This window comes from Pseudomonas sp. W17 (assembly GCF_040268305.1).
GTDB classification, from domain to species: Bacteria; Pseudomonadota; Gammaproteobacteria; order Pseudomonadales; family Pseudomonadaceae; genus Aquipseudomonas; species Aquipseudomonas protegens.
Map to the genome: position 1 here is coordinate 1,485,102 of NZ_CP158490.1, position 112,602 is coordinate 1,597,703.

General features: G+C 64.2%; 105 protein-coding genes (2 of these 105 running past the window's edge). 62 read left to right on the forward strand and 43 right to left on the reverse strand.

Annotation, left to right across the window (positions count from 1 at the left end):
* From ABCR88_RS06740 to ABCR88_RS06750, 3 genes are all read right to left on the reverse strand, one after another.
* Positions 1–68, reverse strand: partial view of an NAD(P)/FAD-dependent oxidoreductase gene (locus ABCR88_RS06740; RefSeq protein ID WP_350404265.1) — the start only. 1,546 nt of this gene lie to the left of the window's left edge; 68 of the gene's 1,614 nt are visible here — the first part of the coding sequence; it begins with the start codon at positions 66–68; its stop codon lies off the left edge, out of view.
* A 113-nt stretch (positions 69–181) separates the two neighbouring features.
* Positions 182–859 carry a membrane protein gene (locus tag ABCR88_RS06745; protein WP_041120567.1) on the reverse strand — a complete coding sequence of 226 codons (678 nt, stop codon included), beginning with the start codon at positions 857–859 and terminating at the stop codon, positions 182–184.
* Positions 860–1,033: 174 nt separating this feature from the next.
* Positions 1,034–1,633: a short chain dehydrogenase gene (locus ABCR88_RS06750; RefSeq protein ID WP_011059632.1), complete on the reverse strand. Its 600-nt coding sequence runs from the start codon at positions 1,631–1,633 to the stop codon at positions 1,034–1,036.
* Positions 1,634–1,736: 103 nt separating this feature from the next.
* On the opposite strand from ABCR88_RS06750, the gene ABCR88_RS06755 reads away from it, so the two are divergent.
* Complete coding sequence (locus ABCR88_RS06755) at positions 1,737–2,645, forward strand: LysR family transcriptional regulator (protein ID WP_350404266.1); 909 nt, start codon at positions 1,737–1,739, stop codon at positions 2,643–2,645.
* A 70-nt stretch (positions 2,646–2,715) separates the two neighbouring features.
* Here ABCR88_RS06755 and ABCR88_RS06760 read toward each other — a convergent pair whose 3' ends face one another.
* From ABCR88_RS06760 to ABCR88_RS06800, 9 genes are all read right to left on the reverse strand, one after another.
* Entirely contained in the window at positions 2,716–3,225 is a 510-nt protein-coding gene (locus tag ABCR88_RS06760) for a DoxX family protein (protein ID WP_041116314.1), read from the reverse strand.
* A gap of 2 nt (positions 3,226–3,227) precedes the next feature.
* Positions 3,228–3,998 (reverse strand): DNA-binding domain-containing protein, encoded by a 771-nt coding sequence (locus tag ABCR88_RS06765; protein ID WP_350404268.1) that lies wholly within the window; start codon positions 3,996–3,998, stop codon positions 3,228–3,230.
* A complete protein-coding gene (locus tag ABCR88_RS06770) occupies positions 3,995–4,885 on the reverse strand; it encodes a DUF692 domain-containing protein (protein ID WP_041116318.1) in 891 nt (296 codons plus the stop codon). Before ABCR88_RS06770 ends, ABCR88_RS06765 begins: the two co-directional genes overlap by 4 nt.
* A gap of 25 nt (positions 4,886–4,910) precedes the next feature.
* The gene (locus ABCR88_RS06775) at positions 4,911–5,216 is read right to left on the reverse strand and encodes a DUF2282 domain-containing protein (protein WP_026020136.1); all 306 of its coding nucleotides are present in this window, start codon (positions 5,214–5,216) and stop codon (positions 4,911–4,913) included.
* Between the two features lie 149 nt (positions 5,217–5,365).
* On the reverse strand, positions 5,366–6,067 hold the full coding sequence (locus tag ABCR88_RS06780; RefSeq protein ID WP_350404269.1) for an ABC transporter ATP-binding protein: 702 nt from the start codon (positions 6,065–6,067) through the stop codon (positions 5,366–5,368).
* On the reverse strand, positions 6,068–6,835 hold the full coding sequence (livG, locus tag ABCR88_RS06785; protein ID WP_011059639.1) for a high-affinity branched-chain amino acid ABC transporter ATP-binding protein LivG: 768 nt from the start codon (positions 6,833–6,835) through the stop codon (positions 6,068–6,070).
* A complete protein-coding gene (locus ABCR88_RS06790) occupies positions 6,832–8,088 on the reverse strand; it encodes a high-affinity branched-chain amino acid ABC transporter permease LivM (RefSeq protein ID WP_011059640.1) in 1,257 nt (418 codons plus the stop codon). The genes livG and ABCR88_RS06790 overlap by 4 nt, the downstream gene beginning before the upstream one ends.
* On the reverse strand, positions 8,085–9,008 hold the full coding sequence (livH, locus tag ABCR88_RS06795) for a high-affinity branched-chain amino acid ABC transporter permease LivH (protein ID WP_011059641.1): 924 nt from the start codon (positions 9,006–9,008) through the stop codon (positions 8,085–8,087). Before livH ends, ABCR88_RS06790 begins: the two co-directional genes overlap by 4 nt.
* Positions 9,009–9,238: 230 nt before the next feature.
* On the reverse strand, positions 9,239–10,366 hold the full coding sequence (locus ABCR88_RS06800; RefSeq protein ID WP_011059642.1) for a branched-chain amino acid ABC transporter substrate-binding protein: 1,128 nt from the start codon (positions 10,364–10,366) through the stop codon (positions 9,239–9,241).
* Positions 10,367–10,706: 340 nt separating this feature from the next.
* On the opposite strand from ABCR88_RS06800, the gene ABCR88_RS06805 reads away from it, so the two are divergent.
* On the forward strand, positions 10,707–11,012 hold the full coding sequence (locus tag ABCR88_RS06805) for a DUF2288 domain-containing protein (protein WP_041116319.1): 306 nt from the start codon (positions 10,707–10,709) through the stop codon (positions 11,010–11,012).
* A gap of 274 nt (positions 11,013–11,286) precedes the next feature.
* Here ABCR88_RS06805 and ABCR88_RS06810 read toward each other — a convergent pair whose 3' ends face one another.
* On the reverse strand, positions 11,287–13,467 hold the full coding sequence (locus ABCR88_RS06810) for a hypothetical protein (RefSeq protein ID WP_011059644.1): 2,181 nt from the start codon (positions 13,465–13,467) through the stop codon (positions 11,287–11,289).
* 198 nt (positions 13,468–13,665) lie between these two features.
* Between ABCR88_RS06810 and ABCR88_RS06815 the strand changes: the two genes are divergently transcribed.
* Positions 13,666–14,562, forward strand: coding sequence for an NAD(P)-dependent oxidoreductase (locus ABCR88_RS06815; RefSeq protein ID WP_011059645.1), 897 nt, complete (start codon positions 13,666–13,668; stop codon positions 14,560–14,562).
* On the opposite strand, the gene ABCR88_RS06820 is transcribed toward ABCR88_RS06815, so the two are convergent.
* Both ABCR88_RS06820 and ABCR88_RS06825 read right to left on the reverse strand, forming a co-directional pair.
* Positions 14,453–16,732, reverse strand: a complete 2,280-nt coding sequence (locus tag ABCR88_RS06820; protein ID WP_053156675.1) for an EAL domain-containing protein — start codon at positions 16,730–16,732, stop codon at positions 14,453–14,455. The two genes, ABCR88_RS06815 and ABCR88_RS06820, sit on opposite strands and share 110 nt — an antisense overlap.
* Before the next feature lie 142 nt (positions 16,733–16,874).
* A complete protein-coding gene (locus tag ABCR88_RS06825) occupies positions 16,875–17,243 on the reverse strand; it encodes a YkgJ family cysteine cluster protein (protein WP_015634416.1) in 369 nt (122 codons plus the stop codon).
* A 328-nt stretch (positions 17,244–17,571) separates the two neighbouring features.
* Here ABCR88_RS06825 and ABCR88_RS06830 point away from each other — a divergent pair, with 328 nt between their 5' ends.
* Positions 17,572–18,954, forward strand: coding sequence for an MFS transporter (locus ABCR88_RS06830; RefSeq protein WP_015634417.1), 1,383 nt, complete (start codon positions 17,572–17,574; stop codon positions 18,952–18,954).
* Positions 18,955–19,038: 84 nt separating this feature from the next.
* On the opposite strand, the gene rapA is transcribed toward ABCR88_RS06830, so the two are convergent.
* On the reverse strand, positions 19,039–21,888 hold the full coding sequence (gene rapA / locus ABCR88_RS06835; protein ID WP_015634418.1) for an RNA polymerase-associated protein RapA: 2,850 nt from the start codon (positions 21,886–21,888) through the stop codon (positions 19,039–19,041).
* A 218-nt stretch (positions 21,889–22,106) separates the two neighbouring features.
* Here rapA and ABCR88_RS06840 point away from each other — a divergent pair, with 218 nt between their 5' ends.
* Positions 22,107–22,448, forward strand: coding sequence for a hypothetical protein (locus tag ABCR88_RS06840; RefSeq protein WP_011059650.1), 342 nt, complete (start codon positions 22,107–22,109; stop codon positions 22,446–22,448).
* Here the strand turns inward: ABCR88_RS06840 and ABCR88_RS06845 are convergent.
* The 3 genes from ABCR88_RS06845 to gcvA form a co-directional block, all read right to left on the reverse strand.
* Positions 22,445–23,647, reverse strand: coding sequence for an aminotransferase class V-fold PLP-dependent enzyme (locus tag ABCR88_RS06845; RefSeq protein WP_350404890.1), 1,203 nt, complete (start codon positions 23,645–23,647; stop codon positions 22,445–22,447). The genes ABCR88_RS06840 and ABCR88_RS06845 overlap by 4 nt on opposite strands.
* Positions 23,647–24,117, reverse strand: coding sequence for a RidA family protein (locus ABCR88_RS06850; RefSeq protein WP_011059652.1), 471 nt, complete (start codon positions 24,115–24,117; stop codon positions 23,647–23,649). The genes ABCR88_RS06845 and ABCR88_RS06850 overlap by 1 nt, the downstream gene beginning before the upstream one ends.
* An 88-nt stretch (positions 24,118–24,205) precedes the next feature.
* The gene (gene gcvA / locus ABCR88_RS06855; protein WP_350404270.1) at positions 24,206–25,081 is read right to left on the reverse strand and encodes a transcriptional regulator GcvA; all 876 of its coding nucleotides are present in this window, start codon (positions 25,079–25,081) and stop codon (positions 24,206–24,208) included.
* A 193-nt stretch (positions 25,082–25,274) separates the two neighbouring features.
* Between gcvA and ABCR88_RS06860 the strand changes: the two genes are divergently transcribed.
* Complete coding sequence (locus ABCR88_RS06860) at positions 25,275–25,436, forward strand: hypothetical protein (protein WP_015634422.1); 162 nt, start codon at positions 25,275–25,277, stop codon at positions 25,434–25,436.
* A 144-nt stretch (positions 25,437–25,580) separates the two neighbouring features.
* Positions 25,581–25,697 (forward strand): cytochrome c oxidase subunit CcoM, encoded by a 117-nt coding sequence (ccoM, locus tag ABCR88_RS06865; RefSeq protein WP_015634423.1) that lies wholly within the window; start codon positions 25,581–25,583, stop codon positions 25,695–25,697.
* Positions 25,698–25,832: 135 nt separating this feature from the next.
* Here ccoM and ABCR88_RS06870 read toward each other — a convergent pair whose 3' ends face one another.
* Positions 25,833–27,308 (reverse strand): inorganic phosphate transporter, encoded by a 1,476-nt coding sequence (locus ABCR88_RS06870; RefSeq protein WP_041116324.1) that lies wholly within the window; start codon positions 27,306–27,308, stop codon positions 25,833–25,835.
* A 377-nt stretch (positions 27,309–27,685) separates the two neighbouring features.
* Entirely contained in the window at positions 27,686–27,886 is a 201-nt protein-coding gene (locus tag ABCR88_RS06875; RefSeq protein WP_011059656.1) for a hypothetical protein, read from the reverse strand.
* Positions 27,887–28,570: 684 nt separating this feature from the next.
* Here ABCR88_RS06875 and pcaR point away from each other — a divergent pair.
* From pcaR to pcaC, 11 genes are all read left to right on the forward strand, one after another.
* Positions 28,571–29,413 carry a pca regulon transcriptional regulator PcaR gene (pcaR, locus tag ABCR88_RS06880; RefSeq protein WP_011059657.1) on the forward strand — a complete coding sequence of 281 codons (843 nt, stop codon included), beginning with the start codon at positions 28,571–28,573 and terminating at the stop codon, positions 29,411–29,413.
* A 287-nt stretch (positions 29,414–29,700) separates the two neighbouring features.
* Positions 29,701–31,047, forward strand: a complete 1,347-nt coding sequence (locus ABCR88_RS06885; RefSeq protein ID WP_011059658.1) for an MFS transporter — start codon at positions 29,701–29,703, stop codon at positions 31,045–31,047.
* A gap of 307 nt (positions 31,048–31,354) precedes the next feature.
* Positions 31,355–32,212, forward strand: coding sequence for a CoA transferase subunit A (locus tag ABCR88_RS06890; protein WP_011059659.1), 858 nt, complete (start codon positions 31,355–31,357; stop codon positions 32,210–32,212).
* Positions 32,212–32,991, forward strand: a complete 780-nt coding sequence (locus ABCR88_RS06895; RefSeq protein ID WP_011059660.1) for a CoA-transferase subunit beta — start codon at positions 32,212–32,214, stop codon at positions 32,989–32,991. The genes ABCR88_RS06890 and ABCR88_RS06895 overlap by 1 nt, the downstream gene beginning before the upstream one ends.
* Complete coding sequence (gene pcaF, locus ABCR88_RS06900; RefSeq protein ID WP_350024120.1) at positions 32,988–34,193, forward strand: 3-oxoadipyl-CoA thiolase; 1,206 nt, start codon at positions 32,988–32,990, stop codon at positions 34,191–34,193. The genes ABCR88_RS06895 and pcaF overlap by 4 nt, the downstream gene beginning before the upstream one ends.
* A gap of 37 nt (positions 34,194–34,230) precedes the next feature.
* Entirely contained in the window at positions 34,231–34,935 is a 705-nt protein-coding gene (gene pcaH, locus ABCR88_RS06905) for a protocatechuate 3,4-dioxygenase subunit beta (RefSeq protein WP_047284232.1), read from the forward strand.
* Position 34,936: 1 nt separating this feature from the next.
* Entirely contained in the window at positions 34,937–35,503 is a 567-nt protein-coding gene (gene pcaG, locus ABCR88_RS06910; RefSeq protein WP_232642736.1) for a protocatechuate 3,4-dioxygenase subunit alpha, read from the forward strand.
* A gap of 246 nt (positions 35,504–35,749) precedes the next feature.
* On the forward strand, positions 35,750–37,060 hold the full coding sequence (locus ABCR88_RS06915) for an MFS family transporter (protein ID WP_350404273.1): 1,311 nt from the start codon (positions 35,750–35,752) through the stop codon (positions 37,058–37,060).
* A gap of 48 nt (positions 37,061–37,108) precedes the next feature.
* Positions 37,109–38,473, forward strand: coding sequence for a 3-carboxy-cis,cis-muconate cycloisomerase (locus tag ABCR88_RS06920; RefSeq protein WP_350023682.1), 1,365 nt, complete (start codon positions 37,109–37,111; stop codon positions 38,471–38,473).
* 11 nt (positions 38,474–38,484) lie between these two features.
* The gene (pcaD, locus tag ABCR88_RS06925; protein ID WP_350023683.1) at positions 38,485–39,273 is read left to right on the forward strand and encodes a 3-oxoadipate enol-lactonase; all 789 of its coding nucleotides are present in this window, start codon (positions 38,485–38,487) and stop codon (positions 39,271–39,273) included.
* Between the two features lie 22 nt (positions 39,274–39,295).
* Entirely contained in the window at positions 39,296–39,688 is a 393-nt protein-coding gene (pcaC, locus tag ABCR88_RS06930) for a 4-carboxymuconolactone decarboxylase (RefSeq protein ID WP_011059667.1), read from the forward strand.
* 25 nt (positions 39,689–39,713) lie between these two features.
* On the opposite strand, the gene ABCR88_RS06935 is transcribed toward pcaC, so the two are convergent.
* The 7 genes from ABCR88_RS06935 to emhA form a co-directional block, all read right to left on the reverse strand.
* Positions 39,714–40,538, reverse strand: coding sequence for a methyltransferase domain-containing protein (locus ABCR88_RS06935; RefSeq protein WP_015634429.1), 825 nt, complete (start codon positions 40,536–40,538; stop codon positions 39,714–39,716).
* Between the two features lie 13 nt (positions 40,539–40,551).
* Positions 40,552–40,941 carry a DUF1641 domain-containing protein gene (locus ABCR88_RS06940; protein ID WP_350023684.1) on the reverse strand — a complete coding sequence of 130 codons (390 nt, stop codon included), beginning with the start codon at positions 40,939–40,941 and terminating at the stop codon, positions 40,552–40,554.
* 25 nt (positions 40,942–40,966) lie between these two features.
* Positions 40,967–42,157, reverse strand: coding sequence for an FAD/NAD(P)-binding oxidoreductase (locus tag ABCR88_RS06945; protein WP_350023685.1), 1,191 nt, complete (start codon positions 42,155–42,157; stop codon positions 40,967–40,969).
* A gap of 243 nt (positions 42,158–42,400) precedes the next feature.
* Entirely contained in the window at positions 42,401–43,663 is a 1,263-nt protein-coding gene (locus tag ABCR88_RS06950) for an OprD family porin (protein WP_350023686.1), read from the reverse strand.
* 299 nt (positions 43,664–43,962) lie between these two features.
* Entirely contained in the window at positions 43,963–45,423 is a 1,461-nt protein-coding gene (gene adeC / locus ABCR88_RS06955) for an AdeC/AdeK/OprM family multidrug efflux complex outer membrane factor (protein ID WP_041116339.1), read from the reverse strand.
* The gene (locus tag ABCR88_RS06960; protein WP_041751993.1) at positions 45,420–48,566 is read right to left on the reverse strand and encodes an efflux RND transporter permease subunit; all 3,147 of its coding nucleotides are present in this window, start codon (positions 48,564–48,566) and stop codon (positions 45,420–45,422) included. Before ABCR88_RS06960 ends, adeC begins: the two co-directional genes overlap by 4 nt.
* Positions 48,567–48,569: 3 nt before the next feature.
* On the reverse strand, positions 48,570–49,727 hold the full coding sequence (emhA, locus tag ABCR88_RS06965; RefSeq protein WP_015634435.1) for an efflux RND transporter periplasmic adaptor subunit EmhA: 1,158 nt from the start codon (positions 49,725–49,727) through the stop codon (positions 48,570–48,572).
* Between the two features lie 265 nt (positions 49,728–49,992).
* On the opposite strand from emhA, the gene emhR reads away from it, so the two are divergent.
* Positions 49,993–50,625 carry an efflux system transcriptional repressor EmhR gene (emhR, locus tag ABCR88_RS06970; protein WP_011059675.1) on the forward strand — a complete coding sequence of 211 codons (633 nt, stop codon included), beginning with the start codon at positions 49,993–49,995 and terminating at the stop codon, positions 50,623–50,625.
* 161 nt (positions 50,626–50,786) lie between these two features.
* Complete coding sequence (locus ABCR88_RS06975) at positions 50,787–51,671, forward strand: DMT family transporter (RefSeq protein ID WP_011059676.1); 885 nt, start codon at positions 50,787–50,789, stop codon at positions 51,669–51,671.
* Positions 51,672–51,864: 193 nt separating this feature from the next.
* Here the strand turns inward: ABCR88_RS06975 and ABCR88_RS06980 are convergent, their stop codons facing one another.
* From ABCR88_RS06980 to ABCR88_RS06990, 3 genes are read right to left on the reverse strand one after another with little or no spacing between them, the layout of a single operon-like run.
* The gene (locus ABCR88_RS06980) at positions 51,865–52,914 is read right to left on the reverse strand and encodes an alkene reductase (protein ID WP_041116343.1); all 1,050 of its coding nucleotides are present in this window, start codon (positions 52,912–52,914) and stop codon (positions 51,865–51,867) included.
* Positions 52,915–52,948: 34 nt separating this feature from the next.
* Positions 52,949–54,115 carry an MFS transporter gene (locus ABCR88_RS06985; protein WP_041116345.1) on the reverse strand — a complete coding sequence of 389 codons (1,167 nt, stop codon included), beginning with the start codon at positions 54,113–54,115 and terminating at the stop codon, positions 52,949–52,951.
* 18 nt (positions 54,116–54,133) lie between these two features.
* Positions 54,134–54,436, reverse strand: a complete 303-nt coding sequence (locus tag ABCR88_RS06990) for a metalloregulator ArsR/SmtB family transcription factor (RefSeq protein ID WP_011059679.1) — start codon at positions 54,434–54,436, stop codon at positions 54,134–54,136.
* 153 nt (positions 54,437–54,589) lie between these two features.
* Here ABCR88_RS06990 and ABCR88_RS06995 point away from each other — a divergent pair, with 153 nt between their 5' ends.
* Positions 54,590–55,171 (forward strand): ACP phosphodiesterase, encoded by a 582-nt coding sequence (locus tag ABCR88_RS06995; protein ID WP_283987002.1) that lies wholly within the window; start codon positions 54,590–54,592, stop codon positions 55,169–55,171.
* Between the two features lie 105 nt (positions 55,172–55,276).
* On the opposite strand, the gene ABCR88_RS07000 is transcribed toward ABCR88_RS06995, so the two are convergent.
* Complete coding sequence (locus tag ABCR88_RS07000; RefSeq protein ID WP_011059681.1) at positions 55,277–56,071, reverse strand: lysophospholipid acyltransferase family protein; 795 nt, start codon at positions 56,069–56,071, stop codon at positions 55,277–55,279.
* Positions 56,071–56,826: an L-ornithine N(alpha)-acyltransferase gene (gene olsB, locus ABCR88_RS07005; protein WP_015634439.1), complete on the reverse strand. Its 756-nt coding sequence runs from the start codon at positions 56,824–56,826 to the stop codon at positions 56,071–56,073. Before olsB ends, ABCR88_RS07000 begins: the two co-directional genes overlap by 1 nt.
* A gap of 140 nt (positions 56,827–56,966) precedes the next feature.
* Here olsB and ABCR88_RS07010 point away from each other — a divergent pair, with 140 nt between their 5' ends.
* The 10 genes from ABCR88_RS07010 to ABCR88_RS07055 all read left to right on the forward strand — a co-directional run bounded on the left by ABCR88_RS07010 (position 56,967) and on the right by ABCR88_RS07055 (position 67,738).
* The gene (locus ABCR88_RS07010) at positions 56,967–57,845 is read left to right on the forward strand and encodes an acyl-CoA dehydrogenase (RefSeq protein WP_011059683.1); all 879 of its coding nucleotides are present in this window, start codon (positions 56,967–56,969) and stop codon (positions 57,843–57,845) included.
* A gap of 84 nt (positions 57,846–57,929) precedes the next feature.
* Positions 57,930–59,027, forward strand: a complete 1,098-nt coding sequence (locus ABCR88_RS07015; protein WP_350404274.1) for a serine hydrolase — start codon at positions 57,930–57,932, stop codon at positions 59,025–59,027.
* Positions 59,024–59,359, forward strand: coding sequence for a hypothetical protein (locus ABCR88_RS07020; RefSeq protein ID WP_041116352.1), 336 nt, complete (start codon positions 59,024–59,026; stop codon positions 59,357–59,359). Before ABCR88_RS07015 ends, ABCR88_RS07020 begins: the two co-directional genes overlap by 4 nt.
* Positions 59,360–59,530: 171 nt before the next feature.
* Positions 59,531–60,706: a M20 aminoacylase family protein gene (locus ABCR88_RS07025; RefSeq protein ID WP_011059686.1), complete on the forward strand. Its 1,176-nt coding sequence runs from the start codon at positions 59,531–59,533 to the stop codon at positions 60,704–60,706.
* 101 nt (positions 60,707–60,807) lie between these two features.
* Positions 60,808–62,118: an MFS transporter gene (locus ABCR88_RS07030; RefSeq protein ID WP_350404275.1), complete on the forward strand. Its 1,311-nt coding sequence runs from the start codon at positions 60,808–60,810 to the stop codon at positions 62,116–62,118.
* Entirely contained in the window at positions 62,115–63,578 is a 1,464-nt protein-coding gene (locus tag ABCR88_RS07035; protein ID WP_350404277.1) for an amidase, read from the forward strand. The genes ABCR88_RS07030 and ABCR88_RS07035 overlap by 4 nt, the downstream gene beginning before the upstream one ends.
* Positions 63,579–63,657: 79 nt before the next feature.
* Complete coding sequence (locus ABCR88_RS07040; protein ID WP_015634445.1) at positions 63,658–64,425, forward strand: IclR family transcriptional regulator; 768 nt, start codon at positions 63,658–63,660, stop codon at positions 64,423–64,425.
* A gap of 183 nt (positions 64,426–64,608) precedes the next feature.
* A complete protein-coding gene (locus tag ABCR88_RS07045) occupies positions 64,609–65,916 on the forward strand; it encodes an OprD family outer membrane porin (protein WP_041116356.1) in 1,308 nt (435 codons plus the stop codon).
* 81 nt (positions 65,917–65,997) lie between these two features.
* A complete protein-coding gene (locus tag ABCR88_RS07050; protein WP_011059691.1) occupies positions 65,998–66,579 on the forward strand; it encodes a YceI family protein in 582 nt (193 codons plus the stop codon).
* Between the two features lies 1 nt (position 66,580).
* A complete protein-coding gene (locus ABCR88_RS07055) occupies positions 66,581–67,738 on the forward strand; it encodes a phosphatidylserine/phosphatidylglycerophosphate/cardiolipin synthase family protein (protein ID WP_015634449.1) in 1,158 nt (385 codons plus the stop codon).
* Positions 67,739–67,824: 86 nt separating this feature from the next.
* On the opposite strand, the gene bglX is transcribed toward ABCR88_RS07055, so the two are convergent.
* Positions 67,825–70,116 (reverse strand): beta-glucosidase BglX, encoded by a 2,292-nt coding sequence (gene bglX / locus ABCR88_RS07060; RefSeq protein ID WP_041116360.1) that lies wholly within the window; start codon positions 70,114–70,116, stop codon positions 67,825–67,827.
* A gap of 382 nt (positions 70,117–70,498) precedes the next feature.
* Between bglX and ABCR88_RS07065 the strand changes: the two genes are divergently transcribed.
* From ABCR88_RS07065 to ABCR88_RS07085, 5 genes are all read left to right on the forward strand, one after another.
* Complete coding sequence (locus tag ABCR88_RS07065) at positions 70,499–71,107, forward strand: LemA family protein (RefSeq protein ID WP_011059694.1); 609 nt, start codon at positions 70,499–70,501, stop codon at positions 71,105–71,107.
* The gene (locus ABCR88_RS07070) at positions 71,107–72,027 is read left to right on the forward strand and encodes a TPM domain-containing protein (RefSeq protein ID WP_041116362.1); all 921 of its coding nucleotides are present in this window, start codon (positions 71,107–71,109) and stop codon (positions 72,025–72,027) included. The genes ABCR88_RS07065 and ABCR88_RS07070 overlap by 1 nt, the downstream gene beginning before the upstream one ends.
* Before the next feature lie 33 nt (positions 72,028–72,060).
* Positions 72,061–72,816 carry a TPM domain-containing protein gene (locus ABCR88_RS07075; RefSeq protein ID WP_015634452.1) on the forward strand — a complete coding sequence of 252 codons (756 nt, stop codon included), beginning with the start codon at positions 72,061–72,063 and terminating at the stop codon, positions 72,814–72,816.
* 29 nt (positions 72,817–72,845) lie between these two features.
* Positions 72,846–73,463 (forward strand): TPM domain-containing protein, encoded by a 618-nt coding sequence (locus ABCR88_RS07080; protein WP_041116364.1) that lies wholly within the window; start codon positions 72,846–72,848, stop codon positions 73,461–73,463.
* Between the two features lie 259 nt (positions 73,464–73,722).
* The gene (locus ABCR88_RS07085) at positions 73,723–74,940 is read left to right on the forward strand and encodes an SAM-dependent methyltransferase (RefSeq protein ID WP_041116366.1); all 1,218 of its coding nucleotides are present in this window, start codon (positions 73,723–73,725) and stop codon (positions 74,938–74,940) included.
* On the opposite strand, the gene ABCR88_RS07090 is transcribed toward ABCR88_RS07085, so the two are convergent.
* A complete protein-coding gene (locus ABCR88_RS07090; protein ID WP_072443213.1) occupies positions 74,928–75,842 on the reverse strand; it encodes a DMT family transporter in 915 nt (304 codons plus the stop codon). The genes ABCR88_RS07085 and ABCR88_RS07090 overlap by 13 nt on opposite strands.
* A 195-nt stretch (positions 75,843–76,037) precedes the next feature.
* On the opposite strand from ABCR88_RS07090, the gene ABCR88_RS07095 reads away from it, so the two are divergent.
* Together ABCR88_RS07095 and ABCR88_RS07100 are read left to right on the forward strand one after the other, a co-directional pair.
* The gene (locus tag ABCR88_RS07095) at positions 76,038–76,619 is read left to right on the forward strand and encodes a DJ-1/PfpI family protein (protein ID WP_212806011.1); all 582 of its coding nucleotides are present in this window, start codon (positions 76,038–76,040) and stop codon (positions 76,617–76,619) included.
* Between the two features lie 14 nt (positions 76,620–76,633).
* Positions 76,634–76,939, forward strand: coding sequence for a ribbon-helix-helix domain-containing protein (locus tag ABCR88_RS07100; protein WP_041116370.1), 306 nt, complete (start codon positions 76,634–76,636; stop codon positions 76,937–76,939).
* 133 nt (positions 76,940–77,072) lie between these two features.
* On the opposite strand, the gene ABCR88_RS07105 is transcribed toward ABCR88_RS07100, so the two are convergent.
* Positions 77,073–78,074, reverse strand: coding sequence for a GntR family transcriptional regulator (locus ABCR88_RS07105; RefSeq protein ID WP_011059702.1), 1,002 nt, complete (start codon positions 78,072–78,074; stop codon positions 77,073–77,075).
* Between the two features lie 395 nt (positions 78,075–78,469).
* Between ABCR88_RS07105 and ABCR88_RS07110 the strand changes: the two genes are divergently transcribed.
* The 8 genes from ABCR88_RS07110 (at position 78,470) to ABCR88_RS07145 (ending at position 86,268) form a co-directional block, all read left to right on the forward strand.
* Positions 78,470–79,828, forward strand: coding sequence for an amidase (locus tag ABCR88_RS07110; RefSeq protein WP_350023696.1), 1,359 nt, complete (start codon positions 78,470–78,472; stop codon positions 79,826–79,828).
* 44 nt (positions 79,829–79,872) lie between these two features.
* Entirely contained in the window at positions 79,873–80,754 is an 882-nt protein-coding gene (locus tag ABCR88_RS07115; RefSeq protein ID WP_011059704.1) for a polysaccharide deacetylase, read from the forward strand.
* A gap of 28 nt (positions 80,755–80,782) precedes the next feature.
* Positions 80,783–82,123 (forward strand): MFS transporter, encoded by a 1,341-nt coding sequence (locus ABCR88_RS07120; protein WP_011059705.1) that lies wholly within the window; start codon positions 80,783–80,785, stop codon positions 82,121–82,123.
* Between the two features lie 12 nt (positions 82,124–82,135).
* Positions 82,136–82,897 (forward strand): SDR family NAD(P)-dependent oxidoreductase, encoded by a 762-nt coding sequence (locus ABCR88_RS07125; RefSeq protein ID WP_011059706.1) that lies wholly within the window; start codon positions 82,136–82,138, stop codon positions 82,895–82,897.
* A 96-nt stretch (positions 82,898–82,993) separates the two neighbouring features.
* On the forward strand, positions 82,994–83,743 hold the full coding sequence (locus ABCR88_RS07130) for an SDR family NAD(P)-dependent oxidoreductase (protein WP_077933469.1): 750 nt from the start codon (positions 82,994–82,996) through the stop codon (positions 83,741–83,743).
* Positions 83,744–83,756: 13 nt separating this feature from the next.
* Positions 83,757–84,056: a hypothetical protein gene (locus tag ABCR88_RS07135; protein ID WP_236183675.1), complete on the forward strand. Its 300-nt coding sequence runs from the start codon at positions 83,757–83,759 to the stop codon at positions 84,054–84,056.
* On the forward strand, positions 84,053–85,060 hold the full coding sequence (locus ABCR88_RS07140) for a GTP-binding protein (RefSeq protein ID WP_350404280.1): 1,008 nt from the start codon (positions 84,053–84,055) through the stop codon (positions 85,058–85,060). Before ABCR88_RS07135 ends, ABCR88_RS07140 begins: the two co-directional genes overlap by 4 nt.
* Positions 85,060–86,268, forward strand: a complete 1,209-nt coding sequence (locus ABCR88_RS07145; protein WP_350404281.1) for an extracellular solute-binding protein — start codon at positions 85,060–85,062, stop codon at positions 86,266–86,268. The genes ABCR88_RS07140 and ABCR88_RS07145 overlap by 1 nt, the downstream gene beginning before the upstream one ends.
* Before the next feature lie 3 nt (positions 86,269–86,271).
* Here ABCR88_RS07145 and ABCR88_RS07150 read toward each other — a convergent pair whose 3' ends face one another.
* The 7 genes from ABCR88_RS07150 to ABCR88_RS07180 all read right to left on the reverse strand — a co-directional run bounded on the left by ABCR88_RS07150 (position 86,272) and on the right by ABCR88_RS07180 (position 94,055).
* Positions 86,272–86,892: a hypothetical protein gene (locus ABCR88_RS07150; protein WP_325985636.1), complete on the reverse strand. Its 621-nt coding sequence runs from the start codon at positions 86,890–86,892 to the stop codon at positions 86,272–86,274.
* A gap of 9 nt (positions 86,893–86,901) precedes the next feature.
* Positions 86,902–87,192 (reverse strand): hypothetical protein, encoded by a 291-nt coding sequence (locus ABCR88_RS07155; protein WP_232512087.1) that lies wholly within the window; start codon positions 87,190–87,192, stop codon positions 86,902–86,904.
* A 210-nt stretch (positions 87,193–87,402) separates the two neighbouring features.
* Positions 87,403–89,964, reverse strand: a complete 2,562-nt coding sequence (locus tag ABCR88_RS07160) for a TonB-dependent receptor (protein WP_236183672.1) — start codon at positions 89,962–89,964, stop codon at positions 87,403–87,405.
* 121 nt (positions 89,965–90,085) lie between these two features.
* Complete coding sequence (locus ABCR88_RS07165) at positions 90,086–91,048, reverse strand: FecR domain-containing protein (protein WP_011059714.1); 963 nt, start codon at positions 91,046–91,048, stop codon at positions 90,086–90,088.
* A complete protein-coding gene (locus tag ABCR88_RS07170) occupies positions 91,045–91,593 on the reverse strand; it encodes an RNA polymerase sigma factor (RefSeq protein ID WP_041116389.1) in 549 nt (182 codons plus the stop codon). Before ABCR88_RS07170 ends, ABCR88_RS07165 begins: the two co-directional genes overlap by 4 nt.
* Before the next feature lie 252 nt (positions 91,594–91,845).
* A complete protein-coding gene (locus ABCR88_RS07175) occupies positions 91,846–93,429 on the reverse strand; it encodes a rhodanese-related sulfurtransferase (protein ID WP_350404282.1) in 1,584 nt (527 codons plus the stop codon).
* Positions 93,426–94,055, reverse strand: a complete 630-nt coding sequence (locus tag ABCR88_RS07180) for a cysteine dioxygenase (RefSeq protein ID WP_041116393.1) — start codon at positions 94,053–94,055, stop codon at positions 93,426–93,428. The genes ABCR88_RS07175 and ABCR88_RS07180 overlap by 4 nt, the downstream gene beginning before the upstream one ends.
* Positions 94,056–94,161: 106 nt before the next feature.
* Between ABCR88_RS07180 and ABCR88_RS07185 the strand changes: the two genes are divergently transcribed.
* From ABCR88_RS07185 to ABCR88_RS07260, 16 genes are all read left to right on the forward strand, one after another.
* A complete protein-coding gene (locus ABCR88_RS07185) occupies positions 94,162–95,061 on the forward strand; it encodes a LysR family transcriptional regulator (protein WP_011059718.1) in 900 nt (299 codons plus the stop codon).
* A gap of 220 nt (positions 95,062–95,281) precedes the next feature.
* On the forward strand, positions 95,282–96,103 hold the full coding sequence (locus tag ABCR88_RS07190) for an ABC transporter permease (protein ID WP_041116394.1): 822 nt from the start codon (positions 95,282–95,284) through the stop codon (positions 96,101–96,103).
* Between the two features lie 3 nt (positions 96,104–96,106).
* Positions 96,107–96,886: an ABC transporter ATP-binding protein gene (locus tag ABCR88_RS07195; RefSeq protein WP_011059720.1), complete on the forward strand. Its 780-nt coding sequence runs from the start codon at positions 96,107–96,109 to the stop codon at positions 96,884–96,886.
* A complete protein-coding gene (locus ABCR88_RS07200; protein ID WP_350023702.1) occupies positions 96,883–98,088 on the forward strand; it encodes an acyl-CoA dehydrogenase family protein in 1,206 nt (401 codons plus the stop codon). Before ABCR88_RS07195 ends, ABCR88_RS07200 begins: the two co-directional genes overlap by 4 nt.
* Positions 98,085–99,023: a D-isomer specific 2-hydroxyacid dehydrogenase family protein gene (locus tag ABCR88_RS07205; protein ID WP_041116398.1), complete on the forward strand. Its 939-nt coding sequence runs from the start codon at positions 98,085–98,087 to the stop codon at positions 99,021–99,023. The genes ABCR88_RS07200 and ABCR88_RS07205 overlap by 4 nt, the downstream gene beginning before the upstream one ends.
* Positions 99,024–99,199: 176 nt before the next feature.
* Positions 99,200–100,009, forward strand: coding sequence for a class II aldolase/adducin family protein (locus ABCR88_RS07210; RefSeq protein WP_041116400.1), 810 nt, complete (start codon positions 99,200–99,202; stop codon positions 100,007–100,009).
* A gap of 12 nt (positions 100,010–100,021) precedes the next feature.
* Positions 100,022–100,984 carry an ABC transporter substrate-binding protein gene (locus ABCR88_RS07215; protein WP_041116402.1) on the forward strand — a complete coding sequence of 321 codons (963 nt, stop codon included), beginning with the start codon at positions 100,022–100,024 and terminating at the stop codon, positions 100,982–100,984.
* Positions 100,985–101,113: 129 nt separating this feature from the next.
* The gene (locus ABCR88_RS07220) at positions 101,114–102,325 is read left to right on the forward strand and encodes a dipeptidase (protein WP_350404284.1); all 1,212 of its coding nucleotides are present in this window, start codon (positions 101,114–101,116) and stop codon (positions 102,323–102,325) included.
* A 266-nt stretch (positions 102,326–102,591) separates the two neighbouring features.
* Positions 102,592–104,169, forward strand: coding sequence for an FAD-dependent oxidoreductase (locus ABCR88_RS07225; RefSeq protein ID WP_350404285.1), 1,578 nt, complete (start codon positions 102,592–102,594; stop codon positions 104,167–104,169).
* 88 nt (positions 104,170–104,257) lie between these two features.
* Positions 104,258–104,755 (forward strand): RidA family protein, encoded by a 498-nt coding sequence (locus ABCR88_RS07230; protein ID WP_015634471.1) that lies wholly within the window; start codon positions 104,258–104,260, stop codon positions 104,753–104,755.
* A gap of 25 nt (positions 104,756–104,780) precedes the next feature.
* On the forward strand, positions 104,781–107,249 hold the full coding sequence (locus ABCR88_RS07235) for a TonB-dependent receptor (RefSeq protein ID WP_041116407.1): 2,469 nt from the start codon (positions 104,781–104,783) through the stop codon (positions 107,247–107,249).
* A 52-nt stretch (positions 107,250–107,301) separates the two neighbouring features.
* A complete protein-coding gene (locus ABCR88_RS07240) occupies positions 107,302–108,261 on the forward strand; it encodes an aliphatic sulfonate ABC transporter substrate-binding protein (protein WP_236183663.1) in 960 nt (319 codons plus the stop codon).
* A 292-nt stretch (positions 108,262–108,553) separates the two neighbouring features.
* Positions 108,554–109,330: a 2OG-Fe(II) oxygenase gene (locus ABCR88_RS07245; RefSeq protein ID WP_011059730.1), complete on the forward strand. Its 777-nt coding sequence runs from the start codon at positions 108,554–108,556 to the stop codon at positions 109,328–109,330.
* Positions 109,331–109,334: 4 nt separating this feature from the next.
* Entirely contained in the window at positions 109,335–110,084 is a 750-nt protein-coding gene (locus ABCR88_RS07250) for a tRNA-dependent cyclodipeptide synthase (RefSeq protein WP_011059731.1), read from the forward strand.
* 130 nt (positions 110,085–110,214) lie between these two features.
* The gene (locus tag ABCR88_RS07255; protein ID WP_041116409.1) at positions 110,215–111,642 is read left to right on the forward strand and encodes an MFS transporter; all 1,428 of its coding nucleotides are present in this window, start codon (positions 110,215–110,217) and stop codon (positions 111,640–111,642) included.
* Between the two features lie 13 nt (positions 111,643–111,655).
* A protein-coding gene (locus tag ABCR88_RS07260) for an LLM class flavin-dependent oxidoreductase (RefSeq protein WP_350024122.1) crosses the window boundary here: on the forward strand, positions 111,656–112,602 show its 5' portion. 385 nt of this gene lie beyond the right edge of the window; only the first 947 of its 1,332 coding nucleotides appear in the window; its start codon is at positions 111,656–111,658; the stop codon falls past the right edge of the window.

A 112,602-nucleotide genomic window follows, 5' to 3' on the forward strand; every position in this document is an offset into this window, starting at 1 on the left:
ACGATGGCGGCGCGCAGGTCTTCATCGGGATGGTCGATCGGCAACTTGAGTTCGGTGATTCGTAACATGACAGGATCCGGGGTAGGCGGTGCGCAACAGTGCGCCGGCTTGCTTTGCACAAACCGGCGATTATAAGCCGCAAACCACCTTGGCCGTGAGGCTAAAACCGCTGCTCGTCGAATCAGTCGTTGCGCGAGCCGCCGAAATAGCCGCAGCCGCGCTGCACCTGGCCGTCCACCCGAAGCTCTGCGCTCAGGTGCTGAACGCTGCCGGTGACGGGGTCGACGCAGCGTTGCGGGGCCACCCACAGCTCCACGCGCTGGTGATTGGCTTCACTGGTGAGGTTGAAACGGCCATCCCCCAGCTGTTCTTCCAGATAGGGCAGGGCCAGGGTCGGCTGGCCGGCGCGTTCGATCATCATGCCCTTGGCGCTGACATCGACGTTCCACGCCGGGTTCTTGCTACCGGCCCGCAGGATCAGGCGCTGGAAGTTCGGATCGCTGCAGGCGCTGGCGGAGCGCTCGACGCGGTAGAGCTGGCGCAGGTCCAGCTGGCCGTCGCTGCTGGCACTGGCGGAGAACTTGCCCCGCAGGTCGGCAAACAGCTTGCCCTGCTTCTCGGCCAGGGTTGCCGCTTCCTGCAGCACACTGGTGTTGCCGCCATCGTTGACCACATAACGGCGGTCTTCGGTGCAGGGTTTGAACAGCAGCTTGCCATCGGCGGCACTGAGTTCACCCTGCATCCGGGTCAACCCGGCCATGGACGGCGCCTGGGGCTGTTGGTTGAACATCGGCAGCATCTGGCAGCCGGCAAACAGCGGCAACAGGGCGAAACAAAGCAGGGAACGGGCGGTGCGCATCATTGGGCCTCCAGGCGGAAGTCCGACACGTTACGCAGCCCGCCCGGCCACCACAACCCCGGATTGAACGCAGCAGCGCCATCCACCGTAGGAGCCGGCTTGCCGGCGAAGAGGCCCTGAAGCCTTGTGTGGTTCGGGAGGACGCCTTCGCTGGCGAGCCCTACACAAGCCGGATCAACCGACGCGATAGGTCTGGCCGGTCTGCAGGCCTTCCACGCTCTTGGCGTAGGCCAGGGCCACGTCGGCCGCCGGCACCGGCTTGAAGCCGCGGAAGTAGGGCGCGTAGCTGCCCATGGCTTCGAGCAGCACGTTGGGGCTGATGGAGTTGACCCGCAGGCCCCGGGGCAGCTCGATGGCAGCGGCCCGCACGAAGCTGTCGATGGCGCCGTTGACCAGGGCGGCCGAGGCGCCGCTGCGGATCGGGTCATGGCTCAGGACGCCGGTGGTGAAGGTGAAGGAGGCGCCGTCGTTGGCGTACTCGCGGCCGATCAGCAGCAGGTTGACCTGGCCCATCAGCTTGTCCTCCAGGCCCAGGCTGAAGTGCTCGGCAGTCATTTCCCCCAGCGGCGCGAAGGTCACGTTACCGGCGGCGCACACCAGCGCATCGAAGCGCCCGGTCTTTTCGAACAGCGCGCGGATCGACTGGCTGTCGCTGATATCCACCTGGAAATCACCGCTGGTACGGCCGATGCGCACCACTTCGTGACGTTGTTCCAGCTCCCGCGCGACCGCCGAACCAATGGTGCCATTGGCACCGATCAAGAGAATCTTCATGGGCTGTTCCTCGAAAAGGGGGGTGAGGTTGCAGTCTAGAGTGGTTTTTTTCATCGATTAACGCGCTAATAGGCAACCTTTGGTTTTCAAATGGAAACAATCCATGAGCGAGATGGATGACCTGGCGGCATTTGCGGTGCTGGTGGAAGCCGGCAGCTTTACCCTCGCGGCCCAGCAGTTGGGGTGCAGCAAGGGCCAGCTCTCCAAACGCATCAGCGCCCTGGAAGCCTGCTACGCCGTGGTACTGCTGCAACGCACCACCCGGCGCCTGGACCTCACGGCCGCCGGCGCGGCGTTGCTACCCCAGGCCCAGGCCCTGGTGGCTCAGGTCGAGCGGGCACACCAGGCCCTGGCGCGGCTCAAGGACGATATGGCCGGGCCGGTGCGCCTCACCGTCCCGGTCTCCCTGGGGGAAACCTTTTTCGACGGCCTGCTGCTGGAGTTCTCCCGGCACTATCCCCAGGTGCAGATCGAGCTGGACCTGAGCAACAGCTACCGCGACCTGACCCGGGAGGGTTTCGATCTGGCCGTGCGCTCGGAGGTGGCCAACGACCAGCGCCTGGTGGCCCGGCCGCTGCTGGCCTGGCATGAAATGACCTGCGCCAGCCCAGCCTACCTGGAGCAATACGGCGAGCCGCGCACGCCTCAGGAGCTGGCCGGGCATCGCTGCCTGCTCAATAGCCATTACAGCGGTCGGGAAGAGTGGTTGTACCACCAGCGCCATGAACTGTTGCGGGTACGGGTCAGCGGCCCCTTCGCCAGCAACCACTACAACCTGCTGAAGAAGGCTGCCCTGGTGGGCGCGGGGATCGCCCGGCTGCCGTCCTATGTGCTGCACAGCGAACTGGCGGACGGCCGCCTGCGCTGGCTGCTGCGGGACTACCAGACCCGCAGCATGCCGATGTACCTGGTGCACTCCTATCAGGGCGGCCTGCCCAAGCGTACCCAGGTGCTGGCCGATTACCTGATGGACTGGTTTCGTCGCAGCGGTGAGGCGCTGGATCGTTTGTAGCTTCCTCCGGCTTTACCGTCGTTTGTGAACTTGAAGGGCCTGCGGCCCTTTTCGCAGCCTGCGGCAGCGGCTACAGAGAACGGTGGCGAAAATGCCTGGCCAGCAGGTGGTCGAGGGAAAACACGCCCGGGCCGCGGGCCATCAACAGCAGGAAGATCGCCGCCCAGGTGCCGTGGGTGGGGTAGGCGTCCGGGTAGACGAAGAGCTGGATGGTCAGGGTCATCCCCAGCAGCGCCAGGGCGGAAAAGCGCGTGGCCAGGCCCAACAGGATCAGCATCGGGAAAAAATGCTCGGCAAAGGCCGCCAGGTGCGCCGCCACTTCCGGCGTCAACAGAGGCACGTGGTACTCGCTCTTGAACAGGGGAATGGTCGAGTCCGCCAGGCGCGGCCAGCCCAGCTGGAAGGTGCCATCGACCAGGTCGACGGCCAGCCCCTCGACCTTGGTCTGTCCGGATTTCCAGAACACCGCGGCAATGGAAAAACGCGCGATAAAGGCGATCAGGCTGTAGGGAATGCGCTCAAACCCTTGAATGATCCGATTCACCAGTCCGGCAATGGGCGTTTCTGTCTGGGTGTTCATGGTCAGGCCTTCTTCTGGGGTTGCAGGTCGATAAGAGCGCCGTGGCCGAGCAGCAGGCCCAGGCACTGGCCCAGGTCGAAGTCGGCCTGGGCGTCCAGGGCATGGGCCGCGGCGATTTCCAGCGGCCAGTGGTTGCGTAGGGCTTCAATGAAGGTCATGGCGCCGGTATCCACGGTGATCACCTCGACCTCCAGGGCGTTGCGCAGCACCAGGGCGTTCTGCCCCTGCTGCAGGTCGAAAGCCGGCCAGGGCTGGTCGCTCTGGTGCGCCGCCCACAGGCTCACTACGGCGTAGCTGGAGTGCAGGGTGCGCAGTGACGGATGCAGGAGCAGTTGCGCCTGGCCGAGGCGGTCGGGCTGGTTCATCGCCGCCAGTAGCCGTGACGGCTCCAGGGGGCGGGCGTCGGCGGCGTGGTAGGCCTCGACCCGCAGCCGTTCAAGGCGGGCCATGTCGGCCAGGTAGGGCAGGCCGGCGGCCGGCCCGAAGCCCTGGATAAAGTCGCCCAGGTTCCGGCCATAGTCGTTGAGCAGAGGGCTGGCGGGGGCGAAGTCCCGGATGTAGAGCGCGGCCATGGCGTTGAAAAACTCGCGACCAACCAATTGCATGACGACTGGGTATGACTCGGCCAGGGCGTTGCTCAACGAGGCCTGCACATTGTTGCGATAGACCGCGAAGCGGCTGGCCGGATCGGCGCCGTTGCTGCTGGACAGCCCCTGTGGGCAGCCCGGTTCGGCGCTCAGCAGGGCCCTGGCGAATTCCCCCTGGCCGCTCACGGCTGCACCTGGGCGCCGAGCAACAGCGCTTCTGCCTGGCAGGCCTCGGCCATCAGGGTGGCAAAGGCCGGCAGGTGGTTGTCGCGCTCGATCAGGGTGGCCATCGGGCCGATGAGCCCCAGCACCTCCTGGTACAGGGCCCAGACCGCAGCGTCGACCGGGGCACCGTGATCGTCGATCAACAGACGGTCACCGAGGCTATCCCGGTCTTCGGCGAACCCGGCCAGATGAATCTCGCCCACCGCCTGCAGCGGCAGTGCTTGCAGGTAGGCCAGGGGATCGCGCTGGTGATTGATGCACGACACATAGAGGTTGTTGACGTCCAGCAGCAGGCCGCAGCCGCTGCGCTGGACCACTTCGCGGATGAAGTCGGTCTCGTCCAGGGTCGAGCGTTGGAATTGCAGGTAGGTGGCCGGATTCTCCAGCAGCATGGTTCGTCCCAGATGGTTCTGCACCTGGTCGATGTGCTCGCAGACCCGGCGCAAGGTGGGCCCGTCGTAGGCCAGGGGCAGCAGGTCGTTGAGGAATACCGGGCCGTGGCTGGACCAGGCCAGGTGTTCGGAAAAGGACTGGGGCTGATAGCGTTCGATCAAGCCGGCCAGCCGCTCCAGGTGAGCCAGGTCCAGGGGGCCTTCGCCACCGATGGACAGGCCGACACCGTGCAGCGACAGCGGGTAGCGTTCGCGGATCAGGCCCAGGTAATGGTGGAAAGGGCCGCCCGCCACCATGTAGTTCTCCGCATGCACCTCGAAGAAACCGATGTCGGGCTGCTCTTCCAGCACGTGTTTGAAATGCTCGGTCTTGAGTCCCAGCCCGGCGCGGGGCGGCAGGCTGGAGGCGCTCGCCTGAATGTCGTGGCCAGGGTGGTGCAGCGGGGCAGTGTTCATCGTCGACACTCAGGCAGGCGCAGGATCAGGACTTGGCTTTGAAGGCTTCGAGCTGGCCGAAACCGGTAGGCGAGGTACTGCTGGCGGTTTTCTCGCAGCTGCCCTTGGGTACCAGCTTCCAGGCGTTGGCCTGGTCGTTGACCTTGGAGGTCCCGGCGCAGGTGGTGCCGGCGCCCGCGGCGCAATCGTTCTTGCCCTTCATGGCCACGCCGAAGCACTTTTCCATGTCGTCCGCGGCATGGGCAGTGGTGGGCAGGGCGGCGACGCTGAGGGCAGAGCCCAGGGCCAGGACCAGGGCAGTGGCGGACAGGGTACGAGTGTTGCTCATGATGTTTCTCCAGTGCGGTTGGGGTAAGGAAGCATCTGTGCTTGCTTACCCCTCTAGAGAAGGCTCATGGGGATTCGTTACAGCCCGGGGCATTTTTTTATCCGGGAATAAAAAAAACGGCCCCGAAGGGCCGTTTTCAGTGACGCATGTGCTTAGCCGCCCAGGTAGGCTTCACGCACCTTCGGATCGGTCAGCAGCGATTCACCGGTGCCTTGCATCACCACCCGGCCGTTTTCCAGCACATAGGCACGGTCGGCGATCTTCAGCGCCTGGTTGGCGTTCTGCTCCACCAGGAACACCGTCACGCCGTCGCGGCGCAGCTGTTCGATGATGTCGAAGATCTGCTGGATGATGATCGGCGCCAGGCCCAGGGACGGTTCGTCCAGGAGCAGCAGCTTGGGTTTGCTCATCAGCGCACGGCCGATGGCGAGCATCTGCTGTTCGCCGCCGGACATGGTGCCGCCGCGCTGGGTGAAGCGCTCCTTGAGCCGCGGGAACAGCTCCAGGACCTTGTCCATCTGCTCCTGGTAGTCGCCCTTGTCGGTGAAGAAGCCGCCCATGGCGAGGTTCTCTTCCACGGTCAGGCGGGCGAATACCCGGCGGCCTTCCGGCACCACGGCAATGCTCTTGCGCATGATCTGCGCCGAGTTTTGCCCCACCAGTTCTTCACCCAGGTAACGGATGCTGCCGCTGTGGGCCTGGGGCGAGCCGCAGAGGGTCATCAGCAGGGTGGACTTGCCGGCACCGTTGGCGCCGATCAGGGTGACGATCTCGCCCTGGCGGATCTCGACGTTGACGCTGTGCAACGCCTGGATCTTGCCGTAGAAGGTGGAAACGTTTTCGAACTGCAGCATTTACGCTTCCCCCAGGTAGGCTTTGATCACTTCGGGATTGTCGCGGATCTGTTCCGGCGTGCCGTCGGCCAGGGGCGTGCCCTGGTTGATCACCACGATATGGTCGGAAATGCTCATGACCAGTTTCATGTCGTGTTCGATCAGCAGCACGGTGACGTTGTGCTCTTCGCGCAGCACGCTGATCAGCGCTTTGAGGTCCTCGGTTTCCTTGGGGTTGAGGCCGGCGGCTGGCTCGTCGAGCATGAGGATCCGCGGGCGGGTCATCATGCAGCGGGCGATTTCCAGGCGCCGTTGCTGACCATAGGCCAGAGTGCCGGCGGGGCGGTTGGCAAACTCCCGCAGGTTGACCTTGTCCAGCCAGTAGCCGGCGTACTCCATGGCCTCGCGCTCGCTCTTGCGAAACGCCGGGGTCTTGAACAGCCCGGAGAGGAAGTTGGTGTTCAGGTGCCGGTGCTGGGCGATCAACAGGTTCTCGACCGCGGTCATGTCCTTGAACAGCCGCACGTTCTGGAAGGTACGCACCACGCCCTTGCGGGCGATCTTGTGGCCCGGCAGGCCTTCGATCGGCTCGCCGTCCAGGAGGATGCTGCCGGCGCTGGGCTGGTAGAAACCGGTCAGGCAGTTGAACACCGTGGTCTTGCCGGCACCGTTCGGGCCGATCAATGCCACCACTTGTTTTTCCTTGACGGTCAGGGCCACGCCGTTGACCGCCAGCAGGCCGCCGAAGCGCATCGACAGGCCGGTTACTTTGAGGATCTCACGGCTCATTTGCGCAGCTCCATGTGAGGACGTTGCATGGGCAGCAGACCTTGAGGACGCCAGATCATCATCAGCACCATCATGGCGCCGAACATCAACATCCGGTATTCGCTGAATTCACGCATCATTTCAGGCAAGAGGATCATCACGATCGCCGCCAGGATCACTCCCAGCTGCGAGCCCATGCCACCCAGCACGACGATGGCGAGGATGATCGCCGACTCGATGAAGGTGAAGGACTCCGGGGTTACCAGGCCTTGGCGCGCGGCGAAGAAGCTGCCGGCGAAACCGGCGAACGCGGCGCCCAGGGTAAAGGCCGAGAGCTTGATCACCGTGGGGTTCAGGCCCAGGGCACGGCAGGCGATCTCGTCTTCACGCAAGGCTTCCCAGGCACGGCCGATAGGCATGCGCAGCAGGCGGTTGATGACGAACAGCGCCGCCAGTGCCAGCAGCAGGGCCACCAGGTAGAGGAAGATCACCTTGTTGATCGAGTTGTACTGCAGGCCGAAGAACTCGTGGAAGGTCTGCATGCCTTCTGCTGCCTTGCGCTCGAAGGTCAGGCCGAAGAAGGTCGGCTTCTCGATGTTGCTGATGCCGTTGGGGCCGCCGGTGAGATCGGTCATGTTGCGCAGCAGCAGACGGATGATCTCGCCAAAGCCCAGGGTCACGATTGCCAGGTAGTCACCCCGCAGGCGCAGCACCGGGAAGCCCAGCAGGAAGCCGAAAGTGGCCGCCATCAGGCCGGCGATCGGCAGGCAGATCCAGAAGCTCAGGCCGAAGTAGTGCGACAGCAGCGCGTAGCTGTAGGCGCCGACGGCGTAGAAACCCACGTAACCCAGGTCCAGCAGGCCGGCCAGGCCGACCACGATGTTCAGGCCCAGGCCCAGCATCACGTAGATCAGGATCAGCGTGGCAATGTCCACCGCCCCGCGGGAGCCGAAGAACGGCCAGACCAGGGCGCCAAGGATCAACGCCAGGATGATCCAGCGCTGGGTGCTGGGCAGGGTCAGGAAGTTGCTGGCCTTGGCCGGGATCAACGGCATGCTGGGAGATGACTTCCAGGCGGCGCTGATCTGGCTATGGAACAGCACCCGCAGGAACATCAGCACCGAGCACACCGCGATGGTGGCAAGAATGGTCGGGCTGGTGTTGTGGACTTCCAGGTTGATGCCGACGATGGTCAGTTTCAGGCCTAGCACCGGGTAGGCGACAGCCCAGACCAACAAGGCGCTGAACAGCGCCGATTTAAGATTCCTAGTCATACTTTCTCAACCTCCGGACGGCCCAGAATGCCGGTCGGACGGAACAACAGCACCAGAACCAACAGGCCGAACGCCACGACGTCCTTGTACTGGTCGCCGAACACGTCGGCACCAAAGGCTTCGGCCACCCCCAGCACCAGCCCGCCGAGCATCGCGCCCGGGATACTGCCGATGCCGCCCAAGACCGCTGCGGTGAAGGCCTTCAGGCCCACCAGGAAACCGGCGTTGGGGTTGATCACACCGTATTGCATGCTCAGCAGCACGGCGGCGATGGCCGCCAGCGCGGCGCCGATCACGAAGGTCAGGGCGATGATGTTGTTGGTATTGATCCCCAGGAGGTTGGCCATCTTGATGTCCTCGGCACAGGCGCGGCAGGCGCGACCCAGGCGAGAACGGGAGATGAACAGCGTCAGGCCGAGCATGGCGATGAGGGTCACCACGAATACCACGATCTGCATGTAGGAAATCAGCACTTCATGTGCGCCGCCTGGCCCGATGGAGAAGTTGCCCGGGATCAGGTTGGGAATGGATTTGTCCTTGGAGTCCTGCGCCAGCAGAACGGTGTTCTGCAGGAAGATCGACATGCCGATGGCGGAGATCAGCGGGATCAGGCGGTTACTACCCCGCAAGGGGCGGTAGGCGATCCGTTCGATGCTGTAGCCGTAGGCACTGGTGACGACGATGCTCGCGATGAAGGCTGCGGTCATCAAGAGCGGGACGCTGTCGAGTCCCATCATGGCCAGCCCGGCGATGGCGATGAACGCCACGTAGGAACCGATCATGTACACCTCGCCGTGGGCGAAGTTGATCATTCCAATGATGCCGTAAACCATCGTATAGCCGATGGCGATCAGGGCATACGTGCTGCCAACGGTGAGACCGTTAACCAGCTGTTGGAAAAAGTGATAGATGTCAGGCATTACAACGCTCCTAAAAACCTGATACGCATTTCACTGGTGGAGTCATTTTCCCGCCCAGGCCCCGTGGATCTGCACCCACTTCGGGCTGGGTTTTGCCAGCGAACCGCTGATGACGGTTTTGAGATTTTCAGGTGGGCGGGATTCCGGATCACGGAACACAGGCCCATACATTCGTAAAACAAAGCCCACGGCACGCCGTGGGCTTTATTGGCAGTCAGTCAGGCCGCGCCTTACTGAGGGGAAACTTCGGTTTTAGGTTTGCCGAAGTGCCACTCGTAGACCACGAACTTGAAGTCTTTCAAGTCGCCCTTGGCGTCGAAGCTCAGGTCGCCGGTAGGGGTCTTGAAGGTGCCGGCGTGGATGGCTTCAGCCACCTTGGCCGCGTCTTCGCTCTTGGCGTTGGTGATGGCGCCGGCGATGACTTCAACTGCGGAGTAGGAAGGGAATACGAAAGGACCGCTCGGGTCTTCTTTCTTGGCCTTGAACGCGTCAGCCAGGGCCACGTTGGCCGGGTCCTGGTCGAAGGATTTAGGCAGGGTGACCAGCAGGCCTTCGGAAGCATCCTTGGCGATCTGCGAAATGGAGTCGTTACCCACGCCTTCCGGGCCCATGAACTTGGCCTTCAGGCCTTTTTCCTGGGATTGGCGCAGGATCAGGCCCAGCTCAGGGTGGTAGCCGCCGTAGTAGACGAAATCGACGTTGGCCTGCTTGAGCTTGGCGATCAGCGAAGAGAAGTCCTTGTCGCCGGCGTTGATGCCTTCGAATACGGCGACCTTGGTGCCTTTCTTCTCCAGGGTCTGCTTCACGGCGGTGGCGATGCCTTCACCGTACTGCTGCTTGTCGTGGAGCACGGCAACCACTTTGGGTTTCACGTGGTCGGCGATGTAGTTACCGGCGGCAGGGCCCTGGGCGCTGTCCAGGCCAATGGTGCGGAACACCATCTTGTAACCACGGGCGGTGATGTCCGGGCTGGTGGCAGCCGGGGTGATCATGATCACGCCTTCGTCTTCGTAGATGTCGGAAGCAGGTTGAGTGGAGCTGGAGCACAGGTGGCCGACCACGTACTTGACGCCATCGTTGACCACTTTGTTGGCGACTGCCACGGCTTGCTTGGGATCACAGGCATCGTCGTATTCAACGGCTTCGAGCTTCTTGCCGTTGACGCCGCCTTTGGCGTTGATCTGTTCGATGGCCATTTTCGCGCCACTGAACTGCATGTCGCCGTATTGGGCTACAGGGCCGGTCTTGGGGCCGGCGATACCGATCTTGATGGTGTCAGCTGCGAACGAATGGCTGGCAACCCCGGCCAGGACCATAGCGGCAAACAGTTTGGAAATCTGCTTAGTAGCCTTATTCATAGTGCTCCACTCTTACTGTTGTAATTTTTATAGTTCCGGCGGCCTTGGTCGCAGAACCGAATCAGATATTTCGTGAATACCCGTCGGAAAATGCCCCTGGCAACTGTACCGGTACAGTGTAGAGCGCCGGTTGTTCGCTTGAAAAGCTGGCTGCTGGGGGCAAAAACGCGGGGTGTCGCTTAATTGAAAGAAAAAGACAGATTTGCGGCGTGGCTTGCGCCCGGTTCGGCGTCAGTCCCTGGCGCTTCTGAGCTTCTCGATCGGTGTCGCGCTTGCTTCTGGGTTTTTCTGCCAGAGCCCCGACGTTATGATTGCGCCGATTTCATTTCTGGACAGTCCCATGACTCAAGAACCTAGCACCCTCTATGCCAAGCTGCTTGGTGAGACCGCATCTATCAGCTGGAAGGAACTGGAGCCGTTCTTCGCCAAGGGTGCCCTATTGTGGGTCGAGGCTGACCTGGATCTGATCGAGGCGGCCCAGGCCGTGGCCGAGAACCAGGCAGAAAAAGTGGCGGCCTGGCTGGCCGAAGGAAAGGTCGAGAAACTGTCTGCGACGCGGGCATCCGATCTGCTGGAACGTGATCCGACGCTGTGGGCGGTGGTGGTTTCACCCTGGATCCTGATCCAGGAAAGGGCATCGCGCTAAGAGCGTGCACCGATAAGGGGCAGGTTTTTGTCGGACAAAAGTGTGTAGCCGAGTAACCGTGAATCCAGTGATGGCACCTTGCCGTAGAGAAAGGCCCCACGGGCTTTTCTCTCAGGGTGACGTTCACGGAAGGGGAACAGTTTCAAGCGCAGCCGACGAGCTGCTTAATTGTTTCGCGATGTGAGTAAATTGACCATTCGCCGGCCAGCCGGTCCCCACAGGACAGCAGGTTTTTCCCTGCCGTGCAGGAGCCGGCTGGCCGGCGAAGCCCTTCTTAATACGCGGTCTTGCCCGTGTGACTGTTGAGCGAGATGACCCGGGTCTTGCCGATACGGTGGCGGTAGATTTCCCGCAGGTACTTGATGGCCTTCTTCACGCAATCCCGGGACAGGCGGATGTCGTTGATCGAGACGAACTTGTCCTTGTCGTTGATCAGCTCGCGGTACTTCTTCTCGTACATCGGCTTGATCGCATACCAGTTGGTGTCGAGGATCTTCGCCGGGTTCTCGAATTCGTTGAGCAGATCGTCGATGCGGTCTTCATCGAACTGGTCACTGACGATGAAATCCAGCACCGAGTTGTCCAGGGTGTCGTCGAAACGGTATGGATTGCGTGCAAAGCAACGCTTGATAAAGGCCACGATCAGGGTCAGGAAGTCGTCCGACAGGCACGGGCTCTTGGCGATCAGGGTGGTCAGCGACAGGTTGGCCGAAGCGCCGATCACCAGCGCGTAGCGCTTGAGGGTGGTGTTGGGGAACAGGCTGTTGAGGTGGGTCTTGAGCCGGTTTAGGTCCATGTAGGACAGCTTGTAGTCCTTGGGCAGGGAGACGATCGATACCACCGACGAGCAGTTCTTGAAGAAGTGCAGGTCATGCAGCGCCGCGGCGTCATAACCCGAAGCCTTGTATTGCTCCAGGGCCGCGCGGTAGCGCTTGGACTCGATCGGCAGCAGGCTGATGCCCTCGATGGCCTGGGTCACCTTGTTGAAGTGCGGCAGATCGATGGAGCGGAAGAACAGGTCGTCGATGTTCAGGCGCTGGGGTTCTTTTTCGAACACCTTGAACTTGTCGCCGGTGGGCACCGGCTGCTCCGGCACCACGGACTCGGCGTAGGCGATCGCAACCGGGCCAGCCAGGCTCATGAACAGGTCGTTGGCGTCCAGGCGGATGGTCTCGCCGATGTCGATGCCGGCCCGACGGAAGTAGTTCTGGTCGTAGTCGGTGGTCACCGCCTGGGCGGTGAGGATGTTGAAGATCTGTTGGGAGATGTACTGGTTGGCGTGCTTCTCCATGGCGTTGACGTCAATGTTCTGGATGTTGCCGTCATCGCTTTCTTCGGCGTAGCGCATGATGTCGTTGGAGATCAGCATCATCGCGTTCCAGGGGCGGATACGCCCCATGACGCTGGCTTCACTGCTGTCTTCATTGTCGAAGTTGTAGGAGAAGTCCCACTCTTCCGAAAGGTATTTGCACAGCAGGCGGCCGGCGTTGATGTGCAGCGCCTCGGACATTTCGCTGCGATGGTCCGAAATGTTCGGCAGCACGCAGATGCCGCTGGTGAAGATCGGCTCGAAGACGAAGGAGTGCCCGCTCTTGCTGTCGTGCTCGTCCATCGGCTTGGTGTCGAAGGTCTTGTTCATGTACGAGTACTGCTGGGCCAGGCCGAACTCCGAGGCCATGCCCGAACCGGTACCGCCGCCGGCACTGAAGATCGAGAAGTACAGGCGCGACTGGTTGGCCTTGATCCCGCAGGAGTCGATCAGGTACGAGTGGATCATCTTCCAGTCGGGGCTGGAGAAGCGCTGGGTGTCCTTGTTGAGGATGATCTTGGCCAGGTACTGGCCGAGGATCGGCGCGTTACCGGCGCCACCGGCGTGGACTTCCGAGAGGTCCATGATCTTCATCTTGCTGTAGTCGCGGATGAAGCCGCTTTTCTCGCCCTTGCGCGAGAAACGGATGCGCCCGGCAATGTCCTTGTCCAGGTCGCCGAGCATCACCAGCGGTTCCACCAGGAACACCGGCTTGCTGGCCTTGTTCTGGCCCAGGCGCAGGTTCTGGCGGATCCACTGGCCGGGGCTGTAGCCGCCTTCGTAGGCCTTGTCTTCGTTATTGAATTCGTTGAGGTAGAACTTGCGGGCGTTGTACACCAGCTCGGCCACATCCAGGGCGATGTTGGAGCCGCAGCGGCCCAGCCCGATCAGGCAGACCGACGGAAATTCCTGGTCGCGGCGGTTGTCCGGCTCGCCTTCCAGGTGCGGTGGCCGCGGGAACACCGTGTCGCGCAGACCGTCGAGGTTGTCGAGGATGCGGTCGGTATTGGTTTCGGTGAAATACAGGTACTGCTGAGTCGACAGGGGGCGTGAACTGGACAATGGCTTCGGGTCTGAGGGGCTAGTTGTGGGGGAGGTCAGCGTCATCTCGGAGACTGCGTTGGCAGGTTTGTTTTTAGAAGTCATTGTGCGCCATATGCCTGGTCAGGTTGGCTCGTGGACGAGGTGTCGTCGAACCATCACGGAATGGGACCTCGTCGCTGCGTGGAGCGCGAATTTTGCCCAAGGCGTCAGGGTTTTTTCTGAGCGACGCTCGGGGGAATCCTTTCCTGAATCATGATGAATCGGCCAGTATTCGGTGATCTTTAATCAAATGAGGGCAATATGATGTCAGCGTTACCTTCACTCGGCTTTGCCGGAATCGGCCTGATGGGCTTGCCGATGTGCCGCCGGCTGCTGGCGGCGGGCTATCCGCTGACGGTGTGGAACCGCAACCCGGAAAAATGCGCGCCCCTGGTGGCTGCCGGGGCGCGACAAGTTGCCACGCCGGCGCAGCTGTGCGCCGATGCCGACCTGATGCTGATGTGCCTGGCCAATACCGAGGTGGTGCGCGAGGTGGTGTTTGGCCCCCAGGGTATCGCCCAGGGCGCCCGGGCCGGTCAGCTGCTGCTGGACCTGTCCAGCCTGGAACCCACGGCTACCCGGGAAATGGCCGCCGAACTGGCCGCAAGCCGCGGCGTGGCCTGGGTCGATGCGCCGGTGTCCGGCGGTACCCCGGGCGCCGAGGCCGGCAGCCTGGCCATCATGGTTGGCGGTGAGGCGACGGACGTCGAGCGGGTGCGGCCAGTGCTGCTGACCCTGGGGCAGCGGGTCACGCACATGGGGGCGGTGGGCGCCGGGCAGGTGACCAAGGCCTGCAACCAGATGATCGTCGCCTGCAACGCCCTGGTGATCGCCGAGGTGGTGGCCCTGGCCGAGCGCTCGGGGGTGGATGCGCGGCTGATCGCCGAGGCCCTGGCCGGTGGCTTTGCCGACTCGAAACCTTTGCAGATCCTGGCCCCGCAAATGGCTGAAAGCCGGTTCGAGCCGGTGAAGTGGCATGTGCGCACCCTGCTCAAGGACCTGGATGGAGCGGTGAAGTTTTCCCGCGAACAAGGCTCGGCGACGCCGATCAGCGGATTAGCTGCGCAGTTGATGCGTCTGCATGGTGGGCAGGGCTATCTGGAAAAAGATCCAGCGACCCTGGTTCGCCTTTATCGGGACCCGGCGCCCGCGGATTGATCGGCGCGGCGTGGCGCTGGTCGAGCTCCTCCAGCACCCCGCGCAACTCCCGCAGCGGCACCGGATGGCTGAGCAGGTAGCCCTGCAGGTAGTCGCAGCCATGGTGCTGGAGAAACGCTTGCTGTTCCGGGGTTTCGACCCCTTCGGTGACCACCTGCAGGTGCAGGGTGTGGGCCATGATGATGATCGCCTGGACGATCTCCATGTCCTGGGTCGACTTGGGGATGTCCTGGATGAACGAGCGATCGATCTTCAGGGTGTTCAGGGGCAAGCGCTTGAGATAGGCCAGGGATGAGTAGCCGGTGCCGAAGTCGTCGATCGACAGCGACACCCCCAGCCCGCGGATCTGCTTGAGCAGCGCCAGGGTGCTGGCAATATTGCCCATCAGGGCGTTTTCCGTGACTTCCAGCTCCAGCCGCTGCGGCGCCACCTGGGCCTGGCGCAGGGCGCTTTCGATCTCCCCGGCGAGCTCTTCGCGGGTCAGGTTCAGGGCCGAGCAGTTGACCGCGATCTTCAGTTCGCCACAGCCATGGCGCGACAGGTAGGCCAGGTCCGAGCAGGCCTTGCGCAGCACCCAGTTGTCCAGCTCGGCGATCATGCCGTTGGCTTCGGCAATGGAGATGAAGCGATCCGGGGTCAGCAGCCCATGTTGCGGGTGCTGCCAGCGGATCAGGGCTTCGAGCTTGGTGACCCTGCCGCTCTTGAGGTCGTAGATAGGTTGGTAATACAGCAGCAGGCCCTGGTCGTCGCGCAGGGCGTTGCGCAATTCCTCTTCCAGTTGCAGTTCCAGGGTGGCCCGGGTCTTGAGGTGGGAGTTGAAGAAATGCAGGCTGTTGCGTCCGCAATCCTTGGATTGATACAGGGCCAGGTCGGCGTTCTTGAGCAACTCCTCGCAGGTCTTGCCGTCATCGGGGAAGACGCTGATGCCAATGCTGGTGGTCATCACCATGCGCCGCCCTCCCAGTTCGATCGGCTCCTTCATTTTCTGCATGATGCGCTGGGCCATCTGCCGGGCTTCTTCGCGGTCGTACAGATTGATGAGGATGCAGAACTCGTCGCCGCCCAGGCGTGCCACCACGTCTTCATGGCTGCGGGTGGAGCTCTTGATGTGCCCGGCGATGACTTTCAGCAACTCGTCCCCGGCATCGTGGCCGAGGCTGTCATTGATGCGCTTGAAGTGGTCGATGTCGAGGAACATCACCGCCAGCATGCCGCCAAAGGTGGTTTTCTCGATGAGCTTTTCGGCGAACAGCTGGTTGAAGCCGCGGCGGTTGATCAGGTTGGTCAGGGCGTCGTAGTGGGCCACCTGCTGCAGGGAAACCCGGGCCTGGTCCAGTTGCGAAAGCAGGGCATTGACCCGCCGCAGGTCCCGCTCCTTGTGTTGCAGCTTCTTGTCGGCCAGGGCCGCGCTGATGCCGCTGCCGATGATCAAGAGCACGATCGCGCTCAGGGTCAGGCCTAGTTGCAGATGCCCGTCGGATGTGGCGGGGGCGGGCAGGCTGCCGGCGGGCAGCACCAGGGTCATGGCCCAGATGCCGGTGAAGTGCATGAGCACGATGGCAGCGCCCAGCACCAGGCTGCTGGCGTACTTGAGCAACTGGTGGAACATGCCGCTGCCTTCGCGCAGGTGACGGGACAGCAGCAGCGCCGCCAGGCTGCAGGCGATCGCCACCAGCACCGACAGCGCCATCAGTAAGGGGTCGTAGTACAGGCTGGCGCTGCTGCGCATGGCCGCCATGCCGACGTAGTGCATGGCGGCGATGCCCAGGCCGATCCAGATCGAAGCAACGCCATAGCGCCACAGCGGCATGTGCGCGTGGCTCAGGGTGTTCATCGCCAGCCAGGCGGCGACCAGCGCGATCAGGAGCGACAGCAGGGTCAGGGGCAGGTCGTAGTGGATCTGCAGCGGCGCCTCGAACGCCAGCATGGCGATGAAGTGCATGGCCCAGATCCCCCCGGCCAGGCAGCAGGCTCCGACCCAGCGCCACAGGCGCTGGCTGGCCGGTCGTTCGGCATGACTGACACGTTCGGCCATGTCCAGGGTGGCGAAGCTGGCGGCACAGGCTACCAGGTAGGCCAGAAGCACCAGAACCGGGTTGTGGGTGCAATGCAGGACCACTTGCCCGGCCTGAGGAAGCTCGGTAATGAAATGCACGCCCAGCCAGTCCATAGCCTGCCCATCTCTGAGTCATCTGAGGTCGGCGGAGCCGCGCGCCAACGAGTGCTTGGAGTATAGAAGGCACCCGCTGGCTGCAATGGGAGGTGGCACGCTGCTGCTAATGATTTGCTTATGGGCCCTATCGCCAAAGGTGCTAAGCGCTTTCCTCGTACCAGGGCTCGGTGTCCGCCGGTTCCAGGGGGGCCAGGCCGAAGGCGGCGCGGGCGGCGTCGCAGTCGCTGTTGGGCTGGCCGTCGGTCCAGGAAGCCTCGAACTCGCGGCACGGGCTGGAGCGCTGGTCATAGATCGAACAGCTCACACCCTGGCCGACCTCGCCTTCAAGGGCGATGCAGCGCGGGGATTTGCAGTCGGTTCCGAGCATTGCCACCCGGCTGGGGCTGATACTTTGCACCAGCTCGTCGGGGACAGTCCCGCCGGATGAGGCGCATTCGCCCCAGAAAAAAGACACACGAAAGTATGAACAGCAGGCACCGCAATTCAGACACGGACTGGCTTCGGACATTGGCGTATTCGATGGGGGAGGGGTTGATAAGGGGGGCTGGCAAGGCGGCTATTCTAGGCTTCGCATCGGCCTTGGGAAGGGGGGGCGCAAGGTATTTTTTCGGCCTTGGCCAAGCCCTTGAAAAGACTGGGAAAGGCCCGGGTAGCGGGGGCTGTGGCGAAGTTCGGGCGGCTTGTTCCGGGGAGCCGCAAGTGCCATCCCCGCGCCTGCCTGCGATGCCTTGGTATCAGGCTGGCGAATGATTACAGACAGCGTGGGTGCGGCTGACTAGATTGCAGCTTCCAGGCCCGCTCGCGTCTGGCCCAATAACAATAAAAGAGATCGATCCATGGATAATTCGACTCAAGCGGCAAATGCCTGGCGCATTCTGTTCCTGTTGTTTTTGGCAAACCTGTTCAACTTCTTCGATCGCACCATCCCCGCCATCATCATCGAGCCGATCCGCATGGAATGGCACCTGAGCGACTTCCAGCTGGGGATCATCGGCACCGCCTTCACCATTGTCTATGCCATTGCCGGCTTGCCCCTGGGGCGCCTGGCCGACACCGGCTCGCGCAGCAAGCTGATGGGCTGGGGGCTGGCGGTGTGGAGCGGGCTCACCGCGGTCAACGGCATGGTCGGCAGCTTCTGGAGCTTTTTGCTGGTGCGCATGGGCGTGGGGATTGGCGAGGCCAGCTACGCCCCGGCCGCCAACTCGCTGATCGGCGACCTGTTCCCCGCTCACCGCCGGGCCCGGGCCATGGGCATCTTCATGCTCGGCCTGCCTCTGGGGCTGGTGCTGGCGTTCTTCACCATCGGTGCCATGGTCAAGGCCTTCGACAGCTGGCGGGCGCCGTTCTTCATTGCGGCGGTACCAGGGCTGGTGCTGGCGGTGTTCATGTTCTTCATCAAGGAACCCAAGCGCGGCGCGGCGGAAACGGTGAAAGTGGCCCAGGTGCGGATTGACCGGCCCATTCGCCGGGTGCTGGCGATACCGACCTTTCTCTGGCTGACTCTGGCCGGGCTGACGTTCAACTTCGCCACCTATGCCTGCAACTCGTTCCTGGTGCCGATGCTGCAGCGCTACTTCCTCATGCCCTTGCAGGAAGCCGCCATGGCCACCGGGCTGATCGTCGGGGTGACCGGCCTGGTGGGCCTGACCCTGGGCGGCTGGATCGCCGACAAGATTCATCAGCGGGTAGCCAATGGTCGTTTGTTGTTCGCGGCCTGCAGCCTGATCATCTCGACCCTCGCCACCGGATGGGCACTGCATGCCGGGCGGGTGGAGGTCGGGGTGTTCGTCGCGGTATTCAGTGTCGGCTGGCTGTTTGCCTACAACTTCTATACCTGCGTCTATACCGCCCTGCAGGATGTGGTCGAACCGCGCTTGCGTGCCACCGCCATGGCCTTGTTCTTCGCCGGCCTGTACCTGTTGGGGGGCGGCTTGGGGCCGGTGGTGGTGGGGGCGCTCTCCGACCACTTCGCCCATTCGGCAATGTATGCCGCAGGCGCAGAGCTGATGACCGAAGAGTTCAAGGCCATCGGTCTGCACGATGCGATGTACCTGATTCCCGTGGCCCTGTTCCTGACCCTGCTGTTTCTGTTCCAGGCAGCACGCTGTTTTGTCCGTGACGCCCAGCGGATGAAAGAGGGGCTGGCCTGTGGGAATGCCGCTGATGCCCCAGCAGAGGTGAGTCTGCCGGCGATCAACGATGGTGCAGTGAGCCGCTAGGGCGCGTTGCTGCATTGGCAGGCGACAGGCAAAAAAAAGGCCCGCACAGTGCGGGCCTTTTGTTCAGTGCTGACAACCGGGCTATCAGCCCGCCACCAGTACCCGGATCGCTTCCAGACGCAGGGCGGCCTTTTCCAGCATGGCCAGGCCCTGTTCGCGCTGTTGACGCAGGGCCACCAGCTCGCTGTCACGGACAGTCGGGTTGACCGCCTGCAGCGCAGTCAGGCGCGCCAGTTCTTCGTCGGTGTCGGCTGCCAGGCGGCGTTGCGCCTCGGCCACACGTTCGGCGTGACGCGGTGCGACCTTGGCTTCGCCGGCGTTGATCTTCGGCGCCAATTGATCGCGCTGGGCCTGGATGAACTTGTTGGCGCTGGCCTTGGGCACGCTTTCCAGCTGGTCGTTCAGGGTCTCGAAGGCGACCCGCGCCGACAGGTCGTTGCCATTGGCGTCCAGCAGGCAGCGCAGGGCGGCCGGTGGCAGGTAGCGGCCCAGTTGCAACGAGCGCGGGGCGACCACTTCACTGACGTACAGCAGCTCAAGCAGCACGGTGCCGGGTTTGAGCGCCTTGTTCTTGATCAGCGCCACGGCGGTGTTGCCCATGGAGCCGGACAGCACCAGGTCCATGCCGCCCTGCACCATGGGGTGTTCCCAGGTGATGAACTGCATGTCCTCGCGAGACAGCGCCTGGTTGCGGTCGTAGGTGATGGTCACGCCTTCGTCGTCGCCCAGGGGGAAGCTGGCGTCGAGCATCTTCTCGCTGGGCTTGAGGATCAGGGCGTTTTCCGAATGGTCCTCGCTGTCGATGCCGAAAGCGTCGAACAGGGTTTCCATGTAGATCGGCAGGGCGAACTGGTCGTCCTGTTCGAGGATCGCTTCCACCAGGGCGTCGCCTTCGCCGGCACCACCGGAGTTCAACTCCAGCAAGCGGTCGCGACCGGTGTGCAGTTCGGCTTCCAGGCGCTCGCGTTCGCCACGGGCTTCGTCGATCAGCGCTTGCCACTCGCCGTCGTCGGCATTTTCCAGCAGCGGCAGCAGGCGCGGGCCGAACTGGTGCTGCAGGGCGTTGCCGGTCGGGCAGGTGTTGAGGAAGGCGTTCAGGGCTTCGTGGTACCACTGGAACAGGCGCTCTTGCGGGCTGGTTTCCAGGTACGGCACGTGCAGTTCGATCACGTGCTTCTGGCCGATCCGGTCGAGACGGCCGATACGCTGCTCCAGCAGGTCCGGGTGCGACGGCAGGTCGAACAGCACCAGGTGGTGGGCGAACTGGAAGTTGCGGCCTTCACTGCCGATTTCCGAGCAGATCAGCACCTGGGCGCCGAACTCTTCATCGGCGAAGTAGGCGGCGGCACGGTCGCGTTCAAGGATGTTCATGCCCTCGTGGAAGACCGTGGCCGGGATGCCGGAGCGCACGCGCAGGGCGTCCTCCAGGTCCATGGCGGTTTCCGCGTGGGCGCAGATCACCAGCACCTTGGTGCGCTTGAGCATTTTCAGCTGGTCGATCAGCCATTCGACCCGCGGGTCGAACTTCCACCAGCGCTGTTCGTCATCGCTGACGTCGGGCTGGGCCTGGAAGCTGACTTCCGGGTACAGCTCGGCGTGTTCGCCCAGGGGCAGTTCCAGGTATTCGTCCGGGCATGGCAGCGGGTAGGCGTGCAGCTTGCGCTCGGGGAAACCCTGCACCGCGGCGCGGGTGTTGCGAAACAGCACGCGGCCGGTGCCGTGGCGGTCCAGCAGTTCACGCACCAGGCGTGCGCTGGCTTCGCTGTCGCCGTCGTTGACCGCGGCCAGCAGGGCTTCGCCTTCGTTGCCGAGGAAACCGTGGATGGTCTTGTGCGCCTCGGGAGACAGGCGGCCTTTATCCATCAGTTCCTGCACGGCTTCGGCCACCGGGCGGTAGTTCTCGCTCTCGGCGCGGAAGGCCGCGAGGTCGTGGAAACGGTTCGGGTCCAGCAGGCGCAGGCGGGCGAAGTGGCTGTCCTGGCCCAGTTGTTCCGGGGTTGCGGTCAACAGCAGCACGCCGGGAATGGTCTCTGCCAGCTGTTCCACCAGGGCGTATTCCGGGCTGACCTGGTCTTCGTGCCACACCAGGTGGTGGGCTTCGTCCACCACCATCAGGTCCCAGCCGGCGGCGAACAGCGCGTCCTGGGCCTTCTCGTCGTCCACCAGCCACTCCAGGGCCACCAGGGCCAGCTGGGTGTCTTCGAACGGGTTGCTGGCATCGCTTTCGATAAAGCGTTCTTCATCGAACAGTGCCACTTGCAGGTTGAAGCGTCGGCGCATCTCTACCAGCCACTGGTGCTGGAGGTTTTCCGGTACCAGGATCAGTACCCGGCTGGCGCGACCCGAGAGCAGTTGGCGATGGATCACCAGGCCGGCCTCGATGGTCTTGCCCAGGCCCACTTCGTCCGCCAGCAGGACCCGCGGCGCGATGCGGTCGGCGACTTCACGGGCAATGTGCAACTGGTGGGCGATGGGTTGGGCGCGCACGCCACCCAGGCCCCAGAGCGAGGACTGCAGTTGGCGGCTGGTGTGTTCCAGGGTGTGGTAGCGCAGGGAGAACCAGGCCAGCGGGTCGATCTGCCCGGCGAACAGACGGTCGCTGGCCAGACGGAACTGGATGAAGTTCGAGAGTTGGGTTTCCGGCAGGGTGACGGCTTCGTTCTGCCCGTTGAGGCCGTGGTAGACCAGCAGGCCGTCGACATCATCGACTTCCTGTACGGTCATTTTCCAGCCTTCGAAGTGGGTGATGCTGTCACCCGGAGAGAACCTCACGCGAGTGAGGGGCGCATTCCGTAGCGCATACTGGCGGGTGTCGCCAGTGGCCGGATAGAGCACGGTCAGCAAGCGACCGTCCTGTGCCAGAACGGTGCCTAAACCCAGCTCGGCTTCGCTGTCACTAATCCAGCGTTGCCCCGGTTGATACTGCTGCGCCATGCTGCCTGACTCCCGCTTTGAAAAAGCCGACTATCTTAACGGAACGACGCTTCCAGTCCAAAGAACTCTGATCAATCCCCTGGATTAAAAGGTAGCGTACGGCGTGCATTCGTCGGGTGGCGGGGCACTATCGGCTGACGACTGGGTCACAGTTTTGCGACCGATGGCTCAAGTCGCCCATGCCGCAGCCGACAGCCTGCCGACAGGAGACCAATAATATGCTGCCACCGATGCTCCCCTTGAGTGCCGTGCCGATCACCGCCCAGCAGGATCCGATCCGCCAGCGACCGGACATCCCGCCTGTGGTACCGGTGCAGGAAAGCTCCAACGAAAGCACCATCGACCTGCAAAAGCGCGACCCCGAGGAGTCCGCCCTGCTGCTGCGCGAGGAACAGCGGCGCCAGCAACAGAAGCAGCGCCGTGAGCGTGAGGCCGAGGACGACCCCGAAGAGCACCTGGCAGTGCCCGGCGATGAACTGAACGCCGACAACACCGTGCCGGTGGTGCCGTTGATCGAAGATGCTCCGCGCCAGGGCCTGTGGGTGGATGTCGAGGTCTAGGAGCGCTTGTTCCCCGCCAGTTCCCCGAGGGCCTGCAACAGGCGCTCGATTTCCTCTTGTGTATTGAAGTAACTCAAGGCGATCCGGGCAATGTTGCCCAGGCCTCGGGCCTGCATGTCCAGTGGTGTGTAGTTGACGCCATTGGCGCCGATATTGATGCCGCGCCGCGCCAGTTCCTCCTTGAGTGCCAGCCCGTCCCAACCTTCGAGAGTGAAGGCGATCAGGCCCGATTGCTGCCCCGGGCTGCCCAGGTCCTGGAGTTGCAGGCCGGGCAAGCGCTGCAGCTTCTTGCGCAGCGGCTCGCTCAAGGCACTGATCCTTTGCGCAATGGCGGCCACGCCGATGCTTTCGAACTCCTGCAGGGCATTGGCCAGGCCAGCCAGCAGCACCATCGACACTTCACTGGTTTCAAAGCGCCGGGCATCGTTGCGCAGAGCGAAGCCCTGGCCATCCCAGGGCGCCGACAGTACATCCCGCGGCAGCGGATTCAACTGCTCGAGGAAGCCGGGCCTTATATAGAGTAGGGCCGTGCCTCGCGGGCCGCGCAGGTACTTGCGCCCCGCGCCCTTGAGCACATCGCAGTTCAGCGCCTGCACGTCGCAGGGCACCTGGCCCAGAGCCTGGCCGGCATCGATGAAGTAGGGGATGCGCCATTGGCGCGCCAGTTGGCCGATGGCTGCGGCCGGGTTGATCAGCCCGCCATTGGCCGGTAGCCAGGTCAAGGCGATGAGGCGCACCCGGGAGTCGAGCATGGACTCCAGCGCCGGGACTGAAACTGCACCGTGGCTGTCACAGGGAATGACTTCCAGCCGCGCGCCGGCGGCCACGGCCGGGGCCATGCAGGCCAGGTTACCGGCCCATTCCTGGCGCCCCACCAGGATCCGGTCGCCCGGCTGCCAGGCGGGCAGGGCGTTGAAGGCCATGCCCCAGGCCGCCGAACCACTGCTGGTAAAGGCGATGGCTTGCGGGCAGGTGTTGAGCACTCGGGCGGCGGTCTGTCGCGCCTGCTCCTGCAACTGGGCGCCGGCGCCGGCCGCTTCCATCGGCCCGCTGTGGGCCTCCCGCTGCAGTTGCCCGGACATGGCGTCCAGGGTGCCCTGGCTGGGCAGGGACCCCCCGGCATGGTTGAAGTGACAGACCCGGGTGCAACCCGGTGTGGCCGCCCGTAGCCGGGCGATGTGGTCCGGGCTCAGGGGCATCACGGCTTGAGCTCGAAAATCCCGTCGACCTCCACGGCGACGCCTGCAGGCAGGCTGGCGACGCCCACCGAAGTGCGGGCATGCCGGCCTTTCTCGCCCAGGGCATTGACCAGCAGGTTGGAGGCGCCATTGGCGACCTGGCCATGGCCCTTGAAGTCGGCGCTGGCGGCAATGAACACCCCCAGCCGGCTGATGCGTTGCAGCCTCGACAAGTCGTCCCCCAGGGCCGCCGAGAGTTGCGCCAGCAGGGCCAGGGCCGCCAGTTCCGCGGCCTGGGCACCCTGCTCGATGCTGAGGTTGTCACCGAGCCGGCCCAGCAGATGGGGATGCTGCTCTGCTTGCGGTGTTTGCCCGGAGATGAACAGCAGGTTCTGGCTCTGGGCATGGTTGACGTAGTTGGCGATCGGCTGGCCGGGGATCGGTAGTTCAAGACCCAGTTGTTGCACTCGTTGCTGCAGAGAGTCGCGCATGGCAAGTCCTCGAATGGAAGGCTTGCAGCATCGGTGTTCAGGCTGGGGGCGACAAACGGATAGATCTAATCCGACGTATCTGAATTTTTCATGGGGCGCTCCCTTGCTCCAGCAGCCATTGGGCGAAGCACTGCACAGCCGGATTCGCCGGACCTTCGGCGGTCACCAGCCAGTAGCCGATCTGATCGTTGTGCAGAGCCGGGAGGTCGAAGGCATCCACCAGGCTGCCCTGGTTAAGGTGGCGCCGGATCAACTGGCGGCGGCCCATGGCGATGCCCTGGCCGGCCACCGCCGCTTCCACCACGATGTTGTAGTCGTGGAGCATGACGCTGGGGTGAGGGCTGAGGTCGACGGCGTTCTGCCTGCTCCAGTCGTCCCATTCAAAGGGCCGGTGGGAGCGGGCCATCAGCAAGGTGCCGTTGGCCAGGGTCCCGGCCTTGAACTCGGGGCTGCACACCGGTGACAGTTGCTCGGCGAGAAAGCGCGTGGCCTGGACGTTGGGCCAGTGGCCCTTGCCATAGCGAATGGCCAGGTCGACCTCGGCACCGGCCACATCTGCCAGGTTGATGGCCGGTTGCAGCTCCAGCTGGATCTGAGGGTGGCGGCGGCTGAAGTCCGCCAGGCGCGGCGCCAGCCACAAGGTGGCGAAGGAGGCCAGCAGGCCGATGCGCAGAACCTGCGATGGCTCTGCTGCCAACAGCGTCCGGGTGGCTTCGGCGATCTGCTCCAGGGCCGGCTGGATCTGTTGGTAATAGCTGGCGCCGGCGGTAGTCAGGTCGATGGCCCGGGTGCGTCGTACAAACAGCGGCTGGCCCAGGTGCTGTTCGAGTTTGTGCACTTGATGGCTGACCGCGCTCTGGCTGACGCACAGTTCCTGGGCCGCCTTGCTGAAACTCAGGTGCCGGGCCACGGCCTCGAAGGCGCGCAGGGCCAGCAGCGGGGGCAGGTGCTTGGGTATTTCCACATGCGGTTTCCTGTGGGGAGGGGCGGCCATTGTGCGGATAAAAAGTCTTCCCGGCAGCGACTTTATTGCAGTCGCCTTGGTCTGATCACTGGTCAGGTGCGGCGCCACGTCGCATTATTGGCACATTCGCCAGGGCCGCCCGCTGCTTCAAGGCGTGCGGCCGATATAGACCACCAGTGATGCAAGCCAAGCCATGAATCAAGACGACAAGCTGATCGACCTGAACGCCGAGCGTGCCAAGCGCGTGCATGATCTCAATGAAAAGCGCCTGAACGAAGTACGCCAGGCATTCGAACACGCCATGCCCTTGGGCAAGGCCAAGAAAAAACCGAAAAACAAACCGAAAAAGCGCTGATCTGGGCGCTTTCTGTTGATGCAAGTCACTTATTCTCCCTTCCTCGCGCCCAGTCATGGGCGACATTGACCCCGGTCAATTTCCCCTGCCTCCCGTTTGGTTAACTTAGCCCCATCGCAACAGGGCAAGAGCAGGAGGCCAGTCATGTTTTTCGACAATGTGGTGATCGCCGGAGTGCTGACTGTCGGCCTCATGGTTCTGTTTTTCGCAGGGTTTGGATTCTTTATCTGGAAAGACGCGAATAAGCGCAAGAAGCCTTAAGTCTTTCCAGGGCAACGAGCACGCAAGGCATTTTGGGCAACTTCGGTTGCCCTTTTTTTTGCCTGTAAGAAAGCTCAAGGCATAAAAAAAGGTGCGTCCCTGGGGGACGCACCTTTTTTGTTGCCGGCTGGGGTATCAGGTACCCAGGATCTTGGAGGCTGCCCAGAACAGGCCGGCGGACAGGGCCACGGTCGCCGGCAGGGTCAGGACCCAGGCCAGTAGAATAGTCCGTACCGTACCGCTCTGCAGGCCGCTCTTGTTGGCGACCATGGTCCCGGCCACGCCGGAGGAAAGTACGTGGGTGGTGGAAACCGGCAGGCTGAAGATGTTCGCCAGGCCGATCAGGCCGGCGGCGGTGATCTGTGCCGACATGCCCTGGGCGTAGGTCATGCCCTGCTTGCCGATCTTCTCGCCAATGGTCTGCACTACGCGCTTCCAGCCGATCATGGTGCCCAGGCCCAGAGCCAGGGCGACAGCCAGGATGACCCAGAACGGTGCGTATTCGGTGGTGGCGGTCAGGTCTTTGCGCAGCTTGTCCAAGTCGGCCTTTTCACGGGCCGAGATGCCTGGCAGCTTGCCGACCTTTTTCGCGGTGTCATCCAGGCAAAGCAGGTAGCGACGCACTTCGATGCGGCTTTCCGGCGACAACGAATGGTAGTCGGAAACGCCCTTGAGGCTGCTCAGGAGCGCGGTGATGGTCGGTTCGGTTTGCTGCGGATTGCAGCGGAACTTGCCCGGCAGGTCGTCTTTCACGCTTTTGCCCAGGGCCAGGAACTCACCCAGGGACTCGTGATTGCGCTCGTAGAACTGGCTCAGGTGCAGAGTGGCGTCGCGGGTCCGCTCGATCTGGTAGGTGGTGCTGTTGAGGTCCATCACGAACTGGGCAGGCACGATACCGATCAGTACCAGCATGATCAGGCCGATGCCTTTCTGGCCGTCGTTGGAGCCGTGCACGAAGCTCACGGCCATGGCCGAGATCACCAGTACCAGGCGGTTCCAGAACGGCGGGTGCTTCTTGTCATCGACCTTGCGGCGCTGTTCCGGAGTCTTGTGCATCTTCGAGATCGGCCGCCACCATTTCAGGCCGATCAGTACCACCGCTGCAATAATGAAGCCCGCCATCGGCGAGAACACCAGGGAAGCGCCGATGTCGATTGCCTTCTGCCAGTTCACGCCATCCCCCAGGGGGATGTCGCTGAGCAGGGCATTGGCCAGGCCGACACCGAGGATGGAGCCGATCAGGGTATGGGAACTGGAGGCCGGAATGCCGAAGTACCAGGTGCCCAGGTTCCAGGTAATGGCCGCGGCGAGCAACGAGAAGACCATGGCCAGGCCGTGGCCGGTGTTGACGTTGATCAGCAGCTCGACCGGCAGCAGGTGGACGATGGCATAGGCCACGCCAACCCCGCCCAGCAGCACACCGAGGAAATTGAACACACCGGAGAAGAACACGGCCAGGTGCGGCGGCATGGCCTTGGTGTAGATAACAGTGGCAACCGCATTTGCGGTGTCATGAAAGCCGTTGATGAACTCGTAGGCGAGGACAAAAGCCAGGGCGAGCAAGAGGCTCACAAGCACCCAAGCATCCAGTCCGCTGAATAAATCGATCATGAAGGTTTTCTGACCCGGTCATAAGGGGGCGCGATTATGCCAGAAAACCCCGCTAATCAATGCACAAGGTGCTCGCCGGTAACATTCTTCAACGAAAAAACTGACCGGGAGCAGAGTTTTCGCATATACCCCTCAAACACGGCAAGCCATTGAGTTTATTGGGCACGAGCGGTCAATCCGATGGCCTGGGCGCGGAAATCAGAGGGTTAAAACGCGTGTATGAAATTTCAACCAAAGGGCTTGCCCGGTAGCCTCTCTCGCTGTGGATGGGCGAGATGGCCATGGGCCCGGGGTAACGAGCATCAATGGTCTGCCTGGCCGCCGGGATGATCGGGCGGGCAAGTAGAGCAAGCCCTGAATGAGTCAGGCTGCCAGCATTACGGCTGTTCGGCCTTGAGCTCTTTTTCCATCTTTTGCAGTTCTTGGGTGAAGGCCTGATCGAGAATACTGGCGCGTTTGCGCCAAGGTTTGCGTTCAGGTTCCGGCTGGGCGGCATAACGGGTGATCTCGCCGCCGTAAACTTCCTTGTAACGTTGCTCCTGGCGCTCAAGTTCAGCGCGCAGTTCATCTTTCGTCACAGTGTTACCTAATTGAGTGAAGGTCCAGTCCGGTGCGACGCATTGCTTGCGGGCATCTACGCAGAGCTGAAGTCAGTGCCTGCCTGGCCATGACTTCGAGTCTCTCAAGCGTGCCGTTAATTGCATGCGGCCACGTCACCGGTGAAAACAACTGTCGTAGCAACAGTGTTGTTGGTTGCAAGCGGGCTGGCCGAATCTGGTTAGGGGTCAAGCGCTTGCGGCAGGTGACCGATTACCGTCTCAAGTCACCCGAGAGAGGAGCATGGGGCAACTGACTCCGCATTCCTCACTCCGGCAGTATAGCGTCGGCGAAGAATAACTCTATGGGTGACAAGTTTAAAATAGCCAACTTCATTGCGAGTATTTTGTGACATGGAAGTTCGAAACAATTCCTACACGATGCTTCCTGTTTTCGTACTCCGCCAATGGAATTCTAGATGGAGTGTCGCTGCTCTTTATACAAGTGGCGAATGGAAAATAGCGCGCAGAGCCAGCTTCGGCTGGCAGATTATTACTCTGCATTTTTGCAATAAAAGAGTGCTGTAGAGGGGGGCGGCCTCAAGCGCCATGGATTGCGATTATCGGTCGCCGGTTCGATAATCGCCCAATGTTGCCGGTGGCAGCTTGTGCTGTCTCTCCAATACGGCTTGTAATACGGCCGAATTTTGTCGCAGGGAACCTGAAATGAACGATCAGATGCGTAATTCCTTCACCTCAGTGGCCCCGCCGATCGTGGCGTCTGCGGCAAAGAGGATTCAGGCGTTGACCGGTGACCCGGATTTCATGACCTCTCTGGCCCGGGGCCTGGCGGTGGTGCAGGCGTTCCAGGAGCGCAAGCGGCACTTGACCATCGCCCAGATCAGCCATCGCACGGAAATCCCCCGGGCTGCGGTGCGCCGTTGCCTGCACACCCTGATCAAGCTGGGTTACGCCACCACCGACGGGCGTACCTATTCGTTGCTGCCCAAGGTGCTGACCCTGGGCCACGCCTATCTTTCATCGACGCCTCTGGCGGTCTCCGCCCAGCCCTACCTGGACCGCATGAGCGAGCAACTGCACGAGGCGTGCAACATGGCCACCCTGGAAGGCGACGACATTCTCTACATCGCCCGTTCCGCCACGACCCAGCGGCTGATCTCGGTCGACCTGTCTGTCGGCGGCCGCTTGCCAGCCTATTGCACCTCCATGGGGCGCATCCTACTCGCGGCCCTGGACGATTCGTCGCTGCACGAATACCTCGACCATGCGGACCTGCAAGCCAAGACCAGCCGCACCCTGCACACCCCGGAAGCCTTGCTGGAGTGCCTGCAGCAAGTGCGCCAGCAGGGCTGGTGCATCGTTGATCAGGAACTGGAGCAGGGCCTGCGCTCCATTGCGGTACCGGTGTATGACGCTTCCGGCCAGGTGCTGGCGGCGCTGAACGTCAGTACCCACGCCGGGCGGGTCAGCCGTGCCGAGCTGGAGCAGCGCTTTCTCCCCGGTTTGCTGAGCGCCAGCCGCGATCTGAGCGCGCAGTTGTTTGCTTAAGCTGTTCGATAAACGCACAGATACGCCTTTGGCGAATTGACGCTGTTTCCCCTGGCTCATTAATGTCGCGGCAGCGTCATCGGCGGCAAGCTGGCATCTTCGCCCGCCGCTGGTGGCCCGCCCAATAATAAAGAAGAGGCCAACACTCATGAGCACGCTTTCCCTGCGTCGTTGCCGCGACCGTTCCTGCCGTCCCGCTCGCATCGCCTGATATCGCCACCCCTTTAGTGACCTGATCAGCCCTGGCGGCCTGTGCTCGCCTGCGTTTTAGCGTGGAAATAACAACAATGAACCAACCCCAATCCGCTGTAGGGAACTGCCTTGATGTGCAGTCCTTCATCAATGCCCAGCCGCTGTCCCGTTACCAGTGGCGCGTGGTGATCCTGTGTTTCCTGATTGTCTTCCTCGATGGCCTGGACACCGCGGCCATGGGCTTCATCGCCCCGGCGCTGTCCCAGGACTGGGGCATCGACCGCGCCAGCCTCGGCCCGGTCATGAGCGCTGCATTGATCGGCATGGTCTTCGGCGCCCTGGGCTCCGGCCCCCTGGCCGACCGTTTCGGCCGCAAGGTGGTGCTGGTGGGGGCGGTGCTGCTGTTTGGTGCCTTCAGCCTGGCTTCTGCCTACAGCACCAACGTCGACCAGTTGCTGGTCCTGCGTTTCCTTACCGGCCTGGGCCTGGGGGCGGGCATGCCCAACGCCACCACGCTGCTTTCCGAATACACCCCCGAACGCCACAAGTCGTTGCTGGTGACCAGCATGTTCTGCGGTTTCAACCTGGGCATGGCCGGCGGCGGTTTCATTTCCGCCAAGCTGATCCCGGCCTTCGGCTGGCACAGCCTGCTGCTGATCGGCGGGGTCCTGCCGCTGATCCTGGCCCTGGTGCTGGTGCTCTGGCTGCCGGAGTCCGCGCGTTACCTGGTGGTGCGCAATCGTGGCACCGACAAGGTGCGCAAGACGCTGGCGCCGATTGCCCCGGCCATAGTCGGCGAGGCTGGCAGCTTCAGCGTGCCGGAACAGAAGACCGTGAAGGCGCGCAACGTGTTCGCGGTGATCTTCTCCGGCACCTATAGCGTCGGCACCCTGTTGCTGTGGCTGACCTATTTCATGGGGCTGGTGATTGTCTACCTGCTCACCAGCTGGCTGCCGACCCTGATGCGCGACAGCGGGGCGAGCATGGAACAGGCGGCCTTTATCGGCGCCCTGTTCCAGTTTGGCGGCGTCCTTAGCGCGGTGGCCGTGGGCTGGGCCATGGACCGTTTCAACCCGCACAAGGTGATCGGCTGTTTCTACCTGCTGGCTGGGGTCTTTGCCTACGCCGTCGGGCAGAGCCTGGGCAACATCACCCTGTTGGCCACCCTGGTGCTGATCGCCGGTATGTGCGTCAACGGTGCGCAATCGGCAATGCCGTCGTTGGCCGCGCGCTTCTACCCGACCCAGGGGCGTGCCACCGGGGTTTCCTGGATGCTTGGCATCGGCCGTTTCGGCGCCATTCTCGGCGCGTGGATGGGGGCGACCCTGCTGGGCCTGGGCTGGAACTTCGAACAAGTGCTGACTGCCCTGGTGATTCCGGCGGCCCTGGCCACCACCGCGGTGGTAATCAAGGGCATGGTCAGTCACGCAGACGCGACCTGACCGCGGACTACCCTGTAGCCGCTGCCGCAGGCTGCGACCGGGCTCGAAGGGCCCGCTGCTCCTGAAGGGCGCAGAAGGTTCTTCGAACGTTATCCTCGCCCGCAGCAGCGGCCCCAGAAGGCCGGCAGGGCTGTTGCGGGGTTGAAGAGAAGCAATCGATAGCCCTGCAACAATCTGTTCGATAATCGAACGTTCAGTCGATTATCGGATTGTTTGGGGTTTGGCCCCGGCTTAATCTTCAGTCACTGCGGCGCGCCCAGAGCGCCTTTTTCTCCAGTCGCTGAATAACAATCGGGAGACCCCATCCATGGCTGAAATCCTTTCGCTGCACGACGCGGTGAAGCAATTCGTCAACGACGGCGACACCGTCGCGCTCGAAGGCTTCACCCACCTGATTCCTACGGCCGCAGGTCATGAAATCATCCGCCAGGGCAAGAAAGACCTGACCCTGGTGCGCATGACCCCTGACCTGATCTACGACCAGTTGATCGGTGCCGGTTGCGCTCGCAAGCTGATTTTCTCCTGGGGTGGCAACCCGGGCGTGGGCTCCCTGCACCGCCTGCGCGACGCCGTGGAAAAGCAATGGCCACAGCCCCTGGAGATCGAAGAACACAGCCACGCCGACCTGGCCAACGCCTATGTCGCCGGCGCCTCGGGCCTGCCCTTTGCCGTCCTGCGGGCCTACGCCGGTTCCGACCTGCCCAAGGTCAACCCCCTGATCAAGACCGTGACCTGCCCGTTTACCGGTGAAGTGCTGGCGGCGGTGCCTTCGGTGCGCCCGGACGTCACGGTAATCCACGCGCAGAAGGCCGACCGCAAGGGCAACGTGCTGCTGTGGGGCATTCTCGGGGTACAGAAAGAGGCCGCCCTGGCCGCCAAGCGCTGCATTGTCACCGTCGAGGAAATCGTCGACGACCTGAACGCGCCGATGAACGCCTGCGTACTGCCGACCTGGGCGCTGAGCGCGGTCTGCCATGTGCCTGGTGGCGCCCATCCGTCCTACGCCCACGGCTACTCCGAGCGCGACAACCGCTTCTACCAGGCCTGGGACCCGATCGCCCGCGACCGTGAGGCGTTCACCGCCTGGATCAACGAATACATCCACGGCAGTGCCGATTTCAGCGAATTCCAGGCCAAGCTGGCCGCAGCTTCGGAGGCCCAGTAATGACCTACTCCACCAATGAAATGATGACCGTGGCCGCGGCCCGTCGCTTGCAGAACGGCTCGGTGTGCTTCGTCGGCATCGGCCTGCCGTCCAAGGCCGCCAACCTGGCACGCCTGACCTCATCACCGGACGTGGTGCTGATCTACGAGTCCGGCCCGATCGGCGCCAAGCCCAGCGTCCTGCCACTCTCTATCGGTGACGGCGAGCTGGCGGAAACCGCCGACACCGTGGTGCCTACCGGCGAGATCTTCCGCTACTGGCTGCAGGGCGGGCGCATCGACGTGGGTTTCCTCGGCGCGGCCCAGGTCGACCGTTTCGGCAATATCAACACCACCGTGGTCGGCGACTACCACCGGCCCAAGGTGCGCCTGCCGGGCGCCGGCGGTGCTCCGGAGATCGCCGGTTCGGCCAAGAGTGTGCTGATCATCCTCAAGCAATCCTCGCGCTCCTTCGTCGACAAGCTGGACTTCGTGACTTCGGTCGGCCACGGCGAAGGCGGCGATTCGCGCAAGCGCCTGGGCCTGCCAGGGGCGGGGCCGGTGGGCATCATCACCGACCTGTGCATCATGGAGCCGGAAGCCGGTACCCACGAATTCATCGTCACTTCGCTGCACCCGGGCGTGACCCGCGAGCAGGTGGTGGCCGCCACTGGCTGGGCGATCCGCTTCGCCGACCAGGTGGCCGAGACCGCAGCACCCACCGAGGTTGAACTGACCGCCCTGCGTGACCTGGAAGCGCGCACCGCCGCGGCCCATGGCCAAGCCCCTGGAGAAGCCTGATGCGCGACGTATTCATCTGCGATGCCATTCGTACCCCCATCGGCCGTTTTGGTGGCGGCCTCTCGACAGTGCGCGCTGACGACCTGGCGGCGCTGCCGATCAAGGCCTTGATGGAGCGCAACCCCAGCGTGGACTGGAGCTCCGTGGACGAGGTGTTCCTCGGCTGCGCCAACCAGGCCGGCGAGGACAACCGCAACGTGGCGCGCATGGCTCTGCTGCTGGCCGGCCTGCCGGACAGCGTGCCCGGCGTCACCCTCAACCGTCTCTGCGCCTCGGGCATGGACGCCATCGGCACGGCCTTCCGCGCCATTGCCAGCGGGGAGATGGAGCTGGCGATTGCCGGTGGCGTCGAGTCCATGTCCCGCGCGCCCTTTGTCATGGGCAAGGCCGATACCGCCTTTTCGCGCAACATGAAGCTGGAAGACACCACCATCGGCTGGCGTTTCATCAACCCGCTGATGAAGGCCCAGTACGGTGTGGATGCCATGCCGCAGACCGCCGACAACGTGGCGGATGACTACAAAGTGTCCCGCGCTGACCAGGACGCCTTCGCCCTGCGCAGCCAGCAGCGTGCCGCGGCGGCCCAGGCCGCCGGTTTCTTCGCTGAGGAAATCGTTGCGGTGCGCATCGCCCACAAGAAGGGCGAGACAGTGGTGGAGCAGGACGAGCATCCCCGTGCCGACACCACCCTGGAAGCCTTGGCCAAGCTCAAGCCGGTCAACGGCCCGGACAAGACCGTCACCGCCGGCAATGCCTCCGGGGTCAACGACGGTGCGGCGGCGCTGATCCTGGCCTCGGCCGAAGCCGTCAAGAAACACGGCCTGACCCCGCGTGCGCGAGTACTGGGCATGGCCAGCGCCGGGGTTGCGCCGCGGGTCATGGGCATCGGCCCGGTGCCGGCGGTGCGCAAACTGATCGAGCGCCTGGGCGTGGCGGTCAGCGACTTCGACGTGATCGAACTCAACGAAGCCTTCGCCAGCCAGGGCCTGGCGGTGCTGCGCGAGCTGGGCTTGGCGGACGATGCGCCCCAGGTCAATCCCAACGGCGGCGCGATTGCCTTGGGTCACCCGTTGGGCATGAGTGGCGCACGCCTGGTACTGACGGCCTTGCACCAGTTGGAAAAGAACGGCGGTAAGAAAGGCCTGGCCACCATGTGCGTGGGTGTCGGCCAAGGGCTGGCGCTGGCTATCGAGCGCGTTTGACTGCCTGCCTTATATAAGAAGAGAACGAGGAACCACCATGAGTGACAAGCCCGGTTACCGGCGCCCGCAAGCGGGCACTCAGCCTGATTACCTGCACCCGGCCTACCAGTCGACCAACACCCGCTCGCCGTCCAAGCCGCTGGTGTTCATTCCCCACTCGCTGTCGGAAATCACCGGCCCGAGCATCGGCGCCGAGTCGATCCAGGAACGGGACAACGACCTGACGGCCCAGCACGAAGGGCAGCCCCAGGGCGAGCGCATCATCATCCACGGCCGGGTTCTGGACGAGAACGGCCTGCCGGTGCCGGGCATCCTGGTGGAGATCTGGCAGGCCAACGCGGCCGGTCGCTACAACCACGACCGTGACCTGCACGATGCGCCCCTGGACCCGAACTTCACCGGCACTGGGCGCACCGTTACCGACGCCGAGGGCTGGTACCAGTTCCAGACCATCAAGCCCGGGGCCTACCCCTGGGGCAACCACCACAATGCCTGGCGCCCGGCGCATATCCATTTTTCGCTGTTCGGACCGAGCATTCTTACCCGCCTGGTGACCCAGATGTATTTCCCTGGCGACCCGCTGCTGGCTTATGACCCGATCTACAACTGCGTGCCGGACACCCGCGCCAAGGAACGCCTGATCGCCAGCTTCGACCTGGAGAAAACCATCCCTTCCTACGCCCTCGGTTACCGTTGGGACATTGTCCTGCGCGGCCGCGACGCCACGCCGATGGAGAAATAACGTGACCCTGACCGCGACTACATCCCACACCGTCGGCCCCTACTACCACATCGGCCTGACCTGGCTGAACCGCGAAGACCTGACCGAGGAAGGCACCCTGGGCGAGCGGGTGGCGATCACCGGCCAGGTGGTGGACGGCAACGGCAACTTCGTCAACGACGCGATGCTGGAAGTCTGGCAAGCCAACGCCGCCGGCAAGTACCGCCACCCCGAAGACGATCAGGCCAAACCCCTGGACCCGAACTTCCAGGGGTTTGGCCGGGTGCCGGTGGACGCCGAAGGGCGCTTTCGCTTCACCACCATCAAGCCGGGCACGGTGCCGGGCCTGAACGGCACGACCCAGGCCCCGCATCTGGTGGTACTGGTGTTCGCCCGCGGTTTGGTCAAGCACCTGCTGACCCGCATCTACTTCGACGGCGAGCCGGCCAACGCCAGCGATCCGCTGCTGGCCTGCGTGCCCGAGGAGCGCCGGGGCACCTTGCTGGCCAAGGCCGATGCTGACGGTCACTACCAGTGGAACGTGATCCTCCAGGGTACTGACGCCGAAACCGTGTTCTTCGACTACTGACCCGGCCTTGTGTGGCCACTGCCGCGGGTTGCGTAGCAGGCGCGGCGGGCTTGAGACCGGCGGAGGTTCGGCTTGAGACCGCCAAGCAAGGCCCTTCGGGCCTTTTCGCAGCCTCGCCGTGGCTTGGCAGCGGCTACAGTCGCTACAGGTTGACAGGGTCGATTGACCTCTGCCCGGGAGCGGGCAGGGCGCTAACCGCAGGGAACGGGAATGTTGCCAAGTGTGTCTAGACTCACACTGTCCCCCATGAGTGAAAAAACCATGACAACAACGACCAGTCACTACACCGGAGAGGAACGCAGCAAAAGGATCTTTGCCATTGTCGGCGCCTCCTCCGGCAACCTGGTGGAATGGTTCGACTTCTATGTCTATGCCTTTTGCGCCATCTATTTCGCCCCGGCCTTCTTTCCCTCCGACGATCCGACGGTGCAGTTGCTCAATACCGCCGGGGTGTTCGCCGCCGGCTTTCTGATGCGGCCGATCGGCGGCTGGCTGTTCGGCCGGGTCGCCGACCGTCATGGGCGCAAGAACTCGATGATGATCTCGGTGCTGATGATGTGCGCCGGCTCCCTGGTGATCGCCTTCTTGCCGACCTACGCCAGCATCGGTGCCTGGGCGCCGTTCCTGCTGCTGGTGGCGCGCCTGTTCCAGGGCCTGTCGGTGGGCGGCGAGTACGGCACCACCGCCACCTACATGAGTGAGGTGGCGCTCAAGGGCCAGCGCGGCTTCTTTGCCTCCTTCCAGTACGTGACCCTGATCGGTGGGCAACTGCTGGCGGTGCTGGTGGTGGTGATCCTCCAGCAGTTTCTCGATGAGGCCGAGCTCAAGGCCTGGGGCTGGCGCATTCCCTTCGTGATCGGTGCCATCGCCGCGGTGATCTCGCTGCTGCTGCGCCGTTCGCTGAAGGAAACCACCAGCAAGGAAATCCGTGAGGACAAGGACGCCGGCAGCATCGCTGCGCTGTTCAAGAACCACTCGGCGGCGTTTATCACCGTGCTCGGCTACACCGCCGGCGGCTCGCTGATTTTCTACACCTTCACCACCTACATGCAGAAGTACCTGGTGAACACCGCGGGCATGCACGCCAAGACCGCCAGCTACATCATGACCGGCGCGCTGTTTCTCTACATGTGCATGCAGCCGCTGTTCGGCATGCTGGCGGACAAGATCGGCCGGCGTAACTCGATGCTCTGGTTCGGTGCCCTGGGTACGCTGTTGACGGTGCCGATCCTGCTGACCTTGAAGACCGTCACCAGCCCGTTCCTGGCCTTTGTGCTGATCACCCTGGCCCTGGCCATCGTCAGTTTCTACACCTCCATCAGCGGCCTGGTGAAGGCCGAGATGTTCCCGCCGCAAGTGCGCGCACTCGGGGTGGGCTTGGCTTATGCGGTGGCCAATGCGATCTTCGGTGGCTCGGCGGAATGGGTGGCCCTGAACTTCAAGAACATGGGCATGGAAAACACCTTTTACTGGTATGTCACGGCGATGATGGCGATTGCCTTCCTGTTCAGCCTGCGCCTGCCGAAACAGGCCGCCTACCTGCACCACGACCTTTGACCTGTGTACCTGTGCCCGGCTCGGGCGCAGGTTTGCCAAGGACTGTTTATGACCCTGACTGCGAGCAATCAGTTGTTCGATGCCTACTTTACTGCCCGGGAAATGCGCGAGGTGTTCTGCGATCAGGGGCGGGTCCAGGCCATGCTCGATTTCGAAGCCGCCCTGGCCCGGGCCCAGGCCCGCGTCGGGGTGATCCCGGCCAGTGCAGTAGCGCCCATCGAGGCCGCCTGCCATGCCGGGCTGTATGACTTCCAGATGCTGGGCGAGGCGATTGCCACGGCCGGCAACTCGGCCATTCCCCTGGTCAAGGCCCTGGGCCGGCAGATCGCCCGCAGCGATGGCGAGGCCGAGCGCTTTGTGCACCTGGGGGCCACCAGCCAGGACGTGATGGACAGCGGGCTGGTGCTGCAACTGCGCCGCGCCATGCACCTGCTGGAGCAGGACCTGGAGCGCCTGGGGGACATCCTTGTTGCCCGGGCCCAACGTTACGCCACGACCCCGATGGCCGGCCGCACCTGGCTGCAACATGCCACGCCGGTGACCCTGGGGATGAAGATCGGCGGCTGGCTGGGGGCATTGACCCGCAGCCGCGAGCGCCTGCAGCAGCTCAAGCCGCGTTTGCTGGTGCTGCAGTTCGGCGGCGCTTCCGGAACCCTGGCGGCTTTGGGCGAGCAGGCCTTGCCGATTGCCCAGGCCCTGGCCGACGAGCTGCAATTGGCCCTGCCGGAGCAGCCCTGGCACACCCAGCGCGACCGCCTGGTGGAGTTCGCTTCGGTGCTGGGCCTGTTGGCCGGCAGCCTGGGCAAGCTGGGGCGGGATATCAGCCTGCTGATGCAGACCGAGGCGGCGGAGGTCTTCGAGCCCTCGGCGCCGGGCAAGGGCGGGTCGTCCACCATGCCGCACAAGCGCAACCCGGTGGGCGCGGCGGTGCTGATCAGCGCCGCGACCCGGGTTCCCGGCCTGCTGGCGACGATGTTTGCCGCCATGCCCCAGGAGCACGAGCGCAGCCTGGGCCTGTGGCACGCCGAATGGGAAACCCTGCCGGAGATCTGCTGCCTGGTGTCTGGCGCGTTGCAACAAGCATTACTGGTGGCCGAAGGCCTGGAGGTCGACAGCGCGCGCATGGCGCACAACCTGGATTTGACCCAGGGCCTGGTGCTGGCCGAAGCGGTGAGCATTGCCCTGGCCCAGCGCCTGGGGCGGGAAACCGCCCACCATCTGCTGGAACAATGCTGCAAGCGCGCAGTGGCCGAGAAACGCCATCTGCGTGGGGTATTGGGGGAGGATCCCCAGGTTACCGCCGAGCTGTCGGCGGCGGACCTGGATCGTCTATTGGACCCGGCGCACTACCTGGGCCAGGCGCAGGCCTGGGTCGAGCGCGCCGTGGCTGAACATTTTGCCTTGAAGGCCTGAAGGAGACTGCTGTGGGATTCGTGAAACTCGCCGAGGGCGAACTGCACTATCAACTCGAAGGGCCCGAGGGCGCGCCGGTACTGGTGCTGTCCAACTCCCTGGGCACCGACCTGCACATGTGGGACAAGCAGATGGCGGCCTTCACCCGGCACTTCCAGGTGCTGCGCATGGACACCCGTGGCCACGGCCGTTCCCTGGTCACCGAAGGTCCCTATAGCATCGAGCAACTGGGCCGCGACGTGGTGGCGCTGCTGGATGCACTGGATGTCCAGCGTGCGCATTTCTGTGGCCTGTCCATGGGCGGGCTGATCGGCCAGTGGCTGGGGATCAATGCCGGCGAGCGTCTGCACAAGCTGGTGGTGTGCAACACCGCGGCGAAGATCGGCGACCCGTCCGTATGGAACCCGCGGATCGAGACCGTGCTACGTGACGGCCAGGCGGCCATGGTGGCGCTGCGCGATGCCTCCATCGCCCGCTGGTTCACCAGCGACTTTGCCGAAGCTCACCCTGACCAGGCCAAGCTGATCACCGACATGCTCGCGGCCACCTCGCCACAAGGCTATGCGGCCAACTGCGCGGCGGTGCGGGACGCGGATTTCCGTGAACAGCTGGGGGCGATCAAGGTGCCCACCCTGGTGATTGCCGGCACTGAAGACGCTGTGACACCACCGTCCGGCGGGCACTTCATCCAGCAGCATGTGGCGGGCGCGGAGTATGCCGAGTTCTATGCTGCGCATCTGTCCAACGTCCAGGCCGGCGACGCTTTCAGCGCCCGGGTCGTGGATTTTCTGCTGGTCTGAGAGTCGATTCAAGGAGCCCTTTGTGGACGAGAAACAGCGTTATGACGAAGGCATGCAGGTTCGCCGCGCGGTGTTGGGCGATGCCCATGTGGACCGCAGCCTCAATGCCCTGACCGAGTTCAACTCGGAGTTCCAGGAAATGATCACCCGCCATGCCTGGGGCGACATCTGGACCCGCCCGGGCCTGCCGCGACACACCCGCAGCCTGATCACCATCGCCATGCTGATCGGCATGAACCGCAACGAGGAGCTCAAGCTGCACCTGCGGGCCGCCGCCAACAATGGGGTGAGCCGCAGCGAGATCAAGGAAGTGATCATGCAGAGTGCGATCTACTGCGGAATCCCGGCGGCCAACGCCACTTTCCACCTGGCGGAATCGGTGTGGGACGAACTGGGCATCGAATCCCGCAGTTGATGCGCCCGGGTTGCACCGCGCGATTTCAGACGGTGGCCAGAATGAACACCCGCTTGAACGGGAACAGCGTCCGGCCATCGCCTTCGGGCGGATAGTAGCGATGTACCCGTGCCAGGTAATGGTTGAGGAAGCATTGTCGTTGCCGCTCGTCCAGGCTCAGGAGTACGGGGCGCAAGGCCGAGACCTTGACCCAGTCGAAGATCGGCGACTGGCCTTCCACGACCTGCAGGTGTTCGGTTTCCCAGATGTCCAGTTCCCGAGTCAGGGGCGCCAGCAAACGGTAGTAGCTATCCAGCGACAGTACCCGGCGCTCGGCCATGAACGCCCGCAGCTCCGGGGTGCCCAGCGGCTTGCCGTCCGGTCCTGCCTGTTCCAGGCTTTCGAGTATCAACTGATACCACAGGGCGTCGCGCCAATTGGGCATATGCGCCGCCAGGCAGCCTCCGGGGTTGAGCTGGTTCAACAGGCGCGGCAGCAGGTGTTCGTGGTCACTCATGAAGTGCAGCACTGCGGCAGCGAACAACAGGTCTGCAGGCTGTTCGGCTTTCCATTGCAGCAGGTCGCACCTGCGCCACAGCGCCTTGATCGGCAGGCAGCTGGCTTCGGCAAGCATTTCCGAGGAGCTGTCCACGCCTGTCAGCTCCGCGTAGGGCCAGCGCTGTGCCAGCAGTTGAGTGGCGATACCTGTTCCGCAACCCAGGTCGTAGATGTGATGGGGTTGCTGCAGGGCGACATGATCCAGTAGCTCGACCGCCGGACGTTCTCGCAGGCGCACGAACTGCTGGTAGGCCTGGGGATCCCATTGGGTGCTGAGGTTCCTGGCCGTGGTCGGCTGAGGCTTGGTACTCATGTAAACATCCTTTTTAAAGTTGTCGTCCAATGACACCCAGGGTTCTGAGGAGCAGGGCTGCGCCACGTCGCGTGTCCTCCTCACGCAGCAGCGAGAGCAGCCCGTACAGGCTGGGAGCGGTACCTTGCGCTGAGGTTTCGGCCTTGGCCATGCGTAGTGCATTGCCCAGCATCCAGCTGGCAGCGGTGGCTTCTTCGAACTGTTGCGCAAGTTTTTCGATCATCGCCTGATCGAGCATGTCGATCAGGTCGCAAAGCAGGGACAACAGGTCGACCATGTTGTCCAGGCGAGCGCTGTCCAGCAGCGGCTGGAGCTTTTTCATCAGGGCTTCCAGGCCTGGCGTGCCGGCGACTTCAGGCTGGGTCGCCCTTGGACCAGGCATGCTTGGATCAAAGCTGTCCATGGCGTTGTCTCCTCCCTGTGCAGGGTCAAAGCATTCCGCGGGCTACGGCCCAGTACAGGCCGCGATTGAATCCGGTGCGCAGCAGGCCACCCAACTTGCTCGACGGGGTGGGCAGAACGTCGTGGGCATAGTCGTACCAAAGGGGCATGCCGGCATTGAGGCCCATCTGCGCGACCGCCTGGACCCTACCGTCATAAATCGCCTCGGGAGAGCCCAGGCGGATTTCTCCGGCAATGTTGTTGGCAATCACCGGGGCCTGGTTGTGGCAAGCACCGCCGGCCTTGCTGATCGGCAGGTCGACGGTATCGCCAATCACATAGACCCGCTCCAGGCCATAGACTTGCAGGGTTTCGTGATGGGTCGGCAGCCAGCCCTCCTGGCCCTGTGCCTGAGACGCGCCGGATTCGAGCACGGCGTCCACGGCCCGGATTGGCGGGGTGGCCATGAGAATGTCGAAAGGCTGCTCAGCGCCTTCCTCCGAGTAGGCGATGCGCCGGTCCGGGTCGACCCTGGCCAGGGTGAAGCCGCGCTGGAAGCGGATGTTCCTCTGTTCGAAGATATCCGGCAGTACCTCGCCGACCGGGCGTTGCAGGAACAGGCAATTGCGCAGTAGCTGCGCGGTGCTGGGGTAGGTGTAGATGATCTCGACCCGATCCCGTACTCCGCGCCGCCGCAGGAAGTCATCGAGCATCAGGGTCGTTTCTACCGGCGCGATGCCGCATTGATGAGGAACATTGGGTGTTTGCGGAAACGACACGGTGATGAACACCCGGCCCTTGTCGATCCGGCTCAGGCGCTGTGCCAGTTGCCGGGCAGGCTGGTATTGGTAGAAGTGGTCGCCGGCTTCCTTGAGCCCCTCGATCCGTTCCGGTGCCGGCACGCAGCCGGTGGCGATCACCAGGAAATCGTAGCCAAGACGCTTGCCGCTGCGAGTGTGCAGGCTCTGGCCGGCAAAATCGAAGCGGGTGACGGGGTCGACCCGGAAGGTTATTTCGGGGCGTAGCAGGGAGCGTTCGGGTCGCTTGAGTTCTTCTTGGAAGAACAGGTTGAACGCCACATACATGAAGGCGGGCTTGTAGAAATGATCCGGCGATTCGGACAGCAGGGTGATTTTGACCTCGTCCCTGAGTATCTCCGGGTAGAGCTTGCTGACCAGTTGATTGGCCAGGATGGTACCGCCTACACCTCCTCCGACAATGACGATGTGCTTGCTCATAACGCAGACCCTCCAAGGCTACGCCAGCTTCACGTACGACATCCGATGGATAACGGAACTGAATCGATAGGTTTCCTTTCCTGGAAGCGAGCACTGCCCGCCTGAAGTGAATACCCCTCTACTTTATCTGTGTATTAGATTTTTTTTACTAAGCCCGACCAGCGGACCTCTCCTTGGGCGCCACGGTTCAAGGCCGACAACTGCAGGGGCCGGCCTTCTGGCTCGGCCCCGTGTTGGAGGGGCTTACAGCAGGCTGAGGGGATAACTGATGATCAGGCGGTTCTCGTCGAACTCGTTGTTGCTGAAGTCCCGGCGCATGGTGGAGTTGCGCCACTTCAGGTTGAGGTTCTTCAGTGTGCCGCTCTGGACCGTGTAGGCCACTTCGCTTTCCCGGCCCCATTCCTTGCCGTCGCTGACGGTGGCGGTGTGCACGTTGCTGCCGCTGATGTAGCGGTTCATCAGGGTCAGGCCGGGAACGCCCAGCGCGGCGAAATTGTAGTCATGGCGCACCTGCCAGGACTTCTCCTTGGCGTTGTCGTAGCTGGCGTTGTAGCTGTCGTTGGCCAGGGTGCCGCCGCTGGTGCCATTGACCCGCATCCAGGCGCTGTCGCCAGTGAGCTTCTGCAGGCCCACATAGAAGGTGTTGCCGCCATATTTGGCCGAGAACAGGCCGGACCAGGTGCGGTTCTCCATGTCGCCGGCGCGGGCGCTGCCGTCTTCCTTGCCATAGAAGAAGCCCAGGTTGGCGCCCAGGGTCCAGTCGCCCAGGGGGTGGCTGTGGATCAGGTTGACGAACTGCTGGCTATAGATGTCCTTGAGCTGGGCATTCCACAGGGCGATCTGGGTGCGCTTGTCGTTGAAGGCATATTCGGCGCCCTGGAAGTTGAAACGGTCGGAGGTGAAGGCCGCTTTGCCGAACATGCTCATGTCACTCATGCTGCTGTCGTCACGCGGGCTGTTGGCGCGGAACTGGCCGCCATAGAGAGTCAGGCCAGCAATTTCCTTCGAGGTGATCTGGCCGCCGCGAAAGGTCTGTGGCAGTGAGCGGCCGTCGTCGGAGCGCAGGATCGGCAGCACTGGCATCCATTCGCCGACCTTGACCTCGGTCTGAGACAGTCGCGCCTTGAAGGCTACTCCCAGGCGTCCGAAGTTGTCCGCCGGGCGGCCGTCGTGATCCAGGGGCAGCAGTTGGGTGCCGCCGGTGCCCTTGCCGCCGTCGAGTTTCAGCGAGTAGAGGCCCAGCACGTCCATGCCGAAGCCGACGGTGCCCTGGGTGAAGCCGGACTTTGCGTCGAGGATGAAGCTCTGGGTCCATTCCTCGGCCTTGCCCTGGGCCTTGGTCGGGTTGGTGAAGTTGCGGTTGAAATAGAAGTTGCGCAGGGTCAGGTTGGCCTGGGCATCTTCGAGAAAGCCCGACTCTGCGGCCAGTGCCGGCAGGGCGGTGCTGCTCAGCGCCAGGGCCAGGAGGCTGGGCAGAAGGTAGGACGGCGGAGTGCTTGGCTTCATTCGTCGGTCTCTCTAATTGTTAGGGGTGCAGCCGGCCAGTGCCGCGCAAAGGGTCTGGGCACAGGTTTCAGGGGAGCAGGGTGGAACCGGAGGTATCAGCCGCAGCGGGCAGGGCGTGGGGGCATGGCATCGGACCTGTTGTTATTGGTGTGTCCAGGTGCCGGGAATGGTGCGTCGCGGATCAGGGCCAATCAATTGGACGAAACACTTTTTGGGCGGTAATCGAACACAAATGTTCCAGTTGGTACATATAAAAAAACCCACCGTCAGGTGGGTTTTTCATATGGCCAGGTGACGCTTCAGAACAGGTGCAGCGCCGGGGCTTTTTCCGCCAGTGGCTCGTTCTTCGCTGTCTGTTCGCTCCAGCCACCGCCGAGGGCCTTGTACAGGTTGACCTCGCTGGTGAGCTGCGACAGGCGATCGGTGATCAGTGCCTGCTGGGCGCTGAACAGCGACCGCTGGGCATCGAGGAAGGTCAGGTTGCTGTCGACCCCGATACGGTAGCGGCGCTCGGCCAGACGATAGTAGTCCTGGTTGGCGTTGACGAAATCACGCTGGGCCTGCAACTGCTGGTTGTAGGTCTGGCGTGCCGCCAGGCCATCGGAGACTTCCTGGAAGGCGGTCTGGATGGATTTCTCGTACTGCGCGACGGTGATGTCTTTCTGGATTTTCGAGTAGTCCAGGCTGGCGCGCAGGCTGCCGGCGTTGAAGATCGGCAGGTTGATCTGCGGCTGGAACAGCCAGGTGCCCGAGCCCCCCTTGAATAGGCCCGAGAGATCCGGGCTCAAGGTACCGGCATTGGCGGTCAGGCTGATGCTCGGGAAGAACGCTGCCCGCGCCGCGCCGATATTGGCATTGGCCGCCTTGAGCTTGTACTCGGCTTCGAGAATGTCCGGACGCCGTTGCAGCAGTTCCGACGGCAGGCCGGCTGGCAGGTCGCTCAGCAGGTCGGCCGAGAGCGGTTGGGCCGCCGGCAGGTTGGCCGGAATCGCCGTGCCCAGCAGCAGGGTCAGGCTGTTTTCATCCTGGGCCACCTGGCGGGTGTAGCGCGCCAGCTGGACCCGGGCGTTTTCCACCGAAGTCCGCGACTGGCTCAGGTCCAGGGCCGAGGCCACGCCCACTTCGTTGCTGCGCGAGGTCAGCCGGTAGCTTTCCTCGTAGGCGGCGAGGGTGTCCTGGGTCAGCTTCAGCAGTTCCTTGTCGGCCTGCCAGGTCATGTAGGCGTTGGCCACGCTGGCCACCAGGCTGATCTGGGTGCTGCGCCGGGCTTCTTCGCTGGAGAAGTAGGTCTGCAAGGCCTGCTCGCTCAGGCTGCGAACGCGGCCGAACAGGTCCAGTTCATAGGCACTGACGCCCACGGTGGCCGAGTACTGGCTGGTGATGCCAGCCTGGCCGGTCTGCGACATGCGCGCTGGTGTGCGCTGCCGGCTGCCGCTGCCGTTGGCCGAAACCGCCGGGAACAGGTCCGCACGCTGGATCTGGTACTGCGCGGCATAGGCATCGATGTTCAGCGCCGCGACCTTGAGGTCGCGGTTGTTTTCCAGAGACGTCTGGATCAGTTGCTGCAGCGCCGGGTCATGGAAGAACTGCCGCCAGCCCTGTTCGGCGGCCGCCACGTTGGCGGCCTCCTTTGGCGAGTAGGCAGGGCCTTGGGGGAACTGCGCCGCCACCGGCGCTTCCGGGCGCTGGTAATCCGGGATCAGCGAGCAACCACTTAGCGCGATGGCGGTGATTGCCAGGGAGAGTAGCGACTTGCTCATTGGCCAGCCTCATTAGGGGTTGCAGTAGTTTCTGACAGGTCCGCTTTCCTGCGGCCCATGGACGATACGGTGACGAAGAACAATGGCACCCAGAAGATCGCCAGGATAGTCGCGGTGAGCATACCGCCGATCACCCCGGTACCGATCGCATGCTGGCTACCCGAGCCGGCGCCCGTGGAGATGGCCAGTGGCACGACCCCGAGGACGAAGGCCAGGGAGGTCATGATGATCGGCCGCAGACGCATCCGGCAGGCTTCCACCGCGGCGTCTACCAGGCTGCGGCCCTGCTCGTGCAGTTCCTTGGCGAACTCGACGATCAGAATGGCGTTTTTCGCCGCCAGACCAATGGTCACCAACAGACCCACCTGGAAGTACACGTCGTTGGACAGGCCGCGCATGCTGGTTGCCATCAGTGCACCGATGATCCCCAGGGGCACAACCAGCATCACTGCGATCGGAATCGACCAGCTTTCATACAGCGCCGCCAGACACAGGAACACCATCAGCAGGGACAAGGCGTACAGCGCAGGTGCCTGGGAGCCCGACAGACGTTCCTCGTAGGACAGGCCGGTCCAGGAGATACCGACACCCGCCGGCAGCTTCGCGGCAATGGCCTCGACTTCGGCCATGGCTTCACCGGTACTGTAGCCAGGGGCCGGGGCACCGAGCACTTCCATGGCTTCCACGCCGTTGTAACGGGCCAGCTTGGGCGAGCCGTAGATCCACTCGCCCTTGGCGAAGGAGGAGAACGGCACCATGGTTCCGGCGCTGTTGCGTACGTACCACTTCTTCAGGTCTTCGGGGCTCATGCGGGCACCGGCCTGACCCTGGATGTACACCTTCTTCACCCGACCACGGTCGATGAAGTCGTTGACGTAGCTACTGCCCAGGGCAATCGACAAGGTGTTGTTGATGTCGGTGAGGGTCACGCCCAGGGCACTGGCGCGCTCGTCGTCGATGGTCAACTGGTACTGCGGTTCATCGTTCAGGCCGTTCGGACGTACCTGGGACAGCACCTTGCTCTGGGCTGCCATGCCGAGGAACTGGTTGCGTGCAGCCATCAGTTTCTCATGGCCGATACCGGCGCGGTCCTGGAGGAACACGTCGAAACCGGTGGCGTTACCCAGCTCCAGTACCGCCGGAGGGGCGAAGGCGAACACCATCGCGTCACGGAAACTGAAGAAGTGCTGCTGGGCGCGGGCTGCCAGGTTGAACACGTTGTTTTCCGCGGAACGCTCGCCCCACGGCTTGAGCATGATGAAGGCCATGCCCGAGCTCTGGCCGCGACCGGCGAAGTTGAAGCCGTTCACGGTGAACACCGAAGCCACGGTGTCCTTTTCCTTGTCCAGCAGGTAGGCGCGCATTTCGTCCACCACCACCTGGGTCCGCTCGGCACTGGAGCCGGCCGGCGTCTGTACCTGGGCGAACAGAACGCCCTGGTCTTCTTCCGGCAGGAACGCGGTCGGGATGCGAGTGAACAGCCAGATCATACCCAGGACGATCAGCACGTAGGCCAGCAGGTACGGAACCTTGTGGCGCAGCATGTTGCCCACGCCGCGTTCGTAGCTCTTCACGCTGCGATCGAAGGTGCGGTTGAACCAGCCGAAGAAGCCGCGCTTCTCGGTGGCGTGTTCGCCTTGCGGTACGGCCTTGAGCATGGTGGCGCACAGGGCCGGAGTGAAGATCAGGGCAACCAGCACCGACAGAGCCATGGCCGAGACCACGGTGATCGAGAACTGCTTGTAGATCACCCCGGTGGAGCCGCTGAAGAAGGCCATTGGCAGCAGTACCGCGGACAGCACCAGGGCGATACCCACCAGGGCTCCCTGGATCTGGCCCATGGACTTTTTCGTCGCCTCCTTGGGCGACAGCCCTTCCTCGTGCATCACCCGCTCGACGTTCTCCACCACGACGATGGCGTCGTCCACCAGCAAGCCGATGGCCAGCACCATGCCGAACATGGTCAGGGTGTTGATGCTGAAACCGGCCGCCGCAAGGATGCCGAAGGTACCCAGCAGTACCACCGGCACCGTCATGGTGGTGATCACCGTGGCGCGGAAGTTCTGCAGGAACAGGAACATCACCAGGAACACCAGGACGATCGCTTCCACCAGGGTTTCAACCACACCCTTGATGGATTCGGTCACCACCGGGGTGGTGTCATACGGGAACACCACCTTCATCCCTTGCGGGAAGAAGGGTTCCAGGTCCTTGATGGTGTTGCGCAGGGCCTTGGCGGTGTCCAGGGCGTTGGCGCCGTTGGCCAGTTTCACTGCCAGGCCGGACGCCGGCTTGCCGTTGAACTGGGCGCTGATGGCGTAGTTCTCGCCACCCAGGCCGACGTCCGCGACATCGCCAAGACGCACTTGCGAGCCGTCCTTGTTGACCTTCAGCAGGATCGCCTTGAACTGCTCGGCAGTCTGCAGGCGGGTCTTGCCGATGATGGTGGCGTTGAGTTGCTGGCCGGGCAGGGCAGGCAGGCCGCCGAGCTGGCCGGACGATACCTGGACGTTCTGCGCGGCAACCGCGGTCTTCACGTCCACCGGGGTCAGGTTGTAGTTGTTCAGCTTGGCCGGGTCGAGCCAGATCCGCATCGCGTACTGGGCGCCGAATACCTGGAAGTCACCGACGCCCGCGGTCCGCGAGATCGGGTCCTGCATGTTCGACACGATGTAGTTCGACAGGTCGTCCTTGGACATGCTGCCGTCCTCGGAAACCACGCCGATCACCAGCAGGAAGTTCTTCACTGCCTTGGTCACGCGGATACCCTGCTGCTGCACTTCTTGAGGCAGCAGCGGAGTGGCCAGGTTGAGCTTGTTCTGTACCTGAACCTGCGCGGTGTCCGAGTTGGTGCCCTGTTCGAAGGTCGCAGTGATGGTCATGCTGCCGTCGGAGTTACTTTCCGAGGACACATAACGCAGGTTGTCGATACCGTTGAGCTGCTGCTCGATCACCTGAACCACGGTGTCCTGCACGGTCTGTGCGGAAGCGCCTGGGTAGGTCACGGAGATGGCGATCGCTGGCGGCGCGATGCTCGGGTACTGGTTGATCGGCAATTTGAGGATCGATAGAGCCCCGACCAACATGATCACCAGGGCGATTACCCAGGCGAAGATCGGACGGTCGATAAAAAATTTCGACATGGTTTACTCCCCTTTGCCGCCTGCAGCTTTGTCAGTTGCCTGTGCAGGGGCCGGGTTCTTCGCTGGAACGTTGGTTGCTTCGCTGGCCTTGACTTCAATGCCCGGCTTGACGAACTGCAGGCCTTCGGTGATCAGGCGATCGCCGGCTTTCAGCCCATCTTCCACCAACCACTGACTGCCGACCGTGCGGCTGGCCTTGAGTTGACGCAGCTCGACCTTGTTATCCGGGCCAACCACCAGGGCGGTCGGGGTGCCTTTCAGGTCGCGCGTCACGCCTTGCTGGGGAGCCAGGATCGCCGCGCTGTTCACCCCGGCTTGCAGTTGGGCGTGGACGAACATGCCAGGCAGCAGGGTGTGCTCAGGGTTCGGGAACACTGCGCGCAGGGTCACCGAGCCGGTGGTTTCGTCCACCGAGACTTCGGAGAATTCCAGCTTGCCGTCGAGCTTGTACTGGCTGCCGTCTTCCAGGGTCAGTTTGACCTTGGCGGCATTGTCGCCGACTTTCTGCAGGCGGCCGCTTTCCAGTTCGCGACGCAGTTCCAGCAGTTCCACCGAGGACTGGGTAACGTCGACGTAGATTGGGTCCAGCTGCTGGATCACGGCCATGGCATCGGCCTGGCCATTGCTCACCAGGGCGCCTTCGGTCACCGAGGAACGGCCGATTCGGCCGGTCAGTGGCGACAGCACTTTGGTGTAGCGCAGGTTGATCTGGGCGCTTTGCAGCGAGGCTTCCGACTGCAGGCGGTTGGCCACGGCAGTGTCGTATTCCTGGCGGCTTACGGCCTGCTCGTTGACCAGTTGCTTGTAGCGATCAGAAATCGACTTGGTCGATTGCAGATTAGCCTCGGCACTCTTCAGCGTTGCCTCATAGACCGATGGATCGATCTGGTAAAGCTGCTGACCTTCCTTGACGTCTCCACCTTCTTTGAACAGACGCTTGAGAATGATCCCGTTTACCTGTGGGCGAACTTCGGCGATGCGGAACGCAGTGGTCCGGCCCGGGAGTTCGGAAGTCAAGGTAAAGGCTTGTGGTTGCAGGGTAACGACGCCGACCTGAGGGGCTTGAGGGGCAGGCGCCGCCTCTTCCTTTTTACATCCGCTGAGCAGCGATGCCAGGGCGACGGCAGTGACCAGAGCGGTAACAGCTGGCTTGAGTTGCATGAAAATCCTCGGGTCAGGCACGCAAGATGCGCACAAGAAAAGTGGAAGGGTAAAAATGCTTGGCTGAGTGGATAAGTAGCTTGCTAAGGAATATACTTACGTTCATGGTTGTTTGTAAATACCCCTGCGGCGTACCCATCCGGTTACAAAAGCCCCTGTAGGTGTTGAATTGTAGGCTGGGCAAACGGCACTCGAGATGCCGTTCCATATTTATTCAGAAGGTCTTCACGCATCGCTGAAAGATCCTGATCGAGGTTTTACTGCCATGGTCCGTCGTACCAAAGAGGAAGCTCAAGAAACTCGCAGCCAGATACTCGAGGCCGCCGAAAAGGCCTTTTACGAGCGTGGCGTGGCGCGTACCACCCTGGCCGACATCGCGGCGCTGGCGGGAGTCACGCGAGGTGCCATCTATTGGCACTTCAGCAACAAGGCCGATCTGGTGCAGGCCATGCTCGACAGCCTGCGTGAACCTTTGGATGAAATGGCCGCGGCCAGTGAGAATGTAGATGAAATGGACCCGTTGGGCTGCATGCGCAAGCTGCTCATTCATTTGTTTCATCAAGTTGCCCTGGACCCGAAAACCCGACGCATCAATGAAATCCTGTTTCACAAGTGCGAGTTCACCGACGAAATGTGCGACCTGCGCCGCCAGCGTCGCGCTGCCAGCCTGGACTGCAACGTACACATCGAGCTGGCGTTGCGTAATGCAGTGAATCGTGGGCAATTGCCCGAGAATCTCGATGCGGCGCGGGCAGCTATCACGTTGCATGCGTTCATCGATGGCATTCTCTACCAGTGGTTGCTGGCCCCTGACAGCTTCGCCCTGCACACCGAAGCAGAGCGCTGGATCGACATCGGGCTGGATATGCTGCGCTTGAGCCCCAACCTCCGTCATTAAGACAAAATGCGTAATTGAGTCCGGTTGTGTCAACATTTAAGGCGAGGGACGTTCATACCCGGGGTCGCACTTCACAATGGGGTGCTTTTATATACGGGCTTGCTGCAGGTTGATAGATAGCGAGCTACGTATTTTGTAGGGATTTTGTTGCGGGTGTGTGAATGAGTGTGAGCCCTTCACCGTTCAACGGCGCGGAACACCCCATCAAGGGGATCGCCCTGATCTGCCTGGCGGTCCTGCTGTTTGCCAGCCACGACACGTTATCCAAATACCTGTCGGCTTTTTATCCCATCGTCATGGTGGTCTGGGCCCGCTATGTGGTGCACACCCTGTTGATGCTGGTGGTCTTCGTGCCGCGCAGTGGTTTCTCTGCGGTGGTGCGCACCAAGCGCCCCGGGCTGCAATTGCTGCGGGCCCTGTGCCTGATCGGCACCAGCCTGCTGTTCACCACCGGCCTGCGCTATATACCCCTGGCAGAAGCGACCGCGGTCAACTTCCTGGCGCCCTTGCTGGTGACTGCCCTGTCGGTGCCGTTTCTGGGGGAGCGGGTCAGTCGCGCCCAGTGGCTGGCAGTGCTGGCGGGGTTCGTCGGGGTGCTGATTGTGGTGCGTCCCGGTGGCGCGTTGTTCACGCCGGCAATCCTGCTGCCGCTGGGGTCGGCGCTGTGCTTCGGCTTCTACCAGTTGCTGACCCGCAAGCTCAGTGGTGTCGACAGCCCGACCACTAGCAACTTTCTCACCGGGATCCTCAACAGCCTGATCATGAGCGCGCTGCTGCCGTTCTTCTGGAGCACGCCGACGTTGGTTCATGGGCTGTTCATGATCGGCCTGGGCACCTGCGGCATGCTCGGCCACATGTTGCTGACCCAGGCGTTCCGCCATGCCGCGCCGGCGATGCTGGCGCCTTTCAGCTATGGGCAGATTCTTTTCGCCGGGCTCTTTGGCTACCTGATCTTCGACCATACCCCGGACCAGTACGCCCTGGTCGGTATCGCGGTCATCTGCCTCAGCGGCCTGGCGGTGGCCTGGGCCCAGCGCAAACGCTGAATGGCTTTCTGTAGCCCCTGCCGCAGTCCGCGACAAGGTCCGCAGGACCTTCATCGAACTTGAGATGATCGCGCCCCTTCGGGGCGACCGTGCGTACGCGGCCCGAGCCTGCGGCAGCGGCTACAACGAATGTGCAGGCCATGAAAAAGCCCCGGCTCGCGAGAGTCGGGGCTTTTTATCGAGCGATGCAGGCTTACAGAGTCGGGTAGTCGATATAGCCGACCGGGCCCTTGCCGTAGAAGGTTTCCGGGTGCGCTTCGTTCAACGGCGCATCGGCCTTCAGGCGGGCTGGCAGGTCCGGGTTGGCGATGAAGGGCACACCAAAGGCCACGGCGTCAGCCTTGCCAGCGGCCAGCCAGGCGTTGGCGCTGTCCTTGGTGAAGCGTTCGTTGGCGATGTAGGGGCCGCCGAAGGCTTCTTTGAGTTGCGGGCCCAGGCTGTCGGCGCCTTCTTTCTCGCGGGAGCAGATAAAGGCGATACCGCGTTTGCCCAGCTCCCGAGCGACGTAGGTGAAGGTCTCCGCCAGGTTGGCATCACCCATGTCATGGGAGTCGGCACGTGGTGCCAGGTGCACGCCTACCCGGCCGGCACCCCAGATCTCGATGGCCGCGTCGGTGACTTCCAGCAGCAGGCGGGCACGGTTTTCCAGGGAGCCGCCGTACTGGTCGGTACGCTGGTTGGTGCTGCTTTGCAGGAACTGGTCCAGCAGGTAGCCGTTGGCGCCGTGGATTTCCACGCCGTCGAAACCGGCGGCCTTGGCATTTTCCGCGCCGACCCGGTAGGCGTCGACGATGTCGGCGATCTCAGCGGTTTCCAGGGCCCGCGGAGTTGGGAAGTCGGCCAGTGGGCGCACCAGGCTGACATGCCCCTTGGGCTGGATGGCGCTGGGGGCCACCGGGGTTTCGCCGTTCAGATAGGACGGGTGGGAGATGCGTCCGACGTGCCACAGCTGCAGGAAGATCTTGCCGCCGGCGCCGTGTACTGCCTTGGTCACATTGGCCCAGCCACGCACCTGGTCGTTGGACCAGATGCCGGGGGTGTCCGGGTAGCCCACGCCCATGGGGGTCACCGAGGTGGCCTCGCTGAGGATCAGGCCGGCGGAAGCCCGTTGTACGTAGTACTCGGCCATCAGCGCATTGGGTACGCGGCCGGCATCGGCGCGGCAGCGGGTCAGCGGCGCCATGATGATGCGGTTGGACAGTTCGAGATCGCCGAGTTTGATCGGATCAAAGAGAGTCGTCATGGAATGCAGCCTTCTTTAAGGGATAGGGAGAGGATCAGTGGGTTGCAGGAGCCAGTTCGGCGTTACCGCCCTGGCGAAAGGTAATCAGCGTCACCAGCAGGGCCAGGATCGCCAGGGCCGCAGCCGCCAACGGCACGCTGGTCAGGCCGAAGCCGTGGGCGATGACGCTGCCGCCGACCCAGGCACCCAGGGCATTGCCGATGTTGAAGGCGCCGATGTTCAGGGTCGAAACCAGGTTCGGTGCGGCCTTGCCGAAGGTCACTACGTTGACCTGCAACGCCGGCACTGCGGCAAACGAAGCGGTGGCCCAGAGGAACAGGGTGATCTCGGTGGGGATCAGCGCCACGCTGGTCCAGGTCAGTACGGTGGAGACCACGGCCATGGCCGCGAACACGCCGATCAGGGTGGCGCCCAGGCGCTTGTCCGCCAGTTTGCCGCCGATGATGTTGCCCAGGGTCAGGCCCAGGCCGATCAGCAGCAGGGTCCAGGTCACGCCCTTGGGCGAGACACCGGTGACATCACCGAGCAGCGGTGCAACGTAGGTGAAGAGGGTGAACATCGATGCGGCGAACAGCGCGGTCATGCTCAGGGACAGCCAGATACCCGCGCCCTTGAGGGCCGCCAGCTCCGCACGCATGTCGAGTTTTTCCTCATCGCGCTTGGCCGGCAGGAAGCGCAGCAGGCCGATCAGCGCCACTACGCCGATCACCGTCACCACCCAGAAGGTCGAGCGCCAGCCCGCTGCCTGGCCCAGGGCGGTGCCCAGGGGCACGCCAAGGACGTTGGCCAGGGTCAGGCCGGTGAACATCAGGGCCACGGCCGAAGCGCGCTTGTTGGCGGGCACCAGGCCGGCGGCCACCACTGAACCGATACCAAAGAAGGCACCGTGGCACAGCGCGGTGATCACCCGGGCAAACATCAGCACGTTGTAATCACTGGCCAGTGCACACAGCAGGTTGCCGACAATGAAGATTCCCATCAGCGCCACCAGGGCTGCCTTGCGGGGCAGGCGGGCAGTGGCCAGGGCCATGAAGGGCGCGCCGATGGCCACCCCAAGGGCGTAGCCGGTGACCAGCCAGCCGGCGCCGGGAATCGACACCCCGAGGTCCGCCGCCACATCGGGCAGCAGGCCCATGATGACGAACTCGGTGGTACCGATGGCGAAGGCACTCAAGGCCAGGATGAGAAGCGAAAGGGGCATTGTCGGGTCCTTGTCAGGTCAGAGCTGTTGGCTCATTTGCGTGAGGAACTGCTGGATGGTTTCCTCGTTGCGTTTGAAAAAATGCCATTGGCCGACTTTTCGGCTGCTGATCAGGCCTGCGCGTTGCAAGGTGGCGAGGTGGGCGGACACGGTCGACTGCGACAGGCCGCAGCGTTGGTCGATCTGCCCGGCGCAGACGCCGTGCTCATTGCTGTGAGCCTGATCGGGAAATTCGACAGTCGGGTCTTTCAGCCAGTGCAGGATTTCCCTGCGAACCGGATGTGCCAGGGCTTTTATTATTTCGTCGAGGTCGAGGGACATGGCGGTGCTCGTTTTTTGTGAAACGTTGTATCGCGATGAAGCGAAATTTAAATCGTTATTTCGCGATATACCAATATGATTTTGGTCTTAAATCATTACTTATCGGTATATCGGGTTATAACGATATGTTGGTCGCAGTGCTAAGCTGCGTCCATGAATTATCTCGCACATCTGCACCTTGGCGGCCAGCGCCCGGGTCAATTACTCGGCAGCCTGTATGGCGATTTCGTCAAGGGACGCCTGCAAGGGCAGTTTTCGCCCGAGGTCGAGGCGGCGATCCAGCTGCATCGGCGCATCGATACCTACACCGACAGTCACCCGCTGGTGAGTGCGGCGCTGTCGCGTTTCTCCCTGACGCGAAGGCGTTACGCCGGCATCGTCATCGACGTGTTCTTCGACCATTGCCTGGCCCGGGACTGGCAGCATTACGCCGACCGGCCCCTGCCGCTGTTCACCGCCGAGGTGTACCGGGTGCTGGCGGCCGAGCCGCAGTTGCCGGCGCGGCTGGCGCAGATTGCGCCTTACATGGCGGCGGATGACTGGCTGGGTTCCTATCGCGAGTTCGCGGTGCTGGAGCAGGTGTTGCGGGGGATTGCCCGGCGCCTGTCACGGCCAGAGGAGCTGACCGCGGCGATGGTCGAGCTGGAACGGCTGTATGAACCGTTGAGCGAAGACTTCCGCGCTTTCTACCCGCAATTGCAGGCATTCGCCGCGCAGCACATCCAATTGCCCTGACTCACGATGGCTGTTGTAGGAGCTGGCTTGCCAGCGAAGGTGCTCTCATGACCGACGCAGGTTTCAAGGTCCTTTTCGCCGGCAAGCCGGCTCCTACAGAGAGTTTCAGGCTGCGACCAGTTCGCCGTTGCGGCGTGGTTCGGCGGGCAGCATGACATCACCGAACAGCGCCTTCTGCACTGCTTGCTGGGCCTGGAAGGCCAGCGCCGCACGTTCCTGGCCCTGGCAGGCAATCGGCTTGAGCAGGTGGATCTCCACCTGGCCCCGGTCATTGGCGAACAGGCGCATCAGGTGCGAGAGCAGATCGTCGTCGCCGATGAAGGGCGCCAGGGTATCGATCTGGCCGTCGCGCAGGTAACGGATCGCCACCGGTTGCAGGCAGACGTCGGCATCTATGGCGCTGGCCAGCAAGCGCCCGTGGAAGGTGCGCAGGCCACGGCCATCGGTGGTGGTGCCTTCGGGGAACAGCAGCAGTGGGTGTTGCTCCTGCAGATGCCGGGTCATCTGCTTGCGGATCAACTGGCTGTCACCGGCGCCGCGGCGGATGAACAGGCTGCCGGCCTTGGCGGCCAGCCAACCGGCCACCGGCCAGGTGCGCACTTCGGCCTTGGACAGGAAGGACAGCGGCGTCAGCATGCCCAGCAGCGGGATATCGGTCCAGGACACATGGTTGCTGATCCAGAGCATCGGTTGGCGGGGCAGCTCGCCATGCACCGAGACCTGAAAGGGCAGGGCATTGCTCAAGCGTGCCATGAAGAAGCGCGACCAGCGCTGGCGCCGGACCATGGAGTTGGCGACCCCCAAGCGCTCCAGCAAGCCGAAGATACTGGCCATGCTCAGGCCCAGCGCCACCACCAGCAGTACTCGGGCGATGCGCCCGTAGACCCGCAGCCGGCGCATCAGACCGCCGCCTTGAAGTGCCGGGCGTAGCGCGGGCACAGCTCGTCGCGCTTGAGCAGGATGAACACATCGGCGACCTGGAAATCCTCGTCCCAGCACGGCTCGCCGCAGATCTTCGCGCCCAGGCGCATGTAGGCCTTGAGCAGGGGCGGCATCTCGGCGATCACATTGGACGGAATGTCCAGGCTCGGCAGCGGGTTCTTCGGCTCGGCCCGCAGGTGCTCGGTGCACAGGTAGCGCTCGCGCAGGCGCTGCATGATCGCCTGGGCCTGCACGCCGCCGTCCTGCATGGGAATGCTGGCGCAACCCATCAGGTAGCTGTAGCCACCCTGATTGAGCACTTCCGCCAGTTCGCCCCAGAGCACGGCGATGGTGCCGCCGTTGCGGTAGGCCGGGTCGACGCAGGTGCGGCCGATCTCCAGAATCGGCCCCTTGAGCTGCACCAGGCCGTGCAGGCTGAATTCTTCTTCGCTGTAGAAACGCCCCAGGCTGCTGGCGGCCTGGTGGTCCAGCAGGCGGGTGGTGGCCACCAGGCGCCCGGTGTTCAGGTCGCGCACACCGATGTGGCTGCAATGAACGTCATAGTCATCCATGTCCAGACCCAGTTCCGCGCCCTTGAGCTTGGCGTTGAACTCGCCACTGAAGACGTTGAAACGCAGGGCCTGGGCTTCTTGCAGAGCCTTCGCGCCGATCAGGCGTTCGGCTTGCAGGCGGCGTTCAGTGCCGGTGTCGCTGATGCGGGCGATCTGAGTCATCGTGAATCTCCGTGCGGGCTACTGACCCGCCTTGGGTTGCAGCCAATCGACTTTGTTGTGCAAAGTCAGGCTATGTAGCCCCGGTGTCATCGCCATGAAGCTTTGGTGATGCTTATATGACAGCCCCTGAGGACCTTCGAATGCCCTGGCAAGCCCTGCTCGAGAGCCGTGAACGATTGCCCGCCAACCCCGACCTGGCCGAGGGCTACGGGGCTTTGCTGGCGCACCTGGGCAACGTCACGCCCTTCGAACTGGCGGTGCGCGGCGGGCGCTTGATGGCCACCCCGGGGCTGGCCTTCCTGGTGGGCTACCAGGCGGCATTGCGCATGTTGTGGCCCAGCGCGCCGTCCAGTCTGGGGGCTTTATGCGCGACCGAACGCCGCAGCCTGCGCCCGGCGGACATGCAGACCCGCCTGGAGGATCTGCGCCTGCACGGGCGCAAGGATTTCGTCACCGCCGGCGATGCCGCCGACTGGCTGCTGGTGGCGGCTCGCTGCGAAGCCCCGGGGGAGCGCGCAGCCCTGCGCCTGACGGTGGTCTATCCCGGCGAGCCCGGGGTCAAGGTCCAGACCCTGCCCGCCATTGCCCTGATGCCGGAGATCAGCCACGGCTGCCTGGAGCTGGACAACGCCGCCTGCGAGTTGCTGGCCGGCGACGGCTGGGATGCCTACGTCAAGCCGTTCCGCACCCTGGAAGACATCTATGTCCTGAGCGCCATGCTGGCCTGGCTGTATGGCGTGGGGCAGGACAGCGGCTGGCCGCAGCCCTTGCAGTTGCAACTGCTGGGCTTGCTGGCCGGCTGTGCCGAAGCCAGCCGGCAGAACCCGGCGCTGAGCAGCGGGCACATTCTGCTGGCGGGCCTGTTCGTGCAGTTCGAGGCGCTGAAACCCGAGATCGGCATTGCCTTCGCCCAGGGGCCACAGCTCTGGCGCGAGCAATGGACCCGCGACCAGGCCCTGCTGGACCTCGCCGCCAGCGCTCGCGCACAGCGCCTGGCCAAGGCCCTGGCCTCCCTGTAGGAGCCGGCTTGCCGGCGAAGGTTGTCGCGAAACGGTCATGTGCCCGCAATAGGCTCGGCCCCAGACGGCTCTCGAGTGTCCTTCATGCCCAAAGCTTGGTTGCTGCTGGCCCTGCTTCTATTACTCAGCCTGCCGGCCCGGGCCGAGGAGTGGCCGGCGCTGCAATGGAGCCAGGGCACGCCAGCCAGCGGCCCGGCGTTGCAGGCCCTGGAGGATTACGCCTTTGTGCCCCGGGACGATGAGTCTCGCCAGGGCGTTCGCACCGACGCCTTGCTGGTTATCCGCGACGGTCGACGGCTCTACGAGCGCTACGCCGGGGCAACCGGGCCACAGACGCCCCATCTCGCCTGGTCTGCCAGCAAGAGCCTGCTGGCGGTGCTGCTGGGGGTGGCCTTTGGCGAGGGGCGCTTCCAGTTGCAGGACCCGGCGGCGAAGTTCTACCCGCCGCTCAAGGCCCATCCCGACATCACCCTGGCGGACTTGATGCACTGGGCCTCGGGCCTGGATTGGCAGGAAGACTATGAATACGCCCCTCTCAACTCTTCGGTGGTGGCCATGCTCTACACCCGCGGGCACCGGGACATGGCCGCCTTCACCGCGCAACAGGCTGCCTCCGGCCCGCCGGGCCAGGTGTTTCGCTATTCCAGCGGCGACAGCAACCTGCTGGCGGCCAGCCTGCGGGGCATGGTGGGGGAGGGGCAGTATGCGGACTATCCCTGGCGTGCCCTGTTCGAACCCCTGGGCATCACCCAGGCAGTGTGGGAGCGGGATGCTGCTGGCACTTTTGTCGCTTCCTCGTACCTCTACCTGACGGCCCGCGATCTGGCTCGCATTGGCCTGCTGATGCAGCGCGATGGCCGTTGGCGCGACCGGCAATTGCTGCCCAAGGCCTGGGTCGAATTCTGCCGCACGCCCTTTCGTGGCTATCGGGCCAACCAGGACGTGGCCGTGGCGGGCGGGCACTGGTGGCTCAACCGCGAGGTGGACGGGGCGCCACGGCCCTGGCCGGATGCCCCCGCCGATACCTACGCCGCGCTGGGACACTGGGGCCAGGCGCTGTATGTGCTGCCGGCGCAGCGCCTGGTGATCGTGCGCTATGGCGACGACCGTGACGGCAGCTACCAGCACAATGAACTGCTCAAGCGGGTGCTGGCCGCCTTCGCCACGCCGGAGCAGCCATGAAGCCCTGGCCCTTGATCCGTCGGCGTCCGCTACTCAGCCTGCTGGCGCTCGGGCTGCTCCTGCTCCTGCTGCTGGGCTGGGGCTGGCAGCAGCGGGTGGCGTTGCAGGCCTTCCCGGACATCCTCGGCGCCTACACCGCCAAGGAGTACTGCTCCTGCCGTTACGTCATGCAACAACCTGCCGACTACTGTCGCGCCTACGTGCGCCAGTACCTGCCCACCAGCGCTTTTCTCGATGAGCCGCAGCCCCGTCGTGTCACTGCCAGCGCGCTGGGGCGCACCCATAGCGCGGTCTGGCGCAGTGCCCGTGAAGGTTGCCGCCTGGACCCCTGACCGGGGTCGAAACGATGGCGGCAGCTTTGTGTTCCATCCAGTGGAACCACATTTGATTGTCCTGTGCCCCGGCTCGCGGTTATCTGACGCAGAGCTTCGAGCACGCCCTGGCCCTCGTGCAGCGCTCCGAAAAAAAGAACGGGAACCCACCCGACCCAGAGGAGATACGCCATGACCCGACACCAGCACATTCTTGCCTGGCTCAACGATGTCGCCAGCGACCTGCGGGCCATCCGCCAGGACATTCACGCCCACCCCGAGCTGGGTTTCGAGGAAAACCGCACCGCGGCGCTGGTGGCCCGCAGCCTTGAAGAGTGGGGTTATGAAGTGCACACCGGCGTGGGCCGCACGGGCGTCGTAGGGGTGCTGCGCAACGGCAGCAGCCCCCGCACCCTGGGCCTGCGGGCCGACATGGACGCCCTGCCGATCATCGAGAACACCGGGGTGCCCTACAGCAGCCGCTACAGCGGTTGCATGCACGCCTGCGGGCATGACGGCCACACCACCCTACTTCTCGGGGCGGCCCGTTACCTGGCGGCGACCCGGCAGTTCGACGGCACCCTGAACCTGATCTTCCAGCCGGCGGAGGAGGGCCAGGGTGGCGCCGAGGCCATGCTTGCCGACGGCCTGCTGGAGCGTTTCCCCTGTGATGCCCTGTTTGGGCTGCACAACATGCCGGGGCTGCCGGCCGGGCACCTGGGCTTTCGCGAAGGGCCGATGATGGCCTCCCAGGACCTGCTCAACGTGATAGTCGAAGGCGTCGGCGGCCATGGCTCCATGCCGCACCTGACGGTAGACCCGCTGGTGGCAGCGGCGAGCATGGTCATGGCCTTGCAGACAGTGGTAGCGCGCAACATCGATGCCCAGGAAGCCGCGGTGGTCACCGTCGGTGCCCTGCAAGCGGGCGAGGCGGCCAACGTCATTCCCCAGCAGGCCCTGCTGCGCCTGAGCCTGCGGGCCCTCAACGCACCGGTGCGCGAGCAGATGCTGGAGCGCGTCAAGGCCATTATCCGCACCCAGGCCGAGAGTTTCGGTTGCTCGGTCAGCATCGAGCATCGCCCGGCCTATCCGGTGCTGGTCAACAGCCCGGAGGAAACCGAGTTCGCCCGCAAGATCGGTGTCGAGCTGGTGGGGGCCGAGGCGGTCAACGGCAATACGCCGAAGCTGATGGGCAGCGAAGACTTCGGCTGGATGCTGCAGCGCTGCCCGGGCAGTTACCTGTTCATCGGCAACGGCGTGGCCCAGCCGATGGTGCATAACCCGGGTTACGACTTCAACGACGACATCCTCCTTACCGGCGCGGCCTATTGGGGCGCCCTGGCGGAAAGCTGGCTCAAACCGTCCTGACCCTTCCTGTTCCTGTGTCCCTGACTGCCCCGGGCGTGTTGTAGGCGCCCGGCACTTTAGCGAGCCCGCCAGAAGGCTCAAAAGTCTCCAAGGAACATCCCATGAGCGTCTCGACTCCCTCTGTTTCCAGGACCCGGCAGGTGGTTGCCGCCGTGGTCGGCAACGCCCTGGAATGGTACGACTTCATCGTCTACGGCTTTCTCGCCAGCTTCATCGCTCGCCAGTTCTTTCCCGCGGAAGACGAATACACCTCGCTGCTGATGGCCCTGGCCACCTTCGGCGTGGGTTTCTTCATGCGCCCGGTGGGCGGTGTGCTGCTGGGGATCTATTCCGATCGCAGGGGCCGCAAGGCGGCGATGCTGGTGATCATCCAACTGATGACCCTGGCCATCGCGATGATCGTGTTCGCCCCCAACTATGCGGCCATCGGTATCGGAGCGCCGCTGCTGATCGTGGTGGCACGCATGCTCCAGGGCTTTGCCACCGGTGGCGAGTATGCCAGCGCCACGGCCTACCTGGTGGAGAGTGCGCCGCCCCACCGCAAGGGCCTTTTCGGCTCCTGGCAGTTGGTAGGGCAGTGCCTGGCGGTATTCAGCGGGGCGGCGATGGTGGCGGCGGTGACCCATTTCTTCTCGCCCCAGACCCTGGAACTCTGGGGCTGGCGCCTGCCATTCGTGATCGGCCTGTTGATCGGTCCGGTGGGGCTGTGGATCCGCAAGTACATGGAAGAGCCGCAAGCCTTTGTCGAGGCACGCAAGCAGGTGCGTGGCAAAGGGCCCGGGTTGTGGCAGGTGGTATCGGCCTATCGCCGAGCGATCCTGGTGTCCATGTGCATGTGCTGCGGGGGCACCGTGTCCTTTTATGTGGTGCTGGTGAACATGCCGACCTTTGCCCACACCAACCTCGGCCTGCCCCTGGATCAGGTGCTGTTGGTGCAGATGTTCGCCGTGGCCCTGATGACCCTGGTGATTCCCTTTGCCGGGGCCTTGTCGGATCGCATTGGGCGACGTCCAGTGCTGATGGCGTTCACCCTGGCGTTTTTTGTCATGGTCTATCCCTTGTATGTGTGGGTCGCTGCGGCGCCGTCCATCGAGCGCCTGCTGGCGATGCAGATGCTGCTGTGCGGGGCCATCGGCGGTTTCTTCGGCCCCGGCCCCACGGCCCTGGCCGAGCAGTTTCCCATCGAGGTGCGTTCCACCGGAGTGTCGGTGGCGTATAACGTCACGGTCATGCTGTTCGGTGGCTTTGCGCCGTTGATCGTGACCTGGCTGAGCAAGGTCATGGCCACGCCGGTGGCACCAGCCTTCTATGTCCTGCTGACCTCGGTCCTCAGCCTGCTGGGTACCTACTGCATGTATGACGCGGTCAGAGACGAAAAACCCGATGCCGTGAGCCTGGGAGGTGAGTCTTGATCAACCCCGCAGAACCATCGATTAATGCGTCGATTGTCGACCTGGACGCCCTGGCGCTGTCCCGGGCCATCCATGCCCGCGAGCTGTCCTGCCGCGAAGTAATGCAGGCCTACCTGGCGCAGATCGAGCGCTGCAATCCACTGGTCAATGCCCTGGTCTCGCTGGGGGACCCCGAGGCCCTGCTGGAGCAGGCCGACGAGCGAGACTGGCAGTTGGCCCAGGGCCAGTCCATGGGCTGGATGCACGGCATGCCCCAGGCGATCAAGGACCTGGCGGCCACCGCCGGGATGACCACCAGCATGGGTTCGCCGCTGTTTGCCGAGCATGTGCCCCAGGAGGATGCCATCAGCGTGGCGCGGGTCCGGGCCAGTGGCGCGATCATCGTCGGCAAGAGCAACGTGCCCGAGTTCGGCCTGGGCTCCCATACCTACAACCAGTTGTTCGGCACCACGGGCAACGCCTACGACAGCACCCTGTGTGCCGGTGGCAGCAGCGGCGGGGCCGCGGTGGCTCTGGCCCTGCGCATGCTGCCGGTGGCCGACGGCAGCGACATGATGGGCTCGTTGCGCAACCCCGCAGCCTTCAACAACGTGTTCGGCATGCGCCCCTCCCAGGGCCGGGTGCCGTTCGGCCCGACCCCGGAACTGTTCGTGCAGCAGTTGGCCACCGAAGGTCCCATGGGGCGCACGGTGGCCGACGTGGCGCGGCTGTTGGGCACCCAGGCCGGGTTTGACGCCCGGGCGCCTCTGTCGCTGAAGGACCCATCGGCGCAACCGGAGGCGGCGCTGCAACGAAATGTGAAGGGCCTGCGCCTGGGCTGGCTGGGGGACTACAACGGCTACCTGGCCATGGAGCAGGGCGTACTGGGCCTGTGCGAAAAGGCCCTCGGGGATTTCGCCAGCCTGGGCTGCGAGGTGGAAAGCTGCCAGCCGGACTTTTCCCTGGCCCAGCTCTGGGATTGCTGGCTGGTACACCGCCACTGGCTGGTCCAGGGCTCCCTGGGGGCGCTGTACGACGACCCGGACAAGCGCCGCTGGCTCAAGCCGGAAGCGTGCTGGGAAGTGGAGGGCGCGGCGAAGCTGAGCGCGGCGGATGTGTATCGCGCTTCCCAGAGCCGCAGCGACTGGTATCGCGCGTTGCAGCGCCTGTTCGAGCGTTACGATTTCCTGCTGCTGCCCACCGCCCAAGTGTTCCCTTTCGATGCACGGCAAGCCTGGCCGCGGCAGATCGATGGGCAGGAAATGGACACTTACCACCGCTGGATGGAAGTGGTGATCGGCCCGACCCTGGCCGGCTTGCCCAGTATCAGCATTCCGGTGGGTTTCAACCTGGCCGGTTTGCCCATGGGGCTGCAGATCATCGGTCCGGCCCAGGCCGACCGCGCCGTGCTGCAATTGGCTTACGCCCATGAGCAGCTCACGCAGTGGGTGCGGCAGCGGCCGCCGGGCAACCTGCGGTAATCAAACGGGTGTGGTCGCCCAGGTCCGCGGGCCCGCATCTTGCTGGGTAAAACCTTTTCCTCAGTCAGGGAGCTCGGACATGGCCAGCAAGGTAGAAACCGGCAGCGTGCGCTCAGTGGAGCGGGCCCTGGCCATTGTCGAGCTGATCGGCCAGCACCAGGCCCTGGGCCTGGAGGAGCTGCACTACCTGACGGGCCTGGCCAAGGCCACGGTATCGCGCATGCTGCTGACCCTGCAGGAACAGGGCTGGATCTATCGAGGCCTGAGTGACCGGCGCTACCGCCTGAGCGCCCGGAGCCTGTTCGGTGACAGCCGGCAGCGCTTCAAGCGCCAGATGGTGGAGCAGGCGGCGCCCTGGTTGCTGGAATTGAGTGCACGTACCGGGTTGGTCACCGACCTGTCGAGCTTCGACGGCGAGAGCCTGGAGGTCCTGGAAAGTGCGGTGCCCGAGGTATTGCGCAAGCGCTACCCGAGCAACAGCCGGATTGTCGGCCAGCATGCCAGCCTGTTTCATTCGGCCATGGGCAAGGCCTGCCTGGGGGCCCTGGCCAGTGCAGAAGTCGAGCGTCTGGCCGAGCAGGAGCAGGTGCCGGCCGAAGCCCGGCAACAGTGCCTGGAATCCCAGCACCTGGGGTTCGGCCAGCGCACCGAAGGGCACTGGGAATACCCGGTGCGCCTGCCGTTCCTGATCCGCGCCGTGGCCTTGCCGCTGCAGGCCGAAGGCCGGGTGATCGGCAGTATCGCCCTGCACTGGCCGCGGGACCTGGCCTGTGTCGAACAGGTGCGCAACCGCCACCTGTGGCTACTGGCGGAAACCGTCGAGCAGGTGCAGAAAGACATCGCCTGAAACCTCTCGCTCGGGCATTCCGGCTGCCCTGATCGTGCTGTGCGGACAACGCTCTCCTCAGACACCGGGTTCCATTCTGCGGAACCAGTGCCCATTGCCCTTTGCCCCGCTGCTCCGAGAATGAAGCCTGGTCCGCCTTCGGCGGCCATGACGCCAATTCCAATAATAAGAACAGGTGATCTCATGCGGGCTGAGCAACGTTATCTGAGCGGGCTGTTGTGTTGTCTGGTGGCTGGTGGGGCCTTGGCCGAGGGCTTTTTCGAGGACAGCCTCAGGTCCTTGCGTTACAGCCAGTCCTACTGGAAGGAAAACGACGGGGGAGGGTTCGGTCCGACCCGGGATGAATGGGTACAGGCCACCCAGTTCAGCTTCAGTTCCGGCTGGTATCGCGAGGTGCTGGGTCTCGACTACAGCTATGGCCTAGCCGATGCCTTGCACGTAGGGCGAGACGCCAACAACATCAGCAACCTGCGAGCCGACCGCAGCGTGCAGCAGCCCCATGGCATCGCCAAGCCCCTCGAGCTGTACCTGCGTGGGCGCTGGGTGGATGAAGCCGGAACCGTCAGCGCCGGAGTGGGGAAAAAAAGCCGGCAATACCAGCTTTACCGCGACGATCGCTATTCGCGCATCCTGCCGGCGGCCACCCTGGGCCAGGACCTGAGCTACGAGCGTGGCGCGCTGAGCCTGAACTTCAGCCGCATCGACGGTTTCAGCCCGCGCAACGACTCGGGCTGGAGCCAGGACCTGCGCAACTATCGAGGGCAGCGGATCGATGACCTGAGGCTCTATGCCCTGGGTCATGTGTTGCCTGGTGGCAGCAACCTGCAGCTTGAACACGGCGTGGCCCGGGACTACCTGCGCGCGTCCTCGGTGAAACTGACCCACAGTTTCGAACTGGCTCCCGAGCGCGGCATCGATGTGTATGCCATCTGGGGGCGCCAACAGGATGCCGGCAAGCGCTTCGAGTATTCCGGCGTGCGCGGGCTGTATGAGGCGGAGCGCTCTCACGATGCTCGGCATCTGGATCTTCTGTTCAAGTACCGGTTCAGCCGCTACTACGCCGGGCTGACCTGGAACAAGGTCTGGGGTGACGACTATGACCGCACCTTCTTCGCCCAGGACAACGGCACCTGGAACAGCAGCGGCAAGCTGTTCTACTACTTCGGCCTGCAGGACGAGGAGATGTTCAAGCTGCTGGGAGGCATGGATTTCGCCGACTTCGGCTTGCCGCGGCTGAAGTTGGATATGCACTACGCTGCCTCCAATCACGCCAAAGGCTACGCAGGTTTTTCCCGCCGGGAATTTCAGAGCGTGCTGCGCTATGCCTTCGACGGCTGGTTCGATGGGCTCGATGTCGCCTGGCTGCACGGGCGCTTTCGTACCCACGGCGAGCCCGACGGCATCCAGCGCCAGAGCCTCTCCAGAGGACCGGCAGGCATCATTAGCCATAGCGCCGAACGCTTCTACCTGAACTATACCTACCGCTTCTAGCTCTACTGCGCCGCCTGCCATGACGTTTGCCAGCCTTCTGGCGGGCGGTTAAGGTGGCGCCTTCTGTTCATGGGAGCTTGCATGCGTACGCCGATCCGCCTTCTTTTCAGCCTGCTCGGGGTACTGGCCCTGCCGGCCCAGGCCAACTGGTATCTGGACAACGAATCTTCCCGCGTGTCCTTCGTCACCACCAAGAACGCCAGTGTTTCCGAGGTCCAGCGCTTTCTGGTGCTGCATGGCAAGGTCGATGGCAAGGGCCAGGCGCAGTTGCAGATCGAACTGGAGTCGGTGAGCAGCGGGATTCCCTTGCGCGATGAGCGCATGCGCCAGGAACTGTTCCAGATCGCCCAGTTTCCCGAGGCGCGGATCAGTGCACAGATCAACCTGCGACCGATCAACGACCTGGCCCCCGGCGCACAGATCGAATTGCTGCTGCCGGTCACCGTCGCCCTGCACGGCGAGGAACACACCTACAACGCCGAATTGCTGGCCACCCGCCTGGATGACCGGCGCTTCCAGGTGGTGACCCTGGAACCTCTGGTGCTCAACGCCGAGGACTTCAACCTGGCCCCCGGCCTCGACAGCCTGCGCAAGATGGCCGGGTTGTCGGCCATCAGTTTCTCGGTGCCGGTGGGTGCGGTGCTGATCTTCACGGCGCGTTGACATGCGCGCAGCGGTGTTCCCCTGGCGCGAAGGCAACCGCTTCGAGTTGCTGATCGACGGCCCGCAGTTCTTCCCGCGGATGCTGGTGGCCATTGCCCGCGCCCAGCACCAGGTGGAACTGGAGCTGTACCTGGTGGAAGCCGGGACCTGCGCCGAGGCCATGGTCCAGGCCCTGGTGCAGGCAGCGCAGCGCGGGGTGCGGGTGCGCTGCCTGTTCGACGACTACGGCAGCCTGGCCTTTACCCAGGCCCTGCGCCGCAGCCTGACCGAGGCCGGTGTCGAGCTGCGCTTCTACAACCGGCTGAAATGGCGCCAGGGCTTTCTCAACCTGTACCGCGATCATCGCAAGCTGCTGCTGGTGGACCAGGCCCTGGCGGTGGTGGGCGGCACTGGGGTCACCGATGAGTTCTGGAAACCCGAGGACAACAGCTGCGACTGGCATGAGGTGATGGTGGAGATTGCCGGCCCCATGGTCAGCGACTGGCAGCAGCTGTTCGACCGGCAATGGAGCGCCAACCTGTATCGCGGGGCCTGGAAGCCCGGTGCCGATTTCGGCCTGCCACGCCTGCCGCGCCTGCCCGATACCGGCGAGGGCATGGGCCGGGTGGCCTACGCCGACGCCCGCCAGCACCGCGACATCCTGCATTCGCTGATCCGGGCCCTGAGCAGCGGGCAGCGGCGCATCTGGCTGGCGACCCCGTATTTTCTGCCCACCTGGTCGGTGCGCCGTTCGTTGCGCAAGGCGGCGGCCCGAGGCCTCGACGTACGCCTGCTGCTGACCGGGCCGCGCACCGACCACCCCGCGGTGCGCTATGCCGGGCACCGCTACTACCCGCGCCTGCTCAAGGCCGGGGTGCGGATTTTCGAGTACCAGCCGCGTTTCCTGCACCTGAAGATGGCACTGGTGGACGACTGGGTGAGCGTGGGCTCGTGCAACTTCGACCACTGGAACCTGCGCTTCAACCTGGAAGCCAATCTGGAAGCCCTGGACCCTGCGTTGACCCAGGCAGTGGTGGCGAGTTTTGACGCCGACTTTGCCCAGAGCGAGGAAGTCAGCCTGGCGGTGTGGCGCAAGCGACCGCTGTGGCGGCGGATCAAGCAGCGGATCTGGGGTTGGGTCGACCGTCTGGTGGTCAACCTGCTGGATCGGCGCGGCTGACTCACGCGGCTACAGATATTGCAGCGATTGTGGGGATTACAGAAGGAGTCGGCTGGCGCAGGTCCTGCGCCGGCCGGTGATCGGGATCAGAGCAGTTCGAAGCTCTGTTGCTTGACGTCCTGGGAATCCAGGCCGATCTGCACATTGAAGTCGCCCGGCTCTGCGGCGTACTTGAGCTGCGCGTTGTAGAACTTCAGGTCGTCCTCGGTGATGGTGAAGTGAATGGCTTTCTCTTCACCGGCCTTGAGCATGACTTTCTGGAAGTTCTTCAATTCCTTGATCGGGCGGATCATCGAGCCGGCCACGTCCTGGATGTAAAGCTGCACCACGGTTTCGCCGTCACGCTTGCCGGTGTTCTTCACGGTCACGCTGGCGTCGAGCTTGCCGCTCTTGTTCAGGGTGGTGGAGGACAGGGCCATGTCCGACAGGCTGAAGCTGGTGTAGCTCAGGCCATAGCCGAACGGGAACAGCGGGCCGGTGGTGTCGTCGAAGTACTGCGAGGTGTAGTTGCCCGGCTTGCCCGGGGTGAACGGCCGGCCGATGGTCAGGTGGTTGTAGTAGGTGGGGATCTGCCCCACGGAGCGGGGGAAGGTGATCGGCAGCTTGCCCGACGGGTTGTAGTCGCCGAACAGCACGTCGGCGATGGCGTTGCCACCTTCGGTGCCGCTGAACCAGGTTTCCAGGATCGCATCGGCCTGCTGGTTTTCTTCCAGCAGCGACAGCGGCCGGCCATTCATCAGCACCAGCACCAGTGGCTTGCCGGTGGCCTTGAGGGCCTTGATCAGGTCGCGCTGGCTGGCAGGAATGTGCAGGTCGGTGCGGCTCGAGGATTCGTGGGACATGCCCCGGGATTCACCCACCGCGGCCACGATCACATCCGATTGCCGGGCGGCCTTCACCGCTTCGTCGATCATCTGCTGCGCCGGGCGCGGGTCGTCCACCACTTCCGGGGCATCGAAGTTGAGGAAGTTCAGGTAGTCCACCACCTTCTTGTCGGCGGTGATGTTGGAGCCCCGGGCGTACACCAGTTGGGCCTTGTCTCCCAGTACATTGCGCATGCCGTCGTACAGGGTCACCGATTGCGCCGGCACCCCGGCGGCGGCCCAACTGCCCATCATGTCGATCGGCGCCTTGGCCAGCGGGCCTACAAGGGCGATCTTGGCGGTTTTCTGCAGTGGCAGGGTGTCGTTCTGGTTCTTCAGCAGCACCAGGCTGCGCCGCGCGATATCCCGGGCGTCGCTGCGGTGCAGGCGGCTTTCGGCGTTGGTGTCGGCGGGGTCGTCCTCGGCCTTGCCGATGCGCACGTACGGGTCCTTGAACAGGCCCATGTCGTACTTGGCGGCCAGCACTTCACGCACGGCGTTGTCGATGTCCTTCTGTTCGATCTCGCCGGACTTGAGCAGCCCCGGCAGCTCCTTGCCGTACAGCGAATCGTTCATGCTCATGTCGATGCCGGCCTTGATCGCCAGTTTGGCCGCTTCACGTCCGTCCTTGGCGACGCCATGGCGGATCAGTTCGATGATCGCCCCGTGGTCGCTCACCGCCAGGCCCTTGAAGCCCCATTCCTTGCGCAGCAGGTCGTTCATCAGCCAGGTGTTGGAGGTGGCGGGCACGCCGTTGATCGAGTTCAGGGCCACCATCACCCCGCCGGCGCCGGCGTCGATTGCCGCGCGGTAGGGCGGCAGGTAGTCCTGGTACATCTTCACCGGGCTCATGTCGACGATGTTGTAGTCGCGACCGCCTTCCACCGCGCCATACAGGGCGAAGTGCTTGACGCTGGCCATGATGCTGTCCGGCAGGGCCGGGCTCTGGCCCTGGTAGGCCTTGACCATGACCTTGGCGATGCGCGAGACCAGGTAGGTGTCTTCGCCAAAGCCTTCGGAGGTACGGCCCCAGCGCGGATCGCGGGAGATATCCACCATCGGCGCAAAAGTGATGTCCAGGCTGTCGGCGCTGGCTTCCTTGGCGGCAATGCGCCCGGAGCGGCCGATGGCATCCATGTCCCAGCTGGAGGCCAGGGCCAGGCTGATGGGGAAGATGGTCCGGTGGCCGTGGATCACGTCGTAGGCGAAGAACATCGGGATCTTCAGCCGGCTGCGCATGGCCGCGTCCTGCATCGGCCGGTTTTCCGGGCGGGTGATGGAGTTGAAGGTACCGCCGATATTGCCTGCGGCAATTTCCTTGCGGATCAGCTCGCGGGGCATTTCCGGGCCGATGCTGATCAGCCGCAGTTGGCCGATCTTCTCTTCCAGGGTCATGCGCTTGAGCAGGTCGCTGATAAAGGCTTCTTTGTTTTCCAGGGGGACCGGGGCAGTTTCGGCCAATACAGGGTGACTGGCCAGGCTGACCAGCAGGCCCAGCAAACACAGCTTCTTCATGAATATTGTTCTCAAGGGCTCAAGACCGACGCATGAGTGACGCGTCGAACAGCCAAAATTTAGGGAGCGACTATTGTTGTTCAGATAATTCCCGCACACTTCAGGCCGTGTGAAAACTGCTGCGTTCGGCAATACGGCGTTAAAAACAGGCTCGGAATGCTCATGTAGGCTCCTACACTCCGCTTCCTCGCCTGTTTTTGCCTTGTCTTGCCTTCACTCGCGACGTTTTCACACCGCCTTATTTCTGAACTCTTTTTCGCGCTGGGCATCTTTTAGCCCATCAGCCCGATGCATTCCAGTGGCGCAGGCAGATTTTGCCCACAGGATGTGTGAAAGCGGGCAAAAGCTTCATTTCAATCAGGTTGTGCAAGGAGCCTCACCCATGAACATCACTCAAAGCCTGCGTTCGAGCTGGCCCATCGCTGCCTTGTTGCTGCTTACCAGCCTGCTCAGCGGCTGTGGCATCAACAACATTCCGACCCTGGACGAGCAGGTCAAGGCCGACTGGGGCCAGGTGCAGAACCAGTACCAGCGCCGCGCCGACCTGATCCCCAACCTGGTGGAAACCGTCAAGGGCTACGCCAAGCACGAAGAGCAGACCCTCACCGCGGTGATCGAGGCGCGGGCCAAGGCCACCTCGATCCAGGTGGACGCCAGCACCCTGGACAACCCGGAAAAACTCAAGCAGTTCCAGCAGGCCCAGGACCAGTTGAGCGGTGCCCTGAGCCGCCTGATGGTGGTCTCCGAGCGCTACCCGGACCTCAAGGCCAACCAGAATTTCCTGGCCCTGCAATCCCAGCTTGAAGGCACCGAGAACCGCATCGCCGTGGCCCGTCGCGACTTCATCCTGGCGGTGCAGAAGTACAACACCGAGATCCGTACCTTCCCCGGCCGCCTGTGGCACAGCCTGATGTACAGCGACATGCCGGTGCGTGAGTCCTTCGAGGCCACCAGCCCCGACGCCGACAAAGCGCCGCAAGTCAAATTCTGATGAGCCACGGGCGGCGCGTGCTGCAAGGCGCGCTGCTGTGGCTTTGGCTGGTGGGTGGCGCCGTACTGGCGCAACCACCCGGGCCCACACCCACGGATGGGGTGCCGTTGCGTTCGTCGCAACCCGCTGTCCAGGTCGAGCCCGCACCGACCACTGCGACAGCGGCACCGATTGAACGCCTGTTTCCCAAGCTGACCGGGCGGGTGGTGGACACCGCCCAGTTGCTCACGCCATCCGCGCAGGTCTACCTGGCGCAGATGCTGGAGCGGCTCGAGCAGACCACCACCGACCAGGTCGTGGTGGCCACGGTGCCGAGCCTGGGTGGCCATAGCATCGAGGAGTTCGGCCTGCAGTTGGGCCGGCACTGGGGGATCGGCCGGAAGGACAAGAACAACGGCGTCCTGCTGCTGGTGGCCAAGGACGATCGCAAGGTGCGGATCGAGGTCGGTTACGGCCTGGAGGGGCGGCTCAACGACGTGGTGGCCCACTTCATCATCGATGGTTCGATCATTCCGTACTTCAAGGACGACCTGTATTCCTCGGGGATCATTGCCGGGGCCACGTCCATCGTGAACGTATTGTCGTCCACCGACCGGCCGATGCTGGTGTACCGCTCGGTGGAGAAAAGCTGGTACCAGAACATCGAGTGGATGTGGTGGTTCGAGAGGTTGTTCTACCTGGTGTTCGTCGGTGTACCGTTGTTCGGGTTCCTGACCCAATGGCGCAGCGGCGATGACTCGCCGGTTGTTGCCAGCGGCGATTCGGCCAGGCGCGAAACCAGGGCCGAGCGCGACACCGGTTCGAGCAGCAGTTCGTTCGACTGGTTCGACTCCAGCAGTTCCAGCTCCAGTTCAAGCTCGGGCAGCTTCAGTGGGGGCGGTGGCAGTTTTGGCGGTGGCGGGGCGTCCGGCAGTTGGTAGCACAAGCGGACAATCATTAAGGACGAGGTGCTGATGCGACTCTATAAAATTGGCCTGGTGCTGTTGCTCTGGGTCTTTGCGGTCTCGGCCCAGGCCGAGCTGAAGTTCCCGGCCCTGAGCGGGCGGGTGGTGGACGACGCGCAGATGATCGAGCCGACCACCAGCGCTCTGCTGACCCGGCAACTGCAAGCCCACGAACAGGCCACCGGCGAACAGCTGGTGGTGGTAACCCTGCCGGACCTGCAAGGCGCCAGCATCGAGGAATACGGCTACCAGTTGGGGCGCCACTGGGGCATCGGCCAGAAGGACAAGAACAACGGCGCGCTGCTGATCGTCGCCCGGGACGAGCGCAAGCTGCGCATCGAAGTGGGCTACGGCCTGGAGGATCGCCTGACCGACGCGCAGGCCTCGGTGATCATCAACCAGGTGATCACCCCGGCGTTCAAGACCGGGCAGTTCAGCAAGGGCATCAGCGACGGGGTCTCGGCCATGCTCCTGGTGCTGGGCGGCACGCCGCTGGACGAGCCGACCACGGTGTATGACAGCGGTGATAGCAGCAGCCAGGACGACTTTGTCCAGCGTCACCCGTTGCTGTTCATCTTCCTGGTGCTGCTGTTCATCCTGGTGATCATGGTGGCGCAGGCGCTCGGCTTGATCACCACCACCAGTGGGCGCGGCGGTGGCGGAGGCGGTGGCTTCGGCGGTTTTGGTGGTGGCTCCGGCGGCGGGGGCGGCTTCAGTGGTGGCGGCGGCAGCTTTGGCGGCGGCGGTTCCTCCGGCGGCTGGTAACTGACAATAAAAAGCGGAAATCCAACGACATGGCATTACTCAGTGAATTCGAACAACGGCAGGTGGCCGAAGCCATCGCCCGGGTGGAACAGCAGACCGACGCCGAACTGGTGACGGTGCTGGCCGCCCGGGCCGACGACTACGCCTATATCCCGCTGCTCTGGGCCAGCCTGCTGGCGCTGGTGGTGCCGGGGCTGGTGCATTACGCCACCGGCTGGCTGAACATGCACCTGTTGCTGCTGGCGCAATGGGCGACCTTTATCGTGCTGTGCCTGGTGTTCCGCCTGCCGCGGGTCACCACCCGGCTGATTCCGCGATCGGTGCGTCACTGGCGCGCTTCCAACCTGGCCCGGCGCCAGTTCCTCGAACAGAACCTGCACCACACCGTGGGCGGCACCGGGGTGTTGATCTTTGTCAGCGAAGCCGAGCGCTATGTGGAGATCCTGGTGGACGAGGGCATCTCCAGGCGCCTGGACAACAAGAACTGGAACGCGATTGTCCAGGCCTTTACCCAGCAGGTCCGGCAAGGCCAGACCCTGCAGGGCTTCCTTGATTGCATTGAAGCCAGCGGCGAGTTGCTCAAGACCCATGTGCCCCTGACCCAGGTACGCAACGAATTGCCCAACCGCCTGGTGGTGCTCAACTGACCCACCCAGCTGGGGACTATGGCGTGCTACCTGTGTAGGAGCCGGCTTGCCGGCGAAGAGGCCCGTGAGCCTTGCACCGCCCTTGGGGACGCCTTCGCTGGCAAGCCAGCTCCTACGGGGCGGGATTGGAGGGGATTTTTCCGGGGGGCGACAAAATTTTATCCTCGGGTCAATAACTCCGTGCCCTGAGGGGCCATCCCCCCTAAAATACCCGCCATTCCCTGATCGACACCGCGCATCGCCCGAGGCTCCCGCCCCCATGTCTGTTACCGCACCTTCCGCCCGCCCCGCGCCGGATCATCACGCCCAGTTCCTGCAACTGCTCGACACCAGCCTCACGCAGAACGCCTTTATCAAGCTGGTACTGGCCAAGCACGTGGGCCCGGAGGCGGACCTGCAACGCCTGATCATCAAGCAACTGACGGTCAAGGAGCAGCCATGCCTGTCCTTCGTCTATCGCTACAAGACCCGGGACATCACCAAGAACTTCTCCCTGGACGAAGGCGTCGCCGCCATCGCCGAGCTGCTGCCGGCTGCGTTCAAGAACGCCCACCTGCTGACCCTCACCGACGAGGTGCAGCTCGAATACAGCAAGAAGGGCAAGAGTTCGCTGTTCAAGGGCAAGCCGCAAACCCAGCGCGATGCGCCGTCCGCCGAGCACAACCGGGAGAAGAATCGCTTCCTCGATCTCAGCCGGCCGTTTCTCGCCGACCTGGGGGTGACCAACAAGCAGCACGAGCTGATTCCGGCGATGTCACGCAAGTGGAAGCAGATCAACAAGTTCATCGAGGTCTTCAGCCACGCCCTGGGCAGCTCGCCGATCAAGCTCGACCAGCCGGTGCGGGTGGCGGACTTCGGCTCCGGCAAGGGCTACCTGACCTTCGCCATCCACGACTACCTGCGCAATACCCTCAAGGCCGAGGGCGAAGTCACCGGCGTCGAGTTGCGCGAGGACATGGTGACCCTGTGCAACGCCGCCGCGCAGCGCCTGGAGCACCCGGGCCTGGTGTTCAAGTGCGGTGACGTGCGCAGCGTGGCCCCCAGCCAGCTGGAAGTGATGATCGCCCTGCACGCCTGTGACATCGCCACCGACTACGCGATCCACACCGGTATCCGCTCCGGCGCGGCGATCATCATGTGCTCGCCGTGCTGCCACAAGCAGATCCGCCAGCAGATCCAGAGCCCGCTGCTGCTCAAGCCGATGCTGCAATACGGCCTGCACCTGGGGCAGCAAGCGGAAATGGTCACCGACAGCCTGCGGGCGCTGTTCCTCGAAGCCTGCGGTTATGAAACCAAGGTCTTTGAATTCATCTCCCTGGAGCACACCAACAAGAACAAGATGATTCTGGCGGTCAAGCGCGCCGAACCGCAGGATCCCAGCCAGCTGCTGGCCAGGATCGAAGAGCTCAAGGCCTTCTACCAGATCAGCGAACATTGCCTGGAAACCCTGCTCAAGGCCGACGGTTACCTCGGCTGAGGGCTGGCCGGCGGCGTGGGCAGCGGTGTGGCTGGGCGCACCGCGGTCTTGCGCCCCAGGACCACGGTAAGGATCACGCCCACCGCGAACACCCAGGTAATGGGCTGCACCTGTTCACCGAAGAACAGGGCGGAAAAGGCGATGGTGAAGAAGATCTGCAGTAGCTGGATCTGGCTCACTCGAGCAATTCCGCCCATGGCCAGCCCGGCATACCAGGCGAAAAAACCCAGGAACTGCGAGAACAGCGCAACGTAGCCGAAGGCCCACCAGGTCCTCATGGAAATCGCCCCCTGGTGCTGCGCCGCCAGGTACCACACCGGTCCGATCAGCAGCGGCGTGGACAGCACCAGGGCCCAGCAGATCACCTGCCAGCCACCCATCTCCCGCGCCAGCCGGCCCCCTTCGGCATAACCCAGGCCGCCCACGGCAATCGCCCCGAGCATCAGCACATCACCGGCCTGGATGCTGCCCGCGCCACTGAGCAGCGCATAACCCAGCACCAGCGCACTGCCCAGGGCGGCGCAAGCCCAGAAGGCCTTCGACGGCCGCTCGTGGGACAGCCACGCCGCATACAGCGCCACGCACAACGGTTGCAGGCCATTGACCAGCGCGCCGTGGGACGCGGGCAGGGTCTGCATGGCCCAGGCCGAAAGCACTGGAAAGCCGAGGATCACCCCGAGAATCACCACGCTCAGGCCCTTGACCTGCTTCCAGGTCGGCCATCTTTCCCGGCGCCAGAGCAGCAGCAAGGCCGCCGGGATCGCCGCGAACAGCGCGCGGCCCAGGCCGTTGAGCAAGGGGTGCATCTGCTCCACCACTATCCGGGTGAAGGGCAGGGTCAGGCTGAAAATGATGACACCCAGCAGGCCGAGGGCCATGCCGGTGTTTTCGCGCGAGGACATGATGGCTACCAGAATTCGTACAGGGACACAGGTGCCTGCATCTAGCCATAAAGCCGCGCGATCCTGGTGCTACAGCTGGGTGCAGAGTTGTCCGTACAGTTGTCGCTGTAGTACCGGGTTATTACCCGCGCCGGTGGATTGGGGCTACCTTGAATACTCCTTGCGCCCCCGTCTTTCACTGAAGGAGTCCACTCCATGGCCGCGAAAAAGATTCTCATGCTGGTTGGCGATTACGTCGAAGACTACGAAGTGATGGTGCCGTTCCAGGCCCTGCTGATGGTCGGTCACAACGTGCATGCGGTGTGTCCCGACAAGAGCGCCGGGCAGACCGTGCGCACGGCGATCCACGACTTCGAGGGCGACCAGACCTACAGCGAAAAGCCGGGCCATCTGTTTGCCCTGAACTTCGATTTCGCCCAAGTGAAGTCCAGCGATTACGACGCCCTGCTGATCCCCGGTGGCCGTGCCCCGGAATACCTGCGCCTGAACGAAAAGGTCCTGCAACTGGTCAGGGAATTCGACCAGGCTGGCAAGCCGATTGCCGCGGTGTGCCACGGCGCGCAACTGCTGGCGGCGGCCGGCATCCTCGAAGGCCGCGAATGCAGCGCCTACCCGGCCTGCGCCCCGGAAGTTCGGCTGGCGGGGGGCTCCTATATCGATATCCCCGTGACCCAAGGCCATGTTCAAGGCAATCTGGCCACCGCCCCGGCCTGGCCAGCGCATCCCAGTTGGCTGGCCGGTTTCCTGGGCCTGCTGGGCACCAAAATCACCCTGTAAGCGAGGGCCACGCCATGTGCGAGCTGTACGTCAAAGCCGACCCGATTCTCTACGAATCCCGTTCCCGCTCGTTGCGCATCTGTGGCGTGGTCACGACCTTGCGCCTGGAAAACCAGTTCTGGGACATCCTCAGCGAGATCGCCGAAGTGGACGGCATGACCACCAACCAACTGATTGCCAAGCTGTATGAAGAGGTCATGGACTATCGCGGCGAAGTGGTGAATTTCGCCTCCTTCCTGCGGGTCAGTTGCACCCGCTACCTGAGCCAGCGCCGCAGCACCGCCCCCGACCTCAGCCTGGTAAAACGCAACGCACTCTAGCCGCTGCCGCAGGCTGCGAACGGCCCGCAGGGACGCGGGGATCTGAGGGCCGCTCAAGGTTTGGCAGGCGATCGCCAAGCAAGGTCCTGCGGACCTATGCGCAGCCTCGCGGGCTCGGCAGCGGCTACAGGGCTCAGCTGATTTTGCTGAGGAAGCCGGGTAGTTCCGGTTCCGGGAGCACCGACAGCACTTTGAGGCGTTGCAACATGCGCTGGCGGGCGCGTTGCAGGTGTTCTCTGAGGTTCAGGGCCGCAGCGTCGTAGGCACCGTGCAGCAGCAGTTCGAGGATCAGTCGGTGCTCGGCGAGCATCGCCGGGTCGGCGCCGATGCCCAGCAGGCGGTAGAAGATCCGGTTGATGATCATCGGGCTCTGGGCCTGACGGATCAGCGCCGCCATCTTGCGGTTCTGCAAGCCGCCCAGGCATTGCTGGTGCAGGTCTTCTTCCAGGCGTTCCAGGGCCTCCAGGCCACAGTGCTCGGCCTGTTGCGCCTGGGTCACCCGTTCCAGCATCTGTTCCAGGCGTTCGCGGCCCAGGCCCGGCGCGCTCTGGCGCAGGGCTTCGGGTTCCAGGCAGGCGCGCAGTTCGTAGTCTTCGGTGACTTCCCGGGCGGTCAGCGGCCCGGCCAGCCATTGGGAGTAGGGTTCCTTTTCCACCAGGCCGCGATCGCGCAGGCGCATCAGGGCTTCGCGGACCACCGCGCGGCTGACGCCGTAGTGCTCGGCAGCAGCCTGCTCGTCGAGGCGAAAATGACCGAAGGCGATGCAGGTGGAGAGGGCGCTGCCCAGTTCTTCGTAGATCCGTTCCCCCAGGGGCCGGGTGTCCACCAGTTCTTCGTCGCTGGCCAGCCCCAGGTGGGCATGGCTCAGGGGCAGGCGCAGCGGTTCGATCTCCAGGCCCTGGGGGTTGATCAGGTAACCGCGGCCGTCAAAACGGCTGATCAGCCCTTCGCCGTGCAACAGATCCAGGGCCTTGCGCACCGGCACTCGGCTGGTGCCGAACAGTTCCGCCAGGGGCGCTTCCAGCAGCACCAGGCCCTGCAGGGCGGTGCCCTGGAGGATGGCGTCGCGCAAGACCTGACGGATCATGGCGTAGCGCGATGCGGTGCGCGGGTCCTCTGCTGACACTGCTTTCATCGGTTCCTCTAGGGGCTGTTGCCGGTGGGTGACGAGCCCGTTGCCGGGCCGCGGTGGCCGGGGATTCTCTCACAGTTGCCAAGTGTCACTGAGTGCCACGTTTGGTTGCCCTGTCCTGGGGCCGCCCTGGGTGGATTGTTACCTTTCTGCACCAAAATGTACTTTTTAATAAAAGATACATTATTTCATTGGCGGACCCTTGGGTGAGGCTTTTCTCCATCGGTCGTCGCGCGGTCGCTGTCAGTAACCCACTCTGGCTCGCTATTACAGGCGAATCTGGGGGATTTTCCGAAAGCACGCGGTGCTCCCTGCGTTTTGAGCTGGCACGGAATCTGCTCTGCATAAAATGTACATTTTAATATTTAGTACATTTTTAGATTTTTGCGGAGTGAGCCATGCACCCTGATTCGCTGAACGACGCCACGGCCATGGCGCAAGCCTTTGCCTCGGGCCGCACCGATCCGGTCCAGGTTCTGGAGCAGGCCCTGGCGTTGGCCGAGGCAACGCCCCATGTGTTCATTTCCCTGTGCCCGGCCCGGGCCCGGCGCGAGGCTGAGGCGGCGGCTGCCCGCTGGCGGGCCGGCCAGCCGCTGAGCCTGCTGGATGGCGTGCCCCTGGCCTGGAAGGACCTGTTCGACCTGGCCGGCAGTATCACCACCGCCGCCGCTCAGGTGCGTCGCGAGGCGCCGCCGGCCAAGGTGGATGCGCCCAGCGTACGGCAGCTGTGCCGGGCCGGGCTGGTCAGCCTGGGCAAGACCAACCTCAGTGAGTTCGCCTATTCCGGGCTCGGCCTGAACCCGCACTTCGGCACGCCGATCAACCCCCACAGTGATGCCCAGCCACGAATTCCCGGTGGTTCCTCGGCAGGTTCCGCGGTGGCGGTGGCGGCCGGTATCGTGCCGATCGCCATGGGCACCGACACTGCCGGTTCGATCCGCATTCCCGCAGCCTTCAATGGCCTGGTGGGTTACCGCGCCACCTCCCTGCGCTATGACCGCGAGGGGGTGTTTCCCCTGGCTGAAAGCCTCGACAGCCTCGGGCCGCTGACCCGCAGTGTGCGTGATGCCTGGCTGATCGACGGGCTGTTGCGCGGTGGCGACCCACGGCAGTTGCCGCTGCCCCGCAGCCTGGCCGGGCAACGTTTCCGTGTCGACCTGCAGGTGCTTGACGACAGCCGCACCCAGGCCGCCGTACGGGCCAACTTGCTGGTGGTCATCGAAAGCCTGCAACAGGCCGGGGCGCTGGTGGAGCAGCGGCCGCTGCACAGCCTGCAAGCCACCCTGCAACTGATCCAGGAACAAGGCTGGCTCGGCGCCGCCGAAGCCTTCGCCCTGCACCAGCCGTTGCTCGACAGCGAGTACGCCGAGCAGCTCGATCCGCGGGTGCGACGGCGCCTGGAAAGCGCCCGGCAGATGCCCGCCAGCCAGTTGCTGCGGCTGTACCAGGCGCGGCGCCAGTTGCAGCAACAGGTGCAGGACGAACTGGACGGCGCGGTGCTGATCACCCCCACCGTGGCCCATGTGGCGCCGCCCCTGGCGCCCCTGGAGCAGGACGACGAGCTCTTTGCCCGGACCAACCTGGCGACCCTGCGCCTGACCATGCCCGGCAGTTTCCTCGACATGCCCGGCGTGGCCCTGCCCAGCGGCCGCGATGCCCAGGGCTTGCCCACCGGGCTGTTGCTGAGCCTGCCCCAGGGCCGTGACCGGCAACTGCTGGATGCGGCGCTGGCGCTGGAGGCGGTGTTGCCACGCTAGCTCCGACGATTTTTTCAACCACAAGCAATCACTGGAGGCCGCTCATGGCTAAAGAAATTCTCTGTGCATTTGGTGTCGATGTGGACGCGGTGGCCGGCTGGCTCGGTTCCTACGGCGGCGAGGATTCGCCGGACGACATCTCCCGTGGCCTGTTCGCCGGCGAGGTCGGCGCGCCGCGCCTGCTCAAGCTGTTCGAGCGTTATGGCCTGCGCACCACCTGGTTCATTCCCGGCCACTCCATGGAGACCTTTCCCGAGCAGATGAAGGCGGTTGCCGAGGCCGGCCACGAGATCGGCGTGCACGGCTACAGCCACGAAAACCCCATCGCCATGACCCCGGAACAGGAAGAGATCGTCCTCGACAAATCCATCGAGCTGATCACCCGGGTCACCGGCAAGCGCCCCACCGGCTACGTTGCGCCCTGGTGGGAATTCAGCAAGGTGACCAATGAGCTGCTGCTGAAAAAGGGCATCAAGTACGACCACAGCCTGATGCACAACGACTTCCATCCCTACTACGTGCGGGTCGGCGACAGCTGGACCAAGATCGACTACAGCCAGCACCCCGACACCTGGATGAAACCTTTGGTGCGGGGCCAGGAAACCGACCTGGTGGAGATCCCGGCCAACTGGTACCTGGACGACCTGCCGCCGATGATGTTCATCAAGAAGGCGCCCAACAGCCACGGTTTCGTCAACCCGCGGCATCTGGAGGAAATGTGGCGCGACCAGTTCGACTGGGTCTACCGCGAGCATGAGCACGCGGTGTTCACCATGACCATCCACCCCGACGTCTCCGGCCGCCCGCAAGTGCTGTTGATGCTCGAACGCCTGATCGAACACATCCAGAGCCATGCCGGCGTGCGCTTCGTCACCTTCGACGAGATCGCCGACGACTTTATCCGCCGCCACCCGCGCAACCGCTGACCCCGGCCACTTCATCGAGGCGTGACTGATGTCTATCTATAACAAGCTCGACCTGACTGGCTGGAAACCCCAGCAGTTGACCCCGGCCCAAGTGCGCTTCGCCACCTGGATCGCCTTCTTCGCCTGGGTGTTTGCGGTGTACGACTTCATTCTGTTTGGCACCCTGCTGCCGGAGATCGGCCGGCACTTCGGCTGGGGCGAGGTCGAGCAGGCCGAGATCGCCACCTGGGTGGCGGTGGGCACCGCGGTGGTGGCCCTGGCCATCGGGCCGCTGGTGGACAAGCTGGGCCGGCGCATGGGCATCATTTTCACCGTCAGCGGCTCGGCCATCTGCTCGGCGCTGACCGCCATCGGCGGCGCCTGGGGCAAGTCGCCGCTGATCCTGATCCGCTCCCTGGGCGGCCTGGGCTATGCCGAGGAAACGGTGAACGCCACCTACCTCAGCGAGTTGTACGCGGCATCCGACGACCCGCAACTGGCCAAGCGCCGGGGCTTCATCTACAGCCTGGTACAGGGTGGCTGGCCGGTGGGGGCGCTGATCGCCGCCGGGTTGACCGCGGTGCTGCTGCCGATCATCGGCTGGCAAGGCTGCTTCATCTTCGCCGCGATCCCGGCCATCGTCATTGCGGTGATGGCGCGCAAGCTCAAGGAGAGCCCGCAGTTCCAGATCCACCAGCGCATCAGCCAGCTGCGCAAAAGTGGTTCGGTGAGCGAGGCCCAGGCGGTGGCGCTGACCTATGGCGTGGACTATGACGAGCACAGCAAGGCCGGCCTGGCTGCGGCCTTTCGTGGCCCGGCGCGGCGCGCGACTCTGGTGATCGGCGCGGCGATTCTGCTCAACTGGGCGGCGATCCAGGTGTTCAGCGTGCTCGGCACGTCGGTGATCGTCAGCGTGCACCACATCTCCTTCGAGAACTCGCTGATCATCCTGGTGCTCTCCAACCTGGTGGGCTACTGCGGCTACCTGAGCCACGGCTGGATGGGCGACAAGATCGGCCGGCGCAATGTCATCGGCCTGGGCTGGATGCTCGGCGGCCTGTCGTTCGCCGGCATGCTCTACGGCCCGAGCAACATGCCGATGGTGGTGGGTCTCTACAGCCTGGGCCTGTTCTTCCTGATCGGCCCGTACTCGGCGGCGCTGTTCTTCATCAGCGAAAGCTTCCCTACCAGCATCCGCGCCACCGGCGGCGCGATCATCCACGCCATGGGGCCGATCGGCGCGGTGGTGGCGGGTTTCGGCGCCACCCAGGTGCTGTCCGCCGGTGGCGACTGGCAGACCTCGGCGCTGTATTTCGGCGCGCTGCCTTGTTTCCTCTCCGGTGCGCTGATGTTCGCCGCGCGCCATGTGCGTCCTGAATCCGTTCAATAAGGAAAGTTATCCATGACTCAAAAAGTCGCCGTGATCACCGGTGCCGCCAGCGGCATCGGCCAGGCCCTGGCCGTGGCCTATGCACGGGCCGGTGTGGCGGTGGTGGGCGGGTATTTCCCCGCCGACCCCCATGACCCGCAAGCCACCCGCGACCGCGTGGCCGAGGCGGGTGGGCACTGCCTGATGCTGCCCCTGGACGTGACCGACAGCGCCTCGGTGGACGCCCTGGCCGAGCAGGCCGTGGCGCACTTTGGCCGCCTCGATTACGCCGTGGCCAATGCCGGCCTGCTGCGCCGCGCACCCTTGCTGGACATGACCGACGCGGCCTGGAACGCCATGCTCGATGTGGACCTGACCGGGGTCATGCGCACCTTCCGCGCGGCGGTCAAACACATGGGTGAGGGCGGTGCCCTGGTGGCGATTTCGTCGATTGCCGGTGGCGTCTACGGCTGGCAGGAGCACGCTCACTATGCAGCGGCCAAGGCCGGGGTGCCGGGGTTGTGCCGCTCGCTGGCGGTGGAACTGGCGGCCAGGGGCATTCGCTGCAACGCGGTGATCCCGGGGTTGATCGAGACCCCGCAGTCGCTGGACAGCCAGAACTCCCTGGGCCCGGAAGGCCTGGCCAAGGCGGCCCGGGCCATCCCCCTGGGCCGGGTCGGGCGGGCCGATGAAGTGGCGTCCCTGGTGCGCTTTCTCACCAGCGAGGAGTCCAGCTACCTCACCGGGCAGAGCATCGTCATCGATGGCGGCCTGACGGTGCGCTGGCCGGATTGAACCCCTTCGCCAGCCAGCCGGCTCGTGCAGGCGGCTCACCGCCTCCGTAGGAGCTGGCTGGCCAGCGAACCGCACACCCTTGAAGGAGAAAGTCCCATGCAACACCTGCACAACCGCCGCGCCGTGATCACCGGCGCCGGCAGCGGTATCGGCGCCGCTATCGCCCGGGCCTACGCGGTGGCGGGAGCACGCCTGCTGCTGGCTGACCGCGACCCCGCGCGCCTGGCCGAGAGCGCCCAAGCCTGCCGCGAGCTGGGCGCTGTAGTCGTCGAATGCGTGGCCGATGTCGGCAGCGTCGAAGGGGCCCAGGCCGGAGTCGATGCCTGTGTCGAGCATTTTGGCGGTATCGATATCCTGGTGAACAACGCCGGCATGCTGACCCAGGCGCGCTGCGTCGATCTGTCCATCGAGATGTGGAACGACATGCTGCGGGTCGATCTCACCAGCGTCTTCGTCGCCAGCCAGCGAGCCTTGCCCCATATGCTGGCGCAGCGTTGGGGGCGGATCATCAACGTCGCCTCGCAGCTGGGAATCAAGGGCGGCGCCGAGCTGACCCACTACGCCGCGGCCAAGGCCGGGGTCATCGGCTTCACCAAGTCCCTGGCCCTGGAAGTGGCCATGGACAATGTGCTGGTCAACGCCATCGCCCCGGGGCCGATCGAGACGCCGCTGGTGTCTGGCATCAGCAGCGCGTGGAAAACCGCCAAGGCCGCCGAGCTGCCCCTGGGGCGCTTCGGCCTGGCCGATGAAGTGGCGCCCACCGCGGTGCTGCTGGCCAGCGAGCCGGGGGGCAACCTGTTCGTCGGCCAGACCCTGGGCCCGAACTCCGGCGACGTCATGCCATGAAGGAGGGCTGAACATGTGCGGGTTATGCGGGCTGCTGGGCGAAGACGTGCACTGGAGCGATCCGCTGGGGGATGAACTGCCCCGGCGTCGCGAACGCTTGCGCAGAATCGCCGCGATCAACCGGGTACTGGTGCCGTTGCGGCTCAAGGTCGAAGACTTCCAGGGCTCGGCCTATCTGCTGCTGGGGGCTACCGGCCGCCAGGAACTGGCCAGCGGCCTGGAGCAGCTGTGGAGCCTGGCCGAATCCATGCTCGGCCGGCCCCTCGATCCACTTGACCCTGTGATCCTCATGCACCTGGAGCAACAGCCATGAGCCTGCCCCTGAACGTCATCACCGGGTTTCTCGGCAGTGGCAAGACCACCTTGCTCAACCGCCTGTTGCAGGACCAGAGCCTGGGGGACACAGCGCTGCTGATCAACGAGTTCGGCGATATTGGCATCGATCATTTGCTGGTGCAGGAGGTGGCGCCGGACACCGTGCTGCTGCCCAGCGGCTGTGTCTGCTGTTCGGTTCGCGGCGAACTGAAAGAGGCGCTGCTGGCGCTCCTGGCGCGGCGTAGCCGGGGCGAAGTTCCGGCCTTTCGCCGGGTGCTGCTGGAAACCACCGGGCTGGCCGACCCGGCGCCGATCCTGGCCACGGTGAACAACGATCCGCAATTGCGCGGGCGGGTGCACATCGGCCTGCTGGTGACCCTGGTGGATGCCAGCCACGCGGCGTTGCAGGAGCGCCTGCACCCGGAGTGGCTGGCCCAGGTGGCGGCCGCGGATCGCTTGCTGCTGAGCAAGGCCGATTGTGTCGACGAAGCAACCCAGGCGGCGTTGCGCGAGCATTTGCAGCGGCTCAATCCCGGGGCGCCCCTGTTGCTGACCCAGGCGATCCAGAGTGGCGATCAGCTGTTGCTGGGGGAGGGGCTGCGCGGCGCGACGGCAGAGCGGGAAGTGGCGCGCTGGCAGTTGCAGGGGCCACTCAAAGCGGCTGCGCCACAGCATGGCGCGGCGCAAGTGTGCAGCCTGGAGTTCGAGCAAGCCCTGGATTGGGTGGGCTTCGGGGTCTGGTTGTCGATGCTGCTAAGATGCCACGGCGAACGAATTCTGCGGGTGAAAGGATTGCTCAACATCAACGCCAACCAGGCCCCCATCGTCATCCATGGCGTGCAGCATTGCCTGCACGCACCCGTGCATCTGCCCCGTTGGCCCAGTGCCGACCATCGCTCGCGGCTGGTGTTTATCCTGCGCGGGCTTGCGCCCGAACAACTGCGCCGCTCCTTCGAGGTGTTCGCCCGCAGTTTCGCCCCGGCCGCCGGGGAGGGTGCCTGATGGCGGCGACGCAACCAGTCACCCTGCGGGTGCTGGGCACCTCGGTGACCCTGCTCGAATCCCTGCGGGTGCGCGCCGAGCAGGACCTGGGCATCCGCCTGGTGTATCAGGTACACGATGTGGAGCAGGCCCAGCGCATCGCGGTGATGCAGCCGGACAGCTACGACCTCTATGACCAGTGGTTTCACAACGTCGATTTTGTCTGGCCGGCCCAGGCGATCCAGCCCATCGATACCCGGCGCATTGCCCTGTGGCACGAGATCAACGACCTGCCCAAGCGCGGGCGCCTGTCGCCGGACGATCGCCTGGGCAGTGGCAGCGTGCCCAGCGAACGGCTCTATGTGCAGCACGACGGTAGCCTGGGCAGCACAGCCAGCGAGCGCATCAGCATGCTGCCGCTGACCCACAACGCCGACAGTTTCGCCTACCGCCCGGAGCGCCTGCCGGCGGGTTTTTCCAGCGCCAACGAAAGCTGGGGCTGGCTGCTGGAGCCGGCCTGGAGCGGGCACATTGCCTTGCAGAGCGATGCGGCGATCGGTGCCCTGGACGCCGCCCTGGCGGTGCAGGGCTGTGGCCTGGAATCCTTCAAGGACATCGGTAACTTGAGCATCGAAGAGATCGACCGGCTGGCAGGGATCCTGGTGCGCAAGCAGCGTGAAGGGCATTTCGCGGCGTTCTGGTCGGACGATGAAGAGGCCGCGCAATTGATGCTCAGCCCGCGCATCGATATCCAGAGCCTGTGGTCGCCGACGCTGATGCGCCTGCACCGGGCGGGGGTCAAATACCGCCTGGCAGTGCCGAAGGAAGGCTACCGCGCCTGGTTCGGCGGGCTGTCGTTGTCGCGCCACGCCAAGGGCGCGGTGCTGGATGCAGCCTATGCCTACCTCAACTGGTGGCTGTCGGGCTGGCCCGGTGCGGTGATGGCACGCCAGGGCTACTACATCGGCAACCCGGCGCGTACCCGCGATCACCTGAGCAGCGCCGAGTGGGATTACTGGTACGCCGGCAAACCGGCCCGGGAAGAGTTGCCGGGCAGCGACGGCGAACCGCTGATCGATATCGGCGAGACCCGGGATGGCGGTTCCTACCAGCAGCGCATGGGGCATATCGCCGTGTGGAACTCGGTGATGGACGAGCACAACTACCTGGTGCGGCGCTGGGGGGATTTCCTGCGGGCGGGGCGGGTCGCGGGCCGGGGCAAAGGCTGAAGGTCAAAGCCCCAGGCGCGCCAGCTGGCGCAGGTCGGCGATCACCGCGGGGTTGCCGCCTTCGAGCACATCCAGGCGCATCTGCGCGATCAGCGCTTTCAGCAGCTCGGTCTGGGTCATCCGGGTGGCTTGCAGCAGGCGCGCAAGATCCTCGGCCACATAGTGGTTGACCTTCAGCGACAGGCGTTTCATGGCATGCACGGCAGGCAACTGGCGGGCCTCGGCCTGCTCGGCCAGGTACGTGACGAAGCCGCTGTGCACCTGCTCCAGGGAAGACGCCGCGGGGGCGCTGAAGTAGTAGCCGAGGAACAGTTTGCGCATCTGCACCCCGGCATCCTCGGCCACCGAGTGCATAGTGGCATCCAGTACATCGAGGTAGACCGCCGGCAGCCGCGCCTCGATGGAGGTCAATGACTGCTTGCGTGCTTCCTTGATCGCCGGTGTGGACTGGGGCGGGATGGCCACCACCGTGGCGCAGAGGTCGCAAACCCCCACCAGGATGTCCCGGGCCAGGCCATGGCCGTCGCTGAAAGGGACGTCGCGCCGCAGGTAGGTGATGCCGACGACCTGTTGGCAATGCTCGCAGAGCGCCTTGCCCCGGTCGCCTTGCAGAAAGAGTTTCATGGGATGCCCTCATCGGTGAACGCTGATGAACCACGCATCTGGCTCGATAAAGTAGAACTTGATGTACCAGCCGGCCTTTTTCAGCACGTGGACCGCGATGCCCGGGACGCTGTGATGTGCGTTGCAACTGTGGTCCTGGCCCTTGCAGGCATTGATGACCTCGATCAGTTGACTGGTCGAGATCTCGCCGGTGGCCAGCAGGTTCTTGACCTCGATCGAGCCGCGCGCGGCATGCAGATAGTGGCCGCTTTGTAAGGCATTGATCAGGTCCCGTCTGACCTTCCTGAAGCCTCTGTCCATGACGTCTTCTCGTTTGTACGACAAGTGTCGTACGGAATCAATGGGAAGTTGACTGAAAGCGCCCAAAGGCATTTCAGCGGTTTTCAGAGGGGAGTCGATCTTAGCCCGGCAGGTGCGGGCGGCAGGGCTTGGCTAACGGTTTGCAATACATCCGTGATGGCCAACGGCTGGCCTGTTGCGGTGCGTCCGATGCACCGCAGCCAGTTGCCGTCAGAAGAAGCGGGTCACGCTGATCTTGGCGTTGCGCCCCAGGCTGGATGCGTTATCGCCGCTCAGTGGTGGGCGATAGTCACGGTTGAACATGTTGTCCAGGGTGAAGTTGACTTCGGTGCCCTTGAGGTAAGGCTGCTGGGGTTTCCAGTTGGCGAACAGGCCGTGCACGTTGTAGCGGTCGTTCTTGTACTGGTCCCAATAGGAGTCGCCCAGGGCGCTGCCCGGACCGCCGGCATAGATGTCGCTGGGCACCCGGTCGGTCTGGCGCACCCACTGGCCCTGCCAGCCCACTTGCGCATCCCACTGAGGAATCTTCACTCCCAGGCTGGCCACCCACTTGCGTGGCGGGATGTCCCGGGCCCAGACGTTCGGCCCCCAGGGGTTGGTGTAGGCGCCTTCATGCTTGCCGGTGATCCATGAGTAGGACAGGGAGCCGAACAGGTAGGTCGAGTCGTAGAAGCTTTCCACCTCGAAGCCCTTGATGGTCAGGTCGCCGATGTTGCGATAGACCCCGATGGTCGGCTGGTTGCACACCTGGCTGATGCTCTTGCCGCTGGTGAGTTGCTCGGGGCAGCCGATCCCGAGGTTCTTCATGATTTCGTCTTTGATGGTGTTGTGGAACAGCGTGGTACGCACCTGAACGCGGTCGGCCTGGGTGAACACGTCGGAGAAGCTGGTGATGTTACCGGCGCGCAACGCGGTGATGCGTTCCGGGTCGAGGTCGCGGCTGGTGGCGGAACGGGTGGAGGCGGCCGACTGGACCTCGTACTGCTCGTCGATCACCGGCGCGCGCCAGGTCTTGCTGTAGTCGGCGAACAGGGCGAATTGCGGGGTCACTGTCCAGAACGCCGACAGCCGAGGCGACCAGCCGGTGTAGGTCTTGTCGCCGTAATCGTGGCCCGCCACCGGGTCGGGGCTGTTGTAGAACGGTGCGTCGTTCTTCTCGCCGCGGTTGCGCACATGGTCGTAGCGCAGGGACGGGGTCAGGGTGAAGTCCCCCAGGGTGATGGCGTCCTGGATGTAGAAGGCATTGTTGTCGACCTTGCCGTGGGGCATGAAGCCAGGCTGGTAGTGGCCGTAGTTGTACTTGGGCACTTCATAGGTCTTGCCCGGCATCCACATGTCCACTTCGCGAGTGTGCTTGCGGATCTGGATGCCATTGGTCAGCGCGTGTTCCAGCGGGCCGGTGCTGAAGCGGCTGGTGTTTTTCAGGGCCAGGATCTTGTCGTCATAGCCCACGGTGATCTTGCGGCCACCGGAGGCCGGCTGGAAGAAGGCGTTCGGCCCGCGTTCGTCGGTCTGGTCGGTGGTGGAATCGGAGTACTTGGCCTCGAAGTCGATCCATGGATTGTCCACGGGGGTGTACTGGTACTTGGCGATCCAGGTGGTGTCGATGGTATTGCGCTGGGCCAGGAAGCGGCGGGTGGCGCCGTCATAACCGTACTTGTTGATGTCGCTCTGGCTCGGTGGCGTCGGGTAGCTCTTGGCCGAGAAGGGCGCCCAGATGTCGCTGTTGGAGCGCATGTAGCTGAAGCCAAGGCGATGTTCGTCGGTCAGTTGCATGTTCAGCTTGAACAGCTCGCCTTCCATGTCCTGGGCGGTATTGGGCAGGCGCTTGGGGTTGATCGGGTAGGCGTTGCGCGGGTCGGGCTGGGCGCTGGCGATCTTCATGTCGTCGCCGTCGCGCTTGGTCCAGTAGGCCAGGGCATCGAAGCGGTGATCATCGGTACGGCCGTACACCGCGCCGGTGTAGGCCTGTTCATGGCTGTTGCTGCTGTAGCCGTACTTGACCATGGCGCCGGCGTTGCGACCTTCCTGCAGCAGGTCCGGGGCGTCCTTGGTCTCCATGTGCACGGTGCCGCCGAAACCACCGTTGCCGGTCTCGGGGGAGTGCGGGCCTTTTTCCACTTCGATGCGCTTGATCAGCTCCGGCTCGATGAACACCGAACCCTGCTGGTAGCGTTCGAAGCCGCTCTTGGTGGCGCCATCAACGCTCATCGGCACGTCTTCGGCATCCCCCAGGCCCCAGATGTTGATGGTCTGGCCGCCGGGTTTGAGCGAGCCACCCAGGCTCACGCCGGGCAGGGTGTCGATCAGGCTGACCACGTTGGTGGCCTGGTGGCGATCGATTTCCGCCTGGTTCAGGGTCGAGCGGCCGACACTCGAGGAGTCCACTTCGGTGCCGTTGCCGATCACGCTCATGGCCCCCAGTTGCAGGGCCGAACCACTGCTCAGGTTGGTGTCGGCAGGGCGCACGATGTAGGTGTTGTCGACCTTCACCAGGTTGAACCGACCGTCCTGCAGCAAGGTGCGAATCGCCTCTTCCGGGCTGTAGTCACCCTGCAGGGCCGGCGCCTTGGCGTTGCGCAGCAGTTGCTCATCGAACAGCAGCTGGATCTTCGCCTGCTGGGCGATCTGGCTCAGGGACGCGGCCAGAGGCTGCGCCGGCATCTGGAAATGCAGCGGTCCGGCGTAGGCCTGCAGGCTGAATGCCAGGCAGGCGGCGAGCAGGGTAGGGCGGGTACGGACTAACGGAACAGGCAAGAGCGCGCGAAACATGACTTCCCCCAGAGCGGCTTAAAGGCCAAAAAAGCGCTGCGTACAGATCGCAGACGGGAGGAAGACGCGGCAGTGAAGAAAAACCTCATATGCGAATGCAAAATATTCTCATATGAATGGATCAACGAGCCTCGAGCCTCAGCTGGCCGTCGGCCAGGGGGACGGCTTTTACCGGAATCAGCACGGGCAGTGCCTTGATCAGGGCGTCGGGGTCGTTGACATCGAGGTTGCCCGAGACCTTGTAGGCCCCCAGCGAACCCTCGGCCAGTTGCACCGGCTGGCGCCGATACAGGTTCAACTCATCCACCAGGCTGGCCAGGTCGCGGTTGCGAAAGGCCAGGTGCCCGCTGCGCCAGTCCGCGACCTCATCGCTGTCCAGGGTCTGCTGGCGCAGGGTGCCTTTGTGCAGGTCATAGGTGGCTTGCTGGCGGGCGCCGAGCAGGGTCAACTCCCCGGGCTTGCCGTCCGGGCTGAAGGCCACCTGGCCGTGGGCGACGCTGACCACCAGCTGGCGCTGGCCACGACGCACGTCGAAGGCGGTGCCCACCACCCGCACTTTGGCCGCGCCGCTGTGCACCCACAGCGGGCGCTCCTTGTCGGCGGCCACTTCCAGGTACAGCTGGCCCTGTTGCAGGTAGATATCACGCTGCTGGGCGCTGAAATCCACTTTCACCTGGGTGTTGGCGTTGACGTACAGGGTGCTGCCATCGGGCAGCTTGAAGGCGCGGGCGCCCTTTTCCTGGGCCGCCACCTGCTGGATGTAGGGCCCCTGGGGCGTGCCCAGATTGACTGCCAGCACCGCACAGAGCACCGCCGCGGCCGCCGCCAGGGCCGGGCGCCAGGGGGCGGGCTTGCGCCGGGGCAGGGGGATGGGCCGGCTCAGTTGCTGCAGTTGCGCAAGATCGACCCACAGTTCTTCGAACTCGGCATAGGCCCTGGCGTGGGCCGGCTCGCTGACCCAGGCATCGAAGGCCTTGCGCGTGGCGCGGTCCGGGTCGTTGCGGTTGCGGGCGAACCAGCTGGCGGCCTCGGCGTCGATCTGCTCGCTGTCGAGGTCGTTGTGGGTGCCGGAAAAGCGGGTCATTCAGGCTGCTCCTTGCCGTTTTCTCGTTGTAGGTGCTGCTTGCAGTGCAGCAGGGCAAAGGCGATGTGTTTTTCCACCATGCTCACGGAAATGCCCATGCGCTCGGCGATCTGCGTCTGGCTCAGCCCTTCGAAGCGGTGCAGCATAAGGGCTTCGCGGCGGCGCGGCGAGAGTTGGGCGAGGACTTCTTTCAACTGTTCCAGGCGTTGCAGGCGCTGGGCCGCGGACAGGGGCTCGTGCTGCTCGTCGGCCAGGGGTTCGTTGTCCAGGCTTTGCTCGTGGTGCCCGTCCTGATGAACCCGGGAGCGTACCTGCTGGCGTCGCCAATGATCACGCAGCAGGTTGCGTGCCATCTGGAACAGGAAGGCCCGGGGCTGTTCGACCTGGGCCCGGTCACGGTAGTCGAGCCATTGGGTGAACACGTCCTGGGTCATGTCCGCCGCGTCGCTGGCGTTGTCCGTGCGTTTACGCAGGAAATGCAGGATGTCCGCATAGAACCCGCGAACAGAGTCCGCCGACGCAGAGTCGGGCTTGGAGCGAGACATGGATATCCTTCTTGACGACGCGGTGAGCACAAGGTCGCGAATGATATCGAGAATTATTGCTATTTGCCATCCAGGCAGATTGATGATCGACCAGCACCGCCTACGCGCCCGAAATACCCCTCCTCGCAGTAGCGGGCTTTCCCGCGAGGGTGCCCTTGCGAGCGATGCCCGGCCTGCGGCCTCTTCGCCGTCAAGCCGGCTCCTACAGTGGCGAGGCGGGGTTTGTAGGAGCTGGCTTGCCAGCGAAGCGGTTCAGATGACGAAGAAGCCGTGGGTGCCATCCCGGCCCAACTGCGCCACCAGGCCGAATTCCCAGTCCAGGTAGCCCTGCATGGCTTCTTTCGGGTTGTCGGTGCCCTCATAGGGGCGTCGGTAGCGGTCGATCCGGGGAGAAGCCAGTTGCTGGCGGCTTTCTTCCACGGGCAGGCCGGCTTCGATCCAGGCCGCGGTGCCACCGCTGAGGAGGAACACCGGACGCTGGGTCAGGGCCTGCAGCTGCGGCACCACGAAGCGCGCCAGCAGGCTGCTGCCGCAGGTCAGGACATAGCGCTGCGCCTGTGGCAACTGGGCCAGGGCTTCCTGCAACTGGCTGGGCAATGCCCACCAGGCGCCGGGGATGTGGCGCTGCACGTAGTTGGCGCTGGCGGTGAAGTCCAGTACCAGGGTGCCGGGCTCCTGGAGCCAGGTGGCGAGGGTGCGGGGGCTGATTTCTTCGGCCGGCGAGGTGTCCGGCAGTGGCGCCTGCCAGGGGCCGCGCACGCTGAAATCGCTGTCGCGCAGGCCGTCCAGCACCGCCACCTGCCAGCCCATCTGGGCCAGCCAGGAAGCGCTCATGTTGGCGCGCACGCCGTCGTCGTCCACCAGGACCAGGCGCGCACCGCGCACGCTGGCGAAGTGGTCGGTTTCCTGCACCAGTTGCCCACCGGGGGTGGAGCGGGCGCCGGGCAGGTGGCCGGCGGCGAATTCCTCCGGGGTGCGCACATCGAACAGGTAGCTGGTGCGCTTGGGGTCGGCCTGCCAGCGCCGCCACTGGGCCAGGTCGATGCGTGCCACGTCGGCGCGGTCGGCCACGGCCCGAGCGGCGTCCTGGGCTGGGGCCCGCTGGGCCTCGTTGATGGCCTTGAAGCGCCGGCTCTGACCGTGTTCAAGCTTCTGCCCGGCCAGGGTCCAGCCAATGGTGCCATTGCGCAGTGCCGCCACCGGGTTGGGGATGCCGGCATTCACCAGGGACTGGGTGCCGATGATGCTGCGGGTGCGCCCGGCGCAATTGACCACCACCCGGGTGCGGGGATCGGGGGCCAGCTCACGCACCCGCAGCACCAGTTCGGCCCCGGGTACGCTGGTGCTGCCGGGGATGCTCATGGTCTGGTATTCGTCGAAGCGCCGGGCATCGAGCACCACCAGGTCGGCCTGCTGGTCGAGCAGTGCCTGGAGCTCCTCGGCGGCCAGGGACGGAGTGTGGCGCTCGGCTTCCACCAGTTCGCCAAAGGCCTTGCTCGGCACGTTGACGTCCTTGAACAGCTCGCCGCCCGCGCTGCGCCAACCCTCCAGGCCGCCTGCCAGCAGGGCGACATCGCTGTAGCCCAGTTGCCGCAGGCGCGTGGCGGCGCGCTGGGCCAGCCCTTCGCCCTGGTCGTAGAGGGTGATCGGGGTGTCGCGGCGGGGGATGCGCGCATACACCTCCAGCTCCAGTTTCGACAGCGCGATGTTGGCCGCGAACAGCGGGTGGGCCTCGGCGAAGGGCGTTTCTTCACGCACATCGATCAGTGCCAGCTCCTGGCGGTCGAGCAGGGCCTGGCGGATCTGTGCCGGGCTGCGGGTCGGGAAATCGGTCATTGCAGGGGCTCCTTCGACAAGTCCCAGAGGTTAGGCAGCAAATGGTTGGAGTAGCCGGAGACAAAGGGTTTTTCCTGGCCGTCCAGGTCGTACACGGCGCGCTGCACGGCACCGATATTGGCGCCATACACATGGATGCTGACGGATACCCGATCGGCATGGGCATTGCTCACCTGATGGATGTCGCCAATGCGTGGCGACACCGCCTCCACCTGGCCCGGCACCAGGCGCAGCGGCGCGCCGGCAGGCTGCAGGCGGCCGTCGGCCAGGCGTTCGAACCCCTGGCTGTCCTCGGCGCCGCGCAGCATGCCGATCAGGCCCCAGACCCGGTGGTCGTGGATCGGTGTGCGCTGCCCAGGGCCCCAGACGAAGCTGACGATGGAGAAGCGCTGGCGCGAGTCGGCATGCAGCAGGAACTGCTGGTAGCGCTGCGGATCCGGCTGGGCGAAGGCGGCGGGCAGCCAGTCGTCCTTGCTCACCAGCTGGTGCAGCAGCGCGGCGCCCTGGTCCAGCACCCGGGCTTCATCGGGATGGCTGTCCAGCAGCTCGGCCAGAGCGGCGATAAAGTCCCGCAGGCGGGCGAAGTTGGCTGATTCGATGGCGACTGTCGTGGCGTTGTGGGGCATGGGCTCCCTCCGTGGACACAAGGCAAATGACGCGAACTACACGGGCGAGCTAAAAGGTATTATTCTTATCGAACATTTTTCCAGTCATTTATTATGCGAAAAAAGAATGAAGATAGATGATCTGAATGCGTTCGTGGCGGTAATCCGCTGCCAGACCATCAGCCAGGCGGCCGATGCCCTGCAGTTGACCCAGCCAGCCATTACCCGCCGGGTGCAGAATTTCGAGGAAGCCCTGGGGGTGGAATTGCTGGACCGCAACACCAAGCCGCTCAAGCCCACCAGCATGGGCTTGCGGGTCTATGGCCAGTGCCTGGAAGTGCTGCGCAGCATCGACGCGCTGAATGAACTGGTGGCCAATGACGGCGCCCCCAGTGGTGCCCTGCGCATCGGCGTGCCGCAGACCATAGGCGATGTGGTGCTGCTCGATGCCCTGAGCCAGTTGAAGGCGCTTTATCCGCAGTTGCAGACCTCGGTGGCCACGGGCTGGGGCAGCCACCTGTTGAGCAAGGTCGAGAACGGTGAGCTGGATGTGGTGGCGGCGCTGTTTCCCGCTGGCAAGGTCTTCCCCGAAGGGGTGGTGGGCCGTTCCCTGGGCAGCATGAACCTGGTGGTGGTGGCGGCCAAGGGCGAGGTGCGCAAGCGCTCGTGCAAACTGGCCGACTGTTACCAGCGCGGCTGGGTGCTGAACCCGGACGGCTGCGGCTTTCGAGCCGGCCTGCAACGGGCGCTGAGCGCACAGGGGCTGTCGTTGCAGATCAACCTGGAAACCTTCGGCACCGAGCTGCAACTGGGGTTGATCGCCAATGGCCTGGGCTATGGCCTGGTGCCGCTACCGCTGCTGGAAAACAGCAGCCATCGGGACAAGCTGGAGATCGTCCCGGTCAGCGACTTCAAGCCGGTGATCGACCTGTGGCTGGTCCACCCGCGGTTCCTCGGCAACCTGCAAGAGCCGGTGAGCATGTTCGGCGAGATGGTCGCCGCCCGCGTCGGCAAGGCTGCGCCGTAGGAGGCGGCTTGTCAGCGAAGGCGCCCTCAAGGCCGGCGCAAACCTCAGGGGGCTGTTCGCCGGCTAGCCGGCTCCTACGGGTTTTTTAATTATTGATTTGCATGTCTTGGTAATCATTGAATGCAATTTTTGTATATTAAGTTAGAACCAAAACGAATTTCACGGACGTTTTTTATGTAGTTAGCATGGGGCTCGAACGCGCTGAAATAAGGATGTTGCGATGCCTGCGCCAGCCCCCCTCACCTCGTCCCGTCGCTGGGCCGAGCGCCCCGGATACCAGCTCCTGGGCAACCTGCTGCTGCGCCTGGTCAGCCCGTTGCTGCTTCTGCTGGTGTGGGAACTGGCCTCGCGCAGCGGGCTGTTGCCGGCGCGGATCATCGCCGCTCCCAGTACCATCGGCGGCACCCTGTGGCAGATGCTCGGCAGCGGCGAACTGGCCGGGCACCTGTGGGTGTCCCTCAAGCGCGCCCTCAGTGGCCTGGCCATCGGTGTCAGCCTGGGCACGCTCCTGGCCCTGGTGGCCGGGTTGTCCCGGCGCGGCGAGCTCGCCATCGATTCCCCCATGCAGATGCTGCGCACCCTGCCGTTCCTGGCCATAGTGCCGCTGTTCATTCTCTGGTTCGGCGTGGGCGAGACGCCGAAGATCGCGCTGATCGCCCTGGGCACTACCTTTCCTATCTACCTCACGCTGTTTTCGGGCATTCGCAGCCTCGATCCCAAGCTGGTGGAGGCCGCGACCCTGCTGGGCCTCAAACGCTGGGAACTGATCGTCCACGTGATCCTGCCCGGGGCCCTGCCGGCGTTCTTCGTCGGCCTGCGCTATGCCTTCGGCATTAGTTGGCTGGGGCTGGTGGTGGTGGAGCAGATCAACGCCAGCGCCGGTATCGGCTACCTGGTCAACGACGCGCGGGACTTCATGCGCACCGACGTGATCGTCATCTGCCTCCTGGTCTACAGCGTGCTCGGCCTGGGCATCGACGGGCTGGTGCGCGGCCTCGAACGTTGCGCCCTGGCCTGGCGCCCGACCTTTATCAGGAGCTGACCCATGACTCTGTCATTGCCCCAGCAGGGCCGTCTGCGCGCTGCCGTCGAATGCCGCCGGATCACCCGGCGCTTTGCCGGGCAGGCGGTGCTCGATGGCCTGGATCTGGACATCGCTCCCGGGGAGTTCGTGGCCCTCCTGGGCAGCAGCGGTTCGGGCAAGACCACCTTGTTGCGAACCCTGGCCGGGCTGGAACCCATCGACCAGGGCCAGTTGCAGGTGCCTTCGGCCATGGCTGCGGTGTTCCAGGAGCCACGGTTGATGCCCTGGAAGCGCGTGTGGCGCAACGTTGCCCTGGGCGTGCGCGGGGCCGGGGCCCGGGAGCGGGCCGAGGCAGCGCTGGAGGAGGTCGGGCTGGCCCACCGGCTCAATGCCTGGCCAGGCACCTTGTCCGGCGGCGAGGCCCAGCGAGTGGCGTTGGCCCGGGCCCTGGTACGCGAGCCGCACCTGTTGCTGCTGGATGAGCCCTTCGCCGCTCTGGACGCCCTGACCCGGATCCGCATGCATCAACTGATCATCCGCCTGTGGCGGGTGCACACCCCGGCGGTGCTGCTGGTGACCCACGATGTCGACGAGGCGCTGCTGCTGGCCGATCGGGTGCTGGTGCTGGCCAACGGGCAAATCGCCGAGCAATTGCCAATCCGCCTGCCGCGTCCGCGTCAGGCCTCCACCCCTGGGTTCCAGGCACTGCGCGCGCGGTTGCTGCAACTGCTGGGTGTGGAAACCGAGGCCGAGCCGGCCGTCGACATCTCCCTTCCCTTGAGCAGGACTGCCAGCCGATGAGCCTTTCCAGCGTGCAACCGTCTCCGTCCGTGTCCCGTCCCGTCCCTGATCCAGACTCCAGCGAGTTCGCCGACCTGCTGCAGCAACTGAGTGAAGAATTCGCCGCCACCGCAGCGTACTACGACCGTCACAGCGAATTTCCCCACGCCAACCTGCAACGCCTGCACCAGCATGGCCTGCTGGCCCTGACCGTGCCCCGGGCCCTGGGCGGCAGCGAGGCGAGCCTGGCCCAGGCGCGACGAGTGATAGGCGCCGTGGCCCGGGGCGAGCCTTCCACCGCGCTGGTGCTGTTGATGCAGTACCTGCAGCACACGCGCCTGCAACAGAACACGGCCTGGCCGCTGCACCTGCGCCAGCGCGTGGCCCGGGAGGCGGTGCAAGAGGGTGCCCTGATCAACGCCCTGCGGGTCGAGCCGGACCTGGGTACCCCGGCCCGGGGCGGTTTGCCGGCGACCCTGGCACGACGGGTCGAGGGCGGCTGGCTGCTCAGCGGGCGCAAGATCTACTCCACCGGCATTCCCGGGCTGACCTGGCTTGCGGTCTGGGCCCGCAGCGACGAGGCCGAGCCACAAGTGGGCACCTGGCTGGTCCACCGTGACAGCCCCGGGATCAGCGTCGAGGAAACCTGGGACCACCTGGGCATGCGCGCCACCGGCAGCCACGACGTGATCTTCGATGAGGTGTTCGTGCCCGAGGAACAGGCGGTGGATATCCAACCGGCCCACGTGCCCCGGCCTTCCGAGCTGGACAGCAAGGGCGTGCTCTGGCTGGCGGTGCTGCTCTCGGCCATCTACGACGGCGTGGCCCGGGCCGCCCGCGACTGGTTGCTGGGCTGGCTGGCCCAGCGTGCCCCGGCCAACCTTGGCGCACCGCTGTCGAGCCTGCCGCGCTTTCAGGAACTGATCGGGCGCATCGACGCCTTGCTGCTCAACAACCGGGTGCTGCTCGATGCCGCCGCCGAAGGGCGGATCGCCCCGGGGGAGGCGACCCAGATCAAATACCTGGTGACCAGCAACGCCATCAGCGCCGTGGAGCTGGGCATCGAAGCCATCGGCAACCCCGGGCTGGCCCGGGGCAACCCCATCGAGCGGCATTACCGCGATGTGCTGTGCAGCCGCATTCATACCCCGCAGAACGACGCGATTCTCGGTGCCGTGGGGCGCGCCGCCTTTGCCTTGCCCAGCCGCGGAGCCCAGGCGTGACGCGCATCGCCAGCCAGCTCGACGAGCACTTCAACCAGCAGTTGCGCCAGTGGCTGCCGGGGGCGGAAGTATTGAGCCTGCCCCGGGGCCTGCCGTGTGGCTTGCCCGCCGATATCGAGGTGCTGCTGGCCGCGCCCCACGCCGATTTTCGCAACGCGCCAGTGCCACCGGCGGGCTGGCCGTTTGGCCTGCGCTTCGTGCAACTGGTGACTTCGGGCCTGGATTATTTTCCTCGCTGGCTGTTCCAGGACCTGCCGGTGGCCAGTGCCCGAGGCAGCACCGCCGAAAGCATTGCCGAGTTTGCCCTGGCGGCGATCTTCGCCGCCGCCAAGCAACTGCCCCAGGTGTGGATCGAGCGCGCCGAGCACTGGCAGCAACGGCCGCTGGCCGCAGTGGCCGGCAGCACCCTGGGGCTGTTCGGCTTTGGCAGCATCGCCCGGGAGCTGGCGCCCAAGGCCCAGGCCCTGGGCATGCAGGTGCTGGCCCTGCGGCGTTCGGCGCAGCCGTTCGAGGTGCCTGGGGTGGAGGCGGTGGCCGACCTGCAGGAGCTGTTTGCCCGCGCCGATCACCTGCTGCTGGCGGTGCCGTTGACCGAGCAGACCCGGGGCATCATTGATGCCGATGTACTGGCAGCGGCCAAGCCAGGGTTGCACCTGATCAATATCGCTCGCGGTGCGTTGATCGATCAGCCGGCGCTGTTGCAGGCCCTGGACACCGGGCGCATCGCCCTGGCCAGCCTGGATGTGGCCGACCCCGAGCCGTTGCCCGAGGGGCATCCTTTCTATCGCCACCCGGGTATTCGCCTGTCGCCCCACACCTCGGCCAATTCGCCTCGGGTCTACCTGAATATCGCGCGCCTGCTGGGACGCAATCTCCAGCGCTGGGGCGATGGCTTACCCCTGGAAAACCCGGTGGAGATCCAGCGTGGCTACTAACGCGCGGTTCCAGCCTTGGCCGGCAGCGCTTCGTGTAGCCGCTGCCGCAGGCAGCGCACGGCCCGAAGGGGCGCCGGGGTTCTCAAGGCCGCTGAAGGTTCGGCGGGAGATCGCCAAGCAAGGCCCTGCGGGCCTTTTCGCACAGGGTGTTCATGACAATTTCAAGGAGAGCGGATATGACCGCACATTTTCGCCCCGCGGTGTATGACTTGCCCCGCGATGGCCATACGGTTTTTCGCTGGGAGCATCCGCCCCAGCAGGCCACCGTCGAGCTGGAGCGCCTGCAGCGCAAGCAGAGCCTGGCCGCGGCGTTCCGGGTGTTCGCCCGGCTGGGGTTCGACATGGGCGGCGCCGGGCATATCACGGTGCGTGACCCGGGGCGCCCGGACCATTTCTGGGTCAACCCGGTGGGGGTGTATTTCGGCCATGTACGGGTCCGCGACTTGTTGCTGGTCAACCCCGAAGGGGCGGTGATCGAAGGCGAGGGCGCGTTGAACCTGGCGGCGTTCGCCATCCATGCGGCGCTGCATGAAGCCCATCCCGAGGTGGTCGCCGCGGCCCATGCCCATTCGCTGAACGGCAAGGCCTGGTCGAGCCTGGGGCGCTTGCTCGATCCGCTGACCCAGGACGCCTGCGCTTTCTATGAAAGGCACGGGCTGTTCGACAACTTTTCCGGGGTGGTGCTGGAGGCCAGCGAGGGCGCGCGGATCGCCGCCGCACTGGCGGGGCGCAAGGCGCTGATCCTGCAGAACCACGGCCTGCTCACCGTGGGTGAAACCGTCGAGGCGGCGGTGTGGCGCTTCATCGCCATGGACAACGCCGCCCAGACTCAACTGCTGGCGGAAGCTGCCGGCACCCCGCGGCCCATTCCCCATGAGGTGGCGCGCCACACCGCACGCCAGGTCGGCACCGAGTTTGGCGGCTGGTTCAGTTTCCAGCCTTACCGCGAGCGGATCGTGCGCGAAGAACCGGACTTTCTCGATTAAGGACCATTGCCCATGCAGCGTCGTCATTTTCTCCAACTCTCGGCCCTGGCCGGTCTGGCCGCCGCCTTGCCGCGCCTGGGCCTGGGAGCCTCCGTGGACCTGTCCGGGGTCACCCTGAACGTCGCCACCTACAAGGGGGCGGCGCCGAGTTTCTTTGCCGAGGCGGGCATCGAGCCGCCGCCCTACAAGGTCAAGTACGCTGAGTTCACCGGCGGCAACCTGAGCTTCGAGGCCCTGGTCAGCGGCACCCTGGACATCTCGCCGATGAGCGAGATCCCGCCGATCTTCGGGATCAAGAACCACGCCCCGGTGAAGCTGATCGCGGTGCTCACCGGCGACGTCAACAACCAGGCCTTCATCGTGCCCAAGGGCTCTGCGGTGCAGTCGGTGGCCGAGCTCAAGGGCAAGCGCATCGGTTATATCCGCTCCACCAGTTCCCATTACTTTCTGCTCAAGGCGCTGAAGGAGCAGGGCCTGGGCTTTGCCGATATCGTGCCCATGGCGTTGACTGCGCAGGACGGTTTCGCCGCTTTCCAGAACGGTGCCCTGGATGCCTGGGTCAGCTTCGGCTACTTCATCCAGCTGGCGGAACTGCGGGCCGGGGCCCGGGTATTGAAGACCGGCCAGGGCTACCTGTCCGGCAACTACGTGATCGCCGCCAACCAGCAGAGCATTGCCGACCCGGCCAAGCACGCGGCGATCACCGACTACATCCTGCGCGAGTACCGCTCCTGGCAGTGGATTGCCAGCCACCCCGAGGAATGGGCGACCAGGAGCGCGCAGATTCTCGGCATGCCCCGGGAAGTGTTCCTTGCCCAGTACCGGGCCCAGAGCGGCCCGCGCCTGCTGCAACCGGTGGACGACGCAGCGGTGAAATCCCAGCAGGACGTGGCCGACCTGTTCTTCGAGGCCGGCGTACTGCCCCAGCAACTGGACGTATCCGGCCTGTGGGATCGCAGCTTCCACTGGTCCTGACTCCCTTGTAGGAGCCGGCTTGCCGGCGAATAGGCCCTTGAGCCTTGCAACGATCTCGGGGCCGCCTTCGCTGGCAAGCCAGCTCCTACGGTCCGATGGGGCGATTTCTTTGATTGGCCAGGAGGCCCGATGTTTTCTCGAACCTTGCTGTGCCTGGCGCTGGCCAGCCCCTGGGCCTTGGCCGACAGCCCCGCCCAAGCCCTGCACCAGCGCCTGATCGTGCTCGACAGCCACCTCGATACCCCCATGCAACTGGCCCGACCCGGTTGGGACATCACCCAGCGCCATCGCTACCAGGACGACCTGTCCCAGGTCGATCTGCCACGGATGAAAGAGGGCGGCCTGGACGGCGGTTTCTGGGCCATTTTCACCCCCCAGGGGCCGCTCACCGCCGAAGGCCGGACCCTGGCCAGCGAACATGGGCTGGCGGTGCTGGCGCGGATCAGCGACCTGCTGGGCGCCCACCCCGATGATTTCGCCCTGGCCCTGACGGCTGGCGATGTACCGGCCATCGTCGCCCGTGGCCAGCGTGTGGTTTTTATCAGCATGGAAAACGCCCAGCCCCTGGCCGCCGATCCGGGACGCTTGCACACCTATTACCGCCAGGGCCTGCGCATGCTCGGCCTGGTGCACTCGGCCAACAACGATTTCGCCGACTCGGCCACCGCCCTGCCGCAGTGGCACGGCTTGAGCCCGGCGGGCCGGGAACTGGTGGCCGAGGCCAATCGCCTGGGGATACTGCTGGATGTCTCCCATGCCTCGGACCAGGTGTTCGACCAGGTCCTGGCGCTGTCGAGGGCGCCGATCATTGCCTCCCATTCCAGCAGCCGTGCAATCACTGCCCATCCACGCAACCTGGATGACCGGCGCCTGCGGCAACTGGCGGCCAGGGGCGGTGTGGTGCAGGTCAACAGCTTTCCCAGCGACCTGATCAACCTTGCACCCAATCCCGAGCGGGACAAGGCCCTGGGGCCGCTGTACCGCGAGTTCCGCCTGGCGGCGAGCATGAGCCCGGAACAGGTGGCGAACCTGGCCGAACGCATTCGCCAGGTCGAAGTCCGCTACCCGCAGCCCAGGGCCAGCCTGGACGATTACCTGCGCCACCTGCTGCACATCCTGGAAGTGGTCGGCCCGGATCATGTGGGCATCGGCGCCGACTGGGACGGCGGTGGCGGGGTACAGGGGCTCGAAGATGTCGCGCAACTGCCACGGATTACCCAGCGCCTGTTGGCGGCGGGCTACAGCGAAGCGGACCTGGCGAAGATCTGGGGCGGCAACTTGTTGCGCGTTCTCGACGCCGCCCAGGCCGTGGGAGCCGGCTTGCCGGCGAAGGGGCGCTGATGCCGGCGCGAACCGTGGGGCTTCTTCGCTGGCAAGCCGGTTCCTGGCGGGGCGAGTATGGCCAGGCACGGCCAGGCGCAGGGCTATGCGCGGAGCGCAGAATCTTTTGGCTTGAATATGAAACAAAGTAATATTTGCATATGCTTAAAATGTATTTCTCTTATTAAATAAGCGCCCCTAGGATGGCTTCACATAGACCCAAGTGACTGCATAAGTCGCCGATCTATAACCGAACGCACTATCCATCCGCAGCAGGGAGCGCTTGCATGCCACTGACCAGAAGACAATTGATCGCCCGTATTGCCGCTGTCGGCGGGGTCCAGGCGGCGAGTGCGGTCATGGGCCTGTTCGGCGCCAGCGCAACGGCCGAAGCGTTCGAGGAAAACTACGCGGCGCTGCCCACGGCGGCGCTGGGCAAGGGGGCCAGCGTGGTGGTGATCGGCGCCGGGATCGGTGGTCTGGTCAGCGCCTACGAGTTGAGCAAGGCCGGGTTCAAGGTGACCTTGCTGGAAGCCCGGGACCGGGTCGGCGGGCGCAACTGGACGGTGCGTGGTGGCGATCGGGTGGAGTACAGCGACGGCAGCACCCAGGTCGCGCAATTCGGGGAGGGGTTCTACCTCAATGCCGGGGCCGGCCGCCTGCCCAGCCACCATCAGTTGATGCTCGGCTACTGCCGCGAGCTGGGGGTGGAGCTGGAGGTGCTGGTCAATACCAGCCGCAATGCCCTGGTGCGTCCGGACCTTGACCAGCCGGCGTTGCAGATCCGCCAGGCGGTCAATGACAGCCGCGGGCATTTTTCCGAGCTGCTGGCCAAGGCCGTCAATCGCCATGCCCTGGATCAGGAGCTGACACCAGCCGATCGCAGCAACCTGCTGAGTTTCCTGAAAACCTGGGGTGATCTTTCCGACAAGCTGGAGTACCTGGGTTCGGCCCGCTCCGGCTACAAGGTCTGGCCCGGCGCCGGCGACCAGTTGGCGCAGAAGAATGATCCGCTGCCGTTGCAGACCCTGCTCAACCCGGCGCTGACCACGGCGTTGATGATCGACGAATACCCGGAGTTCTCGCCCACCATGTTCCAGCCGGTGGGGGGCATGGACCGCATTCCCCAGGCCTTTGCCCGGCGCCTGAAAGGCCAGTTGCGGTTGCACAGCGAAGTGCGTTCCATCAGCAACCAGGCCGACAGCGCCGAAGTGGTCTACTTGGACCGGCGCACCGGCCGTACCCACAACCTCAAGGCCGACTACGTGATCAGCAGCCTGCCCCTGCCACTGCTGGCCAAGGTGCAGAACAACTTCAGCGCCCCGGTGCGCCAGGCCATCGGTGCGGTGCAGTTCGGCTACGCCAACAAGGTGGCCTGGCAGTCGCGGCGCTTCTGGGAAAGCCAGTACCAGATCTACGGCGGGCTGTCGTTCATCAACCAGGAAGCCTCCGGGCTGTGGTACCCCAGCGGCGGTTTCAACCAGGCCGAAGGGGTGCTGGTGGCGGCCTACAACAACGGCGAAATCGCCCGACGGTTCGGGGAGAAAACCCTGGCCCAGCAGATCGAGATCTCCCGTCAGGCGGTGGAACTGCTGCACCCCGGGCACAGCCAGGAACTGCGCAATCCGCTGGTGATTGCCTGGAGCAAGATCCCCTACAACTTCGGCCCCTGGATCAGCCATGAAGTGGCCGAGCCGGACTACGGCCTGCTCAACCAGCCCCAGGGCCGGGTCTACCTCACCAGCGACGGCCTGGCCCACAGCGGCGTGGGCATCTGGCAGGAAGCCGCCGCCGGCGCGGCGCGGCGGGTGGTTCGGCAACTTTTCCAACGGGCGCAAGGCTCGTCGCTACAGCAAACGGCCTGAAAAAGCCGAGCACTCACACAACAGCGGTAACCCATGCCGGGTAGCGGACCTCCGAGGCTGGCACACACAACCTTGGGAGCGTCTTTGCATGTCTTTGAAAAACACCGTCGTAGGGCTGGGGCTGTTGTTCGCCGCCAGCAGCAGTTGGGCCGCGGGAATCCAGCGTGTGCCGTCCAGCTACCCCAATTCACCGATCCTGCAATCGGTGACCCTGCCCGCCAACAGCGAGGTGACCTACCTCTCCGGGCTGCTGCCGGACCCGGTGGACCCCAAAGCGTCCAAGGAGCAGATCCACGCCGAGGGCAACACCGAGGCCCAGGCCCGGGTGGTGCTGCGCAAGGTGGAGACGATCCTCGCCAGCCAGGGCCTGACCCTGGGGGACGTGGTGCAACTGCGCATCTACCTGGTAGGGGACCCGGCCCTGGGCGGCAAGCTGGATTTCGACGGCCTGCAAGTGGCCTTTCGCGAGTTCTTCGGCACCCAGAAGCAGCCGCTCAAGCCCGCCCGGACCACGGTGCAAGTGGCGGGGCTGGTGCTGCCCGGCGCCTTGATCGAAGTCGAAACCGTTGCCGCCCGAGCGCGCTGAGCCGCCTGTCAAAGGATCTGAAGTCATGAGTATTTCCTTGCATAAAATCCTCTTCGGCGCGGCCCCCCTGAGCTTTGGCCTGCTGGGCCTGGCGCTGCCCGCCGAACTGCTGGCGGCCGACGAAACCCTGGGCACGGTGGTGGTCACCGGGGTGCGCGGCAGCCAGCAACGCACGGTGACCGACAGCCCGGCGCCGATCGATGTGATCGACAGCGAGCAGTTGCGCAGCATCGGCCAGAATGGCCTGAAAGAAATGCTCGGGCGCCTGCTGCCGTCGTTCAACGTGCCGACCATCAACGGCGGCGGCACGGCGTTCCTGGTGCGCGGGGTGAGCATGCGTGGCCTGGGCGGCGACCAGGTGCTGGTGCTGATCAATGGCAAGCGCCGGCACAACTCGGCGCTGATCAACAACGGCGCACGGGTCGGCAACGCCTCGGTGCCGGTGGACCTGGACCTGATTCCCACCGCCGCCATCGAGCGCATCGAAGTGCTGCGCGACGGCGCGGCGGCGCAGTACGGCTCCGACGCCATCGCCGGGGTGATCAACATCATCCTCAAGCGCAATGCCGAAGGCCTGACCTCCGACACCACCCTGGGCCAGTACTACGACGGCGACGGCACCACCGGCCACGAAGCCTTCAACTGGGGCAACAAACTGGGAGAGAACGGCGGCTTCATCAACCTGTCCTGGGACGCCAAGCTGCAGGAACCCTACGAGCGCTCCAGTGCCGCCAGCGGCCAGCTGTACTTCAAGCAGGCCGACGGCTCGCCGGACCCCCGGGAAAGCAATCGCCAGGGCTGGGGCACCGAGTACGGCCTGGGCCGCGACCGCACCACCAGCCTGGCCTACAACGCCGAGCTGCCTCTGGAGGACGACCTCAAGCTGTACTCGTTCTCGACCCTAAGCTACCGCAACAGCAACAAGGACCTGGGGCACCGCAAGCCCACCGACATCACCAGCCTGGCGGGCATTCCCAATGCGCCTTACCCCAACGGCGGCCAGGCGCGGCGGGAAATCCACGAGACCGATTTCCAGGTCGCCGGTGGTGCCAAGGGCCTGCTCGGTGGCTGGGACTGGGACCTGTCGAGCACCTACGGCAAGGATCGCGGCGTGCTCGACACGGCCAACAACCTGAACATTTCCAATGGCCCCTACAGCCAGCACGACTTCCACCTGGGCAACCTGGTGTTCGACCAGTGGACCAACAACCTGGACTTCTCCCGGGCCCTGGACATCGGCTGGAGCAGCCCGCTGGAAACCTCCTTCGGCGTGGAATACCGCTGGGAGAAATATGCGCTGGAGGAGGGCGAGGCCAACTCCTACAACCAGGGCAGCTATGTCCCCAACACCGGGCCTTTCTCCGGTGTGGTGCCGGACCCGGGGTTGTTCTCGGTCAACGGCACGACCCCGGAAGATGCCTACAGCCTCAAGCGCCACAGTGAGGCGGCTTATATCGACCTGGGCCTGAACATCACCCCCAACTGGTACGTCGGTGCGGCGGCGCGCTACGAGAAGTACAACCTAGGGGTAGGCGACACCACCAGCGGCAAGCTCACCACCCGTTACGAGTTCCTCCCCGGGTACGCGGTGCGGGCTGCGGTGAGCAACGGCTTCCGTGCACCGTCCCTGGCCCAGAGCGTCTTTTCCACCACCAGCACGGTCACCGAATTCGGCGCCGGTGGCACCACCACCTCGGTGCGTACCAAGCAGATGCGCCCCAACTCGCCGGAAGCGGTGGCCCTGGGCGCCAAGGACCTGGAGCCGGAAACCTCGCGCAACTACAGCCTGGGGTTCACCGCCGAGCCCACCGATCGGCTGCGCCTGACGGCCGACTTCTACCTGATCGACATCGACAAGCGCATTCTCCAGACCGGCATCCTCAAGGGCCCGGCGGTGTCGCAGATCCTGGTGGAGAACGGCCTCTCGCCGAACCTCGCCGGGCAGTACTACACCAACGCTGCCGACACCCGGACCAAGGGCGTGGACCTGGTGGCGGACTACCGCCAGTCCTTCGGCGAGTACGGCACGGCGAAATGGAGCGTCGCCTACAACCACAACAAGACCACCATCCGCGACCTGGCGGACACCCCGGCGGCCCTGTCGCGCCTGGGGGCGGGGTATGTGCTGTTCGACCGCCAGCAGCAGATCGACCTGACTAAATCCACGCCCAAGGACAAGTGGATCCTTTCCAGCAACTACAAGGTCGGCGACTGGACCACCAACCTGCAGTTGACCCGCTTTGGCGAGTACACCGAAGGCTCGAACATCCCGAGCAACGATCGCACCTACAGCGCCAAGTGGATCACCGACCTGGACGTGGCCTACGACGTGACCCAGAACCTCACCGTGGCCGTGGGCGCCAACAACCTGTTCGACGTGTACCCGGACAAGATCGGCCTCAAGGCCTGGGCGGGAACCTATGAATACGGAATGTTCTCGCCCTATGGCCTGGGCGGCGGCTACTACTACAGCCGCGTCAGCCTGGCGTTCTGATCATGACCACGATCACTCTCGTAGGAGCTGGCTTGCCAGCGAAGGCGGCGGCATGACCGGCGCAGGGTTGAGGGGCCATTCGCCGGCAAGCCGGCTCCTGCAAGGGCTGGTGCTGTGCCTGTGGCTGGGCAGTGCACTGGCGCAGCCGGCGCTGCGGGTGTCCAGCCAGAAGCAGTCGCTGAAGATTCTGCTGCAGGCGGCAGGCGAGCTGGAGCAGGTGCCGTACCCCATCGAGTTCGCCTCCTTCGCTGCCGCGGCCCCCACCGCCGAGGCCCTGGCCGCCGGGGCGGTGGATATCGGCAGCCTGGGGGATGCGCCCTTTGTGTTTGCCGCCGCGGCCGGGGCGCCGCTCAAGACCGTGGGGGTGATCAAGCTCAAGGTCACGCCGACCGCGGTGGCGATCGTGGTCAAGGAGGATTCGCCGCTGAAGCAGGCCGCCGACCTCAAGGGCCGGCGCATCACCACCACCCGGGGCTCCATCGGCCATTTCCTGGCCCTGGCTGCCCTGCGGTCGGTGGGCCTGCATGGCGCGGATGCGCAGTTCATCTTTCTCCAGCCGGCCGAATCCCGCAGCCTGCTGAGCAACGGCCAGGCCGATGCCTGGTCGACCTGGGACCCCTATACCAGCATGGTGCAGATGGAGGGCGGCAGCCGGGTGCTGGTCAGTGGCGAAGGGCTGTTCGCCGGGCACATGCTGCTGGTGGCCAACGACCAGGCGATTCGCGACAAGCCGCAGCAGATCGCCGACTTCCTGCAGCGCCTGGATCGTGCCTATGCCTGGGCCAACCAGCACCAGAGCGAGTTTTCAAAGATCCAGGCCGGCTACAGCGGTTTGCCGGTGCAGGTGCATGAGCGTTCCAATCGCTACTCGGTGCCCCGGCGTATCGCCGTAGGCCCGGCCGTGGTGGAGGACGTGCAGCACACCGCCGATCTCTACCGCGAGGAGGGCATTATTCAGAAGACTTTCGATGCCGCAGCTTACATGGATGCTCAATTCAATGAAGTTGAATGAGTGTGTGGCAGTTTTATTAATTGATCTCGGGAGGTTTTAAATAAATAAAGAGCAATAATGTTCTTCGCTTAATTTAACTATCAGCAAATTTCATAATCTTCTCGCAGTACTTTAAAAGTGCCTGTGGTGGCCGCTATTTGCCTGATTTTCGATACATTTTTAAGTTTGGATATTAGAGATAAAGGATATTTCACAAGGCTATCGCAACTGCCTAAGGTGGCCCTGAAACAAATTATTACGTTCTACCGATGTTGTACTTCGTCGCTACTTCCAGGGAATTAAGGGAGCTTGCATGTTCACAGTCACTACGGCCGACAAACTTGAAGCGCGGCATATCCTCGATGTTGTGGAAAAACGCTCTTACGGCGTTCAGCTCAAAGGTTTCTGCCCACCGGATACCTTGCAGGTGGCGCGGGATCATCTGTATCAGCAGGAACTGCGCAGTGCCTTCAGCCAGCAGCAGGAGTTCGTCCGGGTCGGCAAGGCTTATATCGAGATCCAGGATGAGCAGAGCCGGGCCGAATACCACGCCCTGGCCCTGCCCAACATTCGCAAGATCCGCAATCTGTTCCGGCCACTGGCCTCGCCCATCGACGAACTGCGCCTGCTGCTGGACGAAGTCTGGCCGCAGGGCGCGCACCTGTTGCAGGTGGACGGGCAGAAGTGTTTCGTCGGCATTGCCCGCTTCCAGGGTTCGGGGGTCGATCTCACGCCCCACACCGACAAGCTTGAACGCAATGCCCCCGAGGGCCACAGCCCGCAGTTGCTGACGCAGCTGTCCACCAACATCTACCTGGAGATTCCCGAGGATGGCGGCGAGCTGGAGATCTGGGGCATCGAGCCGGACGAGCAGGAGTACAACCGCCTGAAGGGCGAACGGGCCTACGGCATCGAACGCCACCTGCTGCCGCCGCCGGATTTCGTGGTCAAGCCCGAGCCTGGCGACCTGATCCTCCTCAATCCGCGGCTGATCCACGCCGTGCGCCCTTCGGCCAGCAGCACCCGGGTCACCCTCGGGGTCTTTATCGGTTACTACGGCGAACACCAGCCTTTGGCCTACTGGAGCTGAACTCATGAGCAAGGTGCAGGAAATCAACCTCAAGGCCTACTTCAACAAGGGCGGCGAGGAGCACGAATTCGACGGCAAGCGCGTGGTACTGGCGGTCAGCGTCGGCCAGGAATATCACGAGGACCAGAAGCTGCGGTCCACCATTCACTTGATCAACCAGTCCGGTTTCAGCCACGTCAAGGTGGTGGTGGCCGATACCCTGCAACGCCACAACAAGCACGGCAAGTCCCCCGGGGAGGCGCTGTCGGCGGCGATCCGCGATGGCGATGCCTGGCTGGCGCGCAACCAGAGCATCCTCGACGGCCTGCGGGTGCCGTACCACATCACCCGCTGGAACCAGGAACTGGCCAGCGACCGCTATGCCGAGCTGCGCCAGCAACTGAACCAGGTCTACCAGCAGCGCGAGGAACTGCGCGACGCCATCGACAGCACCATCGGCGTATTCACCGAGCGCCTGCGCCTGCGTGACGAACACGCGGACATCGAGCGGGCGGCGGCCCAGTGCCGGGAGTACATCCTGGAAGAGATCCCGATCATCCTGCCGCTGTGGGCCGACGAGGGTTACCACTATGTGCTCTACCCGCAGCAGATGACCACGGCCATGGCCACCAGCCGCGAGTTGCTGATCGAACCCCACAGCCCGGACCGGGTGCGCTGGCTGCCCCTGAAGTTCAAGAAGCGGGGGATCCCGATTCCCTTCACCTTGCCCGGCGCCATTCACCCCAACTGGACCAGCGGCGCCATCGCCATCTGATCCGCCGCGATCAATGTAGGAGCTGGCTTGCCAGCGAAAGCGCCCTTGCCGGCGATGCCGGACTCAAGGGTCTGTTCGCCGGCAAGCGGGCTCCTACAGAGCGTTTTTTTATGACTGACAAGGAGTTTCCATGAGCGTTTTTGCGCAACAGCAACGCAAATGGTGGGCATTGCTCGGTGTGAGCATCGCCAGTTTTCTCGGCTGTGTGGATTTCACCATCGTCAACACCGCGTTGCCGGCCCTGCAGGCCGACCTCGGGGCCTCGGTGGACGCCCTGCAATGGGTGATCAACGGCTTCATCCTGGCCCTGTCGAGCTTCATGGTGCTGGTGGGGCGCCTGGCGGACCTGCACGGGCGCAAGCGGGTGCTGTTCCTCGGCCTGACGGTGTTCGGCCTGGCTTCCCTGGCGGCCGGGCTGGCGGGGCAGATCGATACCCTGATCGGTGCGCGGGTGGCCCAGGGGCTGGCATGCGCGGTGCTCTATACCGCCTCGGGGGCGATTGTCTCCAGCACCTTCGAGACCGCCGAGCAGGGCCGGGCCTTCGGCGTGCTGTTCGGGGTCAATGGAGTGGGGCTGGCGGTCGGCCCGGTGTTGGGCGGGCTGATAACCAGCGCCTTCGGCTGGCAGTGGATCTTTCTCATCAACGTGCCCTTCGTACTGCTGAGCCTGGGCATTTGCAGCTTCAGCGTGAAGGAGTCGCGTTCGGCCGAGACCGGGGCGCGCCTGGATGGTTGGGGGGCGCTGCTGTTGCTGATCGGCCTGCCGAGCCTGGTGCTGGTGATCGTCCAGGGCGGCAGTTGGGGCTGGGGCACACCCCTGACCCTGGCCCTGGTGGCGCTGGCGGTGCTGGCCCTGGGCGCGTTCCTGGCGGTGGAGCGGCGGGTGGCCGCACCGATCATCGACCTCAAGCTGTTCGCCAACCGGCGTTTCGTTGCCGGGGTGGCGGCCAGTTTCGGCCTGGCGCTGTTCTACTGCGTGGCGTTTTTCGTCATGCCGCTGTACCTGGCGCAGATCCGCGGCGAAACGGTGCAGGCCAGCGGCCTGCTGTTGCTGCCCACCACCCTGGGGGTGGCGCTGCTGTCACCGCTGGTGGGGCGCCTGGTGGATCGCAAGGGGCCGGCGCTGCTGATCAAGACCGGGCTGCTGCTGTTCGTGCTGTCGGCGTTGTTGCAGGCCGGTTTCGATGGCCAGACTTCGCTGCCTTATCTGCTGGGCGCCTTTGTCGTCATGGGCCTGGGGTGGGCCAGCATACTCGGGCCGTCCACGGTGCTGGGGATTTCCTCGGTGCCCCAGGAAGTGGGCTCGGTGGCCATGGGCTCGCTGATGACCTTGCACAACGTCGGTGGCGGTGTCGGGCTGGCGGTGGGGGTGGGGCTGTTCCATCACTTTTCCGCCACGCCGCTGGACGATGCCCAGGGCGCCTTTCTCAATGGTTACCGCGCGGTGATGGGCTTTCTGGCGGTGGTCACGCTGCTGGTCTGGGCCTCGGTGAGCCTGCTCTTGCGCACGGCCCCGGCGCCGGTGCCGACGGCCGAGGAGGGCACCAGCCGTGGCTGAGCGCGGCGGGCAGATGGGGCTGGGGGCCTTTCTCTCCGGCTCCGGCGCCCATGGCGGCAGTTGGCGCCATCCCCAGGCGGATGCCGACGCCTCGTTGAATTTCCAGCGCTACCGGCACTATGCGCAAACCCTGGAGCGGGGCTGTTTCGACGCCCTGTTTCTCAACGACAACGTGGCGGTGGGGGACCTGGACCCGCGGGTACTGGCCCGCAGTTCCTACAGCCTGCGCTGGGACCCGCTGACCCTGCTGCCGGCCCTGGCGGTGGTGACCCGGCATATCGGCCTGATCGCCACCGCCAGCACCTCCTACAACGAGCCCTACAACCTGGCGCGCAAGTTCGCCTCCCTGGACCACTTGAGTGAGGGCCGGGCCGGCTGGAACCTGGTAACCGGGCTGGTCGGCGGGGAGAACTTCAACCACCCCGAACCCCTGAGCCACGCCGAGCGGTACGCCCGGGCCGAGGAGTTCTTCAGTGTGGCCAGCGGGCTGTGGGACAGCTGGGCCGACGACGCCTTTCCCCGGGACAAGGCCAGCGGCCAGTGGCTGCGCCCGGAGCGCATGCACCTGTTGCAGCACCGGGGGCGGCACTTCCAGGTACAGGGGCCGTTGAATGCACCGCGGCCATTGCAGGGCTGGCCGGTGATCGCCCAGGCCGGGTCGTCCGGGCCGGGCTGTGAGCTGGCGGCGCGCTGCGCCGAGCTGGTGTTCACCGCCCAGACCGACCTGCAGCAGGCCAAGGCTTTCTATCGCGAACTCAAGGAACGGCTTCCCGCTTACGGGCGTCATGCCGGGCAGTTGAAAATCTTCCCCGGCATCGCCCCCACGGTGGGCCGCACCCTCAACGAAGCCGAGGAGAAGTACCAGCAATTGCAGGAACTGCAGAACCCCCAGGCACAGCTCAAGGCCCTGTCCTACCTGCTGGACCTGGGTATCGACCTGTCGCATCTGCCCCTGCATGC

Coding starts and splice junctions, on each gene's coding strand:
- ABCR88_RS06745 (WP_041120567.1), bottom strand. CDS start 859: ATGCGCACCGCCCGTTCCCTGCTTTGTTTCGCCCTGTTGCCGCTGTTT.
- ABCR88_RS06750 (WP_011059632.1), bottom strand. CDS start 1,633: ATGAAGATTCTCTTGATCGGTGCCAATGGCACCATTGGTTCGGCGGTC.
- ABCR88_RS06755 (WP_350404266.1), top strand. CDS start 1,737: ATGAGCGAGATGGATGACCTGGCGGCATTTGCGGTGCTGGTGGAAGCC.
- ABCR88_RS06760 (WP_041116314.1), bottom strand. CDS start 3,225: ATGAACACCCAGACAGAAACGCCCATTGCCGGACTGGTGAATCGGATC.
- ABCR88_RS06770 (WP_041116318.1), bottom strand. CDS start 4,885: ATGAACACTGCCCCGCTGCACCACCCTGGCCACGACATTCAGGCGAGC.
- ABCR88_RS06780 (WP_350404269.1), bottom strand. CDS start 6,067: ATGCTGCAGTTCGAAAACGTTTCCACCTTCTACGGCAAGATCCAGGCG.
- livG (WP_011059639.1), bottom strand. CDS start 6,835: ATGAGCCGTGAGATCCTCAAAGTAACCGGCCTGTCGATGCGCTTCGGC.
- ABCR88_RS06790 (WP_011059640.1), bottom strand. CDS start 8,088: ATGACTAGGAATCTTAAATCGGCGCTGTTCAGCGCCTTGTTGGTCTGG.
- livH (WP_011059641.1), bottom strand. CDS start 9,008: ATGCCTGACATCTATCACTTTTTCCAACAGCTGGTTAACGGTCTCACC.
- ABCR88_RS06800 (WP_011059642.1), bottom strand. CDS start 10,366: ATGAATAAGGCTACTAAGCAGATTTCCAAACTGTTTGCCGCTATGGTC.
- ABCR88_RS06805 (WP_041116319.1), top strand. CDS start 10,707: ATGACTCAAGAACCTAGCACCCTCTATGCCAAGCTGCTTGGTGAGACC.
- ABCR88_RS06810 (WP_011059644.1), bottom strand. CDS start 13,467: ATGACTTCTAAAAACAAACCTGCCAACGCAGTCTCCGAGATGACGCTG.
- ABCR88_RS06815 (WP_011059645.1), top strand. CDS start 13,666: ATGATGTCAGCGTTACCTTCACTCGGCTTTGCCGGAATCGGCCTGATG.
- ABCR88_RS06820 (WP_053156675.1), bottom strand. CDS start 16,732: ATGGACTGGCTGGGCGTGCATTTCATTACCGAGCTTCCTCAGGCCGGG.
- ABCR88_RS06825 (WP_015634416.1), bottom strand. CDS start 17,243: ATGTCCGAAGCCAGTCCGTGTCTGAATTGCGGTGCCTGCTGTTCATAC.
- ABCR88_RS06830 (WP_015634417.1), top strand. CDS start 17,572: ATGGATAATTCGACTCAAGCGGCAAATGCCTGGCGCATTCTGTTCCTG.
- rapA (WP_015634418.1), bottom strand. CDS start 21,888: ATGGCGCAGCAGTATCAACCGGGGCAACGCTGGATTAGTGACAGCGAA.
- ABCR88_RS06840 (WP_011059650.1), top strand. CDS start 22,107: ATGCTGCCACCGATGCTCCCCTTGAGTGCCGTGCCGATCACCGCCCAG.
- ABCR88_RS06845 (WP_350404890.1), bottom strand. CDS start 23,647: ATGCCCCTGAGCCCGGACCACATCGCCCGGCTACGGGCGGCCACACCG.
- ABCR88_RS06850 (WP_011059652.1), bottom strand. CDS start 24,117: ATGCGCGACTCTCTGCAGCAACGAGTGCAACAACTGGGTCTTGAACTA.
- ABCR88_RS06860 (WP_015634422.1), top strand. CDS start 25,275: ATGAATCAAGACGACAAGCTGATCGACCTGAACGCCGAGCGTGCCAAG.
- ccoM (WP_015634423.1), top strand. CDS start 25,581: ATGTTTTTCGACAATGTGGTGATCGCCGGAGTGCTGACTGTCGGCCTC.
- ABCR88_RS06870 (WP_041116324.1), bottom strand. CDS start 27,308: ATGATCGATTTATTCAGCGGACTGGATGCTTGGGTGCTTGTGAGCCTC.
- pcaR (WP_011059657.1), top strand. CDS start 28,571: ATGAACGATCAGATGCGTAATTCCTTCACCTCAGTGGCCCCGCCGATC.
- ABCR88_RS06885 (WP_011059658.1), top strand. CDS start 29,701: ATGAACCAACCCCAATCCGCTGTAGGGAACTGCCTTGATGTGCAGTCC.
- ABCR88_RS06890 (WP_011059659.1), top strand. CDS start 31,355: ATGGCTGAAATCCTTTCGCTGCACGACGCGGTGAAGCAATTCGTCAAC.
- ABCR88_RS06895 (WP_011059660.1), top strand. CDS start 32,212: ATGACCTACTCCACCAATGAAATGATGACCGTGGCCGCGGCCCGTCGC.
- pcaH (WP_047284232.1), top strand. CDS start 34,231: ATGAGTGACAAGCCCGGTTACCGGCGCCCGCAAGCGGGCACTCAGCCT.
- ABCR88_RS06915 (WP_350404273.1), top strand. CDS start 35,750: ATGAGTGAAAAAACCATGACAACAACGACCAGTCACTACACCGGAGAG.
- ABCR88_RS06920 (WP_350023682.1), top strand. CDS start 37,109: ATGACCCTGACTGCGAGCAATCAGTTGTTCGATGCCTACTTTACTGCC.
- ABCR88_RS06935 (WP_015634429.1), bottom strand. CDS start 40,538: ATGAGTACCAAGCCTCAGCCGACCACGGCCAGGAACCTCAGCACCCAA.
- ABCR88_RS06940 (WP_350023684.1), bottom strand. CDS start 40,941: ATGGACAGCTTTGATCCAAGCATGCCTGGTCCAAGGGCGACCCAGCCT.
- ABCR88_RS06945 (WP_350023685.1), bottom strand. CDS start 42,157: ATGAGCAAGCACATCGTCATTGTCGGAGGAGGTGTAGGCGGTACCATC.
- ABCR88_RS06950 (WP_350023686.1), bottom strand. CDS start 43,663: ATGAAGCCAAGCACTCCGCCGTCCTACCTTCTGCCCAGCCTCCTGGCC.
- adeC (WP_041116339.1), bottom strand. CDS start 45,423: ATGAGCAAGTCGCTACTCTCCCTGGCAATCACCGCCATCGCGCTAAGT.
- ABCR88_RS06960 (WP_041751993.1), bottom strand. CDS start 48,566: ATGTCGAAATTTTTTATCGACCGTCCGATCTTCGCCTGGGTAATCGCC.
- emhA (WP_015634435.1), bottom strand. CDS start 49,727: ATGCAACTCAAGCCAGCTGTTACCGCTCTGGTCACTGCCGTCGCCCTG.
- emhR (WP_011059675.1), top strand. CDS start 49,993: ATGGTCCGTCGTACCAAAGAGGAAGCTCAAGAAACTCGCAGCCAGATA.
- ABCR88_RS06975 (WP_011059676.1), top strand. CDS start 50,787: ATGAGTGTGAGCCCTTCACCGTTCAACGGCGCGGAACACCCCATCAAG.
- ABCR88_RS06980 (WP_041116343.1), bottom strand. CDS start 52,914: ATGACGACTCTCTTTGATCCGATCAAACTCGGCGATCTCGAACTGTCC.
- ABCR88_RS06985 (WP_041116345.1), bottom strand. CDS start 54,115: ATGCCCCTTTCGCTTCTCATCCTGGCCTTGAGTGCCTTCGCCATCGGT.
- ABCR88_RS06990 (WP_011059679.1), bottom strand. CDS start 54,436: ATGTCCCTCGACCTCGACGAAATAATAAAAGCCCTGGCACATCCGGTT.
- ABCR88_RS06995 (WP_283987002.1), top strand. CDS start 54,590: ATGAATTATCTCGCACATCTGCACCTTGGCGGCCAGCGCCCGGGTCAA.
- ABCR88_RS07000 (WP_011059681.1), bottom strand. CDS start 56,071: ATGCGCCGGCTGCGGGTCTACGGGCGCATCGCCCGAGTACTGCTGGTG.
- olsB (WP_015634439.1), bottom strand. CDS start 56,826: ATGACTCAGATCGCCCGCATCAGCGACACCGGCACTGAACGCCGCCTG.
- ABCR88_RS07010 (WP_011059683.1), top strand. CDS start 56,967: ATGCCCTGGCAAGCCCTGCTCGAGAGCCGTGAACGATTGCCCGCCAAC.
- ABCR88_RS07015 (WP_350404274.1), top strand. CDS start 57,930: ATGCCCAAAGCTTGGTTGCTGCTGGCCCTGCTTCTATTACTCAGCCTG.
- ABCR88_RS07020 (WP_041116352.1), top strand. CDS start 59,024: ATGAAGCCCTGGCCCTTGATCCGTCGGCGTCCGCTACTCAGCCTGCTG.
- ABCR88_RS07025 (WP_011059686.1), top strand. CDS start 59,531: ATGACCCGACACCAGCACATTCTTGCCTGGCTCAACGATGTCGCCAGC.
- ABCR88_RS07030 (WP_350404275.1), top strand. CDS start 60,808: ATGAGCGTCTCGACTCCCTCTGTTTCCAGGACCCGGCAGGTGGTTGCC.
- ABCR88_RS07040 (WP_015634445.1), top strand. CDS start 63,658: ATGGCCAGCAAGGTAGAAACCGGCAGCGTGCGCTCAGTGGAGCGGGCC.
- ABCR88_RS07045 (WP_041116356.1), top strand. CDS start 64,609: ATGCGGGCTGAGCAACGTTATCTGAGCGGGCTGTTGTGTTGTCTGGTG.
- ABCR88_RS07050 (WP_011059691.1), top strand. CDS start 65,998: ATGCGTACGCCGATCCGCCTTCTTTTCAGCCTGCTCGGGGTACTGGCC.
- ABCR88_RS07055 (WP_015634449.1), top strand. CDS start 66,581: ATGCGCGCAGCGGTGTTCCCCTGGCGCGAAGGCAACCGCTTCGAGTTG.
- bglX (WP_041116360.1), bottom strand. CDS start 70,116: ATGAAGAAGCTGTGTTTGCTGGGCCTGCTGGTCAGCCTGGCCAGTCAC.
- ABCR88_RS07065 (WP_011059694.1), top strand. CDS start 70,499: ATGAACATCACTCAAAGCCTGCGTTCGAGCTGGCCCATCGCTGCCTTG.
- ABCR88_RS07070 (WP_041116362.1), top strand. CDS start 71,107: ATGAGCCACGGGCGGCGCGTGCTGCAAGGCGCGCTGCTGTGGCTTTGG.
- ABCR88_RS07075 (WP_015634452.1), top strand. CDS start 72,061: ATGCGACTCTATAAAATTGGCCTGGTGCTGTTGCTCTGGGTCTTTGCG.
- ABCR88_RS07080 (WP_041116364.1), top strand. CDS start 72,846: ATGGCATTACTCAGTGAATTCGAACAACGGCAGGTGGCCGAAGCCATC.
- ABCR88_RS07085 (WP_041116366.1), top strand. CDS start 73,723: ATGTCTGTTACCGCACCTTCCGCCCGCCCCGCGCCGGATCATCACGCC.
- ABCR88_RS07090 (WP_072443213.1), bottom strand. CDS start 75,842: ATGTCCTCGCGCGAAAACACCGGCATGGCCCTCGGCCTGCTGGGTGTC.
- ABCR88_RS07095 (WP_212806011.1), top strand. CDS start 76,038: ATGGCCGCGAAAAAGATTCTCATGCTGGTTGGCGATTACGTCGAAGAC.
- ABCR88_RS07100 (WP_041116370.1), top strand. CDS start 76,634: ATGTGCGAGCTGTACGTCAAAGCCGACCCGATTCTCTACGAATCCCGT.
- ABCR88_RS07105 (WP_011059702.1), bottom strand. CDS start 78,074: ATGAAAGCAGTGTCAGCAGAGGACCCGCGCACCGCATCGCGCTACGCC.
- ABCR88_RS07110 (WP_350023696.1), top strand. CDS start 78,470: ATGCACCCTGATTCGCTGAACGACGCCACGGCCATGGCGCAAGCCTTT.
- ABCR88_RS07115 (WP_011059704.1), top strand. CDS start 79,873: ATGGCTAAAGAAATTCTCTGTGCATTTGGTGTCGATGTGGACGCGGTG.
- ABCR88_RS07120 (WP_011059705.1), top strand. CDS start 80,783: ATGTCTATCTATAACAAGCTCGACCTGACTGGCTGGAAACCCCAGCAG.
- ABCR88_RS07125 (WP_011059706.1), top strand. CDS start 82,136: ATGACTCAAAAAGTCGCCGTGATCACCGGTGCCGCCAGCGGCATCGGC.
- ABCR88_RS07130 (WP_077933469.1), top strand. CDS start 82,994: ATGCAACACCTGCACAACCGCCGCGCCGTGATCACCGGCGCCGGCAGC.
- ABCR88_RS07135 (WP_236183675.1), top strand. CDS start 83,757: ATGTGCGGGTTATGCGGGCTGCTGGGCGAAGACGTGCACTGGAGCGAT.
- ABCR88_RS07140 (WP_350404280.1), top strand. CDS start 84,053: ATGAGCCTGCCCCTGAACGTCATCACCGGGTTTCTCGGCAGTGGCAAG.
- ABCR88_RS07145 (WP_350404281.1), top strand. CDS start 85,060: ATGGCGGCGACGCAACCAGTCACCCTGCGGGTGCTGGGCACCTCGGTG.
- ABCR88_RS07150 (WP_325985636.1), bottom strand. CDS start 86,892: ATGAAACTCTTTCTGCAAGGCGACCGGGGCAAGGCGCTCTGCGAGCAT.
- ABCR88_RS07155 (WP_232512087.1), bottom strand. CDS start 87,192: ATGGACAGAGGCTTCAGGAAGGTCAGACGGGACCTGATCAATGCCTTA.
- ABCR88_RS07160 (WP_236183672.1), bottom strand. CDS start 89,964: ATGTTTCGCGCGCTCTTGCCTGTTCCGTTAGTCCGTACCCGCCCTACC.
- ABCR88_RS07165 (WP_011059714.1), bottom strand. CDS start 91,048: ATGACCCGCTTTTCCGGCACCCACAACGACCTCGACAGCGAGCAGATC.
- ABCR88_RS07170 (WP_041116389.1), bottom strand. CDS start 91,593: ATGTCTCGCTCCAAGCCCGACTCTGCGTCGGCGGACTCTGTTCGCGGG.
- ABCR88_RS07175 (WP_350404282.1), bottom strand. CDS start 93,429: ATGACCGATTTCCCGACCCGCAGCCCGGCACAGATCCGCCAGGCCCTG.
- ABCR88_RS07180 (WP_041116393.1), bottom strand. CDS start 94,055: ATGCCCCACAACGCCACGACAGTCGCCATCGAATCAGCCAACTTCGCC.
- ABCR88_RS07185 (WP_011059718.1), top strand. CDS start 94,162: ATGAAGATAGATGATCTGAATGCGTTCGTGGCGGTAATCCGCTGCCAG.
- ABCR88_RS07190 (WP_041116394.1), top strand. CDS start 95,282: ATGCCTGCGCCAGCCCCCCTCACCTCGTCCCGTCGCTGGGCCGAGCGC.
- ABCR88_RS07195 (WP_011059720.1), top strand. CDS start 96,107: ATGACTCTGTCATTGCCCCAGCAGGGCCGTCTGCGCGCTGCCGTCGAA.
- ABCR88_RS07200 (WP_350023702.1), top strand. CDS start 96,883: ATGAGCCTTTCCAGCGTGCAACCGTCTCCGTCCGTGTCCCGTCCCGTC.
- ABCR88_RS07210 (WP_041116400.1), top strand. CDS start 99,200: ATGACCGCACATTTTCGCCCCGCGGTGTATGACTTGCCCCGCGATGGC.
- ABCR88_RS07215 (WP_041116402.1), top strand. CDS start 100,022: ATGCAGCGTCGTCATTTTCTCCAACTCTCGGCCCTGGCCGGTCTGGCC.
- ABCR88_RS07220 (WP_350404284.1), top strand. CDS start 101,114: ATGTTTTCTCGAACCTTGCTGTGCCTGGCGCTGGCCAGCCCCTGGGCC.
- ABCR88_RS07225 (WP_350404285.1), top strand. CDS start 102,592: ATGCCACTGACCAGAAGACAATTGATCGCCCGTATTGCCGCTGTCGGC.
- ABCR88_RS07230 (WP_015634471.1), top strand. CDS start 104,258: ATGTCTTTGAAAAACACCGTCGTAGGGCTGGGGCTGTTGTTCGCCGCC.
- ABCR88_RS07235 (WP_041116407.1), top strand. CDS start 104,781: ATGAGTATTTCCTTGCATAAAATCCTCTTCGGCGCGGCCCCCCTGAGC.
- ABCR88_RS07240 (WP_236183663.1), top strand. CDS start 107,302: ATGACCGGCGCAGGGTTGAGGGGCCATTCGCCGGCAAGCCGGCTCCTG.
- ABCR88_RS07245 (WP_011059730.1), top strand. CDS start 108,554: ATGTTCACAGTCACTACGGCCGACAAACTTGAAGCGCGGCATATCCTC.
- ABCR88_RS07250 (WP_011059731.1), top strand. CDS start 109,335: ATGAGCAAGGTGCAGGAAATCAACCTCAAGGCCTACTTCAACAAGGGC.
- ABCR88_RS07255 (WP_041116409.1), top strand. CDS start 110,215: ATGAGCGTTTTTGCGCAACAGCAACGCAAATGGTGGGCATTGCTCGGT.